Below are 115343 nucleotides of genomic sequence, written 5' to 3'. Positions count from 1 at the left end.
CCAACAATGCACGAGATACAATGCAAGAGTTGTTGCGCCCATTTTTCCGTTTTAGTTATCAATATTTATTTATGCCTATTTTAGATGCAGAGTTTACCAAACTCAGTATCTCGGGCATGTTGGCTACCCGTATTAGTTATATGAATGACTTGGCTATGGTTGCCGAGAAGTTAGGTATCGATATTGCCAATGTAAAGCATGGTATTGCTGCTGATACGCGTATTGGTGCTGCTTATTTATCGCCAGGTGTGGGATTTGGTGGTGAGAATTTTTCGCACGACATTTTAACACTTTCAAGTACAGTATCTGAAACTGGAACAAAAAGCCGTCTCTTAGAACAGGTTTGGGCGATTAACGAGCAGCAGAAAGAGATTTTATTCCGTAAGTTATGGAATTATTATCACTGTAGTCTAAATGGTAAAACGGTTGCGATTTGGGGAGCTTCTTTTAAAGAGAATACCTCAAATATACATAATTCACCGATTCATATTTTATTAGCTGCGCTATGGGCACAAGGTGTAATAGTACGTTTACATGATCCTCAGGCTTTAGATGAAATAGCTGCAACTTATGGGTCTCGTGAAGATTTAATTTTATGTACTGATCAATATGAAGCGGCGCAAGGTGCTCATGCATTGTGTCTAGTCACGGCATGGAAGCAATATTGGAGTCCTGACTTTAAGCAACTACAACAATTAATGAAACATCCTTTAATTTTAGATGGTCGTAATATTTATGATCCAGCATATGTCAAAGCTAGAGGTTTTGCTTATGAAGGAGTAGGTCGCTTATGAGTAAATCAATTGAACAATTTCCAAAGGAATTAGTCTCGCCTCTAGCTCATCTTCAAACTTTAGCTGAAGAAAACTCAAAATTACATATCAAAGAGTTATTTGCTTTAGAGCCAGATCGATTTCAAAATTATTCTGTAAAATTTGATCAGTTATTCTTCGATTATAGTAAGCACCGCGTAACCAAAGATATTCTGGGACACCTAGTAGCTCTTGCGAAGAGTAAAAATTTAACTGGATGGGTTAATCGCCTTTTTTCACAAGATAAAATTAACTGTACTGAACAACGTGAGGCAATGCACTGGGCATTGCGTTTACCAACTGATTATTCAAAGTTTCCAGATTTAACAGAACAAGTTCATAGCCAGTTAGAACGTATGTATGCCTTGGTGGAAAAAATCCATGCTGGACAATATCGTGGTGCTACTGGCGAAGTCATTCAAGATGTTGTCAATATTGGAGTGGGGGGATCTGATTTAGGACCTCAAATGGTGACTCATGCTTTGTCTGATTTTAAGGTAAAAACAGCCAAGCCACTCAATGTTCATTTTGTATCGACTATGGATGGCAGTCAGTTATCAGAATTACTTCATCAACTACGTCCGGAAACGACTTTATTTATTATTTCTTCCAAGTCTTTTGGAACGATTGATACCTTATCTAATGCTCAAACAGTGCGCCAGTGGCTAGAAAAAGCATTAGGGAAACATGGTCGTGTATTAAAAAGTCATTTTATTGGTGTGTCCACAAAAGCTGACAAAATGACTGAATGGGGAATTGCCCCTGAAAATCAATTATTGCTATGGGATTGGGTGGGTGGTCGTTATTCACTTTGGTCTTGTATTGGTTTACCTATTGCTTTGACGGTCGGTATTGATGGATTTCAGCAACTTTTAGCGGGTGCTCATACCGTCGATGAGCATTTTCAACATATGAGTTTTGATCAAAATATTCCAGTTTTGATGGCACTCTTAGGAATTTGGAACAATAATTTCTTAAATATTCAGACCCATGCAGTCTTACCTTATGATGGGCGTTTAAAATATTTTGCAGCCTATTTACAACAGTTAGAAATGGAATCTAACGGTAAATCTATACAACGTGGTGGACAAAAAGTCGAATTAGATACCTGCCCAATTGTATGGGGGGAAGTCGGACCAAATGCCCAGCATGCATTCTATCAATTGCTACATCAAGGCTCCCAAGCAGTCAGCTGTGATTTTATTGCACCGATCCAACGTTATAATGCAGACCATTTTACTTATGCTGAAAATGCTGAAGCGTTAATTGAACAGCACCATCTAGCGCTTTCAAATTGTTTAGCACAGTCACGATTATTGGCTTTTGGTAATGAAGCATTAGATTCGAAAGAATTAGAGAACTTGCCTATTTATAAGCAATATGAAGGTAATCAACCTAGCTCTACCTTATTATTAAAAGAACTTAATCCTTATAGTTTAGGAATGTTGATTGCGTTATATGAACATAAAGTATTTGTGCAGTCAGTAATTTGGAATATTAATCCATTTGATCAATGGGGTGTTGAAAAAGGTAAGCAGATTGCTGATCAATTACTTCCAATTTTAAATGGTGCTCAAAATGATCTTTCATCACTTGATGCTTCAACGCGTGGTTTGATTAAAGTTTTATTAGGAAAAGTAGATGGCTAAAATTCTAGTTACTGGTGGTGCAGGTTATATTGGTTCACACACGTGTGTAGAGCTTTTAAATGCAGGCCATGAAGTCATTGTTTTTGATAATCTTTCGAATAGTTCAGTAGAGTCTTTAAATCGAGTTAAAGAACTCACTCAAAAAAGTTTAACTTTTCTAAGGGGTGATATTCGGAACGCGAATGAATTAGATAGCGTATTCCGAGAATATGCAGTTGATGCAGTTATTCACTTCGCTGGTTTAAAAGCAGTTGGTGAAAGTCAGGAAAAACCGCTTATTTATTTTGATAATAATATTGCGGGTAGTATTCAACTTGTGAAATCAATGGAAAAGGCAGGTGTGTATTGCTTGGTCTTTAGCTCGTCTGCGACTGTATACGGTGAGTTTAACCCATCGCCTTATCAGGAAGATATGCCTCTTACTATGCCCAATAATAATTATGGCTATACTAAATTAGTGATTGAGCAGATGTTGCAGAAATTGGCAGAGGCTAATCCGTGCTGGTCTATTGCACTACTACGTTATTTTAATCCAGTAGGTGCACATAAAAGCGGGCGTATTGGTGAAGACCCTCAAGGAATTCCAAATAATTTAATGCCTTATGTAACACAGGTCGCTGTGGGACGTCGTGATAAGCTTTCTATTTTTGGTAAAGATTATCCAACTCAAGATGGTACCTGTGAAAGAGACTTCATTCATGTAGTGGATTTAGCTAAAGCACATGAATTAGCTGTGCTGAATCGTCTGAATAATACAGGATGCAGAGCTTGGAATATTGGGACGGGAGAACCGATTTCTGTACTTCAAATTAAAGAAACTTTTGAACAAGTTAACCATGTTGAGATTGTAACAGAGTTTGCAGATCGTAGAGCTGGGGACTTGCCTAGTTTCTATGCTGATGCTTCTCGAGCTAAAGTCGAACTTGGATGGATGCCCTACTATAGTTTGGAAGATATGCTTGCTGATAGCTGGAATTGGCAGAAGCAAAATCCTAATGGTTATAACTAAATAACAAGAAAAAAGGAGCAATTCGCTCCTTTTTCTTTTTTGATTAGCTCTGAATCAACCCAGTCAATTCATCTACATAATGCTGCATTGGCTGAGCTTGGCGGTCTGCACGGCTTTCAATGTTGAGACGTAATAACGGTTCAGTATTTGAAGCACGAACGTTAAAACGCCATGCACCAAAGTCAAGGCTTACACCATCGGTACGGTCAATTTCTGGGTTTTGTTCGGCATAGAAATCAAAAATCTTTTGAATAGTAATTTGTGTATCAGCTACTTTAAAGTTGATTTCACCACTACAAGGAAATTTGGTAATCATATTTTCAACGAGGGTTGAAAGTGATTGTCCTGTTTCAGAAAGTAGAGCAACAGTAAGTAACCACGGAATCATGCCGCTGTCGCAGTAAGCAAAGTCACGGAAATAGTGATGAGCACTCATTTCACCGCCATATACCGCATTGTGTTCACGCATAACGTCTTTAATGAACGCGTGACCAGATTTTGACTGTACAGCAACACCTTTGTATTCATCTACGATATCAAATGTGTTCCACACTAAACGTGGGTCATGCACAATTTTCTCGCCTGATTGTTTAATCAAGAAAGCTTGAGCCAATAGACCAACAATATAGTAGCCCTCAATGAATTGACCTTTTTCATCGAACAAGAAACAGCGGTCAAAGTCACCGTCCCATGCAATACCCATATCTGCGTTATGCTCAAGAACAGCATTTCGGGTACTGTCACGGTTTTCAATTAAAATTGGGTTAGGAATCCCATTTGGGAAAGTGCCATCTGCTTCATGGTGAATTTTAATAAATTCAACCGGTACATTAAGCGCTTTAAATTTTTCTTCGATTGCATCAATCACGTGACCAGCTGCACCATTACCCGCGTTTACCACTAACTTATGTGGGCGGATTTTTGCAGGTTCAATATAAGTCATTAAGTGATCAACGAACTCAGGCAAAATATTATAACTTTGAGTTGTAGCCTTTTGACTAACTTCTTCAAAGTGATTAGTTTCTGCTAAAGCCTGAATTTCTTTTAAACCAGTATCGGCACTAATTGGACGAGCATTTTCTCGAACTAATTTCATGCCGTTATAGTCCATTGGGTTATGGCTCGCAGTAATTTCGATACCACCTTGCACATCTAAATGGAAAGCGGCGAAGTAAACTTCTTCAGTACCTGTCATGCCCAAATCAAGCACATTGACACCCGCATCGTTTAAACCGCGGATGGTCGCCTGTTTTAAAGACTCACTGCTTAGACGAATATCACAACCTACAACCACGGTTTTTGGTTTATAGATTTGTCCGTATGCGCGGCCAATTTTATAGGCAATTTCTTCATTCAATTCGGTGCCGAGTTTGCCTCGGATATCATAGGCTTTAAAACACGTTAAAGTAGTCATTATTCAATTCAATACATGTGGTTTGAGTTGTGTGTACATTATACATTTATCAATAAATGATTATATTTATAGTTTTTATATTCAAATTTTTCACTTCATTTCGGTAGTTCATATCTAAATTTATAAGAAAGATTTTACGACTTTAGTCTAATAAATAAATTTATAAATTAGAAATAGCTTTATTTTTCTTAGTTGTATTGGTAATACCAATTATGATGTTAATTTAATGATTGATCTTACCAATATCTGTGTTTATGATGCGATCTGTGGTTTAAGGAACAACATTTGCACTTAAATTTAAATTGGTCATACCAATTTTGCTAAATGTTTAAACTTTTAAGATACAAAAAATTTCGCCTCGGCATTTCAAGGAGATGACAATGCTCAATATGTGGCAACAACTTTATGACCCTTTAAATAATATTTGGCTGTCCAGTGCGGTTGCATTAATCCCGATTATTTTCTTCTTTTTGGCATTGGCTGTTTTTCGTTTAAAAGGCAGTATCGCAGGTACAGGCACAGTCATTATTGCACTATTGATTGCGCTCTTTTTCTATCAAATGCCGGGTCAAATGGCCTTTGCGTCAATCATTTACGGTTTCTTCTATGGTCTATGGCCAATTTCATGGATCATTATTGGGGCAGTTTTTCTATACAAAATTTCAGTAAAAACAGGCCAGTTTGAGGTTATTCGTTCAAGCATTTTGTCAATTACCGAAGATCAACGTCTACAAATGTTATTGGTTGGTTTTGCATTTGGTACTTTCCTTGAAGGGGCTGCTGGTTTCGGTGCTCCTGTGGCAATTACCGCTGCACTGCTTGTTGGTTTAGGCTTTAAGCCACTTTACGCGGCTGGTTTATGTTTGATTGTAAATACAGCGCCAGTGGCATTTGGTGCAATGGGCATTCCCATTATTGTGGCAGGGCAGGTGTCAGGCGTAGACACTATGGAAATTAGCCAGATGGTTGGGCGTCAGTTGCCGTTTTTAACGCTGATTGTGCTGTTCTGGATTATGGCGATTATGGATGGCTGGCGTGGTGTTAAAGAAACTTGGCCTGCGGTAGTCGTTGGTGGTGGTTCGTTTGCGATAGCCCAATATCTTACATCTAACTTCATTGGTCCTGAATTACCAGACATTACCGCTGCAATTGCTTCATTGGTCAGCTTGACTGTGTTGTTCCGTTTCTGGAAACCAAAACATATTTTCCGTTTTGAGCCTGAAGCTGGTCAAACTTTGACTCAGCAACCTACAACGGTTCAACGTTATAGTATTGGGAAAATTGCTAAGGCATGGTCTCCATTTGCCATCTTAACAGTCATGGTGACCATCTGGAGTGTTAAGCCATTTAAAGCATTATTTGCAAAAGATGGTGCTCTTGAGCACTGGATTTTTAAACTTGAAGTACCGTATTTGCATAAATTGGTCGAAAAAATGCCGCCAATTGTGGCAGAGATGAAACCATACGAGGCGATTTATAAGTTTGACTGGTTCTCTGCAACAGGCACTGCAATTTTTATTGCTGCAATCATCACCGCTATTTTCTTAAAAATGAAAGCAAGTGAGGCAGTAACGACTTTTGGTGAAACACTCAATGAGTTGAAAACACCGATTTACTCGATTGGTATGGTGTTGGCGTTTGCTTTTATTGCGAACTATTCAGGTTTATCTGCTACTTTGGCTTTGGCTCTATCGCATACGGGTCATGCGTTTACTTTCTTCTCGCCATTTTTGGGTTGGCTTGGTGTGTTCCTTACAGGTTCAGACACCTCTTCAAATGCTTTGTTCTCGGCATTACAGGCGACTACAGCACAGCAAATTGGTATTCCAGAAGTGTTATTGGTGGCTGCCAATACCAGTGGTGGCGTGACAGGTAAGATGATTTCTCCACAGTCGATTGCGATTGCGTGTGCAGCGGTAGGCTTAGTTGGAAAAGAGTCTGACTTGTTCCGTTTCACGGTAAAACATAGCATCATATTCACTGTCTTTGTTGGCATCATTATTACGGTTCAGGCTTATCTGGTTCCGTGGATGATTCCATAACTCCAGTGAAGGAAACGCGATGAGAATCTCCGATCAAGTGGTCATGAAATTGCAGGCATTAATTGAAGAGCGTCATATGAAAAAAGGTGACCGTTTGCCTGCCGAACGCCAGCTTGCAACTAGCTTAGGAGTTTCTCGTCCGTCTTTGCGTGAAGCAATTCAACAGCTCAATAGTCAAGGGGTGCTCAGTAGCCGCCGTGGCGATGGGACTTATATTCAGCAGTTACCTGAACAGTGGCCACAGCAATTGATTGTGAACCCAATTAGCAACCTGATTGAAGAAGATCCGCTGTACCGGTTTGATGTGCAAGAGGCGCGGTTATTACTTGAAGGTGGCACGGCTTGGTATGCCGCTTTGCGCTCAACGCCTGAAGATCGATCCAAAATCCGTCATTATTTTAATGAAATTAGTCGCCACCAAAATGCGGGTGACTCAGCACAGGCTGCGGTGGCAGATGCTGAATTTCACTTAGCAATTGCTGAAGCATCTCACAATGTGGTGCTGATTCAGATGATGCGTAGCTTGTTTGATTTGCTGCAATACAACGTTTTGTTAGGGCGTAAAAAAGTTTATAACGACCCCGTAAATGGTGACTTGCTGAGCGAACAGCATTTTCAGGTGATGGATGCTATTGATCGTAAAGATCCCGAGGCCGCACGCCAAGCTGTTTGCGGTCATATTGAATTTGTGATTAATCATGTGCGTTCTCTGGATGAAGACGAAGCTCGCCAGAAACGTGCAAATCGTTTAAATAGAGTTGATTCAAAATGATTATTTCTTCTGGCAATGATTATCGTGCTGCGGCACAACGTCGCTTACCTCCATTTTTATTTCACTACATTGATGGTGGAGCGTATTCGGAATATACCTTAAAGCGTAACGTACAAGATTTGTCAGAAATTGCTTTGCGTCAACGTGTGCTCAATGACATGTCAGCGTTAAGTTTAGAGACAAAACTGTTTAACGAAACCTTGTCTATGCCGGTTGCATTAGCGCCTGTAGGTTTAACAGGCATGTATGCACGCCGTGGTGAAGTGCAAGCCGCGATGGCAGCCGACAAAAAGGGCATTCCATTTACGCTTTCAACGGTTTCGGTATGTCCGATTGAAGAAGTTGCACCTGCAATTAACCGCCCGATGTGGTTCCAGCTTTATGTATTACGCGACCGTGGTTTTATGCGGAATGCCTTGGAACGTGCAAAAGCGGCAGGCTGTTCAACACTGGTGTTTACTGTAGATATGCCTGTGCCAGGGGCGCGTTACCGTGATGCCCATTCGGGAATGAGTGGACCAAATGCTGCGATGCGTCGTTATATGCAGTCAATGTTCCATCCACATTGGTCGTGGAATGTCGGCTTAATGGGGCGTCCGCATGACTTGGGTAACATCTCTAAATATTTAGGCAAACCGACTGGGCTTGAAGACTATATCGGCTGGTTGGGTTCTAACTTTGACCCATCCATTTCATGGAAAGACCTTGAGTGGATTCGTGAATTTTGGGATGGCCCAATGGTGATTAAGGGTATTTTAGATCCTGAAGATGCTAAAGATGCCGTGCGTTTTGGTGCTGATGGTATTGTGGTGTCGAATCACGGCGGTCGTCAGTTAGATGGTGTGATGTCTTCTGCTCGTGCATTGCCTGCAATTGCTGATGCCGTGAAAGGTGACTTAGCAATTTTGGCTGACTCAGGCATTCGTAATGGTTTAGATGTGGTGCGTATGTTGGCGCTCGGTGCCGATACAGTGTTACTTGGCCGTGCCTTTGTGTATGCCTTGGCAGCAGCAGGTGGGCAAGGGGTGTCGAACTTGCTTGATTTGATTGATAAGGAAATGCGTGTTGCGATGACCTTAACGGGTGCTAAATCGATTTCGGATATTAATGCGGATTGTTTAGTGCAAGCGATGAAGCAAGGTTTTTAAGAAATAACTTTTTAAGTGAAGCAGTAAGCACAGCCTTAAAATTTGGTGATTTGCTAATGTTTTGCGTATAGGCATTTGTCACTTTTGAAAGGTCAAAAGTAACCCAAAACCTTTTGTTGAGCAAACCGTACTTCCTTGTACGGTTGCTCAACAGGCGGCATCCATGCCGCCAACCACGATAGTAAATATAGGGCTGATTCGAATTAGAGAATGAGCTAATTAAATTATAAATTACAAACAGTAAGACACCTCGTGTTGGTCTAATTTGATAAATGGATGACCAAAAGGAAACCATCATGCAAACATTTTCTCCTCAAGCAGTGATCGAACGTTTACAAAATATTGTAGGGCGTTCGCATGTTTTGACCGATGATCAAAGCACGCGTCAGTATCGCCAAGGTCGTCGTTTTGGTGAGGGGAAAGTGCTGGCTGTGGTGGTGCCGGGCACATTGTTAGAGCAATGGCAGGTGCTACAAGCTGCTATTGAGGCGGACTGTATTGTGATTATGCAGGCGGCCAATACAGGACTTACTGGTGGTTCAACGCCGTATGGCGATGATTATGACCGTCCTGTTTTAGTCATGAGTACGCGTCGCTTAAAGGGCATTCAAGTTATTCATGACGGTAAGCAAGTGATTTGTTTACCGGGTGCGACTTTAGATAATTTAGAGCAAATTTTAAAAGGCTATGATCGCGAGCCACATTCAGTAATTGGTTCATCTTGTATTGGAGCTTCGGTACTTGGTGGTGTGTGTAATAACTCGGGCGGTGCCTTGGTACGCCGTGGCCCTGCGTATACTGAACTGGCGTTATATGCTCAGGTGAATGCTGCTGGTCAATTAGAACTAGTGAATCATTTAGGGGTGAATTTAGGTTCGACTCCTGAAGAAATCTTGACTCGTTTAGAGAAGCAGAAATATCAAGCTGTAGATATTTTAGATGACAGTGAAAAGCAGGCATCAGACCATCGTTATGCCCACGATGTGACGCAAGTAGATGAAGATACGCCTGCTCGTTTTAATGCAGACCCGTCACGATTGTTTGAAGTATCGGGTTCGGCAGGTAAAGTCTGCGTATTTGCAGTTCGTCTTGATACTTATGAAAAAGTAGAGAGCAATGTCTTTTATATAGGTACTAATGATGCCGATGATTTAACAGCCATTCGTCGTTACTTATTAACCTCACTACCAAGCTTGCCGATTGCAGGTGAATATATTCACCGAGATGCTTACTTAATTGGTGAAAAGTACGGAAAAGACACATTCTTATTTATTGAAAAGTTCGGCACAGCAAATGTTCCAAAAGCTTTTGCCATGAAAGATAAAGTCGATGGCTTTTTAGAAAAATTTAAAATTAAAGGTTTAACGGATCATATTTTGCAGGCTATTACGTTCTTTTTACCAAGCCATTTGCCAAAGCGTATGACTGAGTATCGAGACCGTTTTGAGCACCATTTAGTGCTGCGTGTTGAAAATAATTCAAAAGCTCAGACCGAGCAGTTTTTAAAAGAATATTTTGCAGTGCATCAGTCAGGTCGCTATTTCGTATGTAGCGAAGAAGAAGGCCGAAAAGCGTTCTTACACCGTTTTGCGATTGCAGGAGCTGCAATTCGTTATCGTGATACACACCGTAGTGAAGTTGAAGATATTGTGGCGCTTGATATTGCGTTACGTCGTAATGACCGCGAGTGGGTAGAGCAACTCCCAGCCGAGATGGAAAATAAAATTCTCCATAAACTCTATTATGGGCATTTCTTTTGTCATGTATTCCATCAGGACTATATTCTTAAAAAGGGCCATGACCCTTTAGAAATGGAACATCAAATGTGGAAGTTACTCGATGCGCGCCGTGCTGAATATCCAGCAGAGCATAATGTTGGGCATCTTTACATTGCCAAACCTGCATTGGCCAATTTCTATCAAAAACTCGACCCAACCAATAGTTTTAATGTAGGGATTGGGCATACCTCAAAACTGAAATATTGGGGCAAAGCTAAATCTTAATATCGATACATAAAAAAAAGGCGCCGAAGCGCCTTTTTTAGTAGGTGTCTTATGCTGCTTCTACTGATTTAGCAAGTACTTCAGCCATCGCTTTAGCAACAGTGTAAACATTGTTCATGTTTAAACCAGCAACACAAATACGACCACTGCGTACTAAGTAGATTGCATATTCTTCACGCAAGATATCAACTTGTTCAGCAGTTAGACCTGTGTAGCTGAACATACCTTTTTGGTTTACAAGGTAGCTAAAGTCACGGTCTGGTAATGCTTTAGTAAGTTCGTCTTTCAAGATGCTACGCATTTTAATAATACGCTCACGCATCTCTTTCACTTCACCTTGCCATTGCTGGTTAAGTTCAGCGTCATTTAACACTTCATCAACTAACCAAGCACCTGTAGTAGGAGGGCTAGAGTAAATACGGCGTACAGTCGCTTTTAACTGACCGAATGTGCACTGAGCAGCTTCTGCATCGTCACAAACGAAAGTTAAACCGCCAACGCGCTCGCCATATAAAGAGAAGATTTTAGAGAACGAGTTGCTCACAATGAAGTTTAGACCCGCTTGGTCTAAAGCACGGATTGCATACGCATCTTCTTCCATACCGTCACCAAAACCTTGGTAAGCGATATCTAGGAATGGAATAAGGTTACGGTCTTTTAATACTGCAATCACTTGATCCCACTGTGCTGGGTTTAAGTCAGCACCAGTTGGGTTATGGCAGCATGGGTGCAACAACACAATGCTTTGCTCAGGCAAAGTTTTAAGTGTAGAAAGCATACCGTCAAAATCTACACCACGTGTTTCGTTATCGAAATATGGGTAGAAATGAGTTTTGATGCCAGCACCATTGAAAATCGCAACGTGGTTATCCCAAGTTGGTTGGCTTACCCAAACGTCTGAATTTGGGAAATAAGTTTTTAAGAAATCCGCACCAACTTTTAATGCACCTGAACCACCAAGCGTTTGGATGGTTACAGCACGGCCAGCTTTAACTGCTGGACTGTTTGCACCAAATAAAAGTGCTTGAATTGCTTCGCGGTAAGGTTTGAAGCCTTCCATTGGCAAATAAAGTTTGGTTTTACCGTTTTTAGGCTCAATACGCTTTTGCGCCTCGATAATGGTCTCTAACTGAGGAACAATACTGTCTTCGTTATAATAAAGACCAATACTCAAGTTTACTTTTTCAGAACGAGTATCAGCATTGAACTGTTCCATTAAAGAGAGAATTGGATCGCCTGCGTATGGGGGGATATGTTGAAACATCAAAAAAGTCCTTTCATTCAACAATATGCATAGTGCTGGGTTTTTTCTGTCTCGAAAAATACGCCACAACTATGTCGATGTTCAATAATGTATCAATAAAGCTACCGTGAAGCACCTGATAATTTCACTAATATCGATATTTTCTGGCTGAAAATAATAAAAAGTTTTAAAAGAAATTACGGTAAATAGATACTAATTTATAACTCATGATTTCATTCAAGCAGATTGTCTACAATCTTGCTGTAATACATTGGTTGTAGACTAAAGTTTGAAACAAAAGTTTATTGACTAAAAAGCAAGCCATAAATAGTCATAAAACTATGGATAAAATAACCCTAAATAATTGTTTTATAGATATTAAATAGAAAGTGGTGTAATGCTTTAAATATAAGGTGAAATGGCAGGTCAAACGATAAAAATTGACCTGATGCGTTCTATAAAGTGTCAACAATCACCTTGATTTTTTTCATTCATCCCGCTATAAAAGCCATAATTGATTAAAAATTGTCGACAATATGCAAGATTTGACCTTCGCACCAGAGCCTCTACAAAGTCAGGGAAGAACACTGACCGAGAATGTATTTAAACAAATACAGACGGCGATTGTTTTGGGTCAAATTCCGGCAGGTAGCAAAATTTCTGAACCTGAACTGGCACGCACTTATGGCATTAGTCGTGGGCCATTGCGTGAAGCGATTCATCGCCTTGAGGGTCAACGTTTGGTTGAGCGTACCGCACATGTGGGCGCGCGCGTGGTTTCGCTCTCACTGCAACAATTCAAAGAGCTTTACCAAATTCGTGCATCTTTAGAAGGTTTGGCTTGCAAACTTGCCGCACAGCATATTGATAAAAAGCAAATCTTGGCACTACGTGATGTTTTGCGTATGCATGCTGAAGATGAAAACTTTAAAGCAGGTAAAGGATATTACTTGCAAGAAGGGCAGGACGATTTTCACTACTGCATTATCAAAAGTAGTGGTAATAAAACCCTAGAAAAAATGCTATGTGATGAGCTTTATCACCTTATCCGTATGTACCGAATTCAGTTTTCAAACACACCCGATCGACCGAGCAAAGCTTGGGACGAACATATCCGTATTTTAGATGCAATTGCAGAAGGCGATGGTGAACTTGCCGAGCTGCTCATGCATCGACATATCAATGCTTCTTACAAAATTATTGAGCAAACACTGCTACAAGCACAAGGAGAACATAACAATGGCTAAACAATCCGCAGGTCAGCTATTTCGCGATGCAGTAGCCCAAGAAAAGCCATTACAAGTGGTTGGAACCATTAACGCCAATCATGCACTTTTGGCAAAACGTGCAGGTTATAAAGCGATTTACTTATCAGGTGGTGGTGTAGCCGCTGGTTCTTTAGGTTTACCTGATTTGGGAATTAGTAACCTTGATGATGTGTTGACAGACGTACGCCGTATTACCGATGTATGTGATCTTCCATTATTGGTCGATGCTGACACTGGTTTTGGTGCTTCTGCATTTAACATTGCCCGTACGACAAAAGCACTGATCAAGTTTGGTGCTGCGGCAATGCACATTGAAGACCAAGTGGGCGCAAAACGTTGTGGTCACCGTCCGAACAAAGCCATTGTGACTCAAGAAGAAATGGTTGACCGTATTAAAGCTGCGGTTGATGCACGTGGTGATGACAGCTTCGTAATTATGGCACGTACCGATGCATTGGCCGTAGATGGCTTACAAGCTGCAATTGACCGTGCGGGTGCCTACATTGAAGCGGGTGCAGACATGTTGTTCCCTGAAGCAATTACCGAGCTTGATATGTACAAGCAATTTGCTCAGAAGACTGGCGCCCCGATTTTGGCAAACATCACAGAGTTTGGTTCTACGCCACTATTTACTACTGAAGAATTGGCATCTGCCGATGTAAGCCTTGCGCTTTATCCGCTTTCTGCTTTCCGTGCCATGAACAAGGCAGCCGAAACTGTCTATGAAACCTTACGTAAAGAAGGCACGCAAAAGAACGTAGTTGATATTATGCAAACGCGTAAAGAGTTATATGAACGCATTAATTACTATGCATTTGAAGACTACTTAGACAACGCATTTGCTAAAAAGAAATAAACAAGCCCTCTTTTAAAAGAAGGGGAAGCGATGGTCTTGGCTATCGTGAGGGCGGCATGGATGCCGCTACGTTGGACTGCGATATAGGGATATATCGTCAGCCCAACAAAGGATTTTTGCTTACTTTTCATCCGTGAAAAGTAAGGCGAACCGCAGGTTAATCAGAAAATTGGATGAGAACTCGGCAAGACGCTGTCGTGGTTTTATCCAAGTGAAAATTGAACAAACAACAAATTCAGATAGATAGGAAAGGACAATCTTATGAGCTCAAATGAAACAACAACAGGCTTCAAACCAAAAAAATCAGTTGCACTTAGTGGACAAGTTGCAGGCAACACAGCACTTTGTACCGTAGGACGTAGCGGTAACGACTTGCACTATCGTGGCTATGACATTCTTGACCTTGCAGCGGGTAGCCAGTTTGAAGAAGTTGCTCACTTGCTCGTACATGGCAAATTACCAAACAAAGCTGAACTCAAAGCGTATAAAGCAAAATTAAAAGCACTTCGTGGCTTACCAGCAGCACTTAAAACTGCTCTTGAACAATTACCACCGTCTGCACACCCAATGGATGTGATGCGTACAGGTGTATCAGTGCTAGGTTGTTTAACACCAGAACACGAAGACCACAACGAAGCGGGCGCAAAAGACATTGCTGATAAATTAATGGCAAGCCTAGGCTCAATGCTGCTTTATTGGTACCACTTCAGCAACAACGGTCGCCGTATTGAAACTGAAACAGATGACGACTCAATTGCAGCGCATTTCTTACATTTACTTCATGGCGAAAAACCATCTAAAGAATGGATTCAAGCAATGCATACTTCACTTATTTTGTATGCTGAGCATGAGTTCAACGCATCTACATTTACGTCACGTGTGGTTGCAGGTACAGGTTCTGACATGTACTCGGCAATTACAGGTGGTATTGGTGCACTTCGTGGACCTAAACACGGTGGTGCAAACGAAGTTGCATTCGTGATTCAACAACGTTACGACAACGCAGACGAAGCTGAAGCTGACATCCGTAAACGTGTTGAAAATAAAGAAGTCGTAATCGGATTTGGTCACCCTGTCTATACAGTTTCTGACCCACGTAACGAAGTGATCAAGAAAGTGGCGCATGACTTAGCGCAAGCACAAGAGAACACCAAAATGTACCTTATCGCTGAACGTTTAGAAGCAGTGATGAAAGAAGTGAAAAACATGTTCCCGAACCTCGACTGGTTCAGTGCAGTGAGCTATCACTTAATGGGTGTTCCAACTGCAATGTTCACACCGTTATTCGTAATTGCACGTACAGCAGGCTGGTCAGCGCACGTGATTGAACAACGCCAAGACGGCAAAATCATTCGTCCAAGCGCGAACTACACAGGCCCTGAAAACCTCAAATTTAAACCATTGGCGGAGCGTGGTTAATGAACACAAAATACCGTAAACCGCTGGCAGGCACCCAGCTTGAATATTACGACGTGCGTCAAGCCGTTGAAGATATTCAGCCAGGCGCATACGAAAAACTGCCTTACACCTCAAAAGTACTCGCAGAGCAATTGGTACGCCGTGCCGATGCCGAGAACTTAACTGCTTATTTAACGCAGTTGATTGAACGCCGTCAGGACTTGGACTTTCCTTGGTATCCTGCGCGCGTGGTGTGTCATGACATCTTGGGTCAAACTGCATTGGTTGACCTTGCAGGTTTACGTGATGCAATTGCTGACAAGGGCGGTGACCCATCTAAAGTTAACCCAGTTGTACCAACACAGCTCATTGTCGACCACTCTTTAGCGGTGGAATATGGCGGTGCTGACCCAGACGCTTTTGCAAAAAACCGTGCTGTTGAAGACCGTCGTAACGAAGACCGTTTTCACTTTATTGAGTGGACCAAAACTGCATTTAAAAATGTTGATGTAATCCCTGCGGGGAACGGCATTATGCACCAGATTAACCTAGAGAAAATGTCTCCGGTAATTCAGGCGCGTGATGGTGTAGCATTCCCAGACACTTGCGTAGGCACAGACTCACATACACCACATACAGACGCTTTAGGCGTAATTTCTGTGGGTGTCGGTGGCTTAGAAGCTGAAAACGTAATGTTGGGCCGTGCATCTTGGATGCGTTTGCCAGACATTATTGGTGTTGAATTTGTAGGTCAGCGTCAGGCAGGTATTACTGCAACAGATATCGTACTAGCTCTAACTGAGTTCTTGCGTAAAGAGCGCGTTGTTGGTGCTTATCTTGAGTTCTTTGGTGAAGGTGCTGACAGCATGTCTGTGGGCGACCGTGCCACCATTTCGAACATGACTCCAGAATATGGCGCTACGGCTGCGATGTTCTACATCGACCAAAACACGATTGATTACTTACGCCTAACAGGCCGTGAAGATGCTCAAGTGGCATTGGTTGAACAGTACGCAAAAGAAATTGGCCTTTGGGCATCTGACATGACCAAAGCAGAGTACCCACGTGTACTACGTTTTGACTTATCAAAAGTCACACGTAACATTGCTGGTCCATCAAACCCACATGCACGTGTTTCAACTGCGGACCTAAAAGAAAAAGGTATTGCGGGTGTTGTTGAAAACCGTTCTGATGGCTTAATGCCAGATGGCGCAATTATTATTGCTGCAATTACTTCATGTACCAATACCTCTAACCCACGTAACACCGTGGCGGCAGGTTTATTGGCACGTAAGGCAAATGAGCTAGGTTTAGTTCGTAAACCTTGGGTGAAATCATCATTTGCACCGGGTTCAAAAGCTGCTGCACTTTACCTTGAAGAAGCGGGTGTTCTAAAAGATTTAGAACAACTTGGTTTTGGTATTGTGGCTTACGCTTGTACGACCTGTAACGGTATGTCGGGTGCATTAGATCCAGTCATCCAGCAAGAAATTATTGACCGTGACTTGTACGCAACAGCAGTACTGTCTGGTAACCGTAACTTCGATGGCCGTATCCATCCATATGCAAAACAAGCGTTCTTGGCATCTCCACCGCTTGTTGTGGCATATGCAATTGCGGGTACGATTCGTTTTGACATCGAAAAAGATGCGTTAGGTCATGACAAAGAAGGTAAGCCGATTTACCTCAAAGACATCTGGCCATCTGACGCTGAAATTGATGCCTTAGTTAAAGAAGCCGTGAAGCCTGAACAGTTCCGTAAAGTCTACATTCCGATGTTTGATTTAGGCGAAGTTGAGCAAGCGAAGAGCCCACTTTACGACTGGCGTCCACAAAGTACTTACATCCGCCGTCCACCATACTGGGAAGGGGCGTTGGCTGCACCACGTACTTTGGCGAACATGCGTCCGCTTGCGATTTTGGGTGACAACATCACCACCGACCACTTGTCGCCTTCAAATGCGATTTTGATGGACTCGGCTGCAGGTGAATACCTTCATAAAATGGGCGTACCAGAAGAAGACTTCAACTCCTACGCAACGCACCGTGGTGACCACTTGACTGCCCAACGTGCAACATTTGCCAACCCGAAACTCTATAACGAAATGGTGGTTCGTTCAGACGGTACCATTAAGCAAGGTTCAAAAGCGCGTGTAGAGCCAGAAGGCGAAGTGATGCGTATGTGGGAAGCGATTGAAACCTACATGAACCGTAAGCAACCGTTAATCATTATTGCGGGTGCTGACTACGGTCAGGGTTCAAGCCGTGACTGGGCTGCAAAAGGTGTACGCCTTGCAGGTGTTGAAGCGATTGTGGCAGAAGGTTTTGAACGTATTCACCGTACCAACTTAGTGGGTATGGGCGTGTTACCACTTGAGTTTAAACCGGGTGTAAACCGCAAGACTTTAAAGCTAGATGGTACAGAGCTTTATAGCGTGATTGGTAATATCGCACCGCGTTCGACTTTAACTTTAGTGATTGAACGTGCCACAGCGGATGGTAAAGAAGAGATTCTTGAAGTACCTGTGACTTGCCGTTTAGATACAGAAGAAGAAGTTTCTGTATATGAAGCGGGCGGTGTATTACAGCGTTTTGCACAAGACTTTTTAGAAGGTCAAGTGGCTTGATACTTTAGTTAAATATTATTGATATTGTTCAAAAAAAACCCTATCTTGATGATGGGGTTTTTAAATTAAATATTAGAAGAATTGTATTTATCAAAATTCCTTTTTATATAAAAAGTTAGTTGGGTATAGCAATATTTTTAATTAATAGTAACGGGAATTTTATGCCAGCAAATGGTTGTGTTTATATTCAAAGAGATGGAGTGGATTTACGAGAAGTTTTTGATCATGTAGAACGTGATAAAGGCTTGGAAGAAAATGCTTCTTATTATGATGTTGTATTGGGTAAGGATACTGTACGTTTTTATGTAATGCCTTCTCAAGAGATTCCAAATCATTTACAAGGTTTTCTGCGTTATATAGCTTCTTTAGATCACGATCAAAAACGCAAGGATGATACCTCTTACGCAATTAGTCATACAAAGGTAGTATTAGGACTTGTTACTGACAAAGAGTTTGATGAGAACCCTGCTATTTGGCAAAGTTTATTTAAGATAGCAGATAAATATGATGGCCTTATTTTTACATATGATAGTGTTTTACTCCCAAGTGGTACAATTCTTGTTGGTCCTCTATTAAATAATAAATAAAATAGCCATTTAAGCACCATAAAACATTTTGTATAACTAATAAAAAAAGCCCGACATCCTGTCGGGCTTTTTCGTATTTGGTTGCTAGATATGACTCCTGTCGTATCTCACGCTCCTAGTGCATGAACCTATTATTGTTGTTTTGTGTTCCGGAACATCCTGTTCCTGTATGACTTCATATTAGAAAAAAGCAGGGAGTCGCCAATCCGCTAAATCCCTAAAAGTTTGTAAGATAAATCGTACAAATAACATTTTTTGCATTTATGCCATCATCATCGGGCGAAATGGACAATTGACATTCACTTTAAGTGGGTTATATTCCTGTTTAATATATATACGATTATAGGAATGTAATCATGGTAACAGCTGGCGAAAAACCCGGAACAGGCTTCTATTTCTGTGCTCAGTGCGGACACAGAGTGTTTTTAGAAATTAACACAGACCCTTTACCACCTTGCACTAAATGCTACTGCACGCAATTTAAACGTTAAGAATGAAATAATATTTACGTTCGCATTTAACAAAAAGCCCTGTCACCTGATGGGGCTTTTTGTTAGTTTAAAAAATAAGACTTACATAACAAGACCCGTGATGGGCATGAAAAGGAAACCGTTATGGAAACAATATTGGGTTTATGTATTGGTGTGGGCCTGAGCGCTGCCTGCGGTTTTCGGGTGTTTGTGCCGCTACTGGTCATGAGCATTGCCACCATGATGGGATGGTTTGAGCCATCGAAAGGTTTTGAGTGGTTAGCTCTGCCATCGGTGTGTTTGGCTTTAAGCGTGGCAACGGTATGTGAAATAGCAGCTTACTATATACCGTGGGTGGATAACGCCTTGGACACAGTCGCAACCCCTGCGGCGATGATCGCGGGTACGTTAACGACAATGGCGGTCAGTAGTGGAGAAATGTCTCAGTTTGCCAGTTGGGCAGCAGCGATTATTGTGGGCGGTGGTACGGCAGGTGTGGTGCAAATGAGTACCGTCGCTGCACGTGGTGTTTCAACTGCAACCACGGGTGGTTTAGGAAATTTTGTCGTTGCGACAGGTGAGTGGATTGGAGCAATCTTACTTTCGGTTTCTGCCATGTTAGTGCCTGCGCTTGTGGCAATAGTGGTGCTGATTGCAGTTATTTGGGTGGTGCGTTGGATTCGCCATAAAAAGCAAGAACAGGCGCATAGTCCTTTGTAACTAAGGAAATATATTAAATTCAGAGAATATCAGTACATTTGCAAAAGAATAATCAAAATGACTTTAAAAACACATATTGAATTTCGTTCAGATCATTTCCCCCGTGTTCCTAATGAAATTGGTCAAGAAGAACATATTTGGGGATACAGACTAGCTCAGTATTTATCAAATAGATTAATTGATTCTGGCTTTGATGTATCAGATTTTATAAAAGAAGACTGGGGATATTTGATCCCTTTAAAGAATGATGAATTTAAAGATATTTGGATTGGATGTAACCATTACGCGGAGTTTGATAATGGATTTTTAGTGTTTATAAATCCTTTTAATCCTATTGTTCGGAAAGGATTTTTTAAGAAAATAGATATATCCGATAAAATAAATCAAATTAGTCAGGCACTTGAGATGATCTTAATGAATGACCCTTTAATTTATGCTCAGCGTTGGTGGTTAGACGAAGATATGAAACTAATTACCAGATAAATTTTAGACCATAAAAAAAGCCCGACATCCTGTCGGGCTTTCTTGTATTTGATGATTAGATATGACTCCTGTCGTATCTCACGCTCCTGGTGATTGAACGTATTATTGTTGTTTTGTGTTCCGGAACATCCTGTTCCTGTATGACTTCATATTAGGAAAAAAGTAGGGTGTCGCCAATCCGCAAAAACCTTAAAAGCTTGTAAGAGAAATCTTACATTGAGGAATGATCTAGCCGTTTAAACCCTAATATATTCCCAATATTCAGACATAAAAAAAGCCCGACATCCTGTCGGGCTTTCTTGTATTTGGTGATTAGATATGACTCCTGTCGTATCTCACGTCCTGATGCATGAACCTATTATTGTTGTTTTGTGTTCCGGAACATCCTGTTCCTATATGACTTCATATTAGGAAAAAAGAAGGGAGTCGCCAATCCGCAAAAACCTTAAAAGTTTGTAGGATAAAACGTACAGAGAGAAATGATTTAACTTTTCAAAGTGAATATGAATAATAGCCATCTTGTTGCTTTAAGAAAAAATCAAATGCGTATTAGAAAATCTTCAAGACTATTGGTTATTAATGAAAATCATCAAATCCTATTATTTCAATTCACTCATACAAGTGATGCCTTAGCTGGACAATCCCACTGGGCAACCGTAGGCGGAGGACTGGAAGAAGGCGAAACCTTCGAGCAAGCAGCTTGCCGCGAACTTTATGAAGAGTTAGGTGTAGTTAGACAAAATGTAGGTACTCATGTTGCAACACGCAATTTTGAAATGATGCTACCAAGTGCGGAAGTTGTGACTTCTGATGAAAGACTCTTTATTGTTTTTATTAAAAATGAAGAAGTGAAAACATCGAACTGGACTGAACAAGAAAAGCTTGTGATTAATAAAAGTCGGTGGTGGACGCTTGATGAACTAAGACAAACTGACGAAATTGTTTATCCAAACAACATTCCTAATATTCTTATAGATAGTCTGCCAGAAGTTTTTAAACCCTAAATATTCAGATATAAAAAAAGCCCAACATCCTGTTGGGCTTTTTCGTATTTGGGTACTAGATATGACTCCTGTCGTATCTCACGATCCTGATGCATGAACCTATTGTTGTTGTTTTATGTTCCGGAACATCCTGTTCCTGTATGAGTTCATAATAGGAAAAAAGTAGGGTGTCGCCAATCCGCAAAAACCTTAAAAGCTTGTAAGAGAAATCTTACATTGAAGAATGATTCAATCCGTTTAGTCCCTAAAACTTCTCAATATTCAGATATAAAAAAAGCCCAACATCCTGTTGGGCTTTTTCGTATTTGGGTACTAGATATGACTCCTGTCGTATCTCACGATCCTGATGCTTGAACGTATTATTGTTGTTTTATGTTCCGGAACATCCTGTTCCTGTATGACTTCATATTAAGAAAAAAGAGGGGTGTCGCCAATCCGCAAAAACCTTAAAAGTTTGTAGGATAAAACGTACAAGCTACTATTCGTCTTGAGGTAAAGGCCAAAGAATATCTTTGTTTTGCTTGAATTTTTTGTACCAATATTGGCTTATAAGCGCTTTGTCATCTCTATTGAAATGATAAACGAATATATCTAAAGCTTCATTTAAGTCGAGGTCATAGCGAAACGTGGCAGTAGCTAAATGATCTTGTATTTCATATAACTGATTAAATATAGGCAAAGAATCTTCATAAGCTAACAATTGAATTTGTTGAAGAAGTTCTTTTATTTGAAGCTCATACGCATCTAAAACTCTTGCCAGATCAATCCTTACATCTCTATAGGTGATAAGTCTTTGCTCAAATTCATCCCATGTGTAGTTCATTCTAATAAATGTTCAAAAGTTGAATGTAAGCACAGCATAACTTGATTAGTTATAAAGTTGATGCGATTTTTAAAAATGCTAATTCGGCAAATCAAACAACTTAGGCCTCTGTGCCACAACAGACTTTAATTTTTTGCGCTGATTTAAAGTAAAACACCATTGCGACACAGAGATAAAGAGCTAAGCCAACGCTTAGCCCAGACTACTTTTGTCACAACGTTGCATGACGCTGAAAAAAGTAGGGGCAAAGTCCCGTGGGAGAACAGGACTTTGCAAACTGACATATTCAAGGCGCTGCATGAGCTTGGGGGTATAAACTTGCTCAAGTCGCTGGTAAATGCAGTCACAACTCGACTCGCTATGCCCACCCGACAGGCAAATTTTTTCAAACTCCTGATGAGTCTCTGGGTCGTAAACCGAAACGCCGTAGCTACCAACTATGAAACTTAAAGCCAAAAGCGGTTTATAAATTTTCATATTATTCTCATGATTATTTATGCGTATAACTAAAATAAAAATATAATGATTTTGAGATTTAAAATAATTTTTTAAATAATAATTAATCCTCCTAAAAGCACAGGAAAATAAAATAATTAAAATTTTAAAATAAAAATAATTTATAAATTTAAAAAAATAAGGCGTAAAAACCTAAATTTTAAATCGATAAAATAGTTAAATAAGAGAGAAAATGAGTTTGAAAAGTGTCATGGTCAACTCCTTAAAAAATGGAGTCCTACCACCAGATTACCGCGAATTAATTAGGGTGGTAGAACGAAAGGGGGTTAGCAGACTGGCCTCGTAGAACCAGCACGCGCGGGGCGTCCCCCTCCCGTCCTACCGCAAAGAAAAGGGGACGCAAGGGTCTAACGACTTATAGTAGAACTATAATCCGCCACGAGGTTACGGTCTGCTAAAACCGTCTGGCAATGTAGGCCAGCAACGAGATAATAATCGGTGATTTTAAATACGTCAATTTAATATTTAAAATATTTTTGATTTAATAATAAAACTAAATAGATTTTAAAATAAAAATATTATTATTAACTTTTTATTTATATTCGATGAGAAAAAATAATAAATATAGAAATATTTTGCCAGTTCCAAAAAAGAACTTGGTTGTTAAGATCTATTTTTGTCGTTTTATAGAGATAAGAATGGAACGTGTTGTCATCACAGGTATGGGAATTAATTCTTGTATTGGAAATACATTAGAGACAGTAACCGAGTCCTTAAAAGCAGGCCGCTCTGGCATTCGCTATAACGATGTCTATGCAAAACTAAACTTTCGAAGTCACGTGAGCGCTACTGCCGAAATGGATTTTGAAAATATCAATCCAGAACTAAAAAAACACATGGGCGTTTGCGCGATGTATGCCTACAACTCGGCACTCGATGCGTTACAATACGCCAAGCTTGATGTAAATGACATTGCCAACAACTCAAAATATGGCGTGATTGGGGGAACAGGTGGCACTTCAACAGCATCTATCATCGACATGTTACATACCTTAAAAGAAAAAGGCGCAAGCGAAGTATCACCTTATTTAGCATCACGCTACCTCACCAGTACCATTAGCTCTAATCTATCGCGTGCTTTTAACTTAAAAGGTGTATCTCAATCGATCGCGAGTGCCTGTGCGACTTCAGCCGACGCAATCGGTTATGCATATCACCTTATTGCCGCTGGTAAACAAGACCTCATGCTGGCGGGTGGCGGCGAAGAAGACCATTGGTCGCAAACGGCAATATTTGATGCAATGGGCGCCTTATGCTCTAAATATAACGATGCACCAGAAACGGCTTCACGCCCATATTCAGTAGATAACGATGGTTTTGTGATCGCTGGCGGCGGTGGCATGGTGGTTTTGGAGTCTTTAAGCCATGCCCAAAAGCGCGGAGCAAAAATTTTGGCAGAAGTGGTTGGCTACGCTGCCAATAGCGATGGTGTCGATATGGTAGCCCCGAGCGGTGAAGGCGCGACCCGTTGCATCAAACTGGCACTCGCAGAAGCCAAACAAAACGGCTCTGACACCATCGACTATATCAACACGCATGGCACTTCAACACCAGCAGGAGACATTCCCGAACTATTGGCCATAGAGCGAGCTTTTGGCAGTGAAAAAGTCCCGCCACTCAGTTCGACAAAGTCCATGACTGGGCATAGTTTGGGGGCAGCAGGCGTACACGAAGCGATTTATTCTATTTTAATGCTGCAAAATAACTTTATTGCGCCGAGTATTAATATTACCGAACTGCGCGAAGAAGCTAAAAAGTTCGATATTGTTCAAACGAGCCGAGAAACCGAACTCAAAACAGTCATGAGTAATAGCTTTGGTTTTGGTGGGGTAAATACCTGTCTGGTTTTTAGAAAATGGGAAGGGTAATTTAAACTCGAAATATATATGGGCGTGAGAAAAAGAATAAAAGGTGGCCCATACAGTTTTATAAGTAATGGAAATTTATGGTTAAATTAGTTTATATTTACTGTCTTTAAATTAAAAATTAATAGAAAGATGAAAAAAATTTTAGTATTAGTCATGGTGATCTTAAGTTCACAAGTTTCTTGTGCTCAAAAAAGTGAGAATAAAACCGAAATGAGTATTAAAAATTCTAATTCTATTGTGATTCAACAATTAGAACAGTTTAAAACACAAGATCATTTCGCTGGAGATGGACAGCTATATACGGGTGTTCAAGAGCCTGCATTAGCTATAAGTTTAAATCGTCAAGTGGCTGATACTGCCCAAGCTTTTATTACTCTCTATCAACAAAAAAGTGAGCCAACCAAAGCAGAACTTTTACATGTCCTTGCTCATGGAATTAGCCAAATCGATCCTGATACGCTTGATACAGAAGATCGTGAGCAAGTCGCAACGACATATGAAAGTTTTCTCGATATTGTAGGCCTAGAAAGTTCCGAAGGAATTTTAAATAAATGGGTATACGGTGAAGCAATAGGTAAGTTATTAGAGCAGGATAAACATTAAGTTTTGACAACTGTAATTATGCGGACTGAGATACTATTTATTGTTCAGATAAAATGAATTCAGAACAGCTAATACAAGTATTTCAAACTAAAGTTGCTCGTAGTAAAAAATCAGGTAAAACGGCTGAAAAAATAGAGTTTTTACATAGATGAAAACTTTATAAAACCAAGCATTTGACCTTATATTCAGTCAAAGATAAAGAAGCGTATTTATACGCTTCTTCTATGCTTAAATTTGCTTTTCATCAACTATTAAAATCTTGCTACTAGCCAGATATAAAGTAGTCATTTCTATTCAATCATCAGACATAGTTTAAGCAGCTTGAATGGCTTCACCACAAAGAGAAACAGTCTCTTGTTTATGCTGGTGTAAGTACCAGAACTGATCCGCAACTGTTTCAGGATGTACCGTATAAGTTTTATCTTCGGCTTCAGGTCTGCCATCTACGAAACCGTTTACGATCACTTGGCTCACGTAAACATTTGAGTCAGCAAGACTATGAGCAAGCAAATTGGTGGCTTTATATTGAGCGGCAGCAGTAGTTGCTAACGATGAGTACTCTTTGGCAACCAAGTCGATGCCCACTGCATCGAAAGCAAAAATTCCATTTGTCGATAAAATGCTACCGTGGTTCTTTTCTAAATCACGTAAGCAAGCTTGCACCGTCGCAATATAGCTCGAAACACGAATATGAAAGCTTTTGGTGAGTTCTAGTGGAGGGGTTTTTAGGATATTGCCTTCAATATCATGGAAAGCATTCCAATGAATATTTTTAATCTCTCCTAATTGATCTTTAATGCGTTTAATTAGGTTTGGTATATCTTCAAGAACCGCTAAATCACATGTAAAAGCGTAAGCTTCAATACCTTGTGCTTTAAGTTCTAAAATGGCTTTTTCGAGTTTTTCAGCATTACGTGCCACTAAACCGATTTTATAGCCTTCTTTACCAAACTTATGTGCTACGGCTTTGGAAATACCTATTCCATAACCAAAAATTATAATATTGTTGTTCATTATAAAGTTCCAAAAAACCAATTATTTGGTTAGAAATAGTTTATAATATGTTTTTATAATGTATTCAAGCGAAAAAATTAAATCTATAAATAATGCAGAAAGAACAAGACAGAAATATGAAAAACACTCATCAATCAGTTTGGTTTGAATAGTCCAGATGGCGTAGCTTTTATTAAATATTTTTAATTTTATAAAAAATATAGAGTCGTCATTTTCACATTGCAGAAATGTTTACCTATCAAATAATTTTTTAGTTTGACTTCTTTATTAGCCTATTTTAAATTAATTGGAACGATCGTTCCTGTTAAGTGTGTTTATGCGAACCAAAGAATTTGAAACTGATGAAATTGCTGATGCTGCAATGCAGGTTTTTTGGCGTCGTGGTTATGCTGCAACTTCAGTTCAAGACTTGGTTGATGGTACGGGGCTATCTAGAAGTAGCCTTTACAGTACCTTTCAAAACAAACAGGGTCTTTATCAAAAAGCGTTACAGCGTTATGAACTTTTAACCACACTTAACAATGTGAAGCTGTTGTCTGGTTCAGGTTCACCAAAAGCACTGATTCGGCAATTACTGATAAATGTGGTTGAAGATGAGCTGAATGATTCAGAACATAAAGGCTGCCTCGTTGCAAATGCTTGTTTGGAACTGGCTGGGCATGATGAAGATGTCTCACAGTTCGTTGCAAGTAACCTACAGAAACTTCAACATGCTTTAGAGCGTTTATTAATTAAAGCTCAACAATCTGGTGAAATTACTTCTACCCAAAACCCACGTGCATTAGCAAGTTTCTTTCTAAACACTATGCAAGGTTTACGTGTTTTAGGGAAAGGCAGTCCACTTGAACAAAGAAAGCAATGTTTAATGGATGTAGTCGAGGTTGCTTTAAACGTTTTATAAAACTTATTTAAACCTTAACTATGCTTGAGTTGAATAGTTAAGGTTTTTATTTAACTTAAACTGGAATGATCATTCCAAAATAATGACTTTAGTTCACATGGAGAACAAATGTCTTCCCATCCTAACCTGATAAAACAAACATATAGCGATACAGAGCAGAGTAAGTACGCTTTAAAAGAATTTGAGAGTAAAGCTTTATGAATACTAAGAGTAATGAAACATCTCATCAGTTAGCTGATGAATTCTCTACTCAATTACCAATTTGGAAACTGTTGGCTTTTACAGTTGCAGGCTTTCTGACCATTATGACAGAAACCATGCCAGCAGGGCTTTTGCCTCAAATCAGTCAAGGTTTACATATTTCAGAAGCTTATGCAGGGCAGCTTATAGCAGTGTATGCCTTAGGTTCTGTTTTAGCGGCAATACCGCTGATTAGCCTTACCCGTAGTTGGAATCGGAGACCCTTATTACTCAGTGCTATTGCAGGGTTACTTGTATTTAACGCGATTACTGCCTTATCAAATGACTATACTCTGACTTTGATTGCTCGTTTTATTGCAGGGATGGCAGCGGGTGTTATTTGGGGGCTTTTAGCGGGTTATGTAAGACGTATGGTCTCTACATCGTATCAAGGACGAGCTTTAGCAATTGCTGGGGTTGGGCAACCCATTGCTTTATCAATAGGGGTTCCTTTGGGTGCATGGTTGGGAACATTGTTTGAGTGGCGTGGCGTGTTTTGGATCATGTCTTTATTGGCATTGATTTTATTTGTCTGGATTCGTTTTAGTATTCCTGATTTTGCAGGGCAGTCAGTGCAAAAAAGATTACCCATTTTAAAAGTTCTTTTAATGCCGGGCATTAGAGCCGTTTTAGCAGTCGTCTTCCTTTGGATATTGGCGCATAGCATTCTCTATACTTATATTTCACCATTTCTGGCCTCGACAGGACAAACATACAAAGTTGAGACTATCCTGTTTATATTCGGCATTTCTTCAATTGTCGGCATTCTCATTACAGGCATGTTTATCGATCGTTCATTAAGAAAAATAACGCTTTTAAGCTTATTTATCTTTGCTATCGCAACAGCGCTCTTGGGTGTTTATAGTTCTTCAAGTTTTGTTGTACTGGTGGGTGTTGTGTTATGGGGAGTTACTTTTGGTGGGGCTCCAACACTATTACAAACAGCTTTGGCAAATACTGCGGGTCACGAAGCAGATGTAGCGCAGTCTATGTTGGTCACGGTATTTAACCTTGCTATCGCATTTGGTGGAATGATTGGCGGAGGACTACTTGAAAGTTTTGGGGCAGCTTCTTTTCCATGGTTTATGCTGGCTTTTGCCGTGATCGGGTTATTTACCGTTTACCATGCTCGGAAACATGGTTTTATTTCTTCATAAAAGACTTTTGCCCTTCATCACTAAAAAATGAAGGGTAATTTACTTTTTATAGGCTGGTGCCTAATTGCTCAAAACAGTTAATGCTTTGGTAAAATAAACCGAAAAATACAAATAAAATGGAATTTAAATATAACTAGTTATTGGTAAATGGGAATAAATTCTTTTAAATTTGTCTAATGACGTAAAAATTCCCAAAAATATTAAAAATTAGCTTTTCTTAGAAAAACAATCCCGCAGGGTGCTGGCTAAACTATATCTCAAGGGTGTGATAGGGATCGAAAAGAGTAGCATGCACCAAAACGTATAACGTTAGTGTGTACTCACCCAAAAGGTCTCGATTCGGCTTAGGACGCTATAGATCAAAAGTTTATAGGCATAAGGTTCTAACTTACAAAGTTATAATTGTTGAAGTAAACCATAGATGTTTTCCCTTGACACCCTAAAAAATTCTCTATAATAAAAACGATACTTTACAAGAATATAATTTAATGAATAAGCCTTATCTTTCTGCTTTACCTAGCGACAGTCAAATCTCATCTCAATTGAACAATGCTTACTTCCACGACTCGTGGAGTATTGTGCTTGGTCAGCCCGACCTAAATGTATTTCAGCAGCTTATTAAGCTATTTCAACACACTCCAGCGTGGATAGAGTGGAGCATGAATATACGTAATAAAATTACTTCAAAAATTGGGCTTAAAGACTTAGGAAGTTTCAAACAGATTGATTCAAATAAAAAAGAAAATGAGTATGTCGCAGGTGACCGAATTGGAATTTTTACCTTACGGCAACGTACCGAAAATGAATTAGTGATTGGAGACGATGACAAGCACTTAAATGTGACTTTATCTGTTTATAAGAATGAAAAGACTCAAGTACTCACCATAACCACAGTAGTACATATTAAAAATTGGCTTGGAAGACTCTACATGGTTCCTGTGATTCCTGCACATCGAAAAATAGTGCCAGCAACTTTACAAATATTGGGTTAAAGCATTCTTTTTATTTACGATGTTGTCGCCTGAAATCACCTATATAATATCTCTATGATCATAATTGCGAGCTGTATAAAATGGAGAATAAAAACCAGTGTCGCCAATGCGCCGTATGCGGAAAGAATTTCCCGTTAAAGGATCTGGTTTCGGGTGAAGTTATTCGGAATGTGATTAGTGAGGAAATTATTCAAGATCATCCGGATTGGTCTTTCTCAAGCTTTATTTGTCGAGCAGATCTGGCAGATTATCGAATTAAATACGTTCAATCACTATTACGTTCCGAAAAAGGCGAGTTAACTAATTTAGAAAACGAAGTGATTGGTAGCATGCAACGCCATGAGCTGATTAGCCGAAATACCGAATCCGACTTCGATCAAAAATGGACGTTTGGGGAAAAACTGGCAGATAAGATCGCGACATTTGGTGGTAGTTGGGCTTTCCTGATTTGCTTTGCTATTTTCCTAATTGCTTGGATTATTCTAAATACAGTGGTGATGGTGGTACGTCCTGTCGACCCTTATCCATTTATTTTACTTAATCTGGTTTTGTCATGCTTAGCGGCAATTCAGGCGCCTATTATTATGATGAGTCAAAACCGTCAAGAAGCCAAAGACCGTTTGCGCTCTCAACACGACTATCAAATTAATTTAAAAGCCGAGCTTGAGATTCGTCATTTACATGAAAAAATGGACCATCTTTTATCGCATCAATGGGAAAGGCTTGCGCATATTCAAGAAATTCAGCTCGATCTTTTAGCTGAAATGAATAAAAAGCGATAAAGATTTTTCGAGTTTCACGTGGAACATGATGATAGCTTATAGATTGTTTTGCGGTCGGTCTGAAATTTCTTTATGATTTGCCGCCATGCTCCATTGCTGTTTCTACGACCATGCCTTTAAACGACAACTTTGTTTACGCTCCACCACAAGATCCGCTTTCAATTTTATTTGAAGATGACGATTTAATTGTGGTTGATAAACCTGCGGGATTGTTGTCTGTGATGGGTCGCTTACCTGAGCATCATGACAGTGCTTATTTAAGGGTGCTAGAAAAGTTCCCTTTGGCTAAAGTAACGCATCGTTTAGATATGGCAACGTCGGGCCTACTTATGTTTGCCAAGCACCGTGATGCAGAAGTTGCGGTAAGTAAAATGTTTCAGGCCAGAACAGTCAAAAAACATTATATTGCGTTGGTGCAAGGCCAAGTCACAGAAGAGGGCAGTGTTGAAGTTCCGCTCATTACTGACTGGGAAAATCGCCCAAGACAAATTGTACATTTTGAACTAGGCAAACATGCTAAAACCTTGTTTCAGCCTCTCACCTATGACGAGAAAACAGATCAAACGCGAGTATTACTTGAACCAGTCACAGGCCGTTCGCACCAGCTCCGTGTGCACATGATGCACATTGGACACCCGATTATGGGGGACAAGTTATATCATCCTGAACCTAAACGTTTTCATTTAAGCCGTATGGCTTTACATGCTGCCTATCTGGCTTTTCAGCATCCATTGAAAGGCACGGATCTAGTCATTCAATCACAAGTGCCTTTTTAAAATTTACATACAATTAAAAATTCAATTTGATGCAATTGGGAACGGAATATATACCCAAACTGCAATAAAAGTCGGGTATTCTAAGTCCGAATAATATTAATACTGCGACAACAACAAGGATCACTTTATGACTCGTGACTACGAACAATTTCCAGATGACGATAACGGCAATGTACTTTGGCAAATGGCTGAAGATGGGGATGATTTAACCGAGCTGCATGAAATTGAATTTTCTATTGCATTTCAAGATCAAAAAAATGCAGAGCAATGTGCACTCTATTTACTTTACCAAGAACAAAAAGTTTCACTTTTCCAAGATGACTCTGTTGAGCCGAATGAGTGGGTAATTACCATCTTCGTCAACATGGAACCTGAGTATTCAGATATTGTTGATTTAGAACAATGGTTTGCCAGCATCGCTGAAAAATTTCAAGGCGAATATGACGGATGGGGCTGTATGGCCTATGTCTTTGAAGAAGAAAGTGAAGAAGACGACCTCTTACAATAAGGTCTAAAAAGAGTAGGAGATACTCATGAACTTATCTCAAAAACAAATTGCGGTACGGTTTTTAGAACTTGCCGCAGCAGGTGAAGTTGATGAAGCCTACAGCAATTACACTGCGCCTAACTTCAAGCATCACAACCCTTATTATGCGGGTGATGCAACTTCGTTGAAGGAAGGTATGCGTGAAAGCGCGGCTGAAAATCCCAACAAAGTCTTTGATGTTCAACATGTCATTGAAGAGGGCGATTTGGTTGCTGTGCATTCAAAACTTGAAATGCAAATGAATGGGTTAACTACCTTGGCTGTGGTGCATATTTGTCGTTTTGAAAATGGAAAAATTGCTGAGTTTTGGGATATTGGCCAAGTACAGCCCGACCCACTCGTCAATGAGAATGGCATGTTCTAATAAAAAGCCCGAAATAATTCGGGCTTTTTATTTATGTATGAATTAAAACTTCCACTGTGCCGAAATTGAAGCGTTGAGTGGTTCCCCCGGTTGAACCCATAAATCGCTATAGCTTGAGACATAGTAGGTTTTATCAAACAGGTTGTTTACGTTCAGCTGATAGCGTAAGCGGTCAGATGGGGCATAGTAGCCATTTAAATTGACCAGCGTATAGCTTGGTAAATTAAACCCATTATCCAGATTATGTCCGCTACGCTCGCCCACATAGGTAAGATTGGCACCTACGCCTGCTTTTCGTGGACCTTCTTGTAGAAACTCATAGTTAGTACTTACAGCGCCTTGGTGTTTTGGAACATTGCTTAGACGAGCGCCTTTTGCCAAGTCTTGGTCTTTTTCAATTTGAGCATCGGTATAGCTATAGTTGGCATTGACGAACCAACGGTCCGTGATTTGACTATTTAAGTCAAACTCAATTCCTTTACTACTCACTTCACCTGCTGCGGTTTGGAAGTCTTTGTTGACAGGATCTGTCGTCAGCACATTCTGCTTTTTCATTTTAAACAAAGCGAGACTCAGCACACTTTGGTCATTCATTTTATATTTGGTACCGACCTCATAGCTTTCACCTTTTTCCGGAGCAAAAGTCTGACTATTTCGGTTCATACCACTATTCATGGCAAATGAGCGACCATAGTTGGTATAAAACGCCCATTGGTCAGAGGCTTTAAAATTTACTCCGAAACGTGGACTATTTTGATGAAGTGTCTGATTGTTTTCGGTTTGTTCTATATGGTTTTTAAAGTCTTGCTCGACCTGATCAAAACGGTTACCAAATAGCACACTCCATTGATCATTGAAAAAAATCTGATCTTGAATATTGAGTGCAAAATAGCGTTGGCGCTCTTTAGTGTTGGTAAATGGAGCTAAGCTAGGTAAATATTTACCATATTCAGGTTGGTAAATATCAATAGTATTCACTGTAGTGGGAGAGTTTGAATCATGGTTCCGACGCAGTTGATATTGTTTATAGTCGAGTTGACCAAGCTCGGTCGAAAGTAAAATTTCATGGCGAGCCCAAGAGGTATCAACCTTGCCAAGTAACTCTGTCTGAGCCAGCACATCTTCACTTGTATAATCACGATAGCGACGTTGACGTTCTAAAGTACGTCCATCGGCTTGCATACGTCGAGGTTCGGTCGCAAAGCCGACCATTTTGGCGTCTTTATAGCTGACAGCACTATTTAGTTTCCAGTCAGGGTTAAATTCGTGACTCAGACGTAATTGGTAAAAGTAATCTTTTATTTTCAAATCGCCATCGTCTGGTTCACCTGTAAAGGTTTTCGGGTCCATCACAAACTGGTGATTGACTGTACTTACACCACGGTCAAAGGTTCCTTTGTGCTCTGTAAATTCACTGTCAAAGTCGAGTTGTGTCTGGTCTGAAATTTTCCATGTGAGCTGCGGTGAAAAGAACCAGCGTTCACTACTGACATGATCACGGAAGCTTTGATTATCTTCATGAGCCACGGCTACGCGATAGGCCAGTTCATCGTTAATAGGCGCGGTATGCTCCAGACTAATTCGATATTGTTCTTGAGTATTGGCACGTAGGTTAACTTCACTTTCGCTTTCCCACTGTGGTTTTTTACTGTTGAGGTTAAGCAAACCACCTGTTTCGCCGCGGCCATATAGCGCAGCCATCGGTCCTTTTAAAAACTCTAAAGATTCAATATTCACGACATCTTTTGGAGCGCTAATCCCTCGGTTGACACTCAAGCCGTTACGGATCATAGAAGCACCTAAATTGGGATCGGTACTAAAACCACGGAAAGAGTAGTTATCCCAAAAGCCGCCACCAAAACTGTTTTGATGAAAAACCCCACTCACCAAGCTTAATGCGTCATCAATCCGTTGAACGTCTTGTTGTTCCATCATTTGTTTTGAAACATAAGCACGGTTAAAAGGGACATCTAAAACATCGTGAGAAAATTTAGTCGCTGAGCTATTTTGGCTCATACCTTCTTGGGTACTTTCAGCCTGAACGTGTATGGTCTCAAGTACTGTTGAGGTTTCGTCTCCCCAAGAGAATGTTGATATAAAAGATAACCCTAATGAAGACAACAATCCTAATTTGTGTTGCATAAATAATCAGCCATGAAAGACAAAAGAACTATAATGTAATAGTATAACGTTACATTATTTTGTTTATTACCGCTATGCCTATAGAAAAAAATATTGAACGTTTACAGTCGATTGATGCATTGCGTGGTTTGGTGATCATCATTATGTTGCTCGACCATGTAAGAGAAACTTTCTATTTACATAAACAAGTTACCGATCCAATGGACGTAACAGTAACAGAACCAGCATTATTTGGCAGTCGATTATTGGCACATATTTGCGCTCCGGTTTTTGTACTTTTAACCGGTATTTCTGCATTTTTATTTCAATCAAAAAAACAGGACTTACAACAAACGCGTGCATTTCTATTAAAACGCGGCTTATTTTTAATTGTGTTAGAGCTTACCCTTGTGAATTTTGCATGGACAGCGACTTTTCCACCTGAAGTCATTTACTTACAGGTGATTTGGGCGATCGGTATTAGTATGGTGGTGCTGGCTTGCTGTATAAGTTTGCCTTTGCCAGTTCTTGCTGGTGTAGCGTTAGTCATTATTTTTGGACACAACTTATTAGATTCAGTACATTTCTCTCAAGGCATCTTACAAAATATATGGTTTGTTTTACATGACCGTGGTTGGATTGAGTTTGCGGGTATTAAGCTTCGTACAAGTTACCCTGTTTTACCTTGGATAGGGGTAATTTTATTGGGCTACGTTTTAGGTCAGTTCTTTAGTTCAAAATATACAGCAAAGCAAAGAGGCCGTGCTTTACTCAGCCTTGGTTTAGCAAATATTGGGCTATTTGTTTTATTGCGTTTTATCAACGTCTATGGTGACCAACCGTGGCAGCATTTTGAGTCATTACAACTGAGCCTTATGAGCTTTCTTAATCTCACCAAATATCCACCGTCTTTGTTATTTATTTTGCTAAATGTTGGAATTGGCTTGATTATGCTCGTTGCTTTTGAACGTATGCAGCAATACTCATTTTTAAAACCATTGGTCGTGTTTGGTTCGGTGCCGATGTTCTTTTATTTATTACACTTATATGTGCTGAAACTCATGTATGTGTTTGCACTCAGTGTGTGGGGAACCAACTACGGAAACTATTTGTCGGTCAACCATGTGTGGATGCTGTGGCTAATTACGATTGCGCTGTCTTTTGCGCTCTATCCAGCAGTTAAATGGTTCTCGAAGTTCAAACATCAAAACAAGCATATCTCGATTTTAAAATATTTCTAATTTTCAAACGTGAGTAAAGCGAGTTCAAGAATGCTCGCTTTATTTACTCACATCTAGATACAGAGTTTCTTTGACTTCTTCCATGACCACATAACTGTGTGACGATGCCGAAGCGGGAAGTTTCTTTAATAGATCTCCCAATAAGCGGCGGTATGCGCTCATTTCCTTTAAGCGCGCTTTTACAAGGTAGTCAAACTCACCTGAAATAAGATGACATTCGAGTACTTCAGGAATCTCAACTAAGTCTCTAGCCACCTGATCAAATACATCGCCTGATTTGGCAGATAACTTAATTTCTAAAAAAACGAGCAGGTTACGGTCCACATAGGCGGGGTTTAGACGGGCGTAATAACCCATGATAATGCCATCGCGTTCAAGGCGTTTTACACGCTCTGAACAGGGGGTGGTCGATAGGTTGACTCTCGATGCCAATTCACTAATCGCAATTCGTCCTTCACGCTGCAAAATGTCCAGAATCATGCGATCTATACGATCTAGGGGGCGCATAGATATTTCCTCTTTTTTTAAAATTCTCGTGAGAAAAACATAAATTTACCTAGATTATAGTCTGAAAAACAGTGAAATAAACTATTGAAGCAGAAATATACTAGTGAAATAAACTGGTGTGCGTGAGGGAATGGAAATGCGCGTAATTGTTTTAGGTAGCGGCGTTATCGGAGTGGCAAGTGCCTATTATCTAGCTCAACAAGGAGCTGAGGTCACTGTTCTTGATCGCCAGTCAGGTCCTGCTGAAGAAACAAGTTTTGGTAATGCAGGTCAAATTTCGCCTGGGTATTCGACTCCTTGGGCAGCACCAGGAATTCCTTTTAAAGCTGTGAAATGGATGTTCCAACACCATGCACCGCTTGCGATTAATTTAGATGGCAGCATGTGGCAGTTACAGTGGATGGCGCAAATGCTAAAAAACTGTAATCCGCAAAGTTATGCTGTGAACAAAGAACGTATGATGCGCGTGGCTGAATACAGCCGTGACTGCTTACGTGAACTTAGAAAAGATACGGGCATTAACTACGAAAACCGTGCAAAAGGCACGTTGCAGTTATTCCGTAAAGAAGCGCAAATGGAAGCGGTTCAACGCGACATTAGCGTGCTACAAGAGTGCGGTGTAAGCTACGAATTATTAAATGGCAACGAACTTGGTCGTGTAGAACCAGCTTTGGCAAATACGCAAGATAAACTCGTTGGTGGTTTACATTTACCAAATGACGAGACAGGTGACTGTTATTTATTTACCAATGCTTTAGCTCAAATTGCTAAAGAGTTAGGTGTTAACTTCCAGTTCAACCAGAACGTAGAAAAATTGATTGTTGAAGGCGATGAAATTAAGGGCGTTCAGGTCAATGGTAAGGTCTTAACCGCAGATCGTTATGTTTTAGCGTTTGGTAGCTATTCACGTGATTTCTTGAAACCACTCGATCTACAGTTACCTGTATATCCTGTGAAAGGTTATTCGTTGACGATTCCAATTGTTGACCCAGCTTTTGCTCCGCAATCTACGGTGCTTGATGAAACCTACAAAATTGCGATTACGCGTTTCGACCAACGTATTCGCGTAGGTGGTATGGCTGAGTTAAGTGGTTTCAATTTAGGTCTGAACGAAGACCGCCGTGCAACCTTGCAAATGGTGACTCAGGACTTGTTCCCGGGCGGCGATATGGCACAGGCGTCTTTCTGGACGGGTCTACGTCCAATGACACCAGACAGCACTCCAATTATTGGAGCGACTCGCTTTAAAAATCTGTTCTTGAATACAGGTCACGGTACTTTAGGCTGGACCATGGCATGTGGTTCAGGAAAATTAATCAGTGACATCGTATTGAATCATAAGACTGATATCAGTACCGATGGCCTTTCAATTCAGCGTTATTCACACGCACATGCTGCATAACGGACGTTAGGAAAGTAAATCATGCCTCGTCCTATTACCGCAGTCATCCACCGTCAAGCCTTACAAAATAACTTGGCGGTGGTACGCAAGGCCATGCCAAACAGTAAGGTCTTTGCCGTTGTAAAAGCCAATGCTTATGGACACGGCATTGAACGTGTTTATGAAGCATTTAAAGCAGCAGATGGCTTTGCCTTACTTGATCTTGATGAGGCAAAACGAATTCGTGCTCTAGGTTGGACAGGTCCAATTTTATTGCTCGAAGGAGTTTTTTCTCCTCAAGATTTATTTGATTGTGTGCAGTATCAGCTTAGTTTCACCATTCATAGTGAAGCGCAAATCGAGTGGGTAGAAAAGCATCCTTATGCGGCCCAATTTGATGTTTTTTTGAAAATGAACAGTGGAATGAACCGTCTTGGTTTTAAACCACAGCACTATGTTCAGGCTTGGGAACGTTTAAACAACTTGGCGAACGTATCCAAGATTACGCACATGATGCATTTTTCAGATGCAGATGGTGATCGTTTCGGCCAGCAAGGTATTGATTATCAAATCAATGCTTTTGAAGAAATTGTAAAAGATTTACCGGGTGAAAGATCGGTAAGTAATAGTGCGGCAATTCTGCGTTATCAAGACCAGCTCAAATCAGATTATGCCCGTAGCGGCATCATGCTCTATGGCAGCTCGCCAGATTACCCGACCCATAGTATTGCGGATTGGGGCTTACAACCGACCATGAGCTTACGCAGTGAAATTATTTCCGTTCAGCATTTAGAACCGAATGAAAGCGTCGGTTATGGCTCAAACTTTGTGGCAGAGCAACCCATGACGATTGGGATTGTCGCTTGCGGCTATGCCGATGGTTATCAGCGTATTTCACCCACAGGCACGCCTGTTTTAGTGGACTCTGTCCGCACTCGTACAATTGGCCGTGTCAGCATGGACATGTTGGCAGTCGATTTAACGGGCATTGAGAGTGCCAAAGTCGGCAGTGAAGTTGTACTTTGGGGCCAATCAAGTACAGGCGTCGTTTTACCTATTGATGATGTCGCAGTTTCATCCGGTACGGTGGGCTATGAACTGATGTGTGCCGTCACTGCCCGTGTTCAATTTATTAATCAGGTATAAGGAAATCCGAATGTCTAATTCAGATATACAAAAGATTAACACTAACGAAGTCATGAGCGCCGTGACTGTTTTTAACAAAGTGGTTTATTTGTCAGGTCAGGTACCTAAAAATACCGAGCAAGACGTGGCAGGCCAAACTCGTGAAATTCTTGCAACGATTGATGAACTTTTGGCACTTGCTGATACCGATAAATCTCGCTTGCTCTCTGCGCAGCTCTATTTAAAAAATCTTTCTGACTTTTCAACCGTAAATGCAATTTGGGTTGACTGGTTAAAAGGGTGTGTTGCTCCATCGCGTGCCACAATTCAGGCCGATTTGGTCAATCCAAATTGGTTAATTGAAATTGCCGTGACGGCAGCACAAAAGTAATTCATTTTTACTCCAAAAATGATGATGTATCTAACAGAAGGAAGATAGATACGGTTTATCCAGTCATTTTTTGGTGAACAGATTCAGTGACCTATGGCATACGGTTCGATTTTCGCCATAGGTTGCTGATCTTAACAAAGGAATTCAAAAAGGAATTTTAATATGACAACGGCTCGTCATTCAGATGCAGAAAATTCTCCTGATCATCTGCAACGAAAACTGTCTAACCGTCATTTACAACTGATTGCTATTGGCGGTGCAATTGGAACCGGCCTATTTATGGGCTCGGGTAAAACAATCTCCCTCGCAGGTCCTTCAATCCTTTTGATCTATATGATTATTGGAGGCATGTTCTTTTTCTTAATGCGTGCAATGGGTGAGTTACTCCTTGCAAATCTGCATTACAAATCTTTTGTTGATATGGCTCATGACCTGATTGGTCCTTGGGCGGGTTATTATTTGGGTTGGACCTATTGGTTAGGTTGGGTGCTGGTGGGTATTGCGGATCTTTCAGCAGTCATTAACTATTTGAGCTTCTGGTTGCCCGATGGAGCAAGCTTCTCTCCAACACAACAAGCCATGATTAGTGCAGGCTGTGTATTGTTTGTGATGGGGCTTAATCTACTGACAGTACGCCTATTTGGTGAAATTGAATTTTGGTTTGCACTGATTAAGATTTTGGCCATTATTGGCCTGATTGGAGTGGGTGGCTATATGATTTTCAGCCATTTCCAAGCTCCGCAAGGCGCTATTGCAAGCATTAGTAATGTTTGGTCACACGGCGGTTTATTCCCGAAAGGTACAGAAGGCTTCTTGGCAGGATTCCAGATTGCCGTGTTTGCTTTTGTCGGGGTGGAACTGGTAGGTACAACGGCTGCTGAAACCAAAGACCCAGAAAAGAATTTACCGAAAGCAATTAACGCGATTCCTGTACGTATTATTCTGTTCTATGTGTTGGCACTATTTATTGTGATGTCAGTAACACCTTGGGATCACATTCGTGCAGATAAAAGCCCGTTTGTTGAGTTATTCTTAAATGCGGGTATTCCAGTTTCAGCGATCATCATGAACTTGGTGGTACTGTCTTCAGTGATGTCTTCAATGAACAGCGGTGTGTTTTCAACCAGTCGTATGCTTTTTGGTCTATCAAAAGACGGTCAGGCACCGGGTGCATTTGGGCGTTTATCAAAACGTGCCGTACCTTCAAATGGTTTGATTTTCTCATGTATTTTCATTATGGGTGGGGCAGTGCTTCAGTACTTTGTTCCAAACACCATGGAAGCATTTACTTTAGCAAGTTCACTGTGTGTGATTCTATTCATTAGTGTCTGGAGTCTCATTATGGTGTGCTATTTACGCTATCGTAAATTACGTCCTGAATTACATGAAAAATCGACTTTCAAAATGCCGGGTGGCGTTTGGATGAGTTATGTGGTTTTGGCATTCATGCTTTTTACTTTGGTTATCTTGGCGCTAGAGCCAGATACTTTAAAAGCTTTATATGTCAGCCCAGTATGGTTAGTCATTTTAGGTGTTACCTATCATATGTTGTACAAACCACGTATGAAAAAGCTAGGACGTGAACTCGTTAACGATCATTAAGTTTTATTAAAAAGCCAATCAATCATGATTGGCTTTTTTTATTTTCATCAGTTTTTTTATCGGAATAATGTTGTTTATTTTTGAATCAATAGCACAGTTTAGAGGGGGGTAGAAAAGCGACATCTTGTATTACCGCATGCTACACTCCGGCTAATCTGGAGAATCCAGATATGTTAATTAAAATTGCCGTGAAGGCAGTACATAAATAATGTGACTTAAAAAAACAGGACAAACGATTTATCAATTAAGGAAAAAATATACTTGAACATCTTGTCCTGAGGTATAGACTCAGCAACCCACGATATACGGTTCGTTTTTCTCCCTATAGGTTGCTGATTTTAAGTTAAGCAAAATATAAAAAGGACTTCTAATATGACAATGGTTCATCATCCCGATGAGGCAAGCTCCCCTGATCATTTACAACGGAAATTAAATAATCGCCACTTACAAATGATTGCAATTGGCGGTGCAATTGGAACCGGCCTATTCATGGGCTCGGGCAAAACCATCTCCCTCGCAGGTCCTTCAATCCTCGTGATTTACATGATAATTGGTGGCATGTTCTTTTTTCTGATGCGCGCATTGGGTGAATTACTGCTTGCCAACTTACATTACAAATCATTTGTCGATATGGCATATGATTTGATTGGACCATGGGCTGGCTATTATATAGGCTGGACTTATTGGTTAGGCTGGGTACTGGTCGGTATTGCTGACTTGTCTGCGGTCATTAACTATTTAAGTTTCTGGCTGCCTGAAGGCGCCAGTTTCTCACCCATGCAACAAGCCATGATTAGTACAGGCTGTGTACTATTCATTTTGGGGCTTAACCTTCTTACGGTGAAGTTGTTTGGTGAAGTTGAATTTTGGTTCGCACTCATTAAGATCTTGGCCATTATTGGCCTGATTGGAGTCGGTGGCTACATGCTCCTTACTCATTTTCAAGCTCCGCATGGTGAGGTTGTGAGTGTAAGTAATGTGTGGTCGCATGGCGGCATATTTCCAAAAGGCGTAAGCGGATTTTTGGCAGGTTTCCAGATTGCTGTGTTTGCCTTTATTGGTGTTGAGCTGATTGGTACAACAGCTGCTGAAACCAAAGATCCAGAGAAAAATCTACCGAAGGCAATTAACGCGATTCCTGTACGTATTATTCTATTCTATGTGTTGGCACTCTTTGTGGTGATGTCAGTAACACCTTGGGATCACATTCGTGCAGATAAAAGCCCATTTGTTGAGTTGTTCTTAAATGCGGGTATTCCTGTTTCAGCCATCATCATGAACTTGGTGGTACTGTCTTCAGTGATGTCTTCAATGAACAGCGGTGTGTTTTCAACCAGTCGTATGCTGTTCGGTTTATCGAAAGATGGTCAGGCGCCAAGTGCATTGGGACGTTTATCAAAACGTGCTGTACCTTCAAATGGTTTGATTTTCTCATGTATTTTCATTATGGGTGGAGCAGTGCTTCAGTACTTTGTTCCAAACACCATGGAAGCATTTACTTTGGCAAGTTCACTCTGTGTGATTCTCTTTATTAGTGTATGGCTTCTGATCATGGCATGCTATTTACGTTACCGTAAGTTGAGTCCTGAGCTTCACGCAGCATCAACCTTTAAAATGCCGGGTGGGGTGTTGATGGCGTATGTTGTCATTGCATTCTTCTTGTTTACTTTAGTGATTTTGGCACTAGAGCCAGATACATTGAAAGCACTCTACGTTAGCCCAGTATGGTTAGTCGTTTTAAGCGTAACCTACTATGCGTTCTATAAGCCGCGTATGAAAAAACTAGGCCGAGAAGTCTTTTAATTATCCTTTCTCGATTTACCCAAAAAGCCAATCATGATTGATTGGCTTTTTTATTGAGATGTCTAATCAACCAGTAAGTGTTGATATTTATCGGCTTGTTTACGCAAATAATCCCAGACCAGTTTAATGCGTGGTTCGTGCTGTAAATCAACAAAGGTCAGCATCCAGAAGGTATGCGTGAAACGAACTTGCTGCTCTAACACCTCTTCGAGTTCAGGTTTATCGTCTGCTAAAAACTTGGGCAAAATTGCAAGACCTGCGCCTGCACTCACTGCAATTTGCTGGGCCAAAATACTGCTGCTACGAAAGTTAGCATTCAGCTTTAATGGGAGCCGTTCTAAACAGTACAGCTCAGGGCTATATACCAGATCATCAATATAATTTACAAAGCGATGCTGAGTTAAATCTTCTAAACCGCGAATCGGTGGGTTCTGCGCTAGATAGTTTTGGCTGCCATAAATTTTTAAACAGTAGTCTGACAAGCGGGTAATGATATAAGGGCCCGAGGTTGGGCGCTCAATCGACACGACAATGTCTGCCTCACGGTGGGAGAGTTTAATCATTTTTGGTACTGGAATCAGATCGATGGTCAGCAGTGGGTATTGAATAGAGAACTCAGCCAGTAAACGTGCTAAAAATGCAGTTCCAAAACCTTCAGGTGTGCCAATTCGCACACGACCTTGCAATGGTTGATGTGGTTTTTCAATTTGTAAGAAGGCTTGTTCCATTTGCTCAACTCGAGGAACAAGTGCCATGCCTTCGAGTGTCAGCTCATAGCCTGTTGCCTCACGCTTAAATAAGGTCGTACCCAAAGCAAGTTCTAGAGCCTGAATTCGTCTAGCCACCGTACTATGCTCGACACCGATAATACGTGCAGCATTGGTTAAGGTTTTAGTGCGAGCTAAAACCAGAAAAAACTGTAGATGATCCCAATCCACTTTCATTTTTGTTATTGTCCCTGTGCATATTTGCACAACAATCGTGCATGAATTTGCGTTGGTGGTCAAAGCTTTCTTTGTTAGTCTCAAATGAAACCTGAATAAAGAAAATACATAGATCAGTATTTTCTAATAACTGAACACAATAAAAATATGGCCTACGGAGAGGTTATGAACACAATCCAAAAAATCGAATTGGAAACCGCTAAGTTACTCATTAACGGACAGTTTATCGAATCTAAAACACAGGAATGGCAAGATATTATTAACCCCGCCACTCAGGAAGTGATTGGTCGCGTACCATTTGCAACGGTTCAAGAAGTTGACGCTGCTATTCAAGCTGCACAAGATGCTTTTGCTTCTTGGCGTCAAACTCCAATTCAGGCACGTATGCGTATCATGCTTAAGCTGCAAGATTTAATCCGTGCCAACATGAAGGAAATTGCACAAGTACTAACGGCGGAACAAGGCAAAACCTTGGCAGATGCTGAAGGCGATATTCAACGTGGTCTAGAAGTAGTGGAACATGCGTGTTCGATCGGCACTTTGCAAATGGGTGAATATGTCGAAGGCGTAGCGCGTGGTGTAGATACGTATACCTTGCAACAACCTTTGGGTGTCTGTGCTGGTATTACGCCATTTAATTTCCCTGCCATGATTCCACTTTGGATGTTCCCAATGGCAATTGTGTGCGGTAATACCTTCGTTTTAAAACCATCAGAACAAGACCCGTTATCAACCATGATGCTGGTTGAACTTGCGATTCAAGCAGGTATTCCAGCAGGTGTCTTAAACGTTGTGCATGGCGGCAAAGAAGTGGTTGACCGTTTGTGTACCCATAAAGACATTAAAGCGATTTCATTTGTGGGTTCAACTGCGGTTGGCACACATGTTTATAACCTTGCAGGGCAACATGGCAAACGCGTGCAGTCGATGATGGGCGCAAAAAACCATGTAGTTGTGATGCCAGATGCCAATAAAGAACAAACGCTAAATGCCTTGGTGGGTGCAGCATTTGGTGCAGCAGGGCAACGCTGTATGGCATTGTCGGTTGCAGTCATGGTTGGCGACAGCAAACAATGGATTCAAGAGTTAGTTGAAAAAGCGAAAACCTTAAAAGTAAACGCAGGCCATGAGCCAAATACTGACATTGGCCCAGTCATTTCAAAACGTGCCAAAGCGCGTGTAATTGACTTGATTAATAGCGGTGTTGAGCAAGGTGCAGAACTTCTGCTTGATGGTCGCAATGTGCAAGTGCAAGGTTATGAGTCGGGCAACTTTGTAGGTGCAACGATTTTTAGTGGCGTAAATACCGACATGCGTATTTATAAAGAAGAAATCTTTGGTCCGGTACTTTCTATTATTTGTGTTGACACACTTGATGAAGCGATTGCTTTGATCAATGCCAACCCATTTGGTAACGGTGTAGGTCTATTCACACAAAGTGGTGCCATTGCACGTACTTTCCAAAACTTAATTGATATTGGTCAAGTCGGTATCAACATTCCAATTCCTGTACCTGTACCGTTCTTTAGTTTTACTGGTTCAAGAGGTTCTAAACTCGGCGATTTGGGACCATACGGCAAACAGGCTGTCCAGTTCTATACCCAGACCAAAACTATTACCAGTCGCTGGTTTGAAGATAGCCATGAAGTTGGCGGTGTAAACACAACCATTAGTTTACGTTAAGGGGATCACGGATGAATATCGCCTTTATCGGTCTAGGAAATATGGGCGGCAAAATGGCCCATAACCTACTAAAAGCCGGAATCAAAGTTTATGGTTATGACCTCAGTGAAGTTGCTATTCAGCACTTCGCCGAGGCAGGTGGCATAGTCTGCGACAGCCCACAGGCAGCAGCAAAACAAGCTGATGTGGTCATTACCATGTTGCCTGCAGCAAAGCATGTGAAAGAAGTTTACTTGGGTGAAAATGGTGTATTGGAGGTGCTAAAAGCAGGCAGCTTATGCATTGATAGCAGTACCATTGACCCGCAAACCATTAAAGATATTTCGGCTGTTGCACATAGCAAAAATATTAAAATCTGTGATGCGCCAGTTTCAGGTGGAACCATTGGTGCTCAAGCGGGAACCTTAACCTTTATGGTAGGTGCCGATGACCAAACCTTTAACGAAGTAAAACCTGTACTTAGCCACATGGGCAAAAATATTGTTCATTGTGGTGATGTGGGTGCAGGTCAAATTGCCAAAATTTGCAATAACCTGATTTTAGGTATTTCAATGGCCGCGGTGGCCGAAGGTATGGCGCTGGGGGTGAAACTTGGCATTGATCCACAAGCATTGGCAGGCGTCATTAACACCTCAAGTGGTCGTTGCTGGAGTTCGGATGTATGTAACCCATGGCCGCATATTAATGAAAATGCGCCAGCATCTCGCGGCTATCAAGACGGCTTTGCGACTCAGCTGATGCTAAAAGATTTAGGACTCGCTGTAGAGGCTGCGGGCCAAGTCAAACAGCCAGTGGTATTAGGTGGCATGGTGCAACAGCTCTATCAGCAAATGTGTATGCGTGGTAATGCCAATCTCGATTTTTCGAGCATTATTCAACAATACCTGCCACAAGAGGCATAACGTTAAAGCCAAAGGATGGCTTTAAACCAATAAATCAAACCCTGTCGTGAATAACAACAAATCCGGACTGAGGGAAAAGATATGATGGATTATCAAAATGCTGTACAGGCTTTCGATTTGGAAAGCACTGCTAAACAGATGTTGTCAGGTTCACTCGATGCACTGAACGCTTGTTATGAGTGCTGTGATCGACATGCAGATGGCGACAAAATCGCGCTGTACTGGCAAGGAAAAGATGGCCGTAAAGAGCAATATACCTTCCGTGAGCTAAAAGAATGGTCAAGTCAGTTTGCTAACTTTTTAAAAGCACAAGGTGTGAAAACTGGTGACCGTATTTCAGGTTTATTACCAAGAACACCTGAACTGATTGTAACCATTTTGGCAGCTTGGCGAATTGGTGCAGTCTATCAACCGTTATTTACTGCATTTGGCCCAAAAGCGATTGAGCACCGTATTCAGCTTGCACAAAGTAAGCTGGTGGTGACCGATATGGGTAACCGTAGCAAGCTTGATGAAATTGAAAATTGCCCTGCAATTGTGACAGTTGCCGATATACAAGGTGCTCCGCTTAAAGCAGGCGATTTTAATTTCTGGAATGAAGTGAAGCAGCAGTCCGATCAATGTGATCTGGTGATGCGTAACATTCAAGATCCTTTCTTGCTCATGTTTACTTCAGGCACTACAGGTCCTGCAAAACCATTGGAAGTGCCTTTAAAAGCACTGATTGCCTTTGGGCGATATATGCAAGATGCCATTGGTTTAACAGAAGAAGACTCGTTTTGGAATATTGCCGATCCGGGTTGGGCATATGGTTTGTACTATGCGATTACTGGGCCGTTATTCTTAGGCCACGCTACTTTGTTCTATGAAGGTGGGTTCAGTACAGATAGCCTATGCCAAATTGTGAAAGATTATAAAGTTAACAACTTGGCAGGTGCACCAACGGCTTACCGCATGATGATGGCAGCAGATCCAGCGCAAATGGCGCCGTTAAAGGGGCAGTTCCGTGTCGTGAGCAGTGCCGGTGAGCCGCTGAATCCAGAAGTGATTCGCTGGTTTAAACAAGTTCTTGATGCTCCAATTTATGACCACTATGGGCAAACTGAAGTCGGCATGGTGGTGTGTAATCATCATGGTTTAAAACATGAAATTCATGCTGGTTCAGCAGGTTTCCCAAGTCCGGGCTATCGTGTTGCGATTGTCAATGAACAAGGTGAAGAACTTCCGCCAGACACACCAGGAATTTTGGCAGTCGATATTAGCCAGTCTCCAATGATGTGGTTTGGTGGCTATAAAGAAAGCCGTAAATCGCCTTTTGTTGGTCATTACTACTTAACGGGCGACACTGCCGAGTTACATGCCGATGGCAGTATGAGCTTTGTAGGACGCAGCGATGATGTAATCACCACATCGGGTTATCGGATTGGACCATTCGATGTAGAAAGTGCTCTGCTTGAACATGATGCTGTCATTGAAGCAGCAGTGATTGGTGTACCTGATCCAGACCGTACCGAAGTGGTTAAGGCATTCGTGATTTTATCCGCGACTACTCAACCATCAGAAACACTTGCTGAAGAACTCAGTCAATTTGTTAAAAGACGACTTTCTGCTCATGCTTACCCACGTTTAGTTGAATTTGTGAGTGAATTACCTAAAACTCCAAGTGGCAAAATTCAGCGCTTTTTATTGCGTAATCAAGAAATTGCTAAACAACAAGCTAAAGCAGGGTAAAGGAAATAATAATGCAATTTACCGAAGAACAATTACTTATCCGTGACATGGCGAAAAGTTTCGCCCAAGAACAAATTAAGCCTCATGCCAGCGATTGGGATCGAGACGGAACTTTCCCAAAAGAGACTCTGGCTCAAATGGGGCAACTCGGTTTTATGGGTATGCTTGTTTCAGAGCAATGGGGCGGTTCAGACACGGGTAACTTAGCCTATGTACTGGCACTCGAAGAAGTTGCGGCGGCAGATGGTGCAACCTCGACCATCATGAGCGTACATAACTCGGTTGGTTGTGTACCTATTTTAAAATTTGGGACCGACGAGCAGAAAGAGCGCTTTTTAAAGCCTTTGGCACAAGGTGAAATGATCGGTGCTTTTGCCTTAACCGAACCGCATACTGGCTCAGATGCGGGAGCCATCAAAACCCGTGCGGTGAAAGATGGCGACGATTACATTTTAAATGGTGCCAAGCAGTTTATTACCTCGGGTAATAACGCCGGCGTCATTATTGTGTTTGCCGTGACCGATCCGAGCGCGGGCAAAAAAGGTATTAGTGCCTTTTTAGTCCCACGCGAAACACCGGGCTATGAAGTGATTCGTGTAGAAGAAAAGCTCGGGCTGCATGCGTCAGATACCTGCCAGATTGCCCTGACAGATGTGCGCATCCATAAAAGCCTTATGCTGGGTAAAGAAGGTGAGGGCCTGAAAATCGCTCTCGCCAATTTAGAAGGTGGACGTATTGGTATTGCTGCACAAGCAGTCGGTTTAGCACGTGCGGCGCTCGAAGAGGCGACTCGTTATGCCAAAGAGCGTATTACTTTTGGAAAACCAATTTTTGAGCATCAAACCATCGCATTTCGTCTTGCCAGTATGGCAACTGAAATTGAAGCAGCGAGACAACTGGTTCACTACGCTGCACGTTTAAAAGAAGCAGGTCAACCGTGTCTCAACGAAGCTTCAATGGCTAAGTTATTTGCTTCAGAAATGACTGAGCGTGTGTGCTCGAGCGCACTACAAGTGTTTGGTGGCTATGGCTATCTCAGAGATTTCCCTATTGAACGCATTTATCGTGATGCGCGTATTTGTCAAATTTACGAAGGCACAAGTGATATCCAACGTTTAGTGATTGCACGTAGTCTATAAAATCAGAACAAGGAATAAATAATGCAGTGGCACAGTATTTTATTAGAAAAGCGTAATGGGGTTGGACTGATTACATTAAATCGCCCTCAAGCGCTCAATGCTTTAAACAGCGAATTAATTAGTGAAATTAATCAGGCATTAGATCAGCTCGAAAAAGACCGCGAAATCGGATGTATGGTATTGGCAGGTTCTGAAAAAGCTTTTGCCGCAGGTGCCGATATTAAAGAAATGGCTGATTTGGCATTCCCTGATATTTATTTTGATGACTTCTTTCATCTTGCAGACCGTATTGCACAGCGCCGTAAACCTTTAATTGCTGCGGTGAGTGGCTATGCGTTGGGTGGTGGCTGTGAATTGGCGCTCATGTGTGACTTTATCTATTGTGCTGATAACGCTAAGTTTGGCTTACCAGAAGTCACCTTGGGAGTAATTCCGGGTATTGGTGGCACACAACGCTTAACTCATGCGATTGGTAAAGCCAAAGCCATGGAAATGTGTTTTACCGCTCGTCAAATGGGTGCTGTAGAAGCAGAGCAAAGTGGTTTAGTCGCACGTGTGTTTAGCAAAGAAGAATTACTTGAACAAACCTTGCAAGCAGCTGAAAAAATTGCGGCACGATCTTTAACAGCAAATATGATGCTCAAAGAAACCATTAACCGAGCTTTTGAAGTAAACCTTACTGAAGGCTTGCGTTTTGAAAGACGTATGTTCCATTCAATATTTGCAACATTTGACCAAAAAGAAGGAATGCAGGCGTTCGTTGAAAAACGAAAACCAAATTTTAAAAATCAGTAAGAGATCAATAAAATGAATACAGAAAATCACTTAATGATTGAGCAACAAGGTAAGTTGGGCATTATTACCTTAGACCGTGTGACTCATCTGAATGCATTGTCGCTAGACATGATTAAAAGTATTGGTGCCCAATTGGAACTGTGGCGAAATGATGCTGCTGTTCAGGCAGTATTAATTAAGTCAAATAGCCCAAAAGCCTTCTGTGCAGGTGGCGATATTCGCTATCTCTACGACAGTTATAAAAATGGCACGGCTGATTACAAAGGCTACTTTAGTGCCGAATATAAAATGCTAGATATACTGCGTGAATATGCAAAGCCAGTCATCGTCTTGCTTGATGGCTATGTTTTAGGTGGCGGATTTGGCTTGGCTCAAGCTTGTCACATTGTTGTGAGCAGTGAAAAGTCCAGATTTGCTATGCCTGAAACAGCGATTGGCTTTTTCCCAGACGTTGGCGCAACGCATTTCCTGTCTCGCCTTGATGATATTGGCGTTTATATGGCAATTACGGGCGAGCAGATCAGCAGCAGCGATGCGCTCTATCTCGATTTAATTGACTACCATGTGCCAAGCGAGCAGTTACAAGCTTTGCAAGATGCTCTGGTTGAAGCGCCAAGTTTAAGCAAAGAGGGAATTGAACGCATCATTACCCGATTTATTACTCGCCCTGCTGAAAGTGAACTCAAACAATTGGCTGAAGGCATTCGTAAACACTTCGGATATCAGCATTTAGATGAAATTGAGCAAAGTCTTGAAAATGAACAAGATGAAAGCTTAAAGACTTGGGCAAGTAAGATGCTCAGCATTTTGCAGCAGCGCTCATTTATAGCCAAACAAACCAGTTTGAAACTGCAACATTTAGGTCGTGGGCTTTCGCTACAGCAGTGTATGCAGCTTGAACGTGATTTACAGGATATCTGGTTTGAGCATGGTGACTTTATTGAAGGTGTCCGTGCTCTCATTGTCGATAAAGACAAACAACCACAGTGGCAAGAACGTAATTCGAAATTTGAGCCAATTTTAGAAAAATTGAGCTAAGCCTTATTACGCAACTCTAAAAAGCTTAAGGAGATAAAGCGAGACCTGAAAATGCTTATGGTCAGGGCTGGTCATAAGCATAAAAAAGATAAAACAAGAAAATCTAAAAAGGATATTACGATGCAATCAATACATGGAAACGGTTCACATCCTAAAAAGTCGTCACATCGATTAGCAGGTATCTCTAGCATGGTCGGCACCACCATTGAGTGGTATGACTTTTTTATCTATGGTGCGGCGGCAGCGCTGATTTTTAACAAGCTATTTTTTCCTAACTTAGACCCACTTACAGGTGTACTTGCGGCATTCGCTACCTATGCCGTTGGTTTTATTGGCCGTCCACTTGGTGGTTTAGTCTTTGGTCATTTTGGTGACAAGATTGGCCGTAAATCGATGTTACTACTGACTCTGATGCTCATGGGAATTCCAACGGTACTCATTGGCTTATTACCGACTTACGAATCAATTGGATACTGGGCTGCAATTGGTTTGGTTGTCTTACGATTCATTCAAGGTATGGCTATGGGTGGTGAATGGGGCGGTGCGGTGCTTATGGCCGTTGAACATGCTCCCGAAGGCGGTAAGGGGTTTTGGGGAAGTTTGCCACAAGCCAGTACGGGTGGTGGCTTAATGCTAGCCTCGATTGCATTAGGACTGGTGTCGTTATTACCTGAACAAGCACTGTTTAGCTGGGGGTGGCGTTTACCATTTCTTGCCAGCATTATTTTGCTGGCAGTAGGTTGGTACATTCGAGTGAAAGTACCTGAATCACCAGATTTTGAAAAAGTAAAACAGCAGTCCGAAGAAGTCAAAGTTCCTGCTTTACAGGTTTTTAAAAACCATCCAAAGCAACTTATCACCATTATTTTAGCGCGTGCTGCCGAGAACGCATGGTTTTATATTGCTTCAACTTTTACATTGGCTTATACCACTGCGCAACTTGGAATCGCACGCCAAGACATTTTGTTTGCCACCATTTGCGGTGCAATAGTTATTTTATTTATGACGCCGTTGTGTGGACATTTGTCTGATAAGGTTGGCCAACGCAATATGTTTATGTTTGGTCTATGCATACTGGCGCTTTACAGCTATCCATTTTTTACCATGCTCAACACCAAAGATCCAGTATTAGTCTGGACAGCCATTGTTTTAGCAATTGGAGTTGTATTCCCAATTATGTATGCGCCGCAAGCACAGCTTTTTGCACGTCAATTTCCAGCAGAAATTCGTTATAGCGGAATTTCAATTTCGGTACAGTTGGCTGGGGTGCTTGGTGGTGGTTTAGCGCCGTTAATTGCGACCAAACTTTTAAGTATCGGGCAGGGTAATCCATATTTAATTATGATTTATATTGGATCTATGGCTATCGTTGCGATTATATCGACTTCATTTATGCCACGTGATTGGCAAACTAAAACTGATGAGGCTTACCATAAGAAATCAGAATTAAATTTGAAAACCAAAATTACTGAGCAGTCTTAATATTAAGTTTGAGTCTTTCAAATTTCAAAAGCCCTAATCTTTTGACTAGGGCTTTTGAAATTTGACGAGTTAAACGAGATTGCTGCTTAAGATCTTCATCTTTGCAATGTCGCCAATATTCTTAGACTTTGATTTAACCAATTACACTTCAATCAAGCATGCAAACATAGCATATCCATCAATCGTCATTGGTGGGCCTGCACGATGGGCACGAAACCCAGCAGCGCGTAGTAACCGCTCTACCCCAAGAGGTGAGGTGGTAATAAGTTGTTTGGCACCTTGTTCTCTTGCAAAGTTAATTGCTTCTTGCAGAATGGCAATCGAAACAGGTGATGATACTGCTTGAGTCGCTGTGGTAGGTGGATTCGAGAAATCTACGGCAGAAAACCTTGAGAGTTCCCAAATTTCTGGTGAGCAGGGAATAGGCATTCCATTCATTAATTGAGGAAATATTTCACCCAGTAAATACGGTTGAGTTGTAGGTAGTAATCTGGCACAACCAATAATATTGGACTCTCTGTCTTGAGCGACGACGTAAGCTGTATCGACTTTATCAAATTGATCTAATTCTTCATTATGTGGACAGTTTAACTCCCATCCCAAATGTTCAACAAACACCTTGTAGCGGTAACTTTTAAATTTGGTATATAAGCCTTCTGAAAAATTGTTTTGAAATCCAGCAATAATATTCATTACAAGTGCTTCCACTTATTTTTGATGTGACTTTACTGAACAGCTAAGAAGGCGGTAACTGTAAAAATTTACAGGTTGCTAGGAGAAATTAGGGCTCAATTTAGACTTTGTTAATCTTGTATTGATTTGGGCATAAATGAACTGTTCCCAGAACAGGCTGTCGATTTTCTTCTCGATTAATGATCCAGTCACATCAAATCCAATATCTGTACCAGATACATCAACGATCATGATATTGCTTCTCGGCAGGCCAATTCGTTTTAAGCTAGCGGACCCATTTTGCTCAATGAATACCCAGTCCCATCCAGTACTTAAAGCAGGGGTCTTTAGTGTTGCCCATTCAGTAAAACCGTAATAGAAAATTTGTGAATCTTCGATTTGTATTGATTCAACAATGGATAAGATGTGTCGGAGAGGGTGGTTCATAAGCTGGTTTTCATTCATCCGAATAAAACCATCTGCTGAGATTGGAAAGTGAGTGGGTATGCTGACCATGCTACCTGTTTAAGTAACCTAAAATGGAATTCTACTGATAAATAACATAAATTATTGCCAATGAAATACTGTCATATTTAACAGGTTAAAGATAATTCCATGGCCTATATCGTTAAGCTGACCTTATTAGAGGGGTGCTTGGATATTAAGATTTACTTATATGAGAATAGAGTAACTTTAGTTCTTTAGTGGAAAATAACTTGTTGAAATTTACGAAATCATACGACCGATGATGAACTTTATATGGATTATCTATTCTCATTATTGAAAGGATAATCATAAGCAATACAGATTATGGCGTAATTATTTGATTTTTTAAATTATTATCAATATTTTTAGTTTCTATATATAATAAATGGTAAAATTTCATAATTTTAGGTATTGTTAGAAGTTATTATTAAATTAAATTAATAAAAATATCTCATTGATAATAAGTAGTGGATTCTTAGCATTTATTTAAAAATAATTATTTTTTGGAATAAAATGCATCCTATAAAAAAATTTTTTCAAGCATAATCTGCACCTGAAATATAACAACCTTAAAAGCTTTTAGAAATTTAGTTTATCTGAAGAATTTGCACCCATTTAGGCTTAAAAGTGTTGTTAATTGAATGATGAATTCAAAATCTGCAATTGAGAAATCAATAAAAGAGGAATAGGTGTTCAAAATATTTTAGTACCTAAAAATCTTTTAGATTCTCGCAGCGCTTTATTGGAATAAGGGTAAAAGATAAGGCCTATACTTCAATTTGATTGCTTGGATTCATAAGATGAAACTGAACAAAAAATGATTTTTGGCCGGAGTCTAATGAGAGCAAATGGAAAGTTGGCAAGAGGATTTATTATCAGCATTTTTGATCGTGCAAGATGAATACCAGTTATTTGAAGTCGTCAAATCGACAGCATCGAAGCTTGGATTTGATTATTGTGCTTATGGTATGCAGTCACCATTATCTATTGCTGAACCAAAAACAATTATGCTGAATAATTATCCTCAAGCATGGCAGCAACGCTATGTGGAACAGCAGTATGTTAAGGTCGACCCAACTGTTCAGCACTGTATGGTTTCACTGAAACCTCTTGTCTGGTCAAGTCAATACACTCATACACAAGCAGAGAAAGACTTCTGGGAGGAAGCGCGTTCTTATGGTTTAAATGTCGGTTGGGCACAGTCAAGTCGTGATTTCATTGGGACACGTGGAATGCTAACTTTAGCAAGATCCAGCGATCAATTATCTGAAAAAGAACAAAAAGCACAATATACAAATATGTATTGGCTAACTCAAACTGTGCATTCCAGCATTGCTAAAATTGTAAATGATGTTGAGTTCTCTCAGTTTAATCTATATTTAACGAACCGAGAAAAAGAGGTACTACGTTGGACGGCTGAGGGTAAAACGTCAGCTGAGATTGCACAGATTCTTGGAGTAAGTGAAAGAACCATAAATTTCCATCTGAGTAATTCAATGCAAAAACTAAATGTGAATAATAAAATTTCAGCAGCAATTCGTGCTGTAATGTTAGGACTATTGTAAAACTAAGTTTATAATAAAAATAATATTAAATTTAAATGGTTGTGATGTGTATTTTAAATTAAATTCAAAAAATTATTTATTTTAATAAAGATAAATAATTTAATTATTTTTTTAATCTAATTTTTGTTTGAAATATAATAATTATCAAAATTAAAAATGTTATTTTTAATATATTTAATTCTAATTTAACTTTTATTTTTACGGTTAGAAATTAAGATAAATTTCACAACCTATGTATGTATTTAGTTTTAAGTATTTAATCATAGCTTAAGCATAATTAAATTAAGGTTTTTATTGGCACTAAAAGTTGTGGAACTAAATATGGTTTTTAGTTGGATTGTATATAACCATTAAAATCATAAATTTTATCTAAAATAAGAACCTAAAGTTAAGAAAAAATGGAAATTCGAACTCAGTATGTTTTTTGGGTTTAGATAAACTTAATAATATAGGCTTGACATTTTCTCAATCGAGGATATTAGGGTAGCTTTTTAAGTTTAATTAATTACAAGAATTTTGTAATCTTTAACTGAATAAAAATGATTATAAAAGATAACTAAGCTCTTAATTTTAAATAAAAGTTGCCTAACCTGTTAACACTTACAGGTGTAATAAAAAACACCCGCACATAAAATATAATGTGAATTTATATTTTAAACAAAAAGTATATTCATTTTTATTAAAACCCCCAGCTAGAAGTTGAATTTCTGAAACAACAGGTTTCTTTGAAGGGTTAATTATAATTAATCGGAGTAAGTTATGGCTGTAATGTGTACGGATAATATCATTGCAACTTTGGAATCCCACGCGAAATTAAATGGAGCTAAGACCGCTTTCGAGTATTTGGGACGCCAATCGGGTGGTATTCAAGCTTTGACGTATGCAGATCTGAACGAGCGAGTTCAATATCAAGCTCAGATATTACTAAACCTTGTAAATAGTGGCGATCGTGCAGTATTGCTATTTGAACCTGGTCTAGACTTTATCGTTTCGTTCTTTGCTTGTCTAAAAGCTAAAATCATCGCAGTACCAGTCAGCTTACCGTTTAATCGTAATGGTTTTTCTAATATTTTGAATATTATGAATGACTGTGAGCCAAAGATAGTACTCACAACAAAAAAGATTCTTGAGCTATCAGGTCTGATCACATTAAAGGCTCAAAATGAAAGCTTAATATTACATGCCGTTGATGGCCAATTGCAGCGTGATGTAGAGGAAAAGGATTTTCCGCTTATTGATGAAGATGATGTTTGTTTCCTTCAGTACACTTCAGGATCAACAGGTTGGCCTAAAGGGGTGATCGTTACCCATAAAAATATTATGGCAAATGAGGTCATGATTGCCGAAGCCTTTTGTACGCAGCCGGATGATATTGGCCTGACATGGTTGCCTGTTTATCACGACATGGGATTAATTGGCTCAGTTTTACAGACCGTTTATGTGGGACTGACTTGTTATGTTATGTCGCCGCTGGACTTCATTCGAAAACCGCTGAAATGGCTACAATTCATTAGTGAAAAAGGCGTCACGATCAGTGGTGGGCCAAACTTTGCTTATGAGTTGTGCTTGCATCGTATCTCTGATGAGGACGCTGCAGCGCTTGATCTGAGTCGCGTTCGTGTAATGTTTAATGGTGCTGAGCCAATCAAAGCTCACGTTATGCAGCGCTTCATGGAGAAATTTAATACTCAGTCGAAATTGAAGCTGGATACTTTCTTGCCATGTTATGGCTTGGCAGAAGTCACGCTTTTAGTCAGTGGTGTAACTGGCCCTCTGAATGCCATTTCGCTTGATCGTGACAAGTTAAATGCGCACTTGGTAGAAATCAGTCAAGACCAGAATGCTGTACAAGTGGTGAGCTGTGGCAAGATCTCTGCACACATCGATTGCCGTATCGTCAATCCACATACTCATCAAGAAGTAGCTGCTCATGAAGTCGGTGAAATCTGGTTGGCAGGTGAGAGTGTCACTGCGGGTTACTGGCAGAAGCCAGAGGTCAATCAGGAAACTTTTGCCGCGACTATTGTCGATGAAGCGGGTCAGCCTAGCCAATTGCATTACTTAAGAACGGGCGATATGGGCTTTGTCAAAGATGGAGACCTATATGTAACTGGTCGTCTTAAGGATGTGATTATCATTCGTGGCAAGAACTATTATCCACAAGATATCGAGTGCTCTGTTGAAATGGCGCATCCTGCTGTTCGTAAAGGCTGTGTTGCAGCAGTGAATGTTGCTGATTCTGACGGTGTTACGGTTGTACTTGAAATCAAGAAGAAGTCACTAGACAAGACTCTCAATTTTGAAGCCATTAGAACTCAGGTCAAGGAACAAGTGACAGCTGAGATTGGCTTGCCTGTAGAAGGTGTCTTTTTACTGCATCAAGGCCGAATAAATAAGACCACGAGCGGCAAAATTAGAAGAAGAAAAATTAAAGAGCAGATCGAACGCGGTCAATTGGTCTGTTTAACCCATCCAAACCGTAGAACGGTGATTGCTCGAAACTATGTCAAGAACGGTTTAGAAGTCATCCGTGATCGTGAGCAGCGGGGGCAGCTGATTCGTTATAGCTCCAATCTACTCAACTCAATGATCAAGGAACGTGAAGTGCGCAAGCTGATTTTTAATCGTCTGAAAAGTGCTTTGTTTTAAACCCTTACCCTTTAATCATTTGAGTGAAAATTCATGTCACTTACGTCCAATTTGCGGCAGTTTCAATCTGCTGCTCGTCTGGAGCAAATTTTAGGCTCCGTACATGATACTAACAACGACTTTTCTTGGTCTGCTGCCATCGAACGTGATGAGAAAGAACAGTACCCTCAGCGTGCTGTTGATTTTCTGAATGCGGTAGGTATGAACCGTTTCTATGTACCTTCAGAGCTTGGAGGTCGTATGGAAATTGGTGAAGAATTGCTATATCTACATCGCGTGCTGGCACGACGTGATCTAACCATCAATTCGACCTATAGCACGAATGCTTGGTCTGTGATTGTATGGATCGGTGGTAATGCAAACCAATGCCAAAACATTGCTAGTCGAATTTTGAGTGGCGCTGCTCCAGCACTGGCTTATAGCGAGAAAGCCCATGGCGCCGACCTGCTATCGAGTGAAGTGACAGCGCAATCTACCGAGAGTAAATATGTTTTAAATGGCGAAAAATGGTCAATTAACCGCGCCACTTTAGGAGACTCTTTAAGTCTAATCGCTAAAACATCAGACGATCGTGGACCACGTAGCCTAAGCGCATTCTGGCTCGATAAGCGTCATATGGCCTCAAAAGGAACATATAGCCTGAACCGACTACCAACAGTGGGTATGCGTGGTCTAGATATCAGCGGTATTGGTTTTAACAATGCTGAAATTCACAAAGATGCCTTGATCGGTGAAGAAGGCCAAGGCCTAGAGCTTGGGCTTAAGACGCTACAGGTAACACGTGCATATTGCAGTAGCTTCTCTTTAGGTGCTGGCGATACGATGCTACGCATTGCGACCGAGTTTGCTATTGAACGCGAGTTATATAACAAAAAAGTAATCAGTATTCCGTTGGTACGTGAGCAGCTCGCTACAGCTTATGCCTACCTTTTAGCGGCTGAGGTGTTATCACTTGTTGGTGCGCGTGGTTTGCACGTATGTATCAATCAGTTCAGTACATGGTCACCAATCGTGAAAGTACTAGTACCTGAGTATGTAGAGTCGCTTGCCAAGATCACTTCTTCAGTGCTTGGGTCACGCTTTTTCTTAAGAAATGCGTATGCGGATGGAATGTATCAGAAAGCATTCAGAGACCATCTGATTGTTAGTGTGTTTGATGGTAGTAGCACCGTTTGCCTAGACAGTCTGAGTTTTCAGCTCAAATCTGCCAATAAAGGTCGTAGCAAAAAAGCCGACCATCTCAATCAATCAGAAGCTAAAGCACGCTATCGCCAGTTGTATGACTTGCAGGTAGAGACAGGCGCTATTGATTTCCGCGAGCTTGAGATTTTCAACCGAGATGGTGATTTGGTGATTGAATCACTCGAAACAATCATCGAAATGCTCAACGATGCCGATGTCACAGCAGGATTGTCTGCTGAGACACTTACTACGCTACGTGAACAAGCAGACCAACTTCTAGTTGAACAACGTTCTTTGGATCAAAAAATTCAGGATTACTTCTCAAATTCTGAGCAGAGCAAAGAGTTTGAAACGTTGCGCTTTAGTCTTGCTCGTAGCTACGCCGAGTTATTTGCTCGTATTGCCGTGTTGGGTTTCTGGGTCTTTAACCGTCAGGGCCTAAGACCAGCTTTACAGGATGGTGCATGGCTGATCATTTTCTTAAATGCCGCTGAAGGACGGACAGCTCCTCCTATGACGTCATTACGTGAAAGTACATTGGCAGATTTACTAGACCGAATTTCAACTAACCATATGTTATCCGTCATCGATTTTGCACTGGCACCACGTGATGCCAAACCGGTTAAAGAGGAGATTACCCCATGAATAAAGATAAAGCTTACTGGAGCGCAATTATTCGTACGCTAGTAGCCAAAGAAATGCGCGTAGAGCCTGAGACGATTGATCCAGATCAAAAATTTACCAGTTATGGTCTTGATTCGATCGTTGCTTTGTCTGTATCTGGGGATTTAGAAGATCTGACAAAACTGGAGCTTGAGCCGACCCTCTTATGGGATTACCCAACAATCAATGCGTTGGCTGAATATCTTGTTTCTGAGTTGCAACAGGGAGTTGCTTCATGAACAACCTTGCACGACTAGAACCGGAAGTTCTGTCGCGTCATGCGATTTCTGCGGAACAGCTTGGTATTTGGTACATCCAGCGTCTTGAGCCAACTTGCAGTGCCTACAATATGGTGGTGGCCTTTGATGTGAAGGTCAATCAACCATTAGGCAACAAGCCGATGGAGATTCTGGAAGCGGTCATGCATGATTATCCGCTGTTGCGTGTCAGCATGCCTGCCAATGATCAGGGGATTGAGCAACTCATCTGGGATCGTGTCTATCCGAATATCATCTTTTCTGATGCTCGTCATATTGAAGCTTCTGATTTGACGCAATTGGTTGAGCAAGACACCAAGCAGCCGTTTGACCTGACTCAGCCACCATTGTGGCGTGTTCATTGTTATGAGCGTGGACAAAATCACTATGTGATTGCCGTTGTGATTCATCATGCGCTCATGGATTTTTGGTCAATTGGTCTGTTGCTGCGAGACGTCAGCAAACGTTTTGGACTCGTTGCAGAGGCGGATACAGTGAACGGAATTGAGTTTGCACAGTATGCCGATAAGCAGCAGAGCAGCGTAATCGATGATACTGATGAAAGTTTACTTTTCTGGAAAAATACACTGAAACATGCACCACATGTGCATAGCATTCCGCTTGATTATCCTCGTCCAGCTGTACAGCAGCATAAGGGTAGCTCACTGGCTTTCCGTGTACCTGAATCAGTGTCATCTGGTCTTGTAAACTTGGCGAAAGATTATGAGATCACATTGTTCGGACTTGTGCTATCTGGTTTCTATATCCTGCTGCACAAACTCTCTAATGAAAATAATCTAGTTATTGCCACACCTGTAGCTGGTCGACTTGAACGCTCTTTGCGTAATGCATTGGGGCAGTTCGTCAACACAATAGCTATCCAGATGGACATCGATGCTGATTTGACTTTACGTCAATTTACCCAGCAAGTTCAGGAACAATTAAGACAGAGCCTTAAGCATCAAAAAGTTGCTTTTTCTAGAGTAGTTGAGGCTGTTTCACCAAAGCGTGATGGCAGTATTAACCCATTGGCTCAGGTAGGAATGTTCTGGGAACGTCTAGGCGGTATGGATGAGTTTAAAGAACTACTTCTGCCAATCCAGACCCCAGCTACTTTGGTTGGTCAAGATTTAACTTTAGGAAGTTTTCCAGTTCGCCAGCAAGAAGGACAGTTGGATATTACGCTAGAAATGGGCGGTGAATATCAGGGTGAACTTGTTGGTGTATTGAAATATAACACTGAGTTATTTTCTGCACAGTCTGCTGAGAATATGGTGCAACTGCTGCAAGCTGTACTATCTGAGATGGTGGCTCATCCTGAACGTAAGATTGTTGAGTTAAATATCGCACCTGATTATAAAGATGGCATTCAGTTCGAGGCTCTTCGTGGAAAGGCGACTGATTATGCTCAGCATGATCTATTCGCAATGATTTTAAAGCAGATTGATGATCGTGGTGATCATCATGCTTTGACCTCGAACGATCATGCGGTTAGCTACCGTGAGTTAGGTCAACATATTGCTGGTATTGCTGAATATTTGCGTGCACACGGTATTACACGTGGCGATCGTGTAGGTCTCATGTTAGACCGCACAGCATTATTGCCAGCAGCAATCCTTGGGATCTGGGCAGCAGGGGCAGCTTATGTGCCACTGGACCCTAATTTTCCAACTGAACGCCTACAGAACATCATTGAAGATGCCGAACCTAAAGTCATCTTGACTCAAACCGAGTTAATGGATGCTCTTAACAGTTCTGTGCCTCGCTTAGATATCAATCAAGCTGGTGTTGTGGCACTTGAGAAAGTGTGCGAGACGCTTGCCTTTGGTGACATAGCTTATGTGATGTACACATCAGGTTCGACAGGTAAGCCTAAAGGTGTTCGTATTGGGCATCCTTCAATCATCAATTTCTTGCTATCTATGAATGATAGATTGCAAGTAACGACTGAAACTCAGTTGTTAGCAATCACCACGTATGCATTTGATATTTCAATTCTTGAATTACTCATTCCGCTTATGTACGGCGGTGTGGTGCATGTTTGCCCACGTGAAGTATCACAAGATGGTAATCAACTCGTAGACTATCTAAATGCTAAGTCTATCAATGTTTTGCAGGCTACACCAGCTTCTTGGAAAATGCTCTTAGATAGCGAGTGGAGCGGCAATGCAGTGTTGACTGCACTCTGTGGAGGCGAAGCACTAGATACTATTCTTGCAGAAAAACTGCTGGATAAAGTTGGTTGTCTATGGAATGTCTATGGCCCGACTGAAACTACAGTGTGGTCTAGTGCAGCTCGTATCACCGATGCAAAGTATATTGATTTAGGTGAACCACTTGCGAATACCCAGCTTTATGTTCTTGATGAGCAGCAGCGTTTGGTTCCACCAGGTGTTATGGGTGAGCTTTGGATTGGTGGTGATGGCCTAGCGGTTGATTACTGGCATCGACCTGAATTGACAGATGCACAATTTAGAACATTACCATCTCTACTAAATGCCGGCCGACTCTACCGAACAGGGGATAAAGTCTGCCTGCGTACAGATGGACGTTTGACTCATCACGGACGTCTAGATTTCCAAGTCAAAATCCGTGGATTCCGTATCGAACTAGGTGAAATCGAGAATGTTCTCAAACAGATCGACGGTATCACAGATGCAGTAGTGCTGGTTAAGACCACAGCTGACAGCGACCAGAAACTGGTGGCGTATGTAACTGGACAAGAGCTTGATATTGCTGGTTTAAAAAAGACCCTGCAAATCCATCTTCCAGCTTATATGGTGCCAAGTGCATTTATCCGATTGGATGAATTTCCAATGACGGCCAACAATAAGTTGGATCGTAAGGCATTTCCTGAGCCGATCTTTGAGCAGAGCAATGATTATGTTGCACCGCGTGATCCGATCGAAATCGAATTGTGTACTACCTTTGAACAGATCTTGTCAGTCAAGCGAGTGGGTATACACGATGATTTCTTTGAATTAGGTGGGCATTCTTTATTAGCTGTGAAGCTTGTCAACCATCTCAAAAAGGCTTTCGGTACCGAACTGTCAGTTGCTTTGTTGGCACAATATTCCACTGTGGCGAGTCTGAGCGAGATCATTCGCGAAAATAAAGAAATTAAACCATCCATCGTAATTGAACTACGCCGTGGAACTTATGAACAACCGCTGTGGCTGTTCCATCCAATTGGTGGCAGTACCTTCTGTTATATGGAGCTTTCGCGTCATCTCAATCCGAACCGTACTTTACGTGCTATTCAGTCTCCTGGACTGATTGAAGCCGATGCTGCGGAAGTGGCGATTGAAGAAATGGCGACGCTCTATATTGCTGAAATGCAAAAGATGCAGCCTCAAGGCCCTTATTTCCTCGGTGGCTGGTGTTTCGGTGGTGCAATTGCATATGAGATCAGTCGTCAGTTGCGTCAAATGGGGCAACAGGTCACAGGTATTGTCATGATCGATACTCGTGCTCCAATTCCAGAAAATGTGCCTGAAGATGCCGACGATGCCATGCTTTTGTCTTGGTTCGCCCGTGATTTAGCTGCACCTTATGGCAAAAAGTTAACGATCCCAGCGCAATACTTGCGTGAATTGAGTCCAGATCAAATGTTTGATCATGTACTTAAAGAAGCTAAGGCCATCAATGTTCTACCGTTAGATGCAGACCCATCAGATTTCCGACTTTACTTTGATACCTATTTGGCGAATGGCATCGCACTCCAGACCTATTTCCCAGAACCTGAAGATTTTCCAATTCTATTGGTCAAGGCCAAAGATGAGCAGGAAGACTTCGGAGAAAGTCTAGGTTGGGATCAACTGGTCAAAGAAACGTTTACACAAGTGGATTTGCCTGGTGACCATTCATCAATTATGTACGCTGAGAATGTCGTGGCTGTAGCCCAGACCATTGATCAGATGTATCCAATTCCTGCATAAGAAATACAAGAAGGTAGAACCACTATGGTGACCATAGAACATGCTTTCCTCATACCGGCCGAGATTGACAAGGTTTTTAACTACCTTGCAAACCCGGCCAATGATGCAGGTTGGCAATTGTCGTGTAAGCATTCTGAACTGCTAGACAGTACTCCGCGTGTGGGCAGTAAGTACGAGATTGGTTTTAGCTTTATTGGTCGTGAAATGTCCTTTAAAGGTGAAATTACACATCTGGTACCGAACGAATTGTATGCGTTTAAAGTAGTGGAAGGACCCTTTCACTACACTGGTACTTACCGTTTCAAGCCACATCCGGAAGGTACGTGGATTGAATGGGTGTTTGAGGCAGAACCGGGTAGCTTTTTTGGTGTATTGCCGCCAGCGCTGCTAAAAAAGATGGTGCTCGCTCAGTTCAAAAAAGATGTTGATAATCTTCAAGCGTTGGCTCAAAGGGGTGAAGCCTATGAGTCGGTTGGCAATGAAAATAAACCAACTATCGAGACCAGTAAACCACCTCGTAAGACTCAACAAGTAATGGAGAAATACGCGCGTTGGATTCTTAGCCATCGCCGTATTGTTTTGACTGTGGTGATGCTCTTAACACTTGCTCTAGCGTATCTGGCATCTGGTGTAAAAATTATTATTGACCCAGATGCACTTGCGCCTAAGGGGCATCCTTATATTACCTCGACCAAGCTGATTGAAAAGAAATTCGGCTCCAAATATATGGTCGTGATCGGTATTACACCGAAGCAGGGTGATATTTATCAGCCGCAGGTGTTGGAGAAAGTCAAACGCATTACCGAAGAAGTGGATAATGCACCTGGTGTAGTTCGCTCAACTATGATGAGTCTGGCTGCACGTCAGGCGAAAGGAATCGAGGCGAATGCAGAAGGCTTCGATGCCAAGAAACTATTACCAAGCAGTTCAGTGACTCAGGAGGATATCGATCACCTGAAAAAACTACTGGCACTGAATCCAACCTATATGAATTCAGTGGTATCGAAAGATCAAAGAACTGCTGCGATTTTACTTGAGCTTGAGGAAAGTCCAGAGGGCTTCCAAAAGATGATGGGCCCAATCAACAAAATCGTAGAGAGTGAACAATCTAAAGATATGACCATCAGTGTCGGTGGTAATCCTGTGTATCTGGATAAAGCTGAAGATTACTCTAAACGTATCAATATCTTGTTCCCGATTGCCGTATTGGTGATTGGTTTATTGCACTTTGAAGCATTCCGCAGCAAGCAAGGTTTGATTCTGCCACTCGTTACAGCTTTGTTGGCTGTGGCATGGGGTATGGGCATGATGGGCTTGTTCAAACAGCCAATGGATATCTTTAACTCGCCTACGCCGATTCTGATTTTAGCTATTGCGGCAGGGCACGCCGTGCAGTTGCTCAAGCGCTACTATGAAGATTTTGATCGCCTGATTGCTCAAGGGATGGAACCTAAAGCTGCCAATAGCGAAGCTGTAGTGCAGTCTTTGGTTCGTGTGGGTCCAGTTATGGTATTGGCTGGTGGTATTGCAGCGGCTGGTTTCTTCTCATTGTTGACTTTCAATATTCCCACTATTCGTTCATTCGGTATTTTTACAGGAATCGGGATTATCAGTACGCTGGTGATTGAGATGACTTTTATTCCGGCACTTCGCTCAATGTTGCCACCGCCTTCGGTTGTGAAGGTCAAACGCAAAGGCTTGCCGATCTGGGATTGGATTCCAAACCGTATTGGTGATGTCATTTTATCAGTTCGTCCACGAATGATGTTAATGACTGCGATTGCGGCAATGGGCGTCTTTCTTGCTATTGGCACGAGCCGTATTGTGGTAGACAACGATAGCCGTAATTTCTTCGCTCGCGACTTACCAATGCAGCAAGACGACAGATTCTTGAATCAGTCTCTTGGTGGCACAAACAGCCTTTATATTATGGTTGATACGAAGGTTCGTGATGGTATTGAAAACCCTGAAATCCTAAAAGCGATTGATAATACAGAAAAGTTCGCAAACTCAATTCCAGAGGTCGGTAAAACCATCTCTATCGTGGACTATATCAAACGAATGAATCAGGCAATGAATGCTGATCAGCCACAAGCATTTCAGGTTCCTGCAACCAAAGATGTCGTTGCTCAGTATCTGCTGTTGTATTCAATGTCTGGTGAGCCGACTGATTTTGATTCATACATTGATACCACTCAGCGTTATGCCAAGATCACTGTTCTTCTGAAAACAGGCAGTAATCATCGCATTAAAGAAATTCTTGAGTCGCTAAAAACGTATATGGCGGGTCAATTGGGTGATAAAGCTGTAGTAAGTTTTGGTGGTGATGTGACGCAGACCATTGCCTTAACTGAAACAATGGTTCACGGCAAGCTTATGAATATTTTACAAATTTCATTTGCCGTATTCTTTATTTCAGCATTGGTTTTCCGTTCGATTTCAGCGGGACTGATTGTTCTTACACCACTTCTGTTCTCAATTCTTGCCATCTTTGGCGTGATGGGATGGCTCGACATTCCGCTCAATATTCCGAACTCTCTCATCTCGGCCATGGCTGTAGGTATTGGTGCGGATTATGCTATCTACTTCCTCTATCGCTTGCGTGAAATCTTGCGCGAAGAAGGCGGCGATATCAAAGATGCTATTCGTAAAACTTTAAGTACTGCTGGTAAGGCTTCTCTTTTTGTCGCGACTGCGGTTGCCGGTGGGTATGGCGTATTGTCTTTGTCGCAAGGCTTCCACGTCCATCAATGGCTCGCAATGTTTATTGTGATTGCGATGCTGTTCAGCGTATTTGCAACCTTAATTATGGTACCTACAATGATTCTGATGTTGAAACCTCGTTTTATCTTTTCTTCAAATAAGAAGAGTATTCCTGTTGCACAAACAGTTGTGACAAGCCTTTTGTTGGGTACAGCACTCACTTTTTCATTACCTAAAACATCTCATGCAGATGAGGTTCAAGACATTGTTAATCGCAGTGATGATGCTTCTAAGTTCTTGTCTTCAACAGCTAGCGCCAAATTTATTTTGACCTCTAAAAATGGCGAGCAACGTGTACGTTTAACTAAAAACATGACCAAGCTTGCTGGAAATACTCAGAACAACATGCGTTTGACTGAGTTCATCTCGCCAGCAGATGTCCAAGGAACCACGACGCTGTTAATTGAAAATGCGAAAGGCAGCGATAGCATGTTTGTCTATTTGCCTGCATTGAAAAAAGTACGCCGTCTTGCATCAGCGAATAAGGGTGATGCTTTTATTGGTACGGACTTTAGTTATGGTGATGTTCTTGGCTATAAGCTCAGTGACTGGAAGTACACGAAACTTGCAGATGGCAAATTTAATGGCAAAGATTGCTACATGATTGAAGCAACGCCAATCAATAATACGGTGAAGAGTGACTTTGGTTATAGCAAACGTCGTATGTGCATACTCAAAGATAACTTTGTTACAGCAACCATCGACATTTGGGATACAGCAGGTAAGCCTTTAAAACACATTGAGTTCACCGATATCCGTCCTTACGGCAAAGTGAAACCAAGATGGCAGGCCATGAAATCTATGGCGAAAAATCTGCAAACTCAACATATGACGCAAGTGATCGTCAATGATTTTGTGGCAGAAAAAACTTTATCCGATAAGCTTTTCTCACCGCAGAGCCTTGAAAAATGACGCAAGGTGCCTATTGGGTGTTTGCATGCTGCAGTAGCTTTATGCTACTGCAGCATGCTTATGCAGATGACAGTGAAATTAGTTTTGTGAGCCAGAACTCAGCCAGACTCGATGTATGGTCATCAGATCGTGATTTAAGTTCATTAAAAAATATTGGACAGGCAAGTTTCTGGTCCAATGGTACGCTCAAGTTTAACCCTGCATTTAAGCTGCATTACGACATCGTGGTTGGAGACGAAACGGACCATACTGTGAACCCAGATCAAGTGAGTAAGGTAAACCGTAACTTACGTGAGTTATATGCCTCTTATAACTGGAATCAGACCGTTTATGTTGATGTTGGTCGTCAGATTGTCATCTGGGGAAGGGCTGATGGGATTAACCCAACGGATAATCTCTCGCCTCGTGACTATACGCGTCTAGTACCAGATGAGACAGATCAACGTCTTGGAAATGATGCACTCAAATTGACGTATATTCCTGAATCTGGAACCAATAAATGGACCGCATTGTGGTATCCGCGTAGTCGTTCAGATGTGATTCCATTGCGTCAGATTGCTGGTGTTCAGTATGACATAGACCGTAAGAGTCGTCCTATGTTTGCAGTACGTTGGGATTATTCTGTAGATGGTCTAGATGTCGGGGCATCGTATTTTTCAGGTTTGGATCACATGCCTGATTTGTCACTACAGTCGTTATCTCCAGCAGGGGCAACATTACAGCTGAAAAATAATCCTATGTCTGTCTATGGAGTAGATTTCAGTTATAACCATAACGATATCGTATGGAGAGGTGAAGCTGCTTATACAAAGACTGACTCGGATGGCAGTGAAGATCTTACACACAAAAAAAATAATTTAACTGTTGTCGTGGGTCCAGAATTATCATTAAAAAATTCCACGCTGAGTTTAATGGGCGTGTACAAACATACGGAGGATGTAAGGTCTGCCGATAGCTTAACAGATCCATTATTGAGAGAAGTTTATCGTTATCAGCAAACCATCAGTGACCAGTATCAACAGAATCAGTATGGGGCTATGCTGCGTTATGCACTTAACCTAATGAATGACAACCTAAAGCTAGAGTTTACAGGGTTTTATTTTGCACCAGAGCCTAATGAGTTATTGAGAGTGCGTATTAACTACAACCTCAATGATCACTGGCAGTTGAATGCAGGTGGAGATCGCTTCTGGGGCAAAAATGATACGGTGTTAGGACAATTTAGAGATAACAGTCTGGTATATGCCCAGATCCGATATAACTTTTAAGATAATTCGCTCCAAAACAATGCTGGATTGCCCAGCCCTAATAAGGTGACTTATGGATAATTTAAAGAACGCAAAAAAAGATAATTTTTCACGGAAGACCATATTAGTAACAGGTGCAGCAGGTTTTATTGGCAGCAGACTAGTCGTTGATCTTTTGCGTGAGGGTCATCAGGTCATTGCTGCGCTACGTAATGCTGCAACCAAGAAAGATAAGCTGTTGGGTTTCATTGCAACAGAAGGGCTTGCTGATCCATCTATTTCATTTGTTGAATATGATTTGAGCCGTGATTTTAAGCTGGACTCTCTGCTAGCGGATGCTCAGGCAAAGATCCATGTAATTTATCATCTTGCAGCGTCATTTAATTGGGGTATTAGCAAAGCTGAAGCTGAGCGTACAAATGTTAAGTCAGGACTCGCCTTAATTGAATGGGCCGCAACATTGAAGCAGCTTGAGCGATTTATCTGGATTGGTGGGTATCGTGTGGCTGCTCCGCCGCAAGAGTCGGCTGATGAGTTGTATTGCAAACATGGTGGCTATGAAGCTTCAAAAATTTTGGGTTATCAGGCTTTCATTGAGGCTTGTAAGCGTTTAAATGTGCCATGGACTGCAATAAATCCAGCCACAGTCATTGATGGTTTCTATAAGTATGGCGATATGCAATATATCGGTATTGCGGACATGATTGATAAGCTCTATCAGGGACGTCTACTGGCATTGCCGGGTGGCCGTGACACATTCCTGCCACTATGTAATATGCAGTATATCGTGAGCTTTTTAATCCGAACGATGTCTTATCCTGAGACGATTGCTCAGGAGTATATGCTGCTTGATTCCAAGACACCGAAATTTCATCGCCTAGTTCACCTCGCTGCCGAGCATTTAGGGGTTAGCTCACCACATTTACAGCTACCTAAAGGTCTATTAGAGAAATTACCTGAGGTATTACTTGATGGTTCTAAGGAGCAACTCTCTTTCATTTCTACTGAGCACTATCATGTTGATGGGGCAGAGGCGATGGCAGCGAAGATGGGCATCGCGGACTTGATTAATATCACTCCATATTTCTCTCGTTGGATTGATCGTCTAGTGCTTACACGCTTTGGTCGTATGCAAGTTTCAACACCTAATTCTTTTAGTTATCAAAACCGATATTGGACAGAAATCTATACTAAACAGTCAGTTGGTTCGGAAAAATCTTCTGCACTATTTTTACACGGTATTCCATTTGATAGCGCATGTTGGTCTCCAATCATCAATAAAATTACATACGATCAGGTTGCTATGATGGACTTACCCGGACTTGGGCGTTCGGGTAGTTATGAGGTGATTGAAGATAACAATCATCAGTTTATCGATACTGCTGCAAAGCTTTTAGCGCCAAATAGTGTTGTGATTGCCCACTCGTTAGGATGTCTCTTTGCATTGAACCTTGCAAAGAAATACCCAGATAAAGTTGCGCGTCTTATTCTCATATCGCCTTATTTTGTTCAGGCACAGGCTGCTAAAATGTTTCAGATACAAGCGATATCTAATCTGATTTTCCGTTTTGTGCCAAAAGATATGATTGCTAAAGACCTACATCCAGATGGACAAAAAAATCCATCTGTTGGTTATGCGATGGATTCATTACGCCGGGTGTCGGTAGCCAAGCATATTAGTGAGTATATGCACCGTATTAGTTTGCCTCAGCAGCGAGCATCTCAAACAGCTTTGTTAAACGAGCTTAGCTCTAAAGTTGAAATGATTGTTGGAGAGAAGGACCCACTTGTTACTACAATCAGTCCTAATATTCCTGTACATAGCATTGCTGGTGCAGGTCATAATCCGCATGTGACCCATGTAGAGGCAGTTTATGATTATCTCACACCAGTTCTAACTAAATATATCAGCACTACAGCACAGCTTAGTGATGTCTAATATAGCCCAAGTACAGGTTTTTGTTTGCCCAGTTTCACGGGTACCACAAGATCATGTGATATTGAGTCATTATCTCAGCTTTCTCAACGCAGCAGAAAAGTTGAGATATGATCAATATCTTCCTCAAGCAGCACGTCTTTTCTTAATTTCTCGTGTCTTAACGAAGTCTGTTTTAGCAGATAAGCTGGGTATTTCACCCCATCAAGTCAATATTCAATTACAACCGAACGGCAAACCTTTTGTACAAGGCGGTAAGACTATTTATTTTAATCTTAGTCACTCAGGAGACGTTATTGTCCTTGCTGTGACTGAAGAAGGAGAAATAGGCGTCGATGTTGAACGAGTGAATCGAGAGTTCGAATGGAGGCGGGTTGATAGTGTGTTAGCGCTGAGTGAAATAGACTGGATTCAGGAAAATGAAAGTACTGATCCATTCAGCGTATATCAGCGGTTTTTTCAAATATGGACCTTAAAGGAATCCTATATTAAATGTACTGGTCATGGAATGAGCAGCCATTTAAAGAAGCTTAATTTCCATGTCTTTTCTGAACATATACAGTTTTTTGACGCAACTCATGATGCTCAAAACACAGAACAATATCATTTTCAAAGCTATATCTATGATTGCAATTTTATCTTTTCCATATGTTTACAGCAGAGCCACAATATAGAACGCTTTAATATGGAATGTTTCCAATTACTGCCGTGTATATCTATGCATTCAATGAAGCCGACACCTTGCGAATATACCTAAATTAAATGAATACAACTGGCAATTTAAAAAAGTGAATCTGGTAGAAGGTAGAAAGTCTTTCGTTGGAATTGAGTTCTTTTCAGTAAGTTATGCTGTGAATCGATTGAGTGCAAAAATAAGAATCGATAAAAAGAAAAAAGCCCCAGTCTTTCGACTAGGGCTTTTTAAATTTGGAGCGGGAAACGAGACTCGAACTCGCGACCCCAACCTTGGCAAGGTTATGCTCTACCAACTGAGCTATTCCCGCATATATGAGCAGTTTTTACTAAAACTTTCTCAAAAAAAACCAATTTGGAGCGGGAAACGAGACTCGAACTCGCGACCCCAACCTTGGCAAGGTTATGCTCTACCAACTGAGCTATTCCCGCGTGCCGCTTATAATACATTAAGCAAAACAAGGGTCAACAACTTTATGCAAATAATTATGCTGATTGCATAAAATAAAAACAGAAATGAGCATTTAGAGCTATTTTTATTGATAAGTTGCCGAATAAATAGACATTTTATTCGAAGTCAAAGCATACAAGAGCAACTTTTGTTTGTGTGTAGACAGGGTATACTAGGTTTAAATATATGAATAATCGTAAAAGGAAAAGCTATGAGCCTTGAACAACAGTTGATTGAACGGTTAAAAACCCTTGCACCTAGCCATTTGGAAGTTATTAACGAGTCTGCTGGCCACGGTGGTTATTTCCCAGGTAAAGAATCACATTTTAAAGTGATTGTGGTAAGTGAAGAGTTTAACGGCTTGCGTTTGGTTCAACGTCATCAAAAAGTGTATGCGTTGGCTTCTGATTTAATGAATCCAGGTCAAATCCATGCTTTAGCAATACATGCTTATTTGCCAAGTGAGTGGCAAGGTCAAGCGCCAGCGAGCCCAGAATGTGCACATGCACCTAAAAGCTAAGGGTTAACTTTCATGGATGCACATTTAATCACTAAGATTATTCATATGACTGCGGTGGCTGCCGCACTTATGGTGTTTGTTTTACGCGCTTCTACACTATTCATTGGTGTGCAAGGTCAACAACCTAACCCAGCAGGGCGTAAAGTATTAGTTGCTTTGCAGCATTTGTCATTTACTGTGGTTTTTATTACTGGTGCAATTTTACTGGTGATGAAGAACTTTCAGGTTCAACCATGGTTTTACGCGAAAATTATCTTATTTTTAGTACTGTTATCATCACTAATGAAGGCTTTTAAAAAGGATGACGCTATTTTATTGGCACAGCGCCGTGCAGGTTTAGCTATTAGTACAGTCGCATTTATTGCCATTATTGTTTTGGTTATTGTGAAACCAGTTTTTGCTTAATTGTTCTACATTCTTTGCCTTTTTGCTTAAGCTCTAGGTTAAACTGCATACAATAAAAAATATGCAGAGGGAAACATGTTAACTCGTGTGGTATTTAACCAAAAAGGCGGTGTAGGGAAATCAAGTATTACTGTAAATTTGGCTGCGATTAGTGCCAAACATGGCTTTAGGACCTTGGTTATCGATCTGGATCCTCAAGCCAACTCTAGCCAATACCTTTTAGGCGAAGAAGCAACATACGCTGCTGATAAAGCCGTTTTAGAACCAAATATTGAAAACTTCTTTGAAGATGTGCTGGGGAATAATCAACAAAAAGGTCTAATTGGTAATGCACTCGGCTCAATTTTAAAAGCCCCTCGGAACAAAGACCTCGACAGTTTTGTGCACTCGACATCCTTTGATAAATTAGATGTACTTCCAGCAAGCCCTACGCTTGGTGCACTTGAGCACGCACTTGAAAGCAAGCATAAAATTTATAAATTGCGTGATTCTATTCAAAGCTTAATTGGGCGCTATGACCGTATTTATATCGATACACCACCAGCTTTTAACTTTTTCACGTTGTCCGCCTTAATTGCAGCAGATAAAGTCCTGATTCCTTTCGACTGTGATGTCTTTTCAAAGCGTGCGTTACAAACATTGATTGAAAATGTTCTCGAAACGCAAGATGATCATAATGATCGCTTGGAAATTGAAGGAATTGTGGTGAACCAGTTCCAATCCCAAGCAAAATTACCTCGGGAAGTGGTCCAGCAGTTGAAAGATGAAGGGTTACCTGTGCTCAATAGCATGTTACCGCCTTCAATTTTAATGAAAGAATCGCATCAGAAAAATTTACCTTTGGCCCATTTGGCACCAGAACATAAATTGACTCAGGCTTATGAGACATTATTTGGTGAGATTGAGCCAAAACGATAAGAGAAAAATGATGAAAGGCTTATATATTGCGCCTTTGGTGGCAGCCACGTTACTTCTTGGCGCTTGTGCTACAACGGTAAAACCGACTTATGTGTCTCCGACACAGTATCAATCTTTGAGTTGCCAACAACTGCAAAGTGAATATAACCGTATTCAACAATATATCGACAATGGCGTACAAACTCCAAAAAGTACAGGTATGGGTGTTGGGCTTGGACTTGGTGGTGGCTGGGGACGAGGCGGTTGGGGATTCGGTCCATCCATCTCTGTTAATATGGGGCAATCTTCTTCAACCAAGAACACCGAACTTTCACGTGTTTTAGGCCAACAAGAAGCAATTGTTCAGGCAGCTCAGTTTAAGAATTGTCCAATAATTGTCCGCAAAAAGGCGAATTAATAGTCATCTTTGCATCACAATATGCTAGTCAAAGCATATTGTGATGATTAAAGTTTAGCAAAATGTTTCATAATAAAATAAACATAAATCAGTATCTTAGTTTAATATGGTTACAATGATACTTGTATTTTTTCTCGTCAAGTTATGCTCTTAACTTGCTATATTTTGTCTATTTCGTTTAAGGTGGCCCCATCTTTACCAATGTGGAAACTTTATGATTGAAAGCTGGTTTTTTGTATTAGCAATGTTGGCTGTTTTGCTTATTCCTGGGCCGACAAACGCACTACTTGCAACCGCCGCTCATTCACAAGGTTTATTTAAAACATTCTGGCTTATTCCAATGCAATGGTTAGGTTATGCCTATGGGATTAGCTTTTGGGCTGTCTTTATTCATTTAGCAGCTCCAGTTTGGCCTGCGTTACTGCTCATTTTGCATATTACGAGCGTGTTATATGTGTTCTGGATGGCATTTCGTTTATGGAAAACTACACATTTACAGCAGTTTAGTCAGAACCACCGTAATATTCGCCCACGTCAGTTATTCTTCTCTACTTTAAAAAATCCTAAGTCTTTACTGTTTGCAGCCGGTATTTTTCCTGCCGAAACATGGAATTCGCCTGAAAATTTTCTTATGGTCTTTACGGCTTTTACATTGACGCTTATTCCTGCGGCGAGTTTCTGGATGATTTTTGGTCGTGCTTTATTGACAGGTTCAATGCAAAAAATAAAAGCCGATCATTTATATAAAGGATCGGCCATGTTACTCATTTTATGTATGCTTCCGGTGGTATTCCGTTTCTTCTAAAAGAAGCTTTAAACGTTGGCTTTACGGTTTTTTAACTTCTCACGTATAAAGCCGATAATACCCGGTAGAACACTAATAATAATGATGCCGAAAATAAGGTGGGTAAAGTTATCTTTAACGATTGGCATATTTCCAAATAGATAACCTAAGGTTACAAAAGAAGCTACCCAACAGAATGCTCCAATTAAGTTATATGTCAGGAAAAACTTATAATTCATGCTACCAGCACCTGCAACAAAAGGAGCAAATGTGCGGGCAAATGGAATGAATCGAGCAAAAATAATCGTTTTACCACCATGGCGGGCAAAGAATTCTTGAGTTTTGGTTAAGTGCTGCTTATTAATGAATCTAGAGTTCATTTCAAACACACGTGGACCGATAAAACGTCCAATATGATAGTTGACTGTGTCACCTAGAACAGCTGCAAGGAAGAGTAGAGTACCTAGCAACCATGGATCCATCTTACCTGTAGATGCCGCTAAAGCCCCTGCTGCAAATAATAAACTATCGCCCGGTAAGAACGGCATGACCACTAAACCGGTTTCGACAAAAATAATTAAAAATAATATGCCATAAATCCAGACTCCGTAATTTGTAATAAATTCGGCGAGATGCTGGTCAACGTGTAGAATAAAATCAAGAAGTTCCATGAGATAGCTAAGTGGTAAACCGTGCTCAAATCCTAGCAGTGAGCCTATAGAAAGTCAGTATAGAACATCAAAAAGATACAAATTAATCATCCTATTTGTGCAACGATATATATGGATTTTGAGTATTTAATTATCAATGTCCCAAACCTAGAATGAGTTCATCAACAAATAAGCATTTAAATAAAGGTGGCTGTATGTTTAATCCAAATGTGGTGGTCAAAAATATCGTAACGCAAACAGGTGCGGATAGTTTTATTAGTCTGGTTGCTCGTGTACTTATTGCATATATCTTCCTTGTTGCTGGCTGGGGAAAAATCACCGGTTACGCAGCAACAGCAGGTTATATGGAAGCTATGGGGGTTCCTGGTGGAATTCTACCATTAGTCATTTTGGTTGAGTTTGGTGGTGGTTTAGCTTTGTTATTTGGTTTCCAAGCACGTTTTGCAGCTTTTGGTCTTGGAATCTTTAGTATTTTGACTGCGTTCTTGTTCCACCAAGGTGGGGCTGATGCAGCAGCGCAATATAATAATAGCATCCACTTTATGAAAAATTTTGCAATGGCAGGGGGATTGTTCTTCCTAATGCTTCACGGTGCTGGACGTATTAGCCTAGACCATGCAATTGAAAAATAATATTCAAGATAAAATAAAAAACCGGATGAGCAATTCATCCGGTTTTTTTATATTTAAAAATTAGAGCATGAACTGGATTTGTAATTCCCCAACAACAAAACCAAGTACGGCGCCTACTGCAATGAGTGCCCACTCATCTTCTTTGAACGCTGGACGCAACATCCCTTCAAATTCGGATGGTGTTAATTTTTGCATACGTTCAATTAAAGTGCTGCGAATATTCATCGCATCTTCTGCATAAGACTCAACATATTTCATGGTCTCTGGCAGTTGTTGCATAATACGTTCTGCAACTTGTGTTTTCATATTCTGGTATTTTTCTCCACCAATTGCGTATACAACAAGTGGACGAATGACACCTGCCTGCATATCAATTTCCTGTTTAACATGGCGGTTCACCAAGTCAATCACACGTGCAGAGTGAGTGCCGGAAAATAGCTCTTCCATCATATGACGTGAAGTTAAAAGCTGTTTGGAAATCAAGGCTGCATAGTCAGCTGCTACTTCATTCTGACGTTTAATAAACAGACCTTGCCATGTATAGCCCAATATCTTTTTAGGATAGAGCGGTCTAAACATCATTTGCAGCGCAATCCAGTCACTGAAAAATCCTACAAATCCACCAAACATTGGTAGCATCCAAGGATATTTACCTTGCGTGATAATCCAGCACAACATTTGGATTACACCAATACCAAAACCGAATACAAAGCCAACATTACTGAAAAATTTAAATTCTTGTTTGCCGACACGTTTAAAAATATTGTTGAGTAAACGCTTATCTTTAAGCAAATTACTAATCACCAAATGCTTAATATCAAAATATCGATTTACGTCACGTTGCACTTCACTCATGATGTGCTCGACAATTTCAGGCGCTTTGGATTGAACTCTGCGGATCAGTCTTTGACGGGCAAACTCAGGCATGCCTTCCCATAAACCGGGTTGATACTCTTGCGCAACTTCACGCGTAATATCTTCTGCTGCTGCCATTAATGGTTTTTCAATTTCTTTGGCAATACGCTTTGGGTCAAGACGAGCAAAAATTTCTTCGGGTTTAATCAGCTTGGCTGTCATGAGTTCAACAGCAATGGTTGCCATTTTTTCAGCTTTACGAGGTACGATACCTTGCCAGCCAAAAAACGGTTTAATACCTTTAAATTCAAGTGGTGAGAACATCATTTGAATGGCAATCACTTTAGTGACATAGCCAATTAAACCACTCATGAAAGGAATAGAGACATACAACCAAAAATGTTGCTGGAAATCTGCAATCATAGTTTGAAGCATTGTTGTTCCTTAGATTTCTATTGATTTTGATATGGGGCAACAAGCCATAAAAAACGGATCACTGTTTAAGGACAGACAAATATCGCTTAATGGTATTTACCTTTCCATGGTAATGCCTGTTTTATCGGGTCATCTTAACATCAAATTCATGAGGATGTTGCATAGAATGTGATGAATTTATCAATGTGTATGAAGATTTTAAGAGGTATACAGTACATTGATAAATATCAATAAATTTATATTTATATCAATCAATCTAAATATCAAAATGATTATGATATGAAAAAAACAAGATATATGATGATTTGCGGTGCGCCGAAGCGTGAAAAATGTTAAAATGGCGCGCTTAATTCTTTTGCCATTTAGTGGTTTGTCATGACTACCAATACTCAAATTACTGAAGATCGTATCCTGATTCTGGATTTCGGCTCTCAATATAGTCAGCTCATTGCACGTCGTGTACGTGAAGCTGGTGTTTACTCTGAAATGTATGCCTTTGATATGTCTGAAGAAGACATTCGTGCTTTTAACCCAAACGGTATTATTTTGTCAGGTGGACCTGAGAGTGTGCATGAAGAGGGCAGCCCACGAGCACCACAGGTGGTGTTTGAGTTAGGCGTTCCAGTATTGGGTATTTGCTATGGTTTACAAACCATGTCTGAACAGTTAGGCGGTAAAGTTGAGCCAGGTACTGTACATGAGTTTGGTTATGCCGAAGTTGATATCGTTAAACGTGACCAACTTATTGGTAACTTACAAGACCGTGAAAACCAACTTCATGTTTGGATGAGCCACGGCGATAAAGTGAGCCAGATTCCAGAAGGTTTTACGATTACTGCAAGCACACCAAGCTGTCCAGTTGCTGCTGTAAGTGATGAAGCGCGTCGTTTCTATGGCGTGCAATTCCATCCAGAAGTAACGCACACGGCAAAAGGTGAAGAGTTACTTGCAAACTTCGTTCATAAAATTTGTGGATGTGGTGGCCTTTGGACACCTGAACACATTATCGATTTACGTGTAGAACAATTACGTCAGCAAATCGGTGATGAAAAAGTTCTTTTAGGTCTTTCTGGTGGTGTTGACTCATCTGTTGTTGCTGCGCTTTTACACAAAGCAATTGGCGACCAGTTAACATGTGTATTTGTTGATAATGGCTTACTTCGTTTAAACGAAGGTGACCAAGTGATGCAAATGTTTGCTGAAAACATGGGTATCCGTGTGATTCGTGCAGATGCTGAACAACGTTTCTTAACTGCGTTGGCTGGTGAAGTTGATCCAGAGAAAAAGCGTAAGATCATTGGCCGTGAATTCATCGAAGTATTTGCTGAAGAAGCACGTAAACTTGATGGCGTGAAATTCTTGGCACAAGGCACGATTTACCCAGACGTAATCGAATCTGCTGCAAGCAAACAAGGTAAAGCACACGTTATTAAATCTCACCACAACGTGGGTGGTTTACCTGACGATTTAGAGTTTGAATTGGTTGAACCTTTACGTGACTTGTTTAAAGACGAAGTACGTAAGTTAGGTACTACACTTGGCTTGCCACACAGCATGATTTACCGTCATCCATTCCCGGGCCCTGGTTTAGGTGTTCGTATTTTGGGTGAAGTTAAAAAAGAATATGCAGATATTCTTCGTCTTGCTGATGACATCTTCATGCAAGAGCTTCGCGACAGCGGCTGGTACGACAAAACAGCTCAAGCATTTGCTGTGTTCCAGCCAGTTAAGTCAGTTGGTGTAGTAGGTGATGGTCGTCGTTATGCATGGGTAATTGCACTTCGTGCGGTTGAAACGGTTGACTTTATGACAGCTCGTTTTGCACATTTACCATACGAATTGGTTGATAAAATCTCAACGCGTATTATGAATGAAATTAAAGATGTATCACGTGTTGTATATGACGTGTCATCTAAACCACCAGCAACGATTGAGTGGGAATAAGCAAATGAAAAGGCAGGATTTAATCCTGCCTTTTTTATGTCTATTGATAAAAGCATTATTTATGTTTATCGATATACTGGTGATTAGTAATAAAAAAAATACTTTGATTTGAACCAAAACGTTCTACTGATTTCTCAAAAACCATTCCAACACGTTCTAATAATTTGATTGATGCTTTGTTCTGTGTTTGAGTCTCAGCTATTACTTTCTTAAGATTTAACTCATTAAATGAATAATGTAAAACAAATTCAAGTGCTTGAGTTGCATATCCATATCCCATATATTCCGGCAGCAATTCATATGATACTTCGATATCTGAACCGTCATGATGAGTATCCAGAGATATAATTCCTAAAAAATTATGGTCAGTAGAAGATCGAATTGCCCAAATAGGTAATTTACTTGGAGTATTAATATCAGCATGTGCTCGCGTTTGAGCTAGAGATACTTCCAATGGGCCACCTAAATACTTTCTAGTCGTATCATTTGTATAAAGTCTAACTAAATTAGAGGCATCTGCTAATGTTAAATCGCTTAAATAACACAAGTGCATATTATTTATGATTAAAGAGAAAAATTAACATATTACATTTTATAAGAAATTCATCATAAATATTCTTTTCTTTCGTCAGCTTAAACTTCTTCTCAGGAAACTAACTAGTAAGGTGCTTAAGCACTCTTTTTATTGCTTAACTTTTAAAGCCAAAAATTAATATTAATAAATATCAATATAATAGGTTGTATATTATTACTTATACTTGATAAAAGATATGTTAAGATATATCTTAATAAATATAAATTAGGCATATTGGAGAACCTTCAAAGATGAAACAACAATCAGAACATCATCATGCTGAGCACAATGAACATCACCACGGCCATCACCGTTCGGGGCGTCGTGGAAGACTTTTTGAAGCTGGACGAATGAAACTTTTAGTCCTTCACCTTATTCAGCAAAGTCCTAAGCATGGTTATGAAATTATTAAAGAAATAAGTGATTTGGTCGGTGATGGCTATACGCCTAGTGCGGGAACAATCTATCCGACTTTGACCAGTCTTGAAGAAATGAATTTAATTAACTTAGTGGATGTAGAGCGTAAGCAATATCAAATTACGGAGTTTGGGGAAGCTTATTTAGCTGAACAGCAAGACAAACTAAGTGGACTTTTAGAGAAATTACGTTTGAGACGTGAAATTCACAGTAATGATCAATTAATTGAAATTCACCGCGCCATGGAAAATTTAAAAACTGCCTTACGCTTGAAACTTAATACAACTGACTTGCAGCAAGAGCAGATCTATCAAATTGCCGAAAAAATTGATCAGGCTGCGGTTGCAATCGGGCGCCTATAAGTTGAGATACAACATGTTAGAGCTACAGCAAAAAATCAAAGAAGCGGGCCTAAAAGTCACTCATCCAAGACTTGCTGTTCTGTCTTTAATTCAACAGCAAGCAGAAGATCTAACAGTTAAACAGATTTATCAAAAGCTATATACCCAAAAACAGAAGTTGAGTTTAGCAACAGTTTATCGGGTGGTCAGTGATTTGGTAGGAGCAGGCCTAATTTCAAATACTCAATTCCAACGAGGTGAAGCCAAATTTAACTTATCAGACTTAGCCAACAATCAACTTCTACAGATTCATTGTGCAGAACTGACTGAAGCTAAACAAGAACAATTTCTAGCCTGTTTGCAATCGGTATTTAGTCAATTTCAAGTTGATTTGAAGCAGGTTGAAATTATTCAAAATCATTAATTTTTAATAGAGAATTTATATATGAAACAACATCAATATCACGTTACTGTACAACATTTAAAAGATGCCAAAGGTGAAGTTTCTACCTATACGGAAAGACTTGAGTTCTATAGTGGTAACCATGACGATATTTTTGAGATTGTTGAAAAGCTAAAGAATGCGGAATTTTTCGATGATCAAACTACAAAGTCTTTTGCTGTTGGTCTAAAGTTATTTAGTGAAGTCATGCTGGAAAATCGAGATCATGCATTGTTTCAAGAGTTCTTTCCGCAGTTCGGACAATTTATGAAAAATCTAAAACAGCTCGTTAAAACTCAGTTATCTTAAGCTGCTGAATGCAGCTTTATTTATTTTTATAACTAAAAAAAGGATTGTCTCATTCATAACACCCTGTGTATTACTAAAAGACTATATTGAATAATGAGTGTATTGTTAAGATCAGTATAACAACTCATTGCAAAAGCATAGGTAAAAGAGAGTAATATCATGAGCAATAATAATGATTACGATATTTCTGATTCAAAAGATTGTGAGAAATTTGCCAATCAATTTATTCAGGAATTTCCAATTCGTTCTGCTGAAATTGGACAGGGGACAGTCATTAAGCGGGCTTTACCTAGCCGTCAAAAGCGAATGATTGGTGCGTGGTGTTTCCTAGATCATGCAGGCCCAGTAACTTTTCCAGCTGGTGATGGTCTAGATGTTGGTCCTCATCCTCACATTGGTTTGCAAACCTTCACGTGGATGATTGAAGGCACCATGATGCATACTGATAGTTTAGGTTCAAAGCAATTGATCCGTCCTAAACAAGTAAACCTGATGACAGCAGGTCATGGTATCTCTCATACAGAAGTTGCCCCTGATACAGAAACTCAAATGCATGCTGCCCAGCTTTGGATCGCATTGCCTGACCATAAGCGCAATATGGATCCTAAATTTGAACACTACCCAGAACTACCTGTTGTTGAAAAGGATGGTTTAGAGTTTACCGTCCTTGTGGGTGAATACTTGGCAACTACTTCCCCAGTTGCAGTGCATACGCCGTTAGTAGGTGTTGATTTAATTGCTACCGAAGATACTAAAACACGTATTCCACTAAATCCTGAGTTTGAATATGGTTTTATGGCATTAGATGGGGTTGCCCATGTGAATGGCCATGAACTCACTGCCGACAACATGGTTGTATTAGATACGGGTTTAAGTGAAATTGAAATTGAAGTAAAGAAAGGGAACCGTGTGCTGTTAGTAGGTGGTGAACCGTTTGAAACTCCAATTTTACTATGGTGGAACTTTGTTGCACGTACAATGGATGATTTAAAAGAAGCGCGGGAGCAGTGGATTAATCATGATGTGCGTTTTGGTGAAATTCCAGACTACGTGGGTGCGCGTTTAGAAGCGCCAGTTCTTCCAGATCAAATGAGAGCATCAAAATGACAGCAGTAATCGCAAGCAGTAAAGCAAAGCCTCTTGCTGAGCAGTGGAAGGGCGAAATCACCAGTGGTCGTCATCAATATTTTTGTGACGAACCAGAGAAGTTGGAAGGGCATGACCAAGGTCCAGCTCCTTATGATTTACTTACCGGGAGTCTGGCAGCTTGTACACTTATTACTTTAAGAATGTATGCAAAGCATAAAGATTATGACTTTGGTGAGTTCTCAGTTGAAATTGATTTTCATACCAATCGTGAGCATGAAGAACATATTGAACGTCGTATTGTTTTTAAAGAGTTACCAAGCGAAGAACTACAGCAAAAAATATTAACAGTGTGTAGTAAAACGCCTGTTACTAAAACTTTGTTACGTAGTTTAGACATTCATACTGTGCTTGTTACAGTGTAAAAATGCTATTTTGTTGAGGTGGGTGATTTTATATCCATCCCACAAATGGAATAAAACAGCATGTTCACATGCTGTTTTTTATGTAAAAAAGAAAAATAAAAGTAGGCAATAGCATGATTAGTGTACACCACCTGGAATGTTCGCGATCGTTTCGGATTTTATGGGCTTTAGAAGAGTTAGGTTTGGATTATGATATTCATTATTATCAACGTCTTCCCAACTATTCTGCGCCAGAAACACTGAAATGTATTCATCCTCTCGGCAAAGCCCCAATTTTGACAGACGATGAACAAGTCATTGCAGAGTCAGCGGTCATTTTGGAGTATTTACAGCAGCGTTACGATCAAAATCAGCAATTTAAGCCTAAGCAAGCTCAGGATTTGCAGCAGTATATTTACTGGATGCACTATGCTGAAGGTTCACTTATGCCTTTATTGGTGATGACTTTGGTTATGAATAGTGTGAATAAACACGTGCCATGGTTAATCCAACCTATAGCAAAAAAAATCACAGAAGGGGTTAAAGCAAGTTTTGTTCGTCCACGTATGAAAGATCATATTAGTTTTTTAGAAAACTACTTATCTGAACATGAATATTTTGCAGGGGATTTTTCATTTGCTGATATTCAAATGAGCTTTCCACTAGAAGCTCTTCAGTCGCGTTTACAAGGTAAATATCCGCATATTCAAGCCTTTTTACATCGTATTCAGCAACGGCCAGCTTTTCAAAAGGCAAAACAAAAGAGTTTGGGTTCAAACGAAAGAAATTGTGCTGACATATAAAAGAAAAGGAACAAATATTTGTTCCTTTTTTATCACTCTTGCTTTATTTGCGTTTAATTACGATAGAGTCAATACCACTATGTTGTAATGTTTGCTGGGCTGCAAGCGCAGCATCTTGAGTATCATATGGGCCAGAAATAACTCGATACCAAGTCTTACCATTTTCAGAACTTTTGACTACATCGGCAGATAAGCCATTCAAAATAATTTCTGCACGACGAGCATCTGCTTGATCGGGATCTGTATAGCTACGGACTTGTAAAATGTAATTTGGTTGTTGAGGGGCAGCAGCTGTAGAGTCATCGCTATCAGTAGTAGCAACAGACTCAGATGCAGCAGGTTGTGCTGTACTAGGCGCCTCTACAATCATTGCTGTACCCTGATTTTTACTTTCAGGGATTGCTTGTTCCGGAATAGGGGTTACTTGTTGCTGAGGCAATAGATCATAAAAGCGATAGTCTTTATTCGTCTCTTCTTCTTTATAGTGATCAGACGTAATCTGATTTTTTGAAGAAACAGGTTGCCAAGGTTTCCACAGCATGAGCATTACCGCAATGCATAAGACGACTAAAATAGCGACAAGTGTCCCTAGCCATTTAGGGATTAAAGGCTTTTTAGGCTTATTAGGTCTTTCAGATACACCGCGTTGCGTTTTGCCAAACACGTGGATTATTCCTCTGTCTTTTGATTGTTTTCTTTCGAGTTTACTTTAAAACATCGCTCTGTAAGGTTTATATCATCACAAAGCGATGTCTTTTACAGCATGGCTGAATATGTAGTTCTACCAAATATCCAGCATTTATTTACATGGCTTCAGGTGCAGAAACACCAAGTAATTCTAAGCCATTACGCAATACTTGTTGTACATTGATTGAAAGTAATAAGCGTGCTTGTGTAAGTTCAGCATCATCACTTAAAACTTTGTGTTCATTGTACCAACCGTGGAATAGCGCAGCTAATTCCTTTAAGTAGTTACCTACTTGGTGTGGTTCATACGCATTAGCAGCACGTAATACAACGTCTGGATATGCAGCAAGTTTAGCAAGAATTTCAGTTTCTGCATCAAGTGATAAACGTGCAGCATGCGAACGAGCAGCATCCACTTCAAACTGTAAGCCAGTGCTTGCTGCTTTTTCTAACATACGGCAGATACGTGCATGAGCGTATTGAATATAATAAACCGCATTGTCTTTGCTTTGTGATACAGCAAGATCTAAGTCAAAGTCAATGTGTTGTTCGCTCTTACGCATTACATAGTAAAAACGAGCAGCATCGTTCCCAACTTCTTTACGTAACTCGCGTAAAGTCACGAATTGACCTGAACGAGATGACATTTGAACCATCTCGCCACCGCGCCACAAACTTACGAACTGAACTAAAAGAACAGTCAATTTTTTCGAGTCATAACCCATCGCATCAATCGCAGCTTTTACGCGAGAGATATAGCCGTGGTGGTCAGAACCCCAAATATCAACAAGGTCAGTATAACCACGTTGTAATTTATTTAAGTGGTAAGCAATGTCAGAGGCAAAGTAAGTCGTTTGACCATTACGGCGCTTAACAACACGGTCTTTTTCATCGCCAAATTCAGTCGATTTAAACCAGATATTGCCATCTTTTTCATAAAGGAAGCCACGTTGATCAAGTGTTTCTAAAGCTTCATCAATTTTTGCGCTAAGAGATGCTTCACTGAACCATTGATTGAAAGTTACACCAAAGTCAGCAAGGTCATCTTTAATGTCATCTAAAATCGCATGAAGAGCGGCTTGATGGAAAACACGGTAGCCTTCACCTAATAATTGTTGTGAGTTGGCAATAAGACCATCAATGTGCTTTTCTTTGTCACCAGACAATACAACTTTATTGCCTTCGCTATCGAGTTCATCTGCATATTGCACGTCTTCTGGCACATCTTTATAGACGTCTGCTACATCACGAACATATGCATTGTTATCTTTGTCGATAATGCTTTGGGCAATCTCTTTAACGTAGTCGCCTTGATAAGCATTTTTTGGAAATACAAGGTTTTGGCCCAATAATTCTAAATAACGTAAATAGGTAGAAGTCGCCAAAATATCCATTTGACGGCCAGCATCATTTACATAGTATTCGCGATCAACTTTAGCACCTGTTGCTTCAAGCAAGTTTGCAACAGTCATACCATAAGCAGCACCACGGCCATGACCTACGTGTAGGCTAGATGTCGGGTTTGCAGAAACGAATTCAACTTGAATCTTTTTCGCTGCATTTGATTGGCTGCGGCCAAAGATTTCTTTTTGAGCTTGAATTTGATCAAGAATCGCAAAACGCTGGTCAGCATTTAAAAAGAAATTGATAAAACCAGGACCTGCGATTTCAGCTTTACTGATATCTGCAACTTCTGGTAGAGCCGCAAGAATTTTTTCAGCTAAATCACGTGGTTTCATACCAGCAGCTTTAGAGCCGATCATGGCAATATTAGAAGCAAAGTCGCCATGGCTTCGGTCTTTGGTGCGCGTTAAATTGCTTGAATTATTCCAATCCGAAGGAAGCACGCCTTCTTGCTGAAGGGTTTGCACTGCATGGTCGAGAGCTGCTTGTATTGCCGTATTCATATCAATCGAAAATAGATGTCGCAGAAAAACGTCAAATATAGCAAATTTCCTATGAGTTGGGGGAGTGCATTTAACGCTTTCACTGAATTTCTTTCTTTTCGTTCCCTACAACTATTTTTTTTGTAAATATTGAAAAATAAGCCTAAGTAAATTCTTAAAGCACGTAAATATAGGCTTTTTAGACAATATTTTCTAAATTATAAGCTAGTAAAACACTTGGTATTTTTTATAAAAATGTAATGGGCTGAAAAATTATAAGTTTCTAAGCCAAGTATAGTGTTAATAAAGAATGATTTTAAAAAACTTGTAAATCATAAGTAATTAATTTTTAATATTTATTTTACATTATATATTTACTAAATAGTCTTTAATTTTAATATCACAGTTTAAAATACCTATTTCGTCTCAAATAGTCTTAAGCTTACGCATACAACGAGCTTTAGAGAGTGCTGAAACTGTACTTTTCGGAGTTCTAAGCTGGAAAATGAGATAGGCAATGATATCAGGACACCCAAGTAAACACCCACTTTATATCCCTTATGCAGGCTATACACTTTTAGAGTTACCCCTTTTAAATAAAGGATCTGCTTTCACTCAAGAAGAAAGAAGTAACTTTAACTTACACGGGTTACTTCCACATATTATTGAAACTATTGAAGAGCAAAGCCAACGCTCTTATCAACAATATTGCGCTTTTAATGATGATATAAATAAGCACATCTATTTACGTAATATCCAAGATACCAACGAAACTCTTTTTTATCATTTAATCGAAAATCATCTTGAAGAGATGATGCCGATTATTTACACCCCAACTGTGGGTGAGGCTTGCCAACGTTTTTCTGATATCTATCGCCGTCATCGTGGTATTTTTATTTCATATCCAGATCGTGATGTGATTGATGATATTTTGCAAAACGTTAATAAAAACAATGTTAAAGTCATCGTGATTACTGATGGTGAGCGTATCTTGGGTCTTGGTGACCAAGGTATTGGTGGTATGGGTATTCCAATTGGGAAACTCTCACTTTATACCGCATGTGGTGGTATTAGTCCTGCTTACACATTGCCAATCACAATTGACGTAGGTACGAATAACCCTCAATTATTAAATGACCCGATTTATATGGGATGGCGTCAACCACGTATTAGTGGTGACGAGTACTATGACTTTGTAGATATGGTGATTGAGGCCGTAAAACGTCGTTGGCCAAAAGCACTCATTCAATTTGAAGATTTCGCACAAAAAAATGCGATGCCATTATTAGAAAAATATCGCGACAAGATTTGTTGTTTTAACGATGATATTCAAGGAACAGCAGCGGTATCTGTCGGTAGTTTGATTGCTGCAAGCCGTGCAGCAGGTAAACAGTTAAAAGACCAAACAATTGCTTTCTTAGGTGCAGGTTCAGCTGGCTGTGGTATTGCAGAGCAAATCGTTGCACAAATGATTTCAGAGGGTCTAACCGATGCTGAAGCGCGTGCTCGCGTGTACATGGTAGACCGCTTTGGTTTGATCACTGAAAATCAGCCAAACCTATTAGACTTCCAACGTAAGTTAGCTCAAAAAGCTGAAGTGGTAGACCAATGGGGCAACATTGAAGAAGTGATTTCACTACTTGATGTTGTTAAGAATGCCAAACCTACAGTCTTAATAGGTGTTTCTGGCCAACCAGGCCTATTCACTGAAGAAATTATTAAGACTATGGCTGCTAATTGTGAGCGACCAATTGTTATGCCGTTGTCTAACCCCACTTCACGTGTTGAAGCTGTACCGGCTGATATTGTTGAATGGACTGAAGGTAAAGCATTAATTGCAACGGGTAGTCCGTTTGCACCTGTAAATCATCATGGCAAACTTTACAATATTTCGCAGTGTAACAACTCATACATCTTCCCAGGTATTGGTTTGGGTGTAGTTGCATCAGGTGCTAAACGTGTTACAGAAAACATGCTTATGGCATCAAGTAGTGCATTAGCAGACTGTTCACCATTGTTGAAAGATCCACAAGTTGACTTATTGCCACCTTTGGGTGAAATTCAACAAGTGTCTAAAGTGATTGCATTTGAAGTGGCAAAAGCTGCAATGGCAGATGGTGTAGCTGTAACCATTAGCGATGATTTACTTAAACAGAAGATTGAACAATCATTCTGGAAACCAGAATACCGTAAATATAAGCGAATTCCTTTCTAAAATATTAGACATGTAAAAAAGGGGGGAAAGTACTCCCTTTTTTATTAATTTAATTTGGCTACAGAGGCTTTTAAATCTTCTAAAAATAAAATACATGATTCACTTTTATAAAATATTACTAATCTAAAATCATAAGTCATTTGTAAGTTTTGCTTCAGTTAATATTAGATATACTTGCTAGGTAATGGCTTTAATTAAGATCAGCTTTTAAATAACACATAATTATGAGTACTTTTTTATGAAAAATATTTATATTTTAATTTTTATAGGCGCTTTAATGGCGTGTAGCGATAAAAGTCCAGATAAAGCTCAACATGATGCTAGTCATAAGTCAGATGTGGTGCGGGCGGATAAAAATCAATCAGGCTCTGCTGTAAGTGAAAAGAAAGAGAGTGTGGGTAAAGCAGTTAAAACAGCTGATCAAGTAGGGGAAATCTCTTGTTCAAATCCAAATATTACGCGATGGTATGGTTTTAATGACAATATTATTGAGTCTAAATGTGAAGTCGTAAAAAACTTTCAACTGTCAGCTTATAAATGTGATATTTCTAAAAATGCCTTTGGTGAAAATAAAGATGCCATTTTTCTAGAAAATCAAGATAAACGAATTTTTGTTTATTCAACTTCTAGAGACTGTAATGAAGTGGTTGAAATAAGAAATGCGAATGGGCCTTAAGTTTATATTTAAGAGTGATTTTTATTAATTTATAAAGTAAAGATAATATCTTTGTAAAATATCAAAGTCCTTGTTTTTTGGTTTTAAATAAAAAAGTAGCTACCGTGGCGATAGCTACTTTTTAAAAAACTTAATCCTCTAAAACTTCTTCTAGTAACTCTTCACTTGGTGCAAAGTAATATGCGCCGTCTAGTGGTGTTACAAAATGCAAGAGGCGGTCATGAATGCCATCGCCACTTGTGCCAAACATACGCTTTAACATGGCATCAATAATGTTCAGGTCTTTAGTATAAGCAATGAAGAATAAGCCTTGATCACCTTTGCCATCGCCATAAGGTAAGCTATGGCGTAAGATTTCCATTTCTTCGCCTTCATCATCTTCAACGACAGTACGAGCAACGTGAGCATTGTCTGGTTTAACGTCATCATCTAATTCAATAGATTCAAGCTTGGTACGTCCCATGACATTTTCTTGTGCATCGACTTTAAGTTTTTTCCATTTTTCCAAGTCATGTGCATAGCGCTGTGCAAATATGAAACTACCATCTGCAAATACTCCAGCACTTTCTGGAAGCAGAGCGGTTTCTGCCCGGTCGTCTGGAAATTGAGGGTTTTCGGTACCATCTATAAAGCCAGTCATATCGCGACCATCGAAATAACGGAAGCAAACACGTTCATCCAGAACTTCAACTTTATCTTTAATACCTTCAAAAAATGCTTGGCTTAATGCAAAACAAATATCTGAACGCATACTTGCAATGTGAATAAGCACATCAGCTGGTACGACAGGCATATTGAATGCACCATTTTCTGGTTCAAGTTGTTTAAAGCCAGCAGGAGATTGACTGTAAAGCTGTTTCCAGAGTTCTGGACCAAAAGCGACTGCTGTTTTGATTTGCGCGTCTGAATGCTGAGTAATGAGACGGTCACGTGTTTCGAATAAAGCTTCGAGTTGTTCTTTTAATTCAGCAATTGTTAGATCTTTTAAGCGAAGAACAATAAAACGGGCATGATCAGATGGTAATGGCAAAATGACAGATTGAGCAGTCATTGGAAGGTATCTCCTCAATTATAATTTAGTATGAGCTTCAATTATTGTGCCTGATGCGAAGAGCTGTTAGTAGTCTATTTATTGATTTTATTGTTTGAATTATCGCCGCGATAGTTTTATAAAACGGTATAATTCCACTTTTATTGTTTATTTCACTATGTCTTTGCAAATTTGGTTTGCTTATATGCTGGCCTGTTGGGTTATTAGTATTTCTCCTGGAGCGGGCGCGATTGCTTCTATGTCGAGTGGTCTAAACTATGGTTTTAGACATGGTTACTGGAATGCGATTGGTTTGCAAATTGCCTTGTTAATTCAAATCATGATTGTGGCGGCGGGCGTAGGCGTTTTATTCGCGACAACACCGTTGGCTTTTCAGATGGTTAAATGGTTTGGGGTTGCTTATTTATTGTATTTGGCCTATTTGCAGTGGACTGCACCTATAAAAGACATTGAAATTCAGCATGAAAAAAAGAATAAATCTATTTCAGCGCTGCTATTGAATGGCTTTGTGGTCAATATCAGTAATCCTAAAGCCATCGTATTTTTATTGGCGGTTTTGCCTCAGTTCTTAGATTTAAGCAAACCTCAATGGATACAATATCTGATTATGGCAGCTACTATGATTACCATTGATTTAATTGTAATGGCTGGATATACAGGGCTGGCGTCAAAGGTTTTAAGATTACTTCGCTCACCTAAACAACAAAAATATTTAAATCGTGGTTTTGCTGTTATGTTTAGTTGCGCGGCGTTATTACTCAGCACAGTTCATCAAGCAGCCTGATTTAGGCCGCTTGAGTTTGGTTTTTGATTTTTTGAACCATGAAAATAAGAGCAAAACCCAAAGCCATACATAAAACAATACTGAGGCCAGTTGAGATATTTAGTGCTGCGCTTGACCATAGGCCGACACTGACACCAAGTTGAGCTAAAACAAAAGCCCAAACAACCATTTGCTTTGGTGAATGAGCGAGTAGTCGAGCGCTCAATGCTGGAATAACCAGTAAAGCACCCATTAAAAGTGAACCTACTGCTCGTAAAGCTAACACTGTAAATAACGCTAGCAGTAACATAAAAATGAGACGCTGCCATTTCGCATTTACGCCTTCACTAATTGCAATGTCTGGATCAATGGCAATTTGAATTTGAGGCTGCCAAAAGCGATAAAGAATTGTCAGTGATACGGCAATAATTAATGTGAAAACAGGTAAATCGTGCCAGTCGATACTGAGTAAATCACCGAATAAATAACTTAAAAGCTCTGGTCTTAAACTTGGAACATGTTGAATAAATAGAAGACCACTACATAGTAATGTTGCTGAGCATAAGGCAAGTAGAGCATCGTTTGGCAAACGATTGTCATGCAGTGCCCATAAAATAGCGACTAATAAAATGGCAGTACCTGCCACGCCAAGCCACAAAGGAAGGCTTAAAGCACCAGCAATTGCTACTCCAAGTAAGGTTCCATGTGCCATGGTGTCTGCAAAAAAAGACATACGTCTCCATAGCATGAGACAACCAAGTGGTGCGGTCAAAAAGACCAATAAGGTTCCCATAATCCATGCGGGCAACAATAATTGTAACCATTCCATCATGGCTTAAGCTTCCGGTTCTGGGTGAATGTGAGGTCGACTATTGTGAGGGCAGGGGTGTGCTGCATCACCATGCGCACAGTGGTCATGATGGTGTTGATAAAAGACTCGCTGGGTACCAAATATTGCCTGATACTCAGGATGCTGTTGAATATTTTCAGGTAAACCGCTGCAGCATATATGTTTATTTAAACAAACAACTCTATGCGTCCCTTGCATAACCCACTGTAAATCGTGGGAAACAATTAAAATGGCACATCCATAACGCTCCGGCAGACTACGCACATACTCATAAAGCTCAGCTTCAGATTGAATATCTAGACCTTGCATCGGTTCATCAAGAACGAGGATATCTGGCTTTCTAAGTAAAGCACGTGCAAGCAGCACACGTTGGCGCTCTCCACCAGAAAGCTGCTGTACTTTTGATTGTTGTAGCTTTGCAATGCCAGTGTCTTGAATAATTTCTTGGCGAAGGGCAGGGGTACATTTTTCAAGATCTAATAAATCTTGAACACGTAAAGGAAGACTATGAGAAGGGTTAAACTTTTGAGGGACATAAGCCATTTTTAGTTTTTTGTCGCTTATGACACGTCCGCTACTTGGTTTTAAAATTCCAAGTAGAACTTTAATTAAAGTCGACTTACCCGCACCATTTGGACCAATTAAGGTCACAATTTCATTTTGATGCAGATCAAAATCGACTTTTTTTAATATATCCCGATCATCACGGTGAACAGAAACCTGTTCAAGTTGAATCAATACAGGATTTAGCGAGCTGTGCGGCACTGCTGGCATTTCCCCGAAATTTCAATAATGCTGTGTTGTGCTGTGAAATCATCTAAAGCTGCAAGTTGGTCGAGTTGTTGAGTCAGACCTTGTGAAGATGCTTCTTTAACAGTGTGACATTCGGTGCAAATTAAGAATGCAGCTTGATGTCCTTCGCGTGGATGACAGCATGGAATATAAGCATTAATAGATGTTAAGCGATGAATTAGACCTTTTTCTAATAAGAAGTCTAAAGTTCTATAAACAGTAGGAGGAGCGGCAGGACGATCTGTTTGACTTTTAATACGTGCTAATAAGTCATACGCACCCATTGGACCTGAAGCATTTAAAATGAGTTCAAGAACTTCTTTACGTAAAGGCGTAAGACGTGCACCAACCGCAGAACATAAAGTTTCTGCTTCAGCTAAACGACTTGCGACATTATGGTGATCATGCACACCATGCAAAGAATCATGATGTTCATGCGTGCAAGAACTCATAGACATAACCTCAAATTTTTAATGGAATATTAGCATGAAGCGATGCTTCATTCGATTAATCTTAGGTATTTTTGTAACTTTGTTATATTATAACATGCTTCGAGCTATTACTAATTGATGGTCTGTCATGTTCCGCGTTTTTGTTTTCAGTATGTTCTCTTTAATGAGTACGCTAGGTTGGAGTCAGGGTTTGGTTGTCTCTACACATCCAATCTATTTGATTGCAAAAGAAATTACTAAGGGCGTTGAAGAGCCTCAGTTATTGCTACAAGGGCAAAGTGGGCATGACGTACAACTCACCCCAGCACATCGTAAAGCAATCAATGATGCTTCGCTGGTGATTTGGTTAGGAAAAGCTCATGAAGCTCCTTTAAACAAATTGCTGAGTAACAATAAGAAAGCAATTTCTTTATTAGACAGTGGTATTCTTACTGTTTTGCCACAGCGTAATACGCGTGGCGTTGCTTTACCAAATACTGTAGATACACATGTCTGGTTAGAACCAAACAATGCAGTGCGGATTGGCTTTTTTATTGCGGCTTTGCGTTCGCAGCAGCATCCTGAAAGTAAAGCGAAATATTGGAATAATGCTAATGCATTTGCTCGGAATATGTTGCAGGCAGCTCAAGCTTACGATAGCTCAAGTAATGGTAAACCTTACTGGTCTTATCATGATGCTTATCAGTATTTGGAGCGCTCGCTTAATTTAAAGTTTGCAGGTGCTTTAACGGATGACCCGCATGTTGCGCCTACAGCGGCTCAAATTAAGTATCTTAATGATAATCGACCAAAACCTCAGATGTGTTTACTTGCAGAAAGTTTCACAACAAAAGGTCAATATCAGAAACTGGGCAGTATTACCTTCCAACCCGTTGATGAAAGTATGAATAATGAGGACGATTTTGTAACAGCATGGAAGAAACTGGCTATAAAAACCGATAAATGCGTATTAAATACGCAAAAGTAAGATAAAAAGTAAACAAAGGCTGACTGTAGCGTCAGCACCACCTGTCACGAAAAACCCCGACTAAAGTCGGGAAAAGATTGCATGTTCAGGGGTGTAACTCTATAATGCCTGCGATTAAAAGCGATCATCAGCTAAACTTGTCAAGCATTTATGCTGTGAGTGGATAAATAATGAGCCAAACTAGTCGCTTGATTGACCGACGATTAGCAAAAGCTTTGGTCTTCTTACAAGCATGCATGATCCCTGTTTCCGCACTTGTGGCGTGGAGCATAAAAGACATGACAGCAGCATTAAGTGCGGCACTTGGTGCATTGGTCTGCTGGCTTGCTACCAGTTATTTTGCGTGGCAATCCTTCAGAACAGCAGGTGCGAGAGCATCGAAACAAGTGCTGTCTAACATGTATAGGGGCATGTTAGGCAAATTTGCAATCATGATCGTTGGATTTATTTTGATTTTGAGCAATGTTAAACCTTTATCACCGTTAGCATTGCTGTTTGGTTTTATCCTCGTTCAAATGATGTCGTGGGTTGCTCCTTTTTGGGTTTCACGTCTACAAAAACGAGTATAGAAACAAGAAGAATTGAAGATTTTTTGGAGGGTGGCGAGATATCGACAGTACGCCGATGTTCGTTTCCCTTCTTTTTAGTAATTGACATTGACCAGGTGTGATTTATGGCTGCTGAAGAACATGCCCTCACTTCGACAGAGTATATCAAGCATCACTTGACCAATATGACCTATGGCAAAATGCCAGATGGTACATGGAAATTGGCTGAGACTGCTGAAGAAGCTCATTCGATGGGGTTCACTGCAATTCACTTGGATTCAATGGGTTGGTCAATTGGCCTTGGTGTGATTTTCTGTTTGTTATTTTGGATGGTTGCGAAAACTGCGAAAGCTGGTGTTCCAACAAAATTCCAATCTGCAATTGAAATGATCATTGAGTTTGTTGACTCAAGTGTCCGTGATACTTTTCATGGCAAATCACGTTTAATCGCTCCACTTGCACTCACTATTTTCGTGTGGATTTTCCTCATGAACTTAATGGACTTGATCCCAGTTGACTGGATTCCTCAAGTAGCTGCATTTATTGGTGCTAACGTATTTGGTATGAACCCTCACCACGTTTACTTCAAGATCGTTCCATCTACAGATCCAAACATTACCCTTGGTATGTCTTTATCTGTATTTGTACTTATCTTGTTCTACAGCATCCGCGAGAAGGGTGTTGGCGGTTTCGTAGGCGAGTTGGCACTTAACCCATTTAACCCAAGTAATCCAGTTGCAAAAGCGTTGCTTATTCCAGTGAACTTGATTTTGGAATTGGTAACATTCCTTGCTCGTCCTATTTCATTGGCTCTCCGACTGTTCGGTAACATGTATGCCGGTGAGTTAATCTTTATCCTGATTGCATTATTGCCGTTTTGGATTCAATGGGCGTTATCTGTGCCTTGGGCGATCTTCCACATTCTTGTAATCACGTTGCAGGCATTCATCTTTATGATGCTTACCATCGTTTACTTGAGCATGGCAAGCGAAAAACATTAATGGTATTGCCTAACTATCAAATGATGGTTGGGCTGAATTTTTTTAATTTAATTTGGTAATAACCTAACCTCTGAGGAATTTTTCATGGAACTCACTTTAGGTCTAGTTGCAATTGCATCTGCTATCTTGATCGCTTTCGGTGCTTTGGGTACTGCGATTGGTTTTGGTCTTTTGGGTGGTCGCTTTTTAGAAGCTGTAGCTCGTCAACCAGAATTAGCTCCACAACTTCAAACTCGTATGTTCTTAATCGCGGGTCTTCTTGATGCTGTGCCTATGATCGGTGTTGGTATTGGCTTGTTCTTCATCTTCGCTAATCCATTTGTAGGTTAATCAGCTTAATTCCTAAATCCACTATTTGAGGAATTGCAATGAATATCAACCTCACATTGATTGGTCAAGCGATTGCGTTTGCGTTTTTTGTCGCATTCTGCATGAAGTTTGTTTGGCCACCACTAATCAATGCGATTAGTGAGCGTCAGCGTAAAATCGCTGATGGCTTAAATGCAGCAGAAAAAGCGAAAGCTGACCTTGCCGATGCACAAGCGCAAGTGAAGCAAGAACTTGATGCAGCTAAAGCACAAGCGGCTCAATTGATCGAACAAGCGAACCGTCGTGCAGCGCAATTGATCGAAGAAGCTCGTACTCAAGCTGCGGCTGAAGGTGAGCGTATTCGTCAACAAGCTAAAGAAGTTGTTGATCAAGAGATCAATTCTGCTCGCGAAGAATTACGTCAACAAGTAGCTGCCTTGGCAGTAACTGGTGCAGAAAAGATCCTGAACCAACAAGTTGATGCAGAAGCTCATAACGCCATGCTGTCTCAGCTGGCTGCTAAACTTTAAGCGAGGCGAATTATGGCTGAACTCTTGACGTTGGCACGTCCGTATGCCAAAGCAGCATTTGCTTATGCTTCTGAGCAAGGTGCAACAGACAATTGGTCGAATGCGTTACAAGTGCTCAGTGCTGCGGTGCAAGACGAAGCATTTTCCGCTTATTTAAATCGCCCTGAACTTACTCCTGCGGAGCAAGTGAAGCTTTTTGCTAAAGTTTTAGGTGAAGATCAATCTCAAGCAGTGTCTAACTTTTTGACACTTCTTGCAGATAACGATCGATTAGTGTTGTTACCTGAAATTGCAGCAGAATATGAACAGCTTAAATCACAGAATAACAATACGGTTGATGTCGTGATTGAATCGGCGTTTCCGTTAACTTCTGTTCAGGAACAATTGCTTGCACATGCGTTAGAAAAACGCTTCAAGGCAGCAGTTAATGTTTCTGTAGAAGTTAATCCTGCTTTGATTGCAGGTGTGGTTATTCGTGCAGGCGATCAAGTGATAGATGATTCTGCGCTTAACAAGCTTGAAAAAATGCGTACTCGTCTTCTTGCATAATGCAAATGATGAAGACTGAACTAATAAAAGATTGAGGAATAGCGCAATGCAACAACTGAATCCATCCGAGATCAGTGCGCTCATTAAACAGCGTATCGGAGATCTGGACACCAGCGCGACCGCTAAAAACGAAGGTACCATTGTTATGGTATCCGACGGTATCGTGCGTATTCACGGTCTTGCTGATGCAATGTACGGTGAAATGATCGAATTCGACGGCGGCTTATTTGGTATGGCACTGAACCTAGAACAGGATTCAGTGGGTGCCGTTGTTTTAGGTAACTACCTAAGCCTTCAAGAAGGTCAAAAAGCTCGTTGTACAGGTCGTGTTTTAGAAGTTCCAGTTGGTCCTGAACTTCTTGGCCGTGTAGTAGATGCTTTGGGTAACCCAATTGATGGTAAAGGCCCAATTGATGCAAAATTAACTGATGCTGTTGAAAAAGTAGCACCAGGCGTAATTTGGCGTCAATCTGTAGACGAGCCTGTTCAAACTGGTTATAAATCAGTTGATACCATGATTCCTGTGGGTCGTGGTCAGCGTGAGTTGATTATTGGTGACCGTCAAACTGGTAAAACAGCAATGGCGATCGATGCGATCATCGCTCAGAAAAACTCTGGCATTAAATGTGTATACGTTGCGATTGGTCAAAAACAATCAACAATTGCAAACGTTGTACGTAAGCTAGAAGAAACTGGCGCTATGGCGTATACAACTGTTGTCGCTGCTGCGGCTGCTGATCCTGCTGCAATGCAGTATTTAGCTCCGTACTCTGGCTGTACAATGGGTGAATACTTCCGTGACCGTGGTGAAGACGCTCTTATCATTTATGATGATTTGTCTAAGCAAGCTGTTGCTTACCGTCAAATTTCATTGCTTTTACGTCGTCCACCAGGTCGTGAAGCGTATCCGGGTGACGTATTCTATCTTCACTCACGTCTTCTTGAACGTGCTTCACGTGTATCTGCTGACTACGTTGAGAAATTCACTAATGGCGCAGTAACTGGTCAAACTGGTTCTTTAACTGCATTGCCAATTATTGAAACTCAAGCGGGTGACGTATCTGCATTCGTACCAACGAACGTAATTTCGATTACTGACGGTCAGATCTTCTTAGAAACATCATTATTCAACGCAGGTATCCGTCCTGCTGTGAACGCGGGTATCTCTGTATCTCGTGTTGGTGGTTCTGCTCAAACTAAGATCATCAAAAAATTGTCTGGTGGTATCCGTACCGCTTTAGCACAATACCGTGAATTGGCTGCGTTTGCTCAGTTCGCTTCTGACCTTGATGAAGCAACTCGTAAGCAACTTGAACATGGTCAACGTGTAACTGAGTTAATGAAGCAAAAACAATATGCTCCTTACTCAATTGCCGACCAAGCTGTTTCTGTTTATGCATCTAACGAAGGCTATATGGCTGACGTAGAAGTTAAGAAAATCGTAGACTTTGATGCTGCGTTAATTGCTTACTTCCGTTCTGAATATGCTCCGTTGATGAAACAAATCGATGAAACTGGTGATTACAACAAAGACATCGAAGCAGCAATCAAAGCAGGTATTGAAAGCTTTAAAGCGACTCAAACTTACTAAGTTCAGTTTTAGTTAAGTTTGGTTCACGGATCAACCTTCGGAAGCTCGAAAGGGCTTTCGAATACTAGGTTAAGCGTATGGCAAATTTAAAAGAAATTCGCGCCAAAGTAGCTAGTATCAAGAGCACGCAAAAGATTACTCGCGCGATGCAAATGGTGGCTGCTTCTAAAATGCGTCGTGCGCAAGAGCGCATGGCTCAGGGCCGTCCGTATGCCGATAATATGCGCCGTGTAATTGCTCACTTGGTACAAGCAAACCCTGAATACAAACACCGTTATATGGTTGACCGCCCAGTTAAGCGTGTTGGCTATATCGTAGTGTCTTCAGATCGTGGTTTGGCAGGTGGCTTGAACATTAACTTGTTCAAGAAAGTTGTGCAGCATGTCAAAGCACAACAACAGCAGTCAATTGAAGTTGAATTTGCTTTAATTGGTCAAAAAGCGGTTTCGTTTTTTAAGAATTACGGCGGTAAAGTGCTTGGTGCAACTACCCAACTTGGCGATGCGCCGAGTTTGGAACAGTTAACTGGCTCAGTGCAAGTTATGCTTGATGCATTTGATAAAGGCGAATTAGATCGTATCTACCTCGTATCAAATGGCTTCGTTAATGCAATGACTCAGCAGCCTAAAGTAGAACAACTTGTTCCTTTAGCACCAGCAGAAGAAGGCGATGATCTCAACCGTACTTATGGTTGGGACTATATCTACGAACCAGAAGCAGAAGAATTGTTAAATGGTTTGTTGGTTCGCTATATCGAGTCTATGGTTTATCAAGGTGTGATTGAGAACGTTGCATGTGAGCAGTCAGCTCGTATGGTCGCGATGAAAGCAGCGACAGACAACGCAGGACAATTGATTAAAGACCTACAACTCATTTACAACAAGCTGCGTCAAGCCGCGATTACTCAGGAAATTTCCGAGATCGTTGGCGGTGCCGCTGCCGTTTAACATTATTAAGTTTGAATTGAGGAGACAGCAATGAGTAGCGGTCGTATCATTCAGATCATCGGCGCGGTTATCGACGTCGAGTTTGAGCGCACAAGCGTTCCTAAGATCTATGACGCTCTCCAAGTTGACGGTACTGAAACTACTTTAGAAGTTCAGCAACAACTTGGTGATGGTGTTGTTCGTACCATCGCAATGGGTTCTACAGAAGGTCTTAAACGTGGCCTTAATGTAACTAGCACAAACGCACCGATCTCTGTTCCAGTGGGTCCAGCTACGCTTGGCCGTATCATGGACGTTTTGGGTCGTCCTATCGATGAAGCAGGTCCTGTTGCGACTGAAGAACGTTTGCCGATTCACCGTCAAGCGCCTTCTTATGCTGAACAAGCAGCTTCTACTGACCTTTTAGAAACTGGTATTAAAGTAATTGACTTACTTTGCCCGTTTGCAAAAGGTGGTAAAGTTGGTTTATTCGGTGGTGCTGGTGTTGGTAAAACCGTTAACATGATGGAATTGATCAACAACATCGCAAAAGCACACTCAGGTTTATCTGTGTTTGCTGGTGTTGGTGAGCGTACTCGTGAAGGTAACGACTTCTATCACGAAATGAAAGATTCTAACGTTCTTGACAAAGTAGCAATGGTCTACGGTCAGATGAACGAGCCACCAGGTAACCGTTTACGCGTAGCGTTAACTGGTTTGACTATGGCTGAATACTTCCGTGATCAAAAAGACGAAAATGGTAAAGGTCGTGACGTATTATTATTCGTCGACAACATCTACCGTTATACACTTGCCGGTACTGAAGTATCAGCATTGTTAGGTCGTATGCCATCTGCGGTAGGTTACCAACCTACACTTGCAGAAGAAATGGGTGTTCTTCAAGAGCGTATTACGTCTACTAAATCTGGTTCGATCACATCGATCCAAGCAGTATACGTACCTGCCGATGACTTAACAGACCCATCGCCTGCAACTACATTTGCTCACTTAGATGCAACAGTAGTATTGAGCCGTGACATCGCATCTTCTGGTATTTACCCAGCGATCGATCCACTTGACTCAACTTCACGTCAGTTAGACCCATTAGTTGTTGGTCAAGAGCACTATGAAATTGCGCGCGCAGTACAAAACGTATTGCAACGCTATAAAGAGCTTAAAGACATCATCGCAATTTTGGGTATGGATGAATTGGCAGAAGAAGATAAATTGGTTGTTTACCGTGCGCGTAAAATCCAACGTTTCTTCTCTCAACCATTCCACGTAGCTGAAGTATTTACTGGTGCTCCTGGTAAATTAGTACCACTTAAAGAAACGATTCGTGGCTTTAAAGGTCTATTAGCTGGTGAATACGATCACATCCCAGAACAAGCGTTCTATATGGTTGGTGGTATTGACGAAGTGATTGCTAAAGCTGAGAAACTCTAATTTAAGGAGATCATCTCATGGCGACTATGCAATGTGATATCGTAAGTGTTAAAGAGTCTATTTACTCTGGCGCAGTATCGATGTTAATCGCGAAAGGTGCAGGTGGTGAGCTTGGTATTTTGCCAGGACACGCTCCACTTGTTACTTTGCTTCAACCGGGCCCGATTCGTGTTCAGTTGGAAAATGGTACAGAAGAAATCGTCTATGTATCTGGCGGTGTTTTAGAAGTTCAACCTCATGTTGTAACGGTTCTTGCAGATACTGCTATCCGTGCTGACAATTTGGATGAAGCAGCAATTTTAGAAGCACGTAAAAATGCTGAACAATTGCTTGCAAACCAAAAGAGTGATTTGGACTCAGCTGCTGCTTTAGCATCTCTTTCAGAGATTGCAGGTCAGCTTGAAACAATCCGTAAAATCAAAAACCGCGCTCAATAAGACGCGGTTTGAGATTGAAAAAGCCACCTTACGGTGGCTTTTTTTATTGCGAAAAAGAAAATTAAGAATCAGTTTTTGAATCTGATTTGTCATCTCCTGCCACAATTAGTGCAGCAAGTTTGACCATATCCATTTGGATTGTATTGAGCTGTTTCTCAATTTGGTTGAAATCGATTTGTTCTAATTTTCCATTTAATAAAGGCATGCTTAAAACTTGTTGATTTGCCTGTAATAAGTTTTGACGAATATTTTCAACTTCCTGACTTTTAATATCTAAACTAAGTAGTGCTTGATTTAAGCCTTTTAACTGCTGTTTTAGTGTCGTTACAGTTGTTTTTAGCTCTTGCTGATCTTTATCTTGAATGGCTTGCTCAACATCAAGTTGAGTGTCCTTAAGCTTTTCAATATAGTCACCGGCTTTGAGCTGTAAGTTCGCAGCATCTCGAACAATATAAAAAACATTCCCATTTTTTAATTCATTTTTATTATTTTTAGGCAGAGTTTCTTCTTGAGAGTTATCAGTTTGATCTAGTGTTTGTTCAGTAGCTTGAGCAGAGTCTTGATCTTTTGCACGATCTTGTGCCTGATCACATCCAAGTAATAGCATACCTGAAGCAAAAATCACAAAAGGAAGAAATGCACCTTGTAAAACTTTTTTCATAACTACAAACAATATCAACTAAAGCAAGTGCGTACTATATGCATAAAATATGTAGAAATAAGGTATTGTTGCAAATGAACAACATTTTGACCAGACAATAAAAAAAGAGTGCTGTAGCACTCTTTTTTATGAAATCGCTATAAAAATTATTTAGCGAGTTCTGCTTCAACTGCTTTTACAATTTGTTCGTCGTCTGCTGTTAAGTTTGGTGCAAAACGAGCAACAACTTCACCATTTTTATTCACTAAGAATTTTTCAAAGTTCCATAAAACTTCTGGCGCTGGGTTAGTTGGAATACCTAGGCCTTCCAAACGCTCGCGGAAAGGACCTTCACCAACGCGTTCTGGTTGAGCTGTTGTGAGTGCTTGATAAAGTGGGTGTTTATCTTCACCTGCTACAGAAATTTTAGAAAAAAGTGGGAAATGAACATCGTAGTTTAATGAACAGAATTGTTGAATTTCTTCATCTGAACCAGGTTCTTGTTCTTTAAAGTTGTTTGCAGGAAAACCTAAGATTTCAAGACCTTGATCTTTCTTTGCTTGATAAAGCTTCTCTAAGCCTTCGTATTGTGGAGTTAAACCACATTTAGATGCTGTGTTTACGATTAATAAAACCTTACCTTTATATTGGTCAAGGTCAACCGCTTCGCCTGAAATGGCTTTTACTGGAATGTGATATACAGATTGAGTCATGAGTCTTTCCTAAAGATTGTAATTGATATCAAGTAACGCATTTGTTTTAACTGCTATTCTTGAGGAGTGCAATAATATTCGTGTTCAAAAAATAAAAAGAGAAGAAAAAGCAGACTGTGAGCTAATTGTTTCTGATTTGTACAGGGGTTTGGCCTGTATATCTCTTAAAAAATTCAATAAAACTGGAACTGTGTTGATAACCGAGGTCATATGCTAAACGTTTAATCGGCATGCCTTGTCGAATTTGATGAATGGCGTAAACAATTTTGGCTCGATTACGCCATTCTGATAATGAAAGTTGTAACTCTTGTTGGCTTAAACGCAATAAATGACGATCACTGACTGAAAAATTCTGAAGTAATTGTTGTAGAGAGTGGTTAAAGAGCAGTGGATCTGAAAGCTTTTCCAAAATTGGTAGTAAAACTGGATGACGTGTTTGGGGTAAGTAATGAGAATATGCTGTAGCTTGCTGTAACTGATCAAATAGAACTTGCAAAAGATGTTCTAAATGTTCAGGTTTTCCATTTTGTTTTTGCTGCTCCAAAATTTGTAAAACCAGAGTTCGAAAGAAAGGCTGAATACTAAAGCATTTACAGACATCACCTAAAATAGAACAGAGGCTAGGGTGTAGTCGAATACAAATATAGTGAATTTCATGGTCGATATGAGTAGATTGATGGACCGTTTGAGGTGGAATCCAAAGTCCATAGCTTGGAGGAGATAAGTAGATTTGTTCTTCTACTTGCATTTCCAAAATGCCATTCAAACTGAAATTAAAATCTCCCCAAAGTGAAGCATGAGGACGAACAATATCTTCTTTTTCATATAGAAATTCATGAACTTCTATATTGTTCAATAAGGAAAATTGTTGGTCCTCATTTTTCATCTATTTACTCTGAATAATATTTTAATTTTCACAAGTCGCTTTAGGATTATTTAAGCCTTTGGCAAAGGTAAATGTACTAATTAATGCTAAAGCAACGAAGCTTAATACACCATAAATTAAAGTATTTTCATTGAAATGATCAACTACATACCCACCTAATAATGAGCCTGTCGCAATCATGACTTGGAACATACCGACGAAGAGCGGCATGCCTTTTTCTACGGCATGAGGTGCGTGTACAAACATCCAAATATTGGCAGAGGTAGGAAAGGCACCGAATGCAAAGCCCCATAGTGCAGTAAGAACGATGGCACCAAATTCATGAATAGCAAAGATAGGAAAGCCGAAAAACACGATTGCAAAACATGTTCCAACGAAGGCTAGAGTGTAACGGACATTTAAGTTACCGCTATATCCTGCAAATGCATTTCCAAAGATACCAGCAATTCCGTAAAGCAATAATAATGAACTAATGGTGGTACCGTTAAATCCTGCAATATTCTTAAAAAAAGGCGCTAAATAACTGTAGGCACAGAAGTGAGCAAGACCAATTAATAAAACAATCAACATGCCACTACGTGCTTTAGGTGTGCGCAATAACGCAGGTAAATCACGAATATGAATTGCTGAGTCTGGTATAAGTTTAGGTAGGAAAATCAGTTGAAGTACGAGTACAACAAGACCGATCGCAGCGGTAATACCAAATGCACTACGCCAGCCATAAAACTCACTTAACCAAGTTCCAATTGGTACCCCTAATACAGTCGCAAAGGTTACACCAGCCATAACTACGGCAGTGGCTTTAGCAATAGGCAAATGTGCAGGTGCGAGCTTACCGCTTAATGCAATAGCTGTGGCCCAAAAGCCACCGATTGAGATACCTAAAATTAAGCGGCTCAGTAATAAAACATGGAAGTTTTCTGCAAAAGCAGTAATGGTATTGGCAATGACCATAATTGCAGTGAGTAAAATAAGCACATAACGACGGTCAAGTTGTTTGACTGAAACAGGTAATAGCGGAGCTGCAATCGCTGCCATAATGCCGGGCACAGTAATGATAAGACCAGCTGTACCTACAGAAATATGCAAATCAGCCGCAACGCTATTTAAAACACCGACTGGTAAAAATTCACTTGTTACTAATGCAAATGCTGCAATGGCAACGGCCAAAATGGCAAACCAGCTCCCTTGAGTGGAGGTCGTGGGTCGCGCTTTAGAAGTAGTAGATTGTTCCATAAGAAATCCTGACTTGGCTAAATTCAAAGTGAAGAAAGACAAATTTTTAATTAACTAACGATCATTATAAAAATAAAATAGTTGATAAAAAATCGAACGTCAATTAATTTAATAACGATTGTTATAAAAATAGATGTGATCTTTATGACAAATAGGCATGAAACAGATCTTGTTGTTAATGAAGAAACGCTGAAAAAGAAGCGTGGACGTCCTAAATGCTTTGATGAGCAGCAAGTGTTAGAGAAGTCAATGTTACTTTTTTGGGAACATGGCTACGAAGCAACGTCGATTAGTGACTTAACGCAGGCTTTAGAAATTACAGCACCAAGCTTATACAGTACTTTTGGTGATAAGGCAGGCTTGTTTTATAAGAGTATTGATTACTACTTAGCTCATGAAGCATGCCCTATAGAAACAATTTTTTTAGAAGCCAAAACAGCAAAAATTGCTTTTGAATTATATCTTTATGACAATGTAAAAAGATTGGTTCAACCTAATAAGCCAGCAGGTTGTATGTTGGTAGTTGCAGCTATGAATTGTTCTGATGCAACGCAAGACGTACAGCAAAATTTATTAGATAAGAGAATAAAGACCAAAGAAAAGTTATTAAAACGTCTAGAACAGGGGGTAGAGCAGGGCGACTTAGCTGCCGATGCACCTCTTCAAGAAATGACAGATTTCTATGCCACAGTTATTCAAGGGCTGACGATTCAAGCGAGAGATGGCGCGAGTACCGAGCAACTACACAAAGTAGTAGAGCATGCCATGAAAGCTTGGGCATTATTTTAAAAAAATTAGTAATGTCCTAAGTTCAATATCAATGTCGGAAATGCGATATTTCAATTTATTAAGACATTCTCCAAAATAAAATCTCTTTTGTAGAGGGTGTATTACTATGAGTCAGGTCATGAAATATCACAAATGGGCATTTATTTTCCCCATTTTGGCAGTATTGATTTGGTCTTTAAATATTGTAGTCACTCGATACGTCTCGGATTATATCTCTCCGGTGAGCATTAGTTTTTATCGATGGCTAATTGCTTTTATCATTTTGACTCCATTTATGATTGTGTCAGTTTGGAGACAGAGACAGTTAGTAAAACCATATTTGCCTAAGCTTGCTGTGCTAAGTGCATTTGGAATGGTGCTCTATCAAGGTCTTGCTTACACAGCAGCTCACTATACCACTGCAACTAACATGGGGATTGTGAACGCATTCATTCCGATCTTTACTATTTTTGTTTCTCTTGCAATTTTAAAAGATGTGCCTAATCGATTTGCAGTTTTTGGCAGTATTTTATCTTTCGCAGGTTTGCTATATGTCATGTCCCAAGGAGATATTCATAAACTGTTAAGTGGTGGTGGACATCTTGGTGATGCTTTAATGATTATTGCCGTGTTCTTCTACGCATTTTATGGAGTCTTCCTTAAAAAATGGCAGCTTCCGCTTCCAATCATGACAAGCTTATATGTGCAGATTGGGTTTTCTGTGATATTTCATCTGCCTTTAATTTTCTGGTTTGGTCTTGATGGCTTGAATGCGGCAAATGCGCCAAGTGCAATTTATGCTGGAGTATTTGCCTCTTTAATTGCGCCGTTAGTTTGGATGTTAGCCGTACAACAACTTGGCCCAAATAGAACCAGCATCTTCATGAACTTGGTTCCTGTCTTTACGGCAGTCATTGCAAGCGTTTGGTTATCTGAACAGTGGACCATTTACCATACTTTAGGTGGCATCGTGATCTTAATTGGTATCATTATGGCTCAAAAAAAGGTCAGTGTTAAAAAACCAGACTTAATCCAAGAGCAAAACTAAAGTCATTAAAAAAACTATGGCATATTTTAGAAAAAACTGATGAAAATATGCCATTTTTTTCTTAGTTAAAGTTTTTCTATATGATTTATAAATAGATTATAAAAACAAGTTGAAATATAAATATTAAAAAAGACGAGTAAAAATATTAATATAATTTTAACTTATAAGCGAAAAAATCTAAATTCCCTACACTTTTCATGCTTTTTTTAGAGAAATTATATATTTCTCTACTATAGTCTCTTACCACATAATAGCGTCCACTACGAAAGACGCTATTTTAAGCAATTTTTCTTTCGTTCCAGAGATATCCAAACCCTCTGGATGCGGTATATACCCATCCTTTTTTATGCTCAGTTATCCCTATATAACTGAGCTTTTTTTTGTCTACAATTAAGGACGAATGACTTCACCAGTTAAGGCATTAATGATTCGGCTTGGTTGCTGACTTTGCCCTAAGTCACCATTAAGATAGTTTAATTGTGAACCAAAGTATTGGCAGGCATCTTGTAGTGAATGAGCAGGCTCTTGTCCACTAGGATTGGCACTCGTCGACACAATAAAACCATGAAAAGCGTTGCACAATGCCACACATAAAGGATGTGTTGTTACTCGTACAGCAACAAGGGGATGTTCACCCTTAATCCATGAAGGTATATGCTGATCGGCTGGCAATAACCAAGTCGTAGCTCTTTCTGATGGTTGATGATTAGACCAGCAGTCAATGATCTCTTGTTGAGTCGTTTGTGGTAAAGAAGTCAGTAAATGCTCGACTTGACTAATGTGCCCAGCTAATAAAATGACGCCTTTTTCGATAGGACGCTGCTTCAATTCAAGAATTTTTTGAAAAGCTTGCTCATTAAACGGGTCACAGCCTAGTCCCCAGACTGCCTCAGTTGGATATGCCAAAACTTGACCTTGTTGTAAACATTCGGCTGCTTCGGTCACTGAGGTCGTAATCATGGTAATACTTTCCTTTCAATCAAACAGAGTCGTTATTGTGCGCTCTAATATTAAGAACGACAACGTAAATACAATCCTGATTGTTGCATACATAAACCGAGTAGTTCTAGTTCCATCAATGATGAGGTGAGTTCAGAAACAGGTTGTGAATGATGCAAAATAAGCTGGTCAATATTTTGGCCTACCCAGTCTAAAGACTGATAAAGATTAATCAAATGCTCTGGAATTTCTGGGGTGCAAGAAACGATTGCCTCCTCTGTTGAGTTTTGTTGGCTCTGCCATTGGGTGGGTAGGGCGAGGTCTTCAATAATTTGTTCAGGGTGATCGACTAAAATTGCACCTTCACGAATAAGTTGATGGCAACCTTGATGAAATTCACTGTAAATATGACCGGGAATGGCAAATACGATTTTGCCTTGCTCAGCTGCTTTATTGGCAGTAATGAGGGAGCCACTTTTTAAAGTCGCTTCTACAACTAATACGCCTAAACTCAGACCGCTAACAATTCGGTTTCTACGTGGAAAATGTTGCTGTAGAGGTGGTGTTCCCGGTAAAAACTCACTAATGATGGCGCCGTTCTGAGCCAGAATATGTTCTGCCAATTTTTTATTTTGAGCTGGATAGGTACTGTCTAAACCTGTACCTGTCACTGCTATCGTACGTTGATGAACAGATGCACCTTGATGAGCTGCTTCATCAATGCCGTATGCCAAGCCGCTACTTACATAAAAACCTTTTTCACTTAAATAATAGGCAAAATCATAAGCCACCTGACGACCATGTGGGCTAGGTTTTCGGCTACCGACAATCGCAATTTGCGGTTGTAATAATGCTTGTGCCTGACCTTTTCCAAAAATAACAGGTGGATGATCTGTATAAGGGAGTAATTGAGTTGGATAGCCAGCATCATCTGGCGTTAGAATAAAATCAGTATGTCGCTGAACTTGTTGTATAAGTCGTTCAAACTCGGTTTGACCTTGCGCCGTTTGAAACTCGTTTAGACGCTTTAAGTGATTAGCATGTAAGCCAAGAGATTGCCACTTTGCTAAACCATCAGGTTGAGTGGCTTTTTCACAGTCTCCAAAATAATCAATAATTTTTTTAAAGCTAACTAACGAGTGTTGCACCAAATACCACACTTTAAGTGTGTGGTAATGGTGTGAAGAAAGTTGGGTAAGCATTGTAAATGGTACATCCAGCACTAATCAGTAAAACGAGGTGGCTGAATGCTTGAACCGACTTTAATTGGTAAGTTGCTTTCTAGAACATAAGCATAGCTCAGCTGATCAAAAGTTCTAAAGACCATTAAACTACCAATTTGTTGACCAGGTAGCTGGATTGGTTCTTTTGTTTTTGGATCGTGAATGGTCTCGCCTTGTTGATCAATATCAAAAACTTGACCAACCTGAACACCTTGTGCTGTACCGCGGTCTAAAGTCACGACACTATTTTTTGCAGCTCTACCAATTGATCCCATGACGCGAATAATTTTGCCGCCATCAGTCACTTGCTTAGCATCTACGGGGTAAAATAATGTTGGTAAATTAGCTTGTTCTTCAGGCATAACACGATCGCCACGACGTACTTCACCATCATAGCTATCGGTAAGTTCCAATGTGGTAATGTCTTTTTCAGTAGACATCGCAACACCAGAAGCAACCTGTGACAGCTCTATGCCTAAGCTATGCTTTTTACCTTTACTGTCTGTGAAATAGTAAGGTTCGCCTTCGCGATAAACAGCATAGCGCTGACCTTCAACTAGACCTTTTCCTCTTGCATAAATAGTTTGGCCTTTTCCTGCAAGTACACGTTGATCTGCTGTCCCAACAATGTAAGGTGTGTTGGCAATTGAATCGGCTGGTAAAATAGTACTGTGCTCTAACCACTGTTTAATATGTTCAAGTGGAATAACCGGTACACTGTTATTTAATGCTTCGACACGAACTTGTGGTTGCAAGTTTGTGGTTTGGCCTGTGTAACGACGAATAATACCTACACAGCCATCTCCTTCATCTTTACCTACCAATGGTCGTCCATCTAAGCTACACAGTAGTAATCTGTCACCTGGATAAATCCAGTGCGGATTTTTCACATGTTGATTGCTTGCCCAGATTTCAGGCCAACGCCATGGTTTATTTAGAAAATGACCGGAAATATCCCATAAGGTATCTCCACGTTTTACAACATACACATTGGGTGCATTGCTTTTAAGAGAAGGCGGATTATGATTCGGACTGGCAGCATGAACCTCTGCTACCGTACCAAATGCAACTCCTGTACAGAGTGCTAAAGCAAGTAAATGCTTTTTTATCCCCAAAGCATGAAATTGAACCATGCCGTCAAAAACCTTTTTCATTATGATAATTCCTAAAAATTATGCGTGCAGATGCGTTATAATAGGCGGCTAACACACAATTTTTCGATGAAGTATTTCCTTCATTTGGTTTTTTAATCAATGGCATAAGTGAGGACGTCAGTATGGCCTTATTACCTATTTTAAGTTTTCCTGATCCCCGTCTTCGTACCATTGCTAAGCCTGTTGAAGAAGTTACTGATGAAATTCGTCAACTTGCAGCAGATATGCTTGAAACCATGTATGCGGCACCAGGTATTGGTTTAGCAGCTTCTCAGGTCGATCGTCATATTCAGCTTATCGTCATAGATTTGTCTGAATCTAAAGATGAACCTTTGGTTTTCATTAACCCCAAAATAACTCCACTGACTGAAGAGACGCAGCCGTACGAAGAAGGCTGTCTATCAGTGCCACAAATATACGACAAAGTTGATCGCCCGTCACGTGTGAAAATCGAGGCAATTAACCTTGAAGGTCAAGCATTTGAGATAGAAGCTGACGGACTTCTCGCTGTTTGTATCCAACATGAAATGGATCACTTAAAAGGCAAATTGTTTGTGGATTATTTGTCGCCACTTAAACGTCAGCGCGCACGTGAAAAAGTCGAAAAGATTGTTCGTCAACGCGAGCGTGAAAAAGTTGCGGTGAAACGTTAAAAGTTTTTTCAAACATTATAGTGTGGATGTGATTTTTGGTTTTTCGTAGTGGTCTGTTGCTCGCATGTGCAGCAGTGTTTTTACAGATTGCGGTATTTCTACAGCCGCTATTGCCGAAGCAATATCAAATTGCTCCGGTCTGTGAAACTATTACCCGCGCTTTGCTTAAACCCAAGGCACAGATGGAAACCATGTCACATACCATGCATATGCATCATGAGCGTCATATCGAGCAGGCACAATTACCTGACCACCATGATGCAAATCACCAGTGTCAATATTGTACCGTCTACGCCAATCTGGTTTTACCTCCCGAATTTGGCGTAAAAGAGGTACTCGTTCGTATACAAGTTCGCTTAGTCGCCTATCAACAAGCATTTCGACATGTTTATTTTGCACTACAGCGACTCTTCTTACTCCCGCAAGGGCGTGCACCGCCTCTATTTGCATAAATAAAAGCAGTTTTTTGTTGGGGTCTTTATTGACTTCGATATCACTTTATTTATGTTTTAGAGCGTATAAAAAATGCCACATTCTAAATTCTTATTACAGCCTTTATGGGTTGCGATGCTTGCTGTCTCTCATTCGGGTTTCGCTTTTGCCGATTCAGAAAAAAATGATGCCGATTCAAAATCGCTTCATTCATTGGCACCTATTGTTGTTACAGCACAGCAAGGAAACGATGCAAATGGTCTGATTGTACATGCAGACCCGAAACAGCCAATTCAGCCAGTACCTGCTACAGATGGAGCAGACTATCTACAAAGTATTATGGGCTTCAACTCAATACAAAGCGGTGGAACAAATGGTGATGTGACATTCCGAGGCATGTTTGGTTCACGCATCAAAATTTTGACAGATGGAACGGAAAACCTAGGTGCATGTCCAAACCGTATGGATGCTCCAACTTCTTATATCTCTCCAGAAAGTTATGACCGTATTTCTGTCATTAAAGGTCCGCAAACTGTTCAATATGCTAATACTGGTTCGGCAGCTACTGTGCTTTTTGAACGTCAGCCTGAAAAGCTCACCTCTGAAAAACCTTATCGTGGACAAGCGAGTGTTTTATTAGGTTCATATGGACGTATTGATCATAATGTTGAAGCGGCCGTTGGTGATGAGAAAAAATATATCCGTTTAAATGCCAACCGTTCAGAATCGAATAGTTATCAAGACGGTGATGGAAATACCGTACCTTCAGCATGGAAAAAGTGGAATGCTGATGTAGCACTTGGCTTTACTCCAGATGAGGACACATGGATTGAACTCACAGGTGGGAAATCGGATGGTGAATCGCTTTATGCTGGACGTTCAATGGACGGATCTCAATTTGCTCGAGAAAGCTTAGGTCTGCGGTTCGAAAAGAAAAATATCACTGATGTCATTAAGAAAATTGAAGGGCAGGTGAACTACAGCTATAACGACCATATTATGGATAACTTTAGCTTACGTACTCCGCCATTAGTTGAAATGAATCATGGTGGTATGATTATGCTCATGCCAAACGCGATGGCAATGCAGGTAACGCGCCGTACATTAAACTCACGTTTGGCCATGACTTCTGAATGGAATAAGTGGAGCCTGATTACAGGTGTAGATTCTCAATTCAATAAGCATGGCGGTAGCATGTCATCGCCGAATATGCCTTCTATGAATGTTCCATATCGTCAAGATATGCGTTTTCGATCATACGGTGCTTTTGGTGAACTTGGTTATCAATGGAACGATCTCAACAAACTGGTCACAGGTGTGCGTTTAGATCGAGTCACAGTTGAAGATGAACGTGCCGACTCTCAAGCACAAGGTTTTAACACCAAACTTGAAAAGACGTTACCGAGCGCATTCGTCCGTTGGGAAAATCAACATCCTGAGCATGACTTAAAAAGCTATATTGGTTTAGGTTATGTAGAGCGTATGCCTGATTATTGGGAGCTTTTCTCGCCTAAACACGGTAATGCTGGCTCAACCAATACCTTTAACGGTGTCAACCCTGAGAAAACATTGCAGTTGGATCTAGGCTTCCAGCAACAACATGGAGCTTTAAATACATGGGCTTCAGCTTATGCAGGTTTAGTAGATGACTACATCTTAATGAGTTACCACCATCACCCAAGTATGGGAATGGGTGGGCATGATATGAGCAATGATATTACTGCGGGTGCCAAAAATGTTGACGCGACTATTGCTGGTGCAGAGGCGGGTATTGGATACCAATTTACTGACCATATTCAAGCAGATTTGAGTGCGATGTATGCATGGGGTAAAAACACCACAGATAACAAGCCGCTACCTCAAATTTCACCTTTAGAAGGTCGATTAAATATTCGATATGTAGCTGACAAGTATAACTTGGGTCTGTTGTGGCGAGCGGTTGCTGAGCAAAACCGTGTGAGTCTACATCAAGGTAATATCGTGGGATATGATCTAAAACCAAGTAAAGGTTTTTCAACTCTTTCTTTAAACGGAAGTTACAACCTTCGTAAAGATATTGATGTCTCTGTTGGTATCGATAACGTATTAGATAAGACCTACACAGAACACTTAAATAAAGCGGGAAGTGCAGGCTTTGGATTTGCGAGCGAAGAGCAGTTCAATAATATCGGAAGAAATTATTGGGTTCGTATGAGCATGAAGTTTTAATCAGCTTAATGAATTAAATAAACTGAAAGAATTAATTTAAAGAGAGAAATGAAATGACAAATAAACTATCGCCAGAACAATCTTGGTGGGGATGGAAGTTACTTATTGTAGCCTCTATCTTAGCCTTACTATTTATGCTTATTTTTTATTGGGCAATTAACAATGAACCAGATTATATGCCAAGTCAAAAGAACAAGCAGATGATGGAGTCACATGAGCAAATGAATCACGCTGAAATGCACAGTTCATCAGCTCAATAGACTCCTTAATATTTAAAAATGGAAGTCCGGATAACGGGCTTCCATTTTTTATTTTTAGGTTTTAAAAACTATTGATGCATACTAGCTAAGGTTTTTACCTTACCTTGATTTTCATAAAGACGTAGGCCAAGTTTCTGTAGATTACGACCTGATTGAGTTAAAAAAATTTCAACTTTGGGTGAAATTTTTGCGCCGTTAAAAAGTACTGAATTACGCAAAATCAGATAATAAGCAAACCATGGAGCAGACTGTTGAGGCAATCCAAGTAGTTTCATCCGTTTCTTACCAATAAAAAATTGGGTAAGTTCTAAATGTTGTCGATAAGCAAGCTTCTGCTGCAAAGAGCGCAGATGCAGATATTTTCTCTCAAAAGGTTCTTTTGACAAGCTTGATCCTAACTCAACACTGCTGTGATCGGAGTGAGGATGAGCAAACTGCATCCAGTAAAGTAATCGCCAGCCTTCAGTTTCAGATTGAATAAGCCATTTTTCATCAATACCCATTAACCATCCGACATAACGCCAAAAATGTAAAAAACTCTTGGTTTCTTGTTTGGTTGGCCAGATACCTAATGCTCTCATACCAAGTAAAACTACACTGCTAAAAGCCAAATTAGTCATGGCTAAATCAAACTGATTAAGAGGAATTCCCCAAACGTCACTATTCCAACGATCAGACTTTTTTAATTGTCGGCGAACAAGAGCATGAATAAAACGAACATAAATCGTTGAAGTAAAACCTGAGCTTAAACGATCAAGTCCTTGAGGTTCAGTAATATCAACCCACCATTTTGTAGTTTCTGCTAAACGAGTACCTGCCTGTTTCTTTAGTGCGCCTGTTAAAATTAATGGTTGATTAAATCCAGGATATAAATATCCCGCCATTAAAGATAAATCTCTAAGAATAAAACCATTATTTATTCCTAAACGATGAGTAAATTTAACAGCCGCATCAATTTGGCGCTGATCTAACCACTCAGGCTTTTGTTCAATGTAATTAAAGAAATTTTCTAACTCATTAGGTATAGGCTCGAATAGGTCATTACGGCCTTGAAATAATATCTTTTCAAAAATCATGCGATGATCTTTGGGATTTTGCATAACCCAATCAATCACCTTATCCATTTCAACGTCCCCTTCACAAAGAGCACGTTGTAAAGATAAATATTCCGTATAGTTGGGTTGTACAGGTTTTTCACAACAGATATTTAAAAACTGAGTAAAGAAATTACTATCTTGCATATCATTAAAAGAAGCAAGTCGAGTCGGGCTAATCATTTGCATATCGTTACTTACTTATTGATCTGAATAATAAATAGGCTAATATGAATAATTATTCGCATTCAATTCGCATTTAACGAATAAAAAACGATGAGAAAAGTCCCACAGCAACAGCGTTCAAAAGTTATTGTTGACCATATCTTAGAGGCAACACAGCACTGTATTGCCCAATATGGATTGCTTCATACCACAACTCCTAAAATTGCAGAGAAATCTGGAGTGAGTGTAGGCTCGATTTACCAATACTTTGAGAATAAAGATCAAATCATAGAAGAACTATTGCACCGTAAAAGCGAACTATTAGGACAACAACTTAAAGAGCTGGTTATGCATCAAGGAAATATTCCTTTAGATCTGCTTATTCCCTTGGCGATAGAGCTAGGATTTAATGCATTAAAAGCCGATCACGGATTTTTTATAGAAGTACTGAAACATTGGCATGACTATAGTCATTCGCAAGCTGCTCAGATTTTAGAGAAGCATTTTTTTGAAGTGGGACTATATACATTTAGTAGAAATCCTCATCAGTGGGACTTCGAACAAGTGAAACATAAATCTTTTGTAATTATTAATAGTACGCTTTTTACGATGATGCGTTACGTGAGTCAGAATAATTTTCTCATATCAGAACAACAACTTAAGCAAGAATTATCGATGATGATACTGGCTTATTTGGGTCAAAAATAAATATTTAAAATAATTATTAATATAAAACAATAACTTAATTTGGTATTTGGTTTAAAAGTGAACGCTCAAGTCATAAGTTTTTAATTTTCGCTTGCAACTGGTTCTTAATCCTCTATAATGCACATCCATCGGCGGTGATGCAGATAGAAACTTGTTAAAAAACAGTTACTTGTGATTAAGTTGATTGCTTTAAGTGATGAATTTGATGATAAGGTG

The 115343-nt window shown here is 40.4% G+C and carries 106 protein-coding genes, 2 tRNA genes and 2 pseudogenes (1 of these 110 running past the window's edge); 80 read left to right on the top strand and 30 right to left on the bottom strand.

All coding sequences use genetic code 11. From position 1 onward, the window contains the following. The 3 genes in view from ABFY81_RS17040 to galE are tightly spaced (each overlapping or abutting the next) and all read left to right on the top strand, a layout consistent with a single transcriptional unit that may run on beyond the window. Positions 1–794, top strand: the 3' portion of a protein-coding gene (locus tag ABFY81_RS17040; protein WP_134263419.1) for a nucleotide sugar dehydrogenase. The gene continues 469 nt to the left of window position 1, outside the view; 794 of the gene's 1263 nt are visible here — the last part of the coding sequence; its start codon lies beyond the left edge, outside the window; it ends in the stop codon at positions 792–794. Then, complete coding sequence (gene pgi / locus ABFY81_RS17035) at positions 791–2461, top strand: glucose-6-phosphate isomerase (protein WP_191000889.1); 1671 nt, start codon at positions 791–793, stop codon at positions 2459–2461. Before ABFY81_RS17040 ends, pgi begins: the two co-directional genes overlap by 4 nt. Continuing rightward, entirely contained in the window at positions 2454–3470 is a 1017-nt protein-coding gene (galE, locus tag ABFY81_RS17030; RefSeq protein ID WP_134263417.1) for a UDP-glucose 4-epimerase GalE, read from the top strand. Before pgi ends, galE begins: the two co-directional genes overlap by 8 nt. A gap of 43 nt (positions 3471–3513) precedes the next feature. On the opposite strand, the gene ABFY81_RS17025 is transcribed toward galE, so the two are convergent. Continuing rightward, positions 3514–4884, bottom strand: a complete 1371-nt coding sequence (locus ABFY81_RS17025; protein ID WP_347914233.1) for a phosphomannomutase CpsG — start codon at positions 4882–4884, stop codon at positions 3514–3516. A 374-nt stretch (positions 4885–5258) separates the two neighbouring features. Between ABFY81_RS17025 and lldP the strand changes: the two genes are divergently transcribed. The 4 genes from lldP to dld all read left to right on the top strand — a co-directional run bounded on the left by lldP (position 5259) and on the right by dld (position 10849). Continuing rightward, positions 5259–6926 carry an L-lactate permease gene (lldP, locus tag ABFY81_RS17020; RefSeq protein WP_171262131.1) on the top strand — a complete coding sequence of 556 codons (1668 nt, stop codon included), beginning with the start codon at positions 5259–5261 and terminating at the stop codon, positions 6924–6926. A 19-nt stretch (positions 6927–6945) separates the two neighbouring features. Further along, positions 6946–7698: a transcriptional regulator LldR gene (gene lldR, locus ABFY81_RS17015; RefSeq protein ID WP_312325059.1), complete on the top strand. Its 753-nt coding sequence runs from the start codon at positions 6946–6948 to the stop codon at positions 7696–7698. Then, complete coding sequence (gene lldD, locus ABFY81_RS17010) at positions 7695–8846, top strand: FMN-dependent L-lactate dehydrogenase LldD (RefSeq protein WP_004706043.1); 1152 nt, start codon at positions 7695–7697, stop codon at positions 8844–8846. Before lldR ends, lldD begins: the two co-directional genes overlap by 4 nt. 296 nt (positions 8847–9142) lie before the next feature. Continuing rightward, entirely contained in the window at positions 9143–10849 is a 1707-nt protein-coding gene (gene dld, locus ABFY81_RS17005) for a D-lactate dehydrogenase (RefSeq protein ID WP_213074411.1), read from the top strand. A gap of 49 nt (positions 10850–10898) precedes the next feature. Here dld and ABFY81_RS17000 read toward each other — a convergent pair whose 3' ends face one another. Beyond that, positions 10899–12113, bottom strand: a complete 1215-nt coding sequence (locus tag ABFY81_RS17000; protein ID WP_004706039.1) for an amino acid aminotransferase — start codon at positions 12111–12113, stop codon at positions 10899–10901. A 335-nt stretch (positions 12114–12448) separates the two neighbouring features. After that, positions 12449–12583, bottom strand: a pseudogene (locus tag ABFY81_RS16995) (hypothetical protein). 45 nt (positions 12584–12628) lie between these two features. Here ABFY81_RS16995 and ABFY81_RS16990 point away from each other — a divergent pair. The 9 genes from ABFY81_RS16990 to ABFY81_RS16950 all read left to right on the top strand — a co-directional run bounded on the left by ABFY81_RS16990 (position 12629) and on the right by ABFY81_RS16950 (position 21505). Next, on the top strand, positions 12629–13339 hold the full coding sequence (locus ABFY81_RS16990; protein ID WP_001153627.1) for a GntR family transcriptional regulator: 711 nt from the start codon (positions 12629–12631) through the stop codon (positions 13337–13339). Continuing rightward, complete coding sequence (gene prpB, locus ABFY81_RS16985) at positions 13332–14216, top strand: methylisocitrate lyase (protein WP_004706036.1); 885 nt, start codon at positions 13332–13334, stop codon at positions 14214–14216. Before ABFY81_RS16990 ends, prpB begins: the two co-directional genes overlap by 8 nt. A 261-nt stretch (positions 14217–14477) precedes the next feature. After that, on the top strand, positions 14478–15635 hold the full coding sequence (gene prpC / locus ABFY81_RS16980; RefSeq protein ID WP_347914232.1) for a 2-methylcitrate synthase: 1158 nt from the start codon (positions 14478–14480) through the stop codon (positions 15633–15635). After that, positions 15635–18241 carry a Fe/S-dependent 2-methylisocitrate dehydratase AcnD gene (gene acnD / locus ABFY81_RS16975; protein ID WP_347914231.1) on the top strand — a complete coding sequence of 869 codons (2607 nt, stop codon included), beginning with the start codon at positions 15635–15637 and terminating at the stop codon, positions 18239–18241. The genes prpC and acnD overlap by 1 nt, the downstream gene beginning before the upstream one ends. Positions 18242–18402: 161 nt before the next feature. Further along, positions 18403–18828: a hypothetical protein gene (locus tag ABFY81_RS16970; protein ID WP_100192158.1), complete on the top strand. Its 426-nt coding sequence runs from the start codon at positions 18403–18405 to the stop codon at positions 18826–18828. Between the two features lie 356 nt (positions 18829–19184). Then, a complete protein-coding gene (locus tag ABFY81_RS16965; RefSeq protein ID WP_001983336.1) occupies positions 19185–19319 on the top strand; it encodes a zinc ribbon-containing protein in 135 nt (44 codons plus the stop codon). 123 nt (positions 19320–19442) lie between these two features. Next, on the top strand, positions 19443–20018 hold the full coding sequence (locus ABFY81_RS16960) for a DUF4126 domain-containing protein (RefSeq protein ID WP_077169727.1): 576 nt from the start codon (positions 19443–19445) through the stop codon (positions 20016–20018). 57 nt (positions 20019–20075) lie between these two features. Then, positions 20076–20501, top strand: a complete 426-nt coding sequence (locus tag ABFY81_RS16955; protein WP_032041211.1) for a hypothetical protein — start codon at positions 20076–20078, stop codon at positions 20499–20501. A gap of 503 nt (positions 20502–21004) precedes the next feature. Next, positions 21005–21505: an NUDIX domain-containing protein gene (locus ABFY81_RS16950; RefSeq protein ID WP_347914230.1), complete on the top strand. Its 501-nt coding sequence runs from the start codon at positions 21005–21007 to the stop codon at positions 21503–21505. Between the two features lie 478 nt (positions 21506–21983). On the opposite strand, the gene ABFY81_RS16945 is transcribed toward ABFY81_RS16950, so the two are convergent. Together ABFY81_RS16945 and ABFY81_RS16940 are read right to left on the bottom strand one after the other, a co-directional pair. Next, positions 21984–22328 carry a hypothetical protein gene (locus tag ABFY81_RS16945; protein ID WP_347914229.1) on the bottom strand — a complete coding sequence of 115 codons (345 nt, stop codon included), beginning with the start codon at positions 22326–22328 and terminating at the stop codon, positions 21984–21986. Between the two features lie 192 nt (positions 22329–22520). Further along, complete coding sequence (locus tag ABFY81_RS16940) at positions 22521–22805, bottom strand: hypothetical protein (protein ID WP_347914228.1); 285 nt, start codon at positions 22803–22805, stop codon at positions 22521–22523. A 677-nt stretch (positions 22806–23482) separates the two neighbouring features. On the opposite strand from ABFY81_RS16940, the gene ABFY81_RS16935 reads away from it, so the two are divergent. Continuing rightward, a complete protein-coding gene (locus tag ABFY81_RS16935) occupies positions 23483–24712 on the top strand; it encodes a beta-ketoacyl synthase N-terminal-like domain-containing protein (RefSeq protein ID WP_347914227.1) in 1230 nt (409 codons plus the stop codon). 129 nt (positions 24713–24841) lie between these two features. Further along, positions 24842–25315 (top strand): DUF4844 domain-containing protein, encoded by a 474-nt coding sequence (locus ABFY81_RS16930; RefSeq protein WP_347914226.1) that lies wholly within the window; start codon positions 24842–24844, stop codon positions 25313–25315. Between the two features lie 312 nt (positions 25316–25627). On the opposite strand, the gene ABFY81_RS16925 is transcribed toward ABFY81_RS16930, so the two are convergent. Then, positions 25628–26329 carry an SDR family NAD(P)-dependent oxidoreductase gene (locus ABFY81_RS16925; RefSeq protein WP_347914225.1) on the bottom strand — a complete coding sequence of 234 codons (702 nt, stop codon included), beginning with the start codon at positions 26327–26329 and terminating at the stop codon, positions 25628–25630. 316 nt (positions 26330–26645) lie between these two features. Here ABFY81_RS16925 and ABFY81_RS16920 point away from each other — a divergent pair, with 316 nt between their 5' ends. The 7 genes from ABFY81_RS16920 to ABFY81_RS16890 all read left to right on the top strand — a co-directional run bounded on the left by ABFY81_RS16920 (position 26646) and on the right by ABFY81_RS16890 (position 32088). After that, positions 26646–27230: a TetR/AcrR family transcriptional regulator gene (locus ABFY81_RS16920; protein ID WP_347914224.1), complete on the top strand. Its 585-nt coding sequence runs from the start codon at positions 26646–26648 to the stop codon at positions 27228–27230. A gap of 197 nt (positions 27231–27427) precedes the next feature. Continuing rightward, entirely contained in the window at positions 27428–28627 is a 1200-nt protein-coding gene (locus ABFY81_RS16915) for an MFS transporter (RefSeq protein WP_347914223.1), read from the top strand. A 488-nt stretch (positions 28628–29115) separates the two neighbouring features. After that, complete coding sequence (locus ABFY81_RS16910) at positions 29116–29619, top strand: DUF2867 domain-containing protein (protein ID WP_347914222.1); 504 nt, start codon at positions 29116–29118, stop codon at positions 29617–29619. Between the two features lie 80 nt (positions 29620–29699). Continuing rightward, positions 29700–30401, top strand: coding sequence for a DUF1003 domain-containing protein (locus ABFY81_RS16905; protein ID WP_139344676.1), 702 nt, complete (start codon positions 29700–29702; stop codon positions 30399–30401). Between the two features lie 110 nt (positions 30402–30511). After that, positions 30512–31177, top strand: a complete 666-nt coding sequence (locus ABFY81_RS16900; RefSeq protein ID WP_347914221.1) for an RluA family pseudouridine synthase — start codon at positions 30512–30514, stop codon at positions 31175–31177. Between the two features lie 127 nt (positions 31178–31304). After that, on the top strand, positions 31305–31685 hold the full coding sequence (locus ABFY81_RS16895) for a ribonuclease E inhibitor RraB (RefSeq protein ID WP_004706008.1): 381 nt from the start codon (positions 31305–31307) through the stop codon (positions 31683–31685). A 25-nt stretch (positions 31686–31710) separates the two neighbouring features. Continuing rightward, positions 31711–32088, top strand: a complete 378-nt coding sequence (locus ABFY81_RS16890; protein ID WP_347914220.1) for a nuclear transport factor 2 family protein — start codon at positions 31711–31713, stop codon at positions 32086–32088. Positions 32089–32130: 42 nt separating this feature from the next. On the opposite strand, the gene ABFY81_RS16885 is transcribed toward ABFY81_RS16890, so the two are convergent. Next, positions 32131–34230 carry a TonB-dependent siderophore receptor gene (locus ABFY81_RS16885; protein ID WP_347914219.1) on the bottom strand — a complete coding sequence of 700 codons (2100 nt, stop codon included), beginning with the start codon at positions 34228–34230 and terminating at the stop codon, positions 32131–32133. 74 nt (positions 34231–34304) lie between these two features. Between ABFY81_RS16885 and ABFY81_RS16880 the strand changes: the two genes are divergently transcribed. Next, entirely contained in the window at positions 34305–35450 is a 1146-nt protein-coding gene (locus ABFY81_RS16880; protein WP_347914218.1) for a heparan-alpha-glucosaminide N-acetyltransferase domain-containing protein, read from the top strand. A 39-nt stretch (positions 35451–35489) separates the two neighbouring features. On the opposite strand, the gene ABFY81_RS16875 is transcribed toward ABFY81_RS16880, so the two are convergent. Further along, positions 35490–35957: an Lrp/AsnC ligand binding domain-containing protein gene (locus tag ABFY81_RS16875; RefSeq protein ID WP_001247568.1), complete on the bottom strand. Its 468-nt coding sequence runs from the start codon at positions 35955–35957 to the stop codon at positions 35490–35492. Between the two features lie 136 nt (positions 35958–36093). Here ABFY81_RS16875 and ABFY81_RS16870 point away from each other — a divergent pair, with 136 nt between their 5' ends. From ABFY81_RS16870 to ABFY81_RS16850, 5 genes are all read left to right on the top strand, one after another. Next, positions 36094–37359 carry a D-amino acid dehydrogenase gene (locus ABFY81_RS16870; protein ID WP_336032194.1) on the top strand — a complete coding sequence of 422 codons (1266 nt, stop codon included), beginning with the start codon at positions 36094–36096 and terminating at the stop codon, positions 37357–37359. Positions 37360–37380: 21 nt separating this feature from the next. Next, positions 37381–38484: an alanine racemase gene (alr, locus tag ABFY81_RS16865; RefSeq protein WP_077164378.1), complete on the top strand. Its 1104-nt coding sequence runs from the start codon at positions 37381–37383 to the stop codon at positions 38482–38484. 10 nt (positions 38485–38494) lie between these two features. Continuing rightward, complete coding sequence (locus tag ABFY81_RS16860; RefSeq protein WP_049064657.1) at positions 38495–38854, top strand: RidA family protein; 360 nt, start codon at positions 38495–38497, stop codon at positions 38852–38854. 162 nt (positions 38855–39016) lie between these two features. Beyond that, on the top strand, positions 39017–40456 hold the full coding sequence (locus ABFY81_RS16855; protein ID WP_347914217.1) for an amino acid permease: 1440 nt from the start codon (positions 39017–39019) through the stop codon (positions 40454–40456). 378 nt (positions 40457–40834) lie between these two features. Further along, positions 40835–42259: an amino acid permease gene (locus tag ABFY81_RS16850; RefSeq protein WP_081409944.1), complete on the top strand. Its 1425-nt coding sequence runs from the start codon at positions 40835–40837 to the stop codon at positions 42257–42259. A gap of 62 nt (positions 42260–42321) precedes the next feature. On the opposite strand, the gene ABFY81_RS16845 is transcribed toward ABFY81_RS16850, so the two are convergent. Beyond that, positions 42322–43203, bottom strand: a complete 882-nt coding sequence (locus ABFY81_RS16845) for a LysR family transcriptional regulator (protein ID WP_032010330.1) — start codon at positions 43201–43203, stop codon at positions 42322–42324. Between the two features lie 165 nt (positions 43204–43368). Between ABFY81_RS16845 and ABFY81_RS16840 the strand changes: the two genes are divergently transcribed. The 7 genes from ABFY81_RS16840 to ABFY81_RS16810 all read left to right on the top strand — a co-directional run bounded on the left by ABFY81_RS16840 (position 43369) and on the right by ABFY81_RS16810 (position 51973). Continuing rightward, entirely contained in the window at positions 43369–44886 is a 1518-nt protein-coding gene (locus ABFY81_RS16840; RefSeq protein WP_212512047.1) for a CoA-acylating methylmalonate-semialdehyde dehydrogenase, read from the top strand. Positions 44887–44897: 11 nt separating this feature from the next. Beyond that, positions 44898–45788: a 3-hydroxyisobutyrate dehydrogenase gene (mmsB, locus tag ABFY81_RS16835; protein WP_347914216.1), complete on the top strand. Its 891-nt coding sequence runs from the start codon at positions 44898–44900 to the stop codon at positions 45786–45788. Between the two features lie 81 nt (positions 45789–45869). Next, positions 45870–47519: an AMP-binding protein gene (locus tag ABFY81_RS16830; protein ID WP_347914215.1), complete on the top strand. Its 1650-nt coding sequence runs from the start codon at positions 45870–45872 to the stop codon at positions 47517–47519. Between the two features lie 11 nt (positions 47520–47530). Next, positions 47531–48658: an acyl-CoA dehydrogenase family protein gene (locus tag ABFY81_RS16825; RefSeq protein ID WP_004705988.1), complete on the top strand. Its 1128-nt coding sequence runs from the start codon at positions 47531–47533 to the stop codon at positions 48656–48658. 21 nt (positions 48659–48679) lie between these two features. Beyond that, positions 48680–49453 carry an enoyl-CoA hydratase gene (locus tag ABFY81_RS16820; protein WP_191012435.1) on the top strand — a complete coding sequence of 258 codons (774 nt, stop codon included), beginning with the start codon at positions 48680–48682 and terminating at the stop codon, positions 49451–49453. Between the two features lie 12 nt (positions 49454–49465). Continuing rightward, a complete protein-coding gene (locus ABFY81_RS16815) occupies positions 49466–50491 on the top strand; it encodes an enoyl-CoA hydratase/isomerase family protein (protein ID WP_086496035.1) in 1026 nt (341 codons plus the stop codon). A gap of 120 nt (positions 50492–50611) precedes the next feature. After that, entirely contained in the window at positions 50612–51973 is a 1362-nt protein-coding gene (locus ABFY81_RS16810) for an MFS transporter (RefSeq protein WP_151741267.1), read from the top strand. 141 nt (positions 51974–52114) lie between these two features. Here ABFY81_RS16810 and abaI read toward each other — a convergent pair whose 3' ends face one another. Next, positions 52115–52681: an acyl-homoserine-lactone synthase AbaI gene (gene abaI, locus ABFY81_RS16805; protein ID WP_081401429.1), complete on the bottom strand. Its 567-nt coding sequence runs from the start codon at positions 52679–52681 to the stop codon at positions 52115–52117. 63 nt (positions 52682–52744) lie between these two features. Continuing rightward, positions 52745–53161 (bottom strand): DUF4902 domain-containing protein, encoded by a 417-nt coding sequence (locus ABFY81_RS16800; protein WP_004705983.1) that lies wholly within the window; start codon positions 53159–53161, stop codon positions 52745–52747. An 818-nt stretch (positions 53162–53979) separates the two neighbouring features. Between ABFY81_RS16800 and abaR the strand changes: the two genes are divergently transcribed. The 9 genes from abaR to ABFY81_RS16755 all read left to right on the top strand — a co-directional run bounded on the left by abaR (position 53980) and on the right by ABFY81_RS16755 (position 71000). After that, positions 53980–54696 carry a LuxR family transcriptional regulator AbaR gene (gene abaR / locus ABFY81_RS16795; protein WP_004705982.1) on the top strand — a complete coding sequence of 239 codons (717 nt, stop codon included), beginning with the start codon at positions 53980–53982 and terminating at the stop codon, positions 54694–54696. Between the two features lie 759 nt (positions 54697–55455). Further along, positions 55456–57345, top strand: a complete 1890-nt coding sequence (locus ABFY81_RS16790; RefSeq protein ID WP_347914214.1) for a fatty acyl-AMP ligase — start codon at positions 55456–55458, stop codon at positions 57343–57345. Positions 57346–57396: 51 nt separating this feature from the next. Then, positions 57397–59172 (top strand): acyl-CoA dehydrogenase, encoded by a 1776-nt coding sequence (locus ABFY81_RS16785; RefSeq protein WP_347914257.1) that lies wholly within the window; start codon positions 57397–57399, stop codon positions 59170–59172. Continuing rightward, on the top strand, positions 59169–59429 hold the full coding sequence (locus ABFY81_RS16780) for an acyl carrier protein (RefSeq protein ID WP_001030690.1): 261 nt from the start codon (positions 59169–59171) through the stop codon (positions 59427–59429). The genes ABFY81_RS16785 and ABFY81_RS16780 overlap by 4 nt, the downstream gene beginning before the upstream one ends. Continuing rightward, a complete protein-coding gene (locus ABFY81_RS16775) occupies positions 59426–63385 on the top strand; it encodes an amino acid adenylation domain-containing protein (RefSeq protein WP_347914213.1) in 3960 nt (1319 codons plus the stop codon). The genes ABFY81_RS16780 and ABFY81_RS16775 overlap by 4 nt, the downstream gene beginning before the upstream one ends. Positions 63386–63409: 24 nt before the next feature. Beyond that, positions 63410–67060, top strand: coding sequence for an outer membrane lipoprotein-sorting protein (locus tag ABFY81_RS16770; RefSeq protein WP_347914212.1), 3651 nt, complete (start codon positions 63410–63412; stop codon positions 67058–67060). Beyond that, positions 67057–68328, top strand: a complete 1272-nt coding sequence (locus tag ABFY81_RS16765; protein ID WP_347914211.1) for a porin — start codon at positions 67057–67059, stop codon at positions 68326–68328. The genes ABFY81_RS16770 and ABFY81_RS16765 overlap by 4 nt, the downstream gene beginning before the upstream one ends. A 52-nt stretch (positions 68329–68380) precedes the next feature. Beyond that, on the top strand, positions 68381–70246 hold the full coding sequence (locus ABFY81_RS16760; protein ID WP_347914210.1) for an alpha/beta fold hydrolase: 1866 nt from the start codon (positions 68381–68383) through the stop codon (positions 70244–70246). After that, positions 70239–71000 (top strand): 4'-phosphopantetheinyl transferase superfamily protein, encoded by a 762-nt coding sequence (locus ABFY81_RS16755; protein WP_347914209.1) that lies wholly within the window; start codon positions 70239–70241, stop codon positions 70998–71000. The genes ABFY81_RS16760 and ABFY81_RS16755 overlap by 8 nt, the downstream gene beginning before the upstream one ends. A gap of 171 nt (positions 71001–71171) precedes the next feature. Here the strand turns inward: ABFY81_RS16755 and ABFY81_RS16750 are convergent. Beyond that, positions 71172–71247: transfer RNA gene (locus ABFY81_RS16750), tRNA-Gly, on the bottom strand. Positions 71248–71292: 45 nt separating this feature from the next. Further along, positions 71293–71368: transfer RNA gene (locus ABFY81_RS16745), tRNA-Gly, on the bottom strand. A 230-nt stretch (positions 71369–71598) separates the two neighbouring features. Here ABFY81_RS16745 and ABFY81_RS16740 point away from each other — a divergent pair. The 5 genes from ABFY81_RS16740 to ABFY81_RS16720 all read left to right on the top strand — a co-directional run bounded on the left by ABFY81_RS16740 (position 71599) and on the right by ABFY81_RS16720 (position 74432). Further along, on the top strand, positions 71599–71907 hold the full coding sequence (locus tag ABFY81_RS16740; protein ID WP_019457981.1) for a BolA family protein: 309 nt from the start codon (positions 71599–71601) through the stop codon (positions 71905–71907). A 12-nt stretch (positions 71908–71919) separates the two neighbouring features. Beyond that, positions 71920–72312 carry a SirB2 family protein gene (locus tag ABFY81_RS16735; RefSeq protein WP_347914208.1) on the top strand — a complete coding sequence of 131 codons (393 nt, stop codon included), beginning with the start codon at positions 71920–71922 and terminating at the stop codon, positions 72310–72312. Positions 72313–72387: 75 nt separating this feature from the next. After that, the gene (locus ABFY81_RS16730) at positions 72388–73230 is read left to right on the top strand and encodes a ParA family protein (RefSeq protein ID WP_019457983.1); all 843 of its coding nucleotides are present in this window, start codon (positions 72388–72390) and stop codon (positions 73228–73230) included. Between the two features lie 10 nt (positions 73231–73240). Continuing rightward, the gene (locus ABFY81_RS16725) at positions 73241–73627 is read left to right on the top strand and encodes a hypothetical protein (RefSeq protein ID WP_005071968.1); all 387 of its coding nucleotides are present in this window, start codon (positions 73241–73243) and stop codon (positions 73625–73627) included. 214 nt (positions 73628–73841) lie between these two features. After that, positions 73842–74432, top strand: coding sequence for a threonine transporter RhtB (locus ABFY81_RS16720; protein WP_347914207.1), 591 nt, complete (start codon positions 73842–73844; stop codon positions 74430–74432). Between the two features lie 8 nt (positions 74433–74440). Here the strand turns inward: ABFY81_RS16720 and ABFY81_RS16715 are convergent, their stop codons facing one another. After that, on the bottom strand, positions 74441–75082 hold the full coding sequence (locus ABFY81_RS16715; protein WP_212512036.1) for a DedA family protein: 642 nt from the start codon (positions 75080–75082) through the stop codon (positions 74441–74443). A 194-nt stretch (positions 75083–75276) separates the two neighbouring features. On the opposite strand from ABFY81_RS16715, the gene ABFY81_RS16710 reads away from it, so the two are divergent. After that, the gene (locus ABFY81_RS16710) at positions 75277–75714 is read left to right on the top strand and encodes a DoxX family protein (RefSeq protein WP_004705959.1); all 438 of its coding nucleotides are present in this window, start codon (positions 75277–75279) and stop codon (positions 75712–75714) included. A gap of 60 nt (positions 75715–75774) precedes the next feature. Here ABFY81_RS16710 and ABFY81_RS16705 read toward each other — a convergent pair whose 3' ends face one another. Then, positions 75775–76992, bottom strand: a complete 1218-nt coding sequence (locus tag ABFY81_RS16705; RefSeq protein ID WP_171057791.1) for a DUF445 family protein — start codon at positions 76990–76992, stop codon at positions 75775–75777. Between the two features lie 387 nt (positions 76993–77379). Here ABFY81_RS16705 and guaA point away from each other — a divergent pair, with 387 nt between their 5' ends. Beyond that, positions 77380–78948, top strand: a complete 1569-nt coding sequence (gene guaA / locus ABFY81_RS16700; protein WP_004705956.1) for a glutamine-hydrolyzing GMP synthase — start codon at positions 77380–77382, stop codon at positions 78946–78948. Between the two features lie 55 nt (positions 78949–79003). Here guaA and ABFY81_RS16695 read toward each other — a convergent pair whose 3' ends face one another. Beyond that, complete coding sequence (locus tag ABFY81_RS16695; protein WP_347914206.1) at positions 79004–79501, bottom strand: GNAT family N-acetyltransferase; 498 nt, start codon at positions 79499–79501, stop codon at positions 79004–79006. A 272-nt stretch (positions 79502–79773) separates the two neighbouring features. Between ABFY81_RS16695 and ABFY81_RS16690 the strand changes: the two genes are divergently transcribed. The 6 genes from ABFY81_RS16690 (at position 79774) to ABFY81_RS16665 (ending at position 83324) form a co-directional block, all read left to right on the top strand. Then, positions 79774–80301, top strand: coding sequence for a PadR family transcriptional regulator (locus ABFY81_RS16690; RefSeq protein WP_347914205.1), 528 nt, complete (start codon positions 79774–79776; stop codon positions 80299–80301). 13 nt (positions 80302–80314) lie between these two features. After that, positions 80315–80704 carry a transcriptional repressor gene (locus ABFY81_RS16685; protein WP_216135932.1) on the top strand — a complete coding sequence of 130 codons (390 nt, stop codon included), beginning with the start codon at positions 80315–80317 and terminating at the stop codon, positions 80702–80704. 21 nt (positions 80705–80725) lie between these two features. Further along, positions 80726–81031 carry a DUF3861 domain-containing protein gene (locus tag ABFY81_RS16680; RefSeq protein ID WP_347914204.1) on the top strand — a complete coding sequence of 102 codons (306 nt, stop codon included), beginning with the start codon at positions 80726–80728 and terminating at the stop codon, positions 81029–81031. A 159-nt stretch (positions 81032–81190) separates the two neighbouring features. Continuing rightward, a complete protein-coding gene (locus tag ABFY81_RS16675) occupies positions 81191–82138 on the top strand; it encodes a pirin family protein (protein ID WP_004705952.1) in 948 nt (315 codons plus the stop codon). Next, positions 82135–82542, top strand: a complete 408-nt coding sequence (locus tag ABFY81_RS16670) for an OsmC family protein (RefSeq protein ID WP_004705951.1) — start codon at positions 82135–82137, stop codon at positions 82540–82542. The genes ABFY81_RS16675 and ABFY81_RS16670 overlap by 4 nt, the downstream gene beginning before the upstream one ends. Positions 82543–82655: 113 nt before the next feature. Then, the gene (locus ABFY81_RS16665; protein WP_347914203.1) at positions 82656–83324 is read left to right on the top strand and encodes a glutathione S-transferase; all 669 of its coding nucleotides are present in this window, start codon (positions 82656–82658) and stop codon (positions 83322–83324) included. A gap of 43 nt (positions 83325–83367) precedes the next feature. Here ABFY81_RS16665 and ABFY81_RS16660 read toward each other — a convergent pair whose 3' ends face one another. Together ABFY81_RS16660 and argS are read right to left on the bottom strand one after the other, a co-directional pair. Continuing rightward, entirely contained in the window at positions 83368–83988 is a 621-nt protein-coding gene (locus ABFY81_RS16660) for an SPOR domain-containing protein (RefSeq protein WP_004705949.1), read from the bottom strand. Between the two features lie 139 nt (positions 83989–84127). Then, on the bottom strand, positions 84128–85918 hold the full coding sequence (gene argS, locus ABFY81_RS16655; protein WP_347914202.1) for an arginine--tRNA ligase: 1791 nt from the start codon (positions 85916–85918) through the stop codon (positions 84128–84130). A gap of 496 nt (positions 85919–86414) precedes the next feature. Between argS and ABFY81_RS16650 the strand changes: the two genes are divergently transcribed. Continuing rightward, entirely contained in the window at positions 86415–88112 is a 1698-nt protein-coding gene (locus ABFY81_RS16650; RefSeq protein WP_347914201.1) for an NAD-dependent malic enzyme, read from the top strand. Positions 88113–88350: 238 nt separating this feature from the next. Further along, positions 88351–88788 carry a hypothetical protein gene (locus ABFY81_RS16645; protein WP_347914200.1) on the top strand — a complete coding sequence of 146 codons (438 nt, stop codon included), beginning with the start codon at positions 88351–88353 and terminating at the stop codon, positions 88786–88788. 130 nt (positions 88789–88918) lie between these two features. On the opposite strand, the gene ABFY81_RS16640 is transcribed toward ABFY81_RS16645, so the two are convergent. After that, positions 88919–89839: a Dyp-type peroxidase gene (locus ABFY81_RS16640; protein WP_191105761.1), complete on the bottom strand. Its 921-nt coding sequence runs from the start codon at positions 89837–89839 to the stop codon at positions 88919–88921. Between the two features lie 157 nt (positions 89840–89996). On the opposite strand from ABFY81_RS16640, the gene ABFY81_RS16635 reads away from it, so the two are divergent. Continuing rightward, positions 89997–90623, top strand: coding sequence for a LysE family transporter (locus ABFY81_RS16635; protein ID WP_004705944.1), 627 nt, complete (start codon positions 89997–89999; stop codon positions 90621–90623). Position 90624: 1 nt separating this feature from the next. On the opposite strand, the gene znuB is transcribed toward ABFY81_RS16635, so the two are convergent. From znuB to ABFY81_RS16620, 3 genes are read right to left on the bottom strand one after another with little or no spacing between them, the layout of a single operon-like run. Next, positions 90625–91434, bottom strand: coding sequence for a zinc ABC transporter permease subunit ZnuB (gene znuB / locus ABFY81_RS16630; RefSeq protein ID WP_240288400.1), 810 nt, complete (start codon positions 91432–91434; stop codon positions 90625–90627). 3 nt (positions 91435–91437) lie between these two features. Beyond that, on the bottom strand, positions 91438–92226 hold the full coding sequence (znuC, locus tag ABFY81_RS16625; protein ID WP_068933987.1) for a zinc ABC transporter ATP-binding protein ZnuC: 789 nt from the start codon (positions 92224–92226) through the stop codon (positions 91438–91440). Continuing rightward, on the bottom strand, positions 92199–92696 hold the full coding sequence (locus ABFY81_RS16620) for a transcriptional repressor (protein ID WP_002054239.1): 498 nt from the start codon (positions 92694–92696) through the stop codon (positions 92199–92201). The genes znuC and ABFY81_RS16620 overlap by 28 nt, the downstream gene beginning before the upstream one ends. 127 nt (positions 92697–92823) lie before the next feature. Between ABFY81_RS16620 and ABFY81_RS16615 the strand changes: the two genes are divergently transcribed. The 10 genes from ABFY81_RS16615 to ABFY81_RS16570 all read left to right on the top strand — a co-directional run bounded on the left by ABFY81_RS16615 (position 92824) and on the right by ABFY81_RS16570 (position 101000). Further along, a complete protein-coding gene (locus ABFY81_RS16615; RefSeq protein ID WP_004705941.1) occupies positions 92824–93663 on the top strand; it encodes a zinc ABC transporter substrate-binding protein in 840 nt (279 codons plus the stop codon). A gap of 170 nt (positions 93664–93833) precedes the next feature. Continuing rightward, positions 93834–94232, top strand: a complete 399-nt coding sequence (locus tag ABFY81_RS16610) for an ATP synthase subunit I (RefSeq protein WP_004705940.1) — start codon at positions 93834–93836, stop codon at positions 94230–94232. A gap of 104 nt (positions 94233–94336) precedes the next feature. Then, positions 94337–95212, top strand: a complete 876-nt coding sequence (gene atpB, locus ABFY81_RS16605) for a F0F1 ATP synthase subunit A (RefSeq protein ID WP_004705939.1) — start codon at positions 94337–94339, stop codon at positions 95210–95212. An 84-nt stretch (positions 95213–95296) separates the two neighbouring features. Continuing rightward, positions 95297–95542, top strand: a complete 246-nt coding sequence (gene atpE, locus ABFY81_RS16600) for a F0F1 ATP synthase subunit C (RefSeq protein ID WP_000424060.1) — start codon at positions 95297–95299, stop codon at positions 95540–95542. Between the two features lie 38 nt (positions 95543–95580). Further along, on the top strand, positions 95581–96051 hold the full coding sequence (locus tag ABFY81_RS16595; RefSeq protein ID WP_002054137.1) for a F0F1 ATP synthase subunit B: 471 nt from the start codon (positions 95581–95583) through the stop codon (positions 96049–96051). A 12-nt stretch (positions 96052–96063) separates the two neighbouring features. Next, entirely contained in the window at positions 96064–96600 is a 537-nt protein-coding gene (locus ABFY81_RS16590; protein ID WP_004705938.1) for a F0F1 ATP synthase subunit delta, read from the top strand. 46 nt (positions 96601–96646) lie between these two features. Continuing rightward, positions 96647–98191 (top strand): F0F1 ATP synthase subunit alpha, encoded by a 1545-nt coding sequence (atpA, locus tag ABFY81_RS16585; protein ID WP_004705937.1) that lies wholly within the window; start codon positions 96647–96649, stop codon positions 98189–98191. Between the two features lie 77 nt (positions 98192–98268). After that, positions 98269–99138 carry a F0F1 ATP synthase subunit gamma gene (gene atpG, locus ABFY81_RS16580; protein ID WP_002114131.1) on the top strand — a complete coding sequence of 290 codons (870 nt, stop codon included), beginning with the start codon at positions 98269–98271 and terminating at the stop codon, positions 99136–99138. Positions 99139–99168: 30 nt separating this feature from the next. Beyond that, complete coding sequence (gene atpD / locus ABFY81_RS16575) at positions 99169–100563, top strand: F0F1 ATP synthase subunit beta (protein ID WP_004705936.1); 1395 nt, start codon at positions 99169–99171, stop codon at positions 100561–100563. Between the two features lie 17 nt (positions 100564–100580). Next, positions 100581–101000: a F0F1 ATP synthase subunit epsilon gene (locus ABFY81_RS16570; RefSeq protein WP_004705935.1), complete on the top strand. Its 420-nt coding sequence runs from the start codon at positions 100581–100583 to the stop codon at positions 100998–101000. Between the two features lie 61 nt (positions 101001–101061). On the opposite strand, the gene ABFY81_RS16565 is transcribed toward ABFY81_RS16570, so the two are convergent. The 4 genes from ABFY81_RS16565 to ABFY81_RS16550 all read right to left on the bottom strand — a co-directional run bounded on the left by ABFY81_RS16565 (position 101062) and on the right by ABFY81_RS16550 (position 104475). Then, positions 101062–101661, bottom strand: a complete 600-nt coding sequence (locus tag ABFY81_RS16565; RefSeq protein ID WP_347914198.1) for a hypothetical protein — start codon at positions 101659–101661, stop codon at positions 101062–101064. 146 nt (positions 101662–101807) lie between these two features. Further along, on the bottom strand, positions 101808–102353 hold the full coding sequence (locus ABFY81_RS16560; RefSeq protein ID WP_004705933.1) for a glutathione peroxidase: 546 nt from the start codon (positions 102351–102353) through the stop codon (positions 101808–101810). 121 nt (positions 102354–102474) lie between these two features. Next, positions 102475–103239, bottom strand: coding sequence for an AraC family transcriptional regulator (locus ABFY81_RS16555; protein ID WP_347914197.1), 765 nt, complete (start codon positions 103237–103239; stop codon positions 102475–102477). Positions 103240–103260: 21 nt separating this feature from the next. Continuing rightward, on the bottom strand, positions 103261–104475 hold the full coding sequence (locus tag ABFY81_RS16550) for an MFS transporter (protein WP_347914196.1): 1215 nt from the start codon (positions 104473–104475) through the stop codon (positions 103261–103263). 135 nt (positions 104476–104610) lie between these two features. Between ABFY81_RS16550 and ABFY81_RS16545 the strand changes: the two genes are divergently transcribed. Both ABFY81_RS16545 and ABFY81_RS16540 read left to right on the top strand, forming a co-directional pair. Continuing rightward, positions 104611–105264, top strand: a complete 654-nt coding sequence (locus ABFY81_RS16545) for a TetR/AcrR family transcriptional regulator (RefSeq protein ID WP_077164355.1) — start codon at positions 104611–104613, stop codon at positions 105262–105264. A 106-nt stretch (positions 105265–105370) separates the two neighbouring features. Beyond that, positions 105371–106291: a DMT family transporter gene (locus tag ABFY81_RS16540; RefSeq protein WP_004705929.1), complete on the top strand. Its 921-nt coding sequence runs from the start codon at positions 105371–105373 to the stop codon at positions 106289–106291. 390 nt (positions 106292–106681) lie between these two features. On the opposite strand, the gene ABFY81_RS16535 is transcribed toward ABFY81_RS16540, so the two are convergent. The 3 genes from ABFY81_RS16535 to ABFY81_RS16525 are packed head-to-tail and all read right to left on the bottom strand — an operon-like array spanning position 106682 to position 109607. Then, positions 106682–107251, bottom strand: coding sequence for a Sua5/YciO/YrdC/YwlC family protein (locus ABFY81_RS16535; RefSeq protein WP_019458003.1), 570 nt, complete (start codon positions 107249–107251; stop codon positions 106682–106684). 50 nt (positions 107252–107301) lie between these two features. Further along, complete coding sequence (gene dprA, locus ABFY81_RS16530) at positions 107302–108432, bottom strand: DNA-processing protein DprA (protein WP_347914195.1); 1131 nt, start codon at positions 108430–108432, stop codon at positions 107302–107304. 20 nt (positions 108433–108452) lie between these two features. After that, complete coding sequence (locus ABFY81_RS16525; protein WP_347914194.1) at positions 108453–109607, bottom strand: LysM peptidoglycan-binding domain-containing protein; 1155 nt, start codon at positions 109605–109607, stop codon at positions 108453–108455. A gap of 122 nt (positions 109608–109729) precedes the next feature. Between ABFY81_RS16525 and def the strand changes: the two genes are divergently transcribed. The 4 genes from def to ABFY81_RS16505 all read left to right on the top strand — a co-directional run bounded on the left by def (position 109730) and on the right by ABFY81_RS16505 (position 113160). Beyond that, positions 109730–110260, top strand: coding sequence for a peptide deformylase (def, locus tag ABFY81_RS16520; RefSeq protein ID WP_004705924.1), 531 nt, complete (start codon positions 109730–109732; stop codon positions 110258–110260). A gap of 35 nt (positions 110261–110295) precedes the next feature. Continuing rightward, positions 110296–110712, top strand: coding sequence for a DUF2946 family protein (locus ABFY81_RS16515; protein WP_347914193.1), 417 nt, complete (start codon positions 110296–110298; stop codon positions 110710–110712). Between the two features lie 73 nt (positions 110713–110785). Beyond that, entirely contained in the window at positions 110786–112900 is a 2115-nt protein-coding gene (locus ABFY81_RS16510; RefSeq protein ID WP_347914192.1) for a TonB-dependent copper receptor, read from the top strand. Between the two features lie 53 nt (positions 112901–112953). After that, entirely contained in the window at positions 112954–113160 is a 207-nt protein-coding gene (locus tag ABFY81_RS16505; RefSeq protein ID WP_039252952.1) for a hypothetical protein, read from the top strand. Between the two features lie 68 nt (positions 113161–113228). Here the strand turns inward: ABFY81_RS16505 and ABFY81_RS16500 are convergent, their stop codons facing one another. Beyond that, a complete protein-coding gene (locus ABFY81_RS16500; RefSeq protein ID WP_347914191.1) occupies positions 113229–114443 on the bottom strand; it encodes an oxygenase MpaB family protein in 1215 nt (404 codons plus the stop codon). Positions 114444–114530: 87 nt separating this feature from the next. On the opposite strand from ABFY81_RS16500, the pseudogene ABFY81_RS16495 reads away from it, so the two are divergent. Beyond that, positions 114531–115098: pseudogene (locus ABFY81_RS16495) on the top strand (TetR/AcrR family transcriptional regulator). Positions 115099–115343: the final 245 nt, after the last annotated feature.

Source organism: Acinetobacter sp. WA-87, from assembly GCF_039938935.1.
Lineage (GTDB): Bacteria > Pseudomonadota > Gammaproteobacteria > Pseudomonadales > Moraxellaceae > Acinetobacter > Acinetobacter seifertii.
The sequence above is the reverse complement of the archived record's forward strand: the minus strand, read 5'-3'. Positions and strand labels throughout refer to the sequence as shown.

What these genes read in the sequence shown, in the direction of transcription:
- ABFY81_RS16965 (WP_001983336.1), top strand. Translation starts at nt 19,185, where the DNA reads ATGGTAACAGCTGGCGAAAAACCCGGAACAGGCTTCTATTTCTGTGCT.
- ABFY81_RS16710 (WP_004705959.1), top strand. Translation starts at nt 75,277, where the DNA reads ATGTTTAATCCAAATGTGGTGGTCAAAAATATCGTAACGCAAACAGGT.
- ABFY81_RS16675 (WP_004705952.1), top strand. Translation starts at nt 81,191, where the DNA reads ATGAGCAATAATAATGATTACGATATTTCTGATTCAAAAGATTGTGAG.
- ABFY81_RS16560 (WP_004705933.1), bottom strand. Translation starts at nt 102,353, where the DNA reads ATGACTCAATCTGTATATCACATTCCAGTAAAAGCCATTTCAGGCGAA.
- ABFY81_RS17025 (WP_347914233.1), bottom strand. Translation starts at nt 4,884, where the DNA reads ATGACTACTTTAACGTGTTTTAAAGCCTATGATATCCGAGGCAAACTC.
- ABFY81_RS16555 (WP_347914197.1), bottom strand. Translation starts at nt 103,239, where the DNA reads ATGAAAAATGAGGACCAACAATTTTCCTTATTGAACAATATAGAAGTT.
- znuB (WP_240288400.1), bottom strand. Translation starts at nt 91,434, where the DNA reads ATGATGGAATGGTTACAATTATTGTTGCCCGCATGGATTATGGGAACC.
- galE (WP_134263417.1), top strand. Translation starts at nt 2,454, where the DNA reads ATGGCTAAAATTCTAGTTACTGGTGGTGCAGGTTATATTGGTTCACAC.
- lldP (WP_171262131.1), top strand. Translation starts at nt 5,259, where the DNA reads ATGACAATGCTCAATATGTGGCAACAACTTTATGACCCTTTAAATAAT.
- atpA (WP_004705937.1), top strand. Translation starts at nt 96,647, where the DNA reads ATGCAACAACTGAATCCATCCGAGATCAGTGCGCTCATTAAACAGCGT.
- argS (WP_347914202.1), bottom strand. Translation starts at nt 85,918, where the DNA reads ATGAATACGGCAATACAAGCAGCTCTCGACCATGCAGTGCAAACCCTT.
- ABFY81_RS16860 (WP_049064657.1), top strand. Translation starts at nt 38,495, where the DNA reads ATGTCTAATTCAGATATACAAAAGATTAACACTAACGAAGTCATGAGC.
- ABFY81_RS16970 (WP_100192158.1), top strand. Translation starts at nt 18,403, where the DNA reads ATGCCAGCAAATGGTTGTGTTTATATTCAAAGAGATGGAGTGGATTTA.
- ABFY81_RS16505 (WP_039252952.1), top strand. Translation starts at nt 112,954, where the DNA reads ATGACAAATAAACTATCGCCAGAACAATCTTGGTGGGGATGGAAGTTA.
- ABFY81_RS16640 (WP_191105761.1), bottom strand. Translation starts at nt 89,839, where the DNA reads ATGACTGCTCAATCTGTCATTTTGCCATTACCATCTGATCATGCCCGT.
- ABFY81_RS16885 (WP_347914219.1), bottom strand. Translation starts at nt 34,230, where the DNA reads ATGCAACACAAATTAGGATTGTTGTCTTCATTAGGGTTATCTTTTATA.
- ABFY81_RS16870 (WP_336032194.1), top strand. Translation starts at nt 36,094, where the DNA reads ATGCGCGTAATTGTTTTAGGTAGCGGCGTTATCGGAGTGGCAAGTGCC.
- ABFY81_RS16685 (WP_216135932.1), top strand. Translation starts at nt 80,315, where the DNA reads ATGTTAGAGCTACAGCAAAAAATCAAAGAAGCGGGCCTAAAAGTCACT.
- prpB (WP_004706036.1), top strand. Translation starts at nt 13,332, where the DNA reads ATGGCTAAACAATCCGCAGGTCAGCTATTTCGCGATGCAGTAGCCCAA.
- ABFY81_RS16535 (WP_019458003.1), bottom strand. Translation starts at nt 107,251, where the DNA reads ATGATTACGACCTCAGTGACCGAAGCAGCCGAATGTTTACAACAAGGT.
- ABFY81_RS16960 (WP_077169727.1), top strand. Translation starts at nt 19,443, where the DNA reads ATGGAAACAATATTGGGTTTATGTATTGGTGTGGGCCTGAGCGCTGCC.
- pgi (WP_191000889.1), top strand. Translation starts at nt 791, where the DNA reads ATGAGTAAATCAATTGAACAATTTCCAAAGGAATTAGTCTCGCCTCTA.
- ABFY81_RS16635 (WP_004705944.1), top strand. Translation starts at nt 89,997, where the DNA reads ATGTCTTTGCAAATTTGGTTTGCTTATATGCTGGCCTGTTGGGTTATT.
- lldR (WP_312325059.1), top strand. Translation starts at nt 6,946, where the DNA reads ATGAGAATCTCCGATCAAGTGGTCATGAAATTGCAGGCATTAATTGAA.
- ABFY81_RS16935 (WP_347914227.1), top strand. Translation starts at nt 23,483, where the DNA reads ATGGAACGTGTTGTCATCACAGGTATGGGAATTAATTCTTGTATTGGA.
- lldD (WP_004706043.1), top strand. Translation starts at nt 7,695, where the DNA reads ATGATTATTTCTTCTGGCAATGATTATCGTGCTGCGGCACAACGTCGC.
- ABFY81_RS16740 (WP_019457981.1), top strand. Translation starts at nt 71,599, where the DNA reads ATGAGCCTTGAACAACAGTTGATTGAACGGTTAAAAACCCTTGCACCT.
- ABFY81_RS16755 (WP_347914209.1), top strand. Translation starts at nt 70,239, where the DNA reads ATGTCTAATATAGCCCAAGTACAGGTTTTTGTTTGCCCAGTTTCACGG.
- ABFY81_RS16690 (WP_347914205.1), top strand. Translation starts at nt 79,774, where the DNA reads ATGAAACAACAATCAGAACATCATCATGCTGAGCACAATGAACATCAC.
- ABFY81_RS16825 (WP_004705988.1), top strand. Translation starts at nt 47,531, where the DNA reads ATGCAATTTACCGAAGAACAATTACTTATCCGTGACATGGCGAAAAGT.
- ABFY81_RS16880 (WP_347914218.1), top strand. Translation starts at nt 34,305, where the DNA reads ATGCCTATAGAAAAAAATATTGAACGTTTACAGTCGATTGATGCATTG.
- ABFY81_RS16840 (WP_212512047.1), top strand. Translation starts at nt 43,369, where the DNA reads ATGAACACAATCCAAAAAATCGAATTGGAAACCGCTAAGTTACTCATT.
- ABFY81_RS16775 (WP_347914213.1), top strand. Translation starts at nt 59,426, where the DNA reads ATGAACAACCTTGCACGACTAGAACCGGAAGTTCTGTCGCGTCATGCG.
- ABFY81_RS16990 (WP_001153627.1), top strand. Translation starts at nt 12,629, where the DNA reads ATGCAAGATTTGACCTTCGCACCAGAGCCTCTACAAAGTCAGGGAAGA.
- ABFY81_RS16910 (WP_347914222.1), top strand. Translation starts at nt 29,116, where the DNA reads ATGAATAAGCCTTATCTTTCTGCTTTACCTAGCGACAGTCAAATCTCA.
- ABFY81_RS16540 (WP_004705929.1), top strand. Translation starts at nt 105,371, where the DNA reads ATGAGTCAGGTCATGAAATATCACAAATGGGCATTTATTTTCCCCATT.
- ABFY81_RS16565 (WP_347914198.1), bottom strand. Translation starts at nt 101,661, where the DNA reads ATGAAAAAAGTTTTACAAGGTGCATTTCTTCCTTTTGTGATTTTTGCT.
- ABFY81_RS16890 (WP_347914220.1), top strand. Translation starts at nt 31,711, where the DNA reads ATGAACTTATCTCAAAAACAAATTGCGGTACGGTTTTTAGAACTTGCC.
- ABFY81_RS16940 (WP_347914228.1), bottom strand. Translation starts at nt 22,805, where the DNA reads ATGAAAATTTATAAACCGCTTTTGGCTTTAAGTTTCATAGTTGGTAGC.
- ABFY81_RS16645 (WP_347914200.1), top strand. Translation starts at nt 88,351, where the DNA reads ATGAAAAATATTTATATTTTAATTTTTATAGGCGCTTTAATGGCGTGT.
- dld (WP_213074411.1), top strand. Translation starts at nt 9,143, where the DNA reads ATGCAAACATTTTCTCCTCAAGCAGTGATCGAACGTTTACAAAATATT.
- ABFY81_RS16820 (WP_191012435.1), top strand. Translation starts at nt 48,680, where the DNA reads ATGCAGTGGCACAGTATTTTATTAGAAAAGCGTAATGGGGTTGGACTG.
- ABFY81_RS16650 (WP_347914201.1), top strand. Translation starts at nt 86,415, where the DNA reads ATGATATCAGGACACCCAAGTAAACACCCACTTTATATCCCTTATGCA.
- ABFY81_RS16790 (WP_347914214.1), top strand. Translation starts at nt 55,456, where the DNA reads ATGGCTGTAATGTGTACGGATAATATCATTGCAACTTTGGAATCCCAC.
- ABFY81_RS16715 (WP_212512036.1), bottom strand. Translation starts at nt 75,082, where the DNA reads ATGGAACTTCTTGATTTTATTCTACACGTTGACCAGCATCTCGCCGAA.
- alr (WP_077164378.1), top strand. Translation starts at nt 37,381, where the DNA reads ATGCCTCGTCCTATTACCGCAGTCATCCACCGTCAAGCCTTACAAAAT.
- atpB (WP_004705939.1), top strand. Translation starts at nt 94,337, where the DNA reads ATGGCTGCTGAAGAACATGCCCTCACTTCGACAGAGTATATCAAGCAT.
- ABFY81_RS16760 (WP_347914210.1), top strand. Translation starts at nt 68,381, where the DNA reads ATGGATAATTTAAAGAACGCAAAAAAAGATAATTTTTCACGGAAGACC.
- ABFY81_RS16920 (WP_347914224.1), top strand. Translation starts at nt 26,646, where the DNA reads ATGCGAACCAAAGAATTTGAAACTGATGAAATTGCTGATGCTGCAATG.
- ABFY81_RS16945 (WP_347914229.1), bottom strand. Translation starts at nt 22,328, where the DNA reads ATGAACTACACATGGGATGAATTTGAGCAAAGACTTATCACCTATAGA.
- dprA (WP_347914195.1), bottom strand. Translation starts at nt 108,432, where the DNA reads ATGCTTACCCAACTTTCTTCACACCATTACCACACACTTAAAGTGTGG.
- ABFY81_RS16895 (WP_004706008.1), top strand. Translation starts at nt 31,305, where the DNA reads ATGACTCGTGACTACGAACAATTTCCAGATGACGATAACGGCAATGTA.
- ABFY81_RS16670 (WP_004705951.1), top strand. Translation starts at nt 82,135, where the DNA reads ATGACAGCAGTAATCGCAAGCAGTAAAGCAAAGCCTCTTGCTGAGCAG.
- mmsB (WP_347914216.1), top strand. Translation starts at nt 44,898, where the DNA reads ATGAATATCGCCTTTATCGGTCTAGGAAATATGGGCGGCAAAATGGCC.
- ABFY81_RS16930 (WP_347914226.1), top strand. Translation starts at nt 24,842, where the DNA reads ATGAAAAAAATTTTAGTATTAGTCATGGTGATCTTAAGTTCACAAGTT.
- ABFY81_RS16705 (WP_171057791.1), bottom strand. Translation starts at nt 76,992, where the DNA reads ATGATTGCAGATTTCCAGCAACATTTTTGGTTGTATGTCTCTATTCCT.
- ABFY81_RS16905 (WP_139344676.1), top strand. Translation starts at nt 29,700, where the DNA reads ATGGAGAATAAAAACCAGTGTCGCCAATGCGCCGTATGCGGAAAGAAT.
- ABFY81_RS16770 (WP_347914212.1), top strand. Translation starts at nt 63,410, where the DNA reads ATGGTGACCATAGAACATGCTTTCCTCATACCGGCCGAGATTGACAAG.
- def (WP_004705924.1), top strand. Translation starts at nt 109,730, where the DNA reads ATGGCCTTATTACCTATTTTAAGTTTTCCTGATCCCCGTCTTCGTACC.
- ABFY81_RS16815 (WP_086496035.1), top strand. Translation starts at nt 49,466, where the DNA reads ATGAATACAGAAAATCACTTAATGATTGAGCAACAAGGTAAGTTGGGC.
- ABFY81_RS16850 (WP_081409944.1), top strand. Translation starts at nt 40,835, where the DNA reads ATGGTTCATCATCCCGATGAGGCAAGCTCCCCTGATCATTTACAACGG.
- ABFY81_RS16665 (WP_347914203.1), top strand. Translation starts at nt 82,656, where the DNA reads ATGATTAGTGTACACCACCTGGAATGTTCGCGATCGTTTCGGATTTTA.
- acnD (WP_347914231.1), top strand. Translation starts at nt 15,635, where the DNA reads ATGAACACAAAATACCGTAAACCGCTGGCAGGCACCCAGCTTGAATAT.
- atpG (WP_002114131.1), top strand. Translation starts at nt 98,269, where the DNA reads ATGGCAAATTTAAAAGAAATTCGCGCCAAAGTAGCTAGTATCAAGAGC.
- ABFY81_RS16915 (WP_347914223.1), top strand. Translation starts at nt 27,428, where the DNA reads ATGAATACTAAGAGTAATGAAACATCTCATCAGTTAGCTGATGAATTC.
- ABFY81_RS16735 (WP_347914208.1), top strand. Translation starts at nt 71,920, where the DNA reads ATGGATGCACATTTAATCACTAAGATTATTCATATGACTGCGGTGGCT.
- ABFY81_RS16900 (WP_347914221.1), top strand. Translation starts at nt 30,512, where the DNA reads ATGCCTTTAAACGACAACTTTGTTTACGCTCCACCACAAGATCCGCTT.
- znuC (WP_068933987.1), bottom strand. Translation starts at nt 92,226, where the DNA reads ATGCCAGCAGTGCCGCACAGCTCGCTAAATCCTGTATTGATTCAACTT.
- ABFY81_RS16620 (WP_002054239.1), bottom strand. Translation starts at nt 92,696, where the DNA reads ATGAGTTCTTGCACGCATGAACATCATGATTCTTTGCATGGTGTGCAT.
- ABFY81_RS16855 (WP_347914217.1), top strand. Translation starts at nt 39,017, where the DNA reads ATGACAACGGCTCGTCATTCAGATGCAGAAAATTCTCCTGATCATCTG.
- ABFY81_RS16695 (WP_347914206.1), bottom strand. Translation starts at nt 79,501, where the DNA reads ATGCACTTGTGTTATTTAAGCGATTTAACATTAGCAGATGCCTCTAAT.
- ABFY81_RS16570 (WP_004705935.1), top strand. Translation starts at nt 100,581, where the DNA reads ATGGCGACTATGCAATGTGATATCGTAAGTGTTAAAGAGTCTATTTAC.
- ABFY81_RS16830 (WP_347914215.1), top strand. Translation starts at nt 45,870, where the DNA reads ATGATGGATTATCAAAATGCTGTACAGGCTTTCGATTTGGAAAGCACT.
- guaA (WP_004705956.1), top strand. Translation starts at nt 77,380, where the DNA reads ATGACTACCAATACTCAAATTACTGAAGATCGTATCCTGATTCTGGAT.
- ABFY81_RS16525 (WP_347914194.1), bottom strand. Translation starts at nt 109,607, where the DNA reads ATGAAAAAGGTTTTTGACGGCATGGTTCAATTTCATGCTTTGGGGATA.
- ABFY81_RS16950 (WP_347914230.1), top strand. Translation starts at nt 21,005, where the DNA reads ATGAATAATAGCCATCTTGTTGCTTTAAGAAAAAATCAAATGCGTATT.
- ABFY81_RS16730 (WP_019457983.1), top strand. Translation starts at nt 72,388, where the DNA reads ATGTTAACTCGTGTGGTATTTAACCAAAAAGGCGGTGTAGGGAAATCA.
- ABFY81_RS16955 (WP_032041211.1), top strand. Translation starts at nt 20,076, where the DNA reads ATGACTTTAAAAACACATATTGAATTTCGTTCAGATCATTTCCCCCGT.
- atpD (WP_004705936.1), top strand. Translation starts at nt 99,169, where the DNA reads ATGAGTAGCGGTCGTATCATTCAGATCATCGGCGCGGTTATCGACGTC.
- ABFY81_RS16590 (WP_004705938.1), top strand. Translation starts at nt 96,064, where the DNA reads ATGGCTGAACTCTTGACGTTGGCACGTCCGTATGCCAAAGCAGCATTT.
- ABFY81_RS16500 (WP_347914191.1), bottom strand. Translation starts at nt 114,443, where the DNA reads ATGCAAATGATTAGCCCGACTCGACTTGCTTCTTTTAATGATATGCAA.
- ABFY81_RS16765 (WP_347914211.1), top strand. Translation starts at nt 67,057, where the DNA reads ATGACGCAAGGTGCCTATTGGGTGTTTGCATGCTGCAGTAGCTTTATG.
- ABFY81_RS16680 (WP_347914204.1), top strand. Translation starts at nt 80,726, where the DNA reads ATGAAACAACATCAATATCACGTTACTGTACAACATTTAAAAGATGCC.
- ABFY81_RS16720 (WP_347914207.1), top strand. Translation starts at nt 73,842, where the DNA reads ATGATTGAAAGCTGGTTTTTTGTATTAGCAATGTTGGCTGTTTTGCTT.
- abaR (WP_004705982.1), top strand. Translation starts at nt 53,980, where the DNA reads ATGGAAAGTTGGCAAGAGGATTTATTATCAGCATTTTTGATCGTGCAA.
- ABFY81_RS16550 (WP_347914196.1), bottom strand. Translation starts at nt 104,475, where the DNA reads ATGGAACAATCTACTACTTCTAAAGCGCGACCCACGACCTCCACTCAA.
- prpC (WP_347914232.1), top strand. Translation starts at nt 14,478, where the DNA reads ATGAGCTCAAATGAAACAACAACAGGCTTCAAACCAAAAAAATCAGTT.
- ABFY81_RS16725 (WP_005071968.1), top strand. Translation starts at nt 73,241, where the DNA reads ATGAAAGGCTTATATATTGCGCCTTTGGTGGCAGCCACGTTACTTCTT.
- ABFY81_RS16810 (WP_151741267.1), top strand. Translation starts at nt 50,612, where the DNA reads ATGCAATCAATACATGGAAACGGTTCACATCCTAAAAAGTCGTCACAT.
- ABFY81_RS16510 (WP_347914192.1), top strand. Translation starts at nt 110,786, where the DNA reads ATGCCACATTCTAAATTCTTATTACAGCCTTTATGGGTTGCGATGCTT.
- atpE (WP_000424060.1), top strand. Translation starts at nt 95,297, where the DNA reads ATGGAACTCACTTTAGGTCTAGTTGCAATTGCATCTGCTATCTTGATC.
- ABFY81_RS16845 (WP_032010330.1), bottom strand. Translation starts at nt 43,203, where the DNA reads ATGAAAGTGGATTGGGATCATCTACAGTTTTTTCTGGTTTTAGCTCGC.
- ABFY81_RS16595 (WP_002054137.1), top strand. Translation starts at nt 95,581, where the DNA reads ATGAATATCAACCTCACATTGATTGGTCAAGCGATTGCGTTTGCGTTT.
- ABFY81_RS16800 (WP_004705983.1), bottom strand. Translation starts at nt 53,161, where the DNA reads ATGGTCAGCATACCCACTCACTTTCCAATCTCAGCAGATGGTTTTATT.
- ABFY81_RS17000 (WP_004706039.1), bottom strand. Translation starts at nt 12,113, where the DNA reads ATGTTTCAACATATCCCCCCATACGCAGGCGATCCAATTCTCTCTTTA.
- ABFY81_RS16615 (WP_004705941.1), top strand. Translation starts at nt 92,824, where the DNA reads ATGTTCCGCGTTTTTGTTTTCAGTATGTTCTCTTTAATGAGTACGCTA.
- ABFY81_RS16925 (WP_347914225.1), bottom strand. Translation starts at nt 26,329, where the DNA reads ATGAACAACAATATTATAATTTTTGGTTATGGAATAGGTATTTCCAAA.
- ABFY81_RS16780 (WP_001030690.1), top strand. Translation starts at nt 59,169, where the DNA reads ATGAATAAAGATAAAGCTTACTGGAGCGCAATTATTCGTACGCTAGTA.
- ABFY81_RS16875 (WP_001247568.1), bottom strand. Translation starts at nt 35,957, where the DNA reads ATGCGCCCCCTAGATCGTATAGATCGCATGATTCTGGACATTTTGCAG.
- ABFY81_RS16610 (WP_004705940.1), top strand. Translation starts at nt 93,834, where the DNA reads ATGAGCCAAACTAGTCGCTTGATTGACCGACGATTAGCAAAAGCTTTG.